General features: G+C 63.8%; 99 protein-coding genes, 1 tRNA gene and 4 pseudogenes (1 of these 104 only partly in view). 49 read left to right on the forward strand and 55 right to left on the reverse strand.

Annotated features, from left to right (window positions below):
• Positions 1-53 precede the first annotated feature (53 nt).
• Positions 54-1,061: a KpsF/GutQ family sugar-phosphate isomerase gene (locus tag ACLFLU_RS05770; protein ID WP_426411361.1), complete on the reverse strand. Its 1,008-nt coding sequence runs from the start codon at positions 1,059-1,061 to the stop codon at positions 54-56.
• Between the two features lie 185 nt (positions 1,062-1,246).
• Here ACLFLU_RS05770 and ACLFLU_RS05775 point away from each other — a divergent pair, with 185 nt between their 5' ends.
• The gene (locus tag ACLFLU_RS05775; protein ID WP_426411362.1) at positions 1,247-2,992 is read left to right on the forward strand and encodes an outer membrane beta-barrel protein; all 1,746 of its coding nucleotides are present in this window, start codon (positions 1,247-1,249) and stop codon (positions 2,990-2,992) included.
• Between the two features lie 27 nt (positions 2,993-3,019).
• Here the strand turns inward: ACLFLU_RS05775 and ACLFLU_RS05780 are convergent, their stop codons facing one another.
• The 3 genes from ACLFLU_RS05780 to gltB form a co-directional block, all read right to left on the reverse strand.
• Positions 3,020-3,427, reverse strand: a complete 408-nt coding sequence (locus ACLFLU_RS05780; protein WP_426411363.1) for a hypothetical protein — start codon at positions 3,425-3,427, stop codon at positions 3,020-3,022.
• Positions 3,428-3,517: 90 nt separating this feature from the next.
• Positions 3,518-4,969 carry a glutamate synthase subunit beta gene (locus ACLFLU_RS05785; RefSeq protein ID WP_426411364.1) on the reverse strand — a complete coding sequence of 484 codons (1,452 nt, stop codon included), beginning with the start codon at positions 4,967-4,969 and terminating at the stop codon, positions 3,518-3,520.
• A gap of 177 nt (positions 4,970-5,146) precedes the next feature.
• Complete coding sequence (gene gltB, locus ACLFLU_RS05790) at positions 5,147-9,880, reverse strand: glutamate synthase large subunit (RefSeq protein WP_426411365.1); 4,734 nt, start codon at positions 9,878-9,880, stop codon at positions 5,147-5,149.
• Positions 9,881-10,428: 548 nt separating this feature from the next.
• Between gltB and ACLFLU_RS05795 the strand changes: the two genes are divergently transcribed.
• Complete coding sequence (locus ACLFLU_RS05795) at positions 10,429-11,130, forward strand: hypothetical protein (RefSeq protein ID WP_426411366.1); 702 nt, start codon at positions 10,429-10,431, stop codon at positions 11,128-11,130.
• 224 nt (positions 11,131-11,354) lie between these two features.
• Here ACLFLU_RS05795 and ACLFLU_RS05800 read toward each other — a convergent pair whose 3' ends face one another.
• Both ACLFLU_RS05800 and ACLFLU_RS05805 read right to left on the reverse strand, forming a co-directional pair.
• Positions 11,355-12,125, reverse strand: coding sequence for an alpha/beta fold hydrolase (locus ACLFLU_RS05800; RefSeq protein WP_426411367.1), 771 nt, complete (start codon positions 12,123-12,125; stop codon positions 11,355-11,357).
• A 153-nt stretch (positions 12,126-12,278) separates the two neighbouring features.
• On the reverse strand, positions 12,279-12,740 hold the full coding sequence (locus ACLFLU_RS05805; RefSeq protein WP_426411368.1) for an Hsp20 family protein: 462 nt from the start codon (positions 12,738-12,740) through the stop codon (positions 12,279-12,281).
• Between the two features lie 235 nt (positions 12,741-12,975).
• On the opposite strand from ACLFLU_RS05805, the gene ACLFLU_RS05810 reads away from it, so the two are divergent.
• Complete coding sequence (locus tag ACLFLU_RS05810; protein WP_426411369.1) at positions 12,976-13,923, forward strand: alpha/beta fold hydrolase; 948 nt, start codon at positions 12,976-12,978, stop codon at positions 13,921-13,923.
• A gap of 173 nt (positions 13,924-14,096) precedes the next feature.
• Here the strand turns inward: ACLFLU_RS05810 and ACLFLU_RS05815 are convergent, their stop codons facing one another.
• Both ACLFLU_RS05815 and ACLFLU_RS05820 read right to left on the reverse strand, forming a co-directional pair.
• Positions 14,097-16,901 carry a di-heme-cytochrome C peroxidase gene (locus ACLFLU_RS05815; protein WP_426411370.1) on the reverse strand — a complete coding sequence of 935 codons (2,805 nt, stop codon included), beginning with the start codon at positions 16,899-16,901 and terminating at the stop codon, positions 14,097-14,099.
• A 187-nt stretch (positions 16,902-17,088) separates the two neighbouring features.
• Entirely contained in the window at positions 17,089-18,885 is a 1,797-nt protein-coding gene (locus ACLFLU_RS05820; RefSeq protein WP_426411371.1) for an adenylate/guanylate cyclase domain-containing protein, read from the reverse strand.
• Between the two features lie 224 nt (positions 18,886-19,109).
• Between ACLFLU_RS05820 and ACLFLU_RS05825 the strand changes: the two genes are divergently transcribed.
• Positions 19,110-19,742 (forward strand): LysE family translocator, encoded by a 633-nt coding sequence (locus ACLFLU_RS05825; RefSeq protein WP_426411372.1) that lies wholly within the window; start codon positions 19,110-19,112, stop codon positions 19,740-19,742.
• Positions 19,743-19,768: 26 nt separating this feature from the next.
• On the opposite strand, the gene ACLFLU_RS05830 is transcribed toward ACLFLU_RS05825, so the two are convergent.
• Positions 19,769-20,521: a sulfite exporter TauE/SafE family protein gene (locus ACLFLU_RS05830; protein ID WP_426411373.1), complete on the reverse strand. Its 753-nt coding sequence runs from the start codon at positions 20,519-20,521 to the stop codon at positions 19,769-19,771.
• Positions 20,522-20,616: 95 nt separating this feature from the next.
• Here ACLFLU_RS05830 and ACLFLU_RS05835 point away from each other — a divergent pair, with 95 nt between their 5' ends.
• Positions 20,617-21,507, forward strand: a complete 891-nt coding sequence (locus ACLFLU_RS05835; RefSeq protein ID WP_426411374.1) for a LysR substrate-binding domain-containing protein — start codon at positions 20,617-20,619, stop codon at positions 21,505-21,507.
• Positions 21,508-21,730: 223 nt separating this feature from the next.
• Here the strand turns inward: ACLFLU_RS05835 and ACLFLU_RS05840 are convergent, their stop codons facing one another.
• From ACLFLU_RS05840 to ACLFLU_RS05850, 3 genes are all read right to left on the reverse strand, one after another.
• The gene (locus ACLFLU_RS05840) at positions 21,731-22,732 is read right to left on the reverse strand and encodes a Bug family tripartite tricarboxylate transporter substrate binding protein (RefSeq protein ID WP_426411375.1); all 1,002 of its coding nucleotides are present in this window, start codon (positions 22,730-22,732) and stop codon (positions 21,731-21,733) included.
• A 22-nt stretch (positions 22,733-22,754) separates the two neighbouring features.
• The gene (gene hisN, locus ACLFLU_RS05845) at positions 22,755-23,537 is read right to left on the reverse strand and encodes a histidinol-phosphatase (RefSeq protein ID WP_211406168.1); all 783 of its coding nucleotides are present in this window, start codon (positions 23,535-23,537) and stop codon (positions 22,755-22,757) included.
• A gap of 525 nt (positions 23,538-24,062) precedes the next feature.
• Entirely contained in the window at positions 24,063-24,953 is an 891-nt protein-coding gene (locus ACLFLU_RS05850) for an N-formylglutamate amidohydrolase (protein ID WP_426411376.1), read from the reverse strand.
• A gap of 337 nt (positions 24,954-25,290) precedes the next feature.
• Between ACLFLU_RS05850 and cpdR the strand changes: the two genes are divergently transcribed.
• From cpdR to ACLFLU_RS05870, 4 genes are all read left to right on the forward strand, one after another.
• Positions 25,291-25,650: a cell cycle two-component system response regulator CpdR gene (gene cpdR / locus ACLFLU_RS05855; RefSeq protein ID WP_007597092.1), complete on the forward strand. Its 360-nt coding sequence runs from the start codon at positions 25,291-25,293 to the stop codon at positions 25,648-25,650.
• A 75-nt stretch (positions 25,651-25,725) separates the two neighbouring features.
• Positions 25,726-25,800: transfer RNA gene (locus ACLFLU_RS05860), tRNA-Val, on the forward strand.
• Between the two features lie 344 nt (positions 25,801-26,144).
• Positions 26,145-26,294, forward strand: a complete 150-nt coding sequence (locus tag ACLFLU_RS05865) for an L-2-amino-thiazoline-4-carboxylic acid hydrolase (protein ID WP_426411377.1) — start codon at positions 26,145-26,147, stop codon at positions 26,292-26,294.
• Positions 26,291-26,536 (forward strand): hypothetical protein, encoded by a 246-nt coding sequence (locus ACLFLU_RS05870; RefSeq protein WP_426411378.1) that lies wholly within the window; start codon positions 26,291-26,293, stop codon positions 26,534-26,536. The genes ACLFLU_RS05865 and ACLFLU_RS05870 overlap by 4 nt, the downstream gene beginning before the upstream one ends.
• A 133-nt stretch (positions 26,537-26,669) precedes the next feature.
• Here ACLFLU_RS05870 and ACLFLU_RS05875 read toward each other — a convergent pair whose 3' ends face one another.
• Genes ACLFLU_RS05875 through ACLFLU_RS05895 form a run of 5 tightly spaced genes read right to left on the reverse strand, consistent with a single transcriptional unit; the run spans position 26,670 to position 31,341 of the window.
• Positions 26,670-27,467 carry a shikimate dehydrogenase family protein gene (locus tag ACLFLU_RS05875; RefSeq protein ID WP_426411379.1) on the reverse strand — a complete coding sequence of 266 codons (798 nt, stop codon included), beginning with the start codon at positions 27,465-27,467 and terminating at the stop codon, positions 26,670-26,672.
• A gap of 4 nt (positions 27,468-27,471) precedes the next feature.
• Positions 27,472-28,299, reverse strand: coding sequence for a carbohydrate ABC transporter permease (locus ACLFLU_RS05880; RefSeq protein ID WP_426411380.1), 828 nt, complete (start codon positions 28,297-28,299; stop codon positions 27,472-27,474).
• A complete protein-coding gene (locus tag ACLFLU_RS05885; RefSeq protein ID WP_426411381.1) occupies positions 28,296-29,171 on the reverse strand; it encodes a carbohydrate ABC transporter permease in 876 nt (291 codons plus the stop codon). Before ACLFLU_RS05885 ends, ACLFLU_RS05880 begins: the two co-directional genes overlap by 4 nt.
• A gap of 33 nt (positions 29,172-29,204) precedes the next feature.
• Entirely contained in the window at positions 29,205-30,557 is a 1,353-nt protein-coding gene (locus ACLFLU_RS05890) for an ABC transporter substrate-binding protein (protein ID WP_426411382.1), read from the reverse strand.
• Positions 30,558-30,588: 31 nt separating this feature from the next.
• Positions 30,589-31,341, reverse strand: coding sequence for a FadR/GntR family transcriptional regulator (locus tag ACLFLU_RS05895; RefSeq protein ID WP_426411383.1), 753 nt, complete (start codon positions 31,339-31,341; stop codon positions 30,589-30,591).
• A 170-nt stretch (positions 31,342-31,511) separates the two neighbouring features.
• Here ACLFLU_RS05895 and ACLFLU_RS05900 point away from each other — a divergent pair, with 170 nt between their 5' ends.
• A complete protein-coding gene (locus tag ACLFLU_RS05900; RefSeq protein ID WP_426411384.1) occupies positions 31,512-32,939 on the forward strand; it encodes a sulfatase family protein in 1,428 nt (475 codons plus the stop codon).
• 228 nt (positions 32,940-33,167) lie between these two features.
• Here ACLFLU_RS05900 and ACLFLU_RS05905 read toward each other — a convergent pair whose 3' ends face one another.
• Complete coding sequence (locus ACLFLU_RS05905) at positions 33,168-34,259, reverse strand: enolase C-terminal domain-like protein (protein WP_426411385.1); 1,092 nt, start codon at positions 34,257-34,259, stop codon at positions 33,168-33,170.
• 201 nt (positions 34,260-34,460) lie between these two features.
• Between ACLFLU_RS05905 and ACLFLU_RS05910 the strand changes: the two are divergent.
• Together ACLFLU_RS05910 and ACLFLU_RS05915 are read left to right on the forward strand one after the other, a co-directional pair.
• Positions 34,461-34,574: pseudogene (locus ACLFLU_RS05910) on the forward strand (transposase family protein); the annotation flags it as partial.
• A pseudogene (locus ACLFLU_RS05915) lies at positions 34,568-34,746 on the forward strand (ISAs1 family transposase); the annotation flags it as partial. The pseudogenes ACLFLU_RS05910 and ACLFLU_RS05915, both read left to right, overlap by 7 nt.
• Before the next feature lie 53 nt (positions 34,747-34,799).
• Here ACLFLU_RS05915 and ACLFLU_RS05920 read toward each other — a convergent pair.
• From ACLFLU_RS05920 to ACLFLU_RS05930, 3 genes are all read right to left on the reverse strand, one after another.
• Positions 34,800-36,023 carry an ABC transporter substrate-binding protein gene (locus ACLFLU_RS05920; protein WP_426411386.1) on the reverse strand — a complete coding sequence of 408 codons (1,224 nt, stop codon included), beginning with the start codon at positions 36,021-36,023 and terminating at the stop codon, positions 34,800-34,802.
• 369 nt (positions 36,024-36,392) lie between these two features.
• A complete protein-coding gene (locus ACLFLU_RS05925; protein ID WP_426413913.1) occupies positions 36,393-37,325 on the reverse strand; it encodes an alpha/beta hydrolase in 933 nt (310 codons plus the stop codon).
• A 137-nt stretch (positions 37,326-37,462) separates the two neighbouring features.
• Positions 37,463-37,960 (reverse strand): hypothetical protein, encoded by a 498-nt coding sequence (locus tag ACLFLU_RS05930; RefSeq protein ID WP_426411387.1) that lies wholly within the window; start codon positions 37,958-37,960, stop codon positions 37,463-37,465.
• A 429-nt stretch (positions 37,961-38,389) separates the two neighbouring features.
• On the opposite strand from ACLFLU_RS05930, the gene ACLFLU_RS05935 reads away from it, so the two are divergent.
• A complete protein-coding gene (locus ACLFLU_RS05935; protein ID WP_007597071.1) occupies positions 38,390-38,530 on the forward strand; it encodes a hypothetical protein in 141 nt (46 codons plus the stop codon).
• On the opposite strand, the pseudogene ACLFLU_RS05940 reads toward ACLFLU_RS05935, so the two are convergent.
• Positions 38,527-38,676 (reverse strand): annotated as a pseudogene (locus tag ACLFLU_RS05940) (ATP-binding protein); the annotation flags it as partial. The gene ACLFLU_RS05935 and the pseudogene ACLFLU_RS05940 sit on opposite strands and share 4 nt — an antisense overlap.
• Positions 38,677-38,722: 46 nt before the next feature.
• Entirely contained in the window at positions 38,723-39,604 is an 882-nt protein-coding gene (locus ACLFLU_RS05945) for a LysR family transcriptional regulator (RefSeq protein ID WP_426411388.1), read from the reverse strand.
• A 97-nt stretch (positions 39,605-39,701) separates the two neighbouring features.
• Between ACLFLU_RS05945 and ACLFLU_RS05950 the strand changes: the two genes are divergently transcribed.
• On the forward strand, positions 39,702-40,379 hold the full coding sequence (locus ACLFLU_RS05950) for a peroxiredoxin-like family protein (RefSeq protein WP_426411389.1): 678 nt from the start codon (positions 39,702-39,704) through the stop codon (positions 40,377-40,379).
• Positions 40,380-40,382: 3 nt separating this feature from the next.
• Here ACLFLU_RS05950 and hydA read toward each other — a convergent pair whose 3' ends face one another.
• Positions 40,383-41,837: a dihydropyrimidinase gene (hydA, locus tag ACLFLU_RS05955; protein WP_426411390.1), complete on the reverse strand. Its 1,455-nt coding sequence runs from the start codon at positions 41,835-41,837 to the stop codon at positions 40,383-40,385.
• A gap of 489 nt (positions 41,838-42,326) precedes the next feature.
• On the opposite strand from hydA, the gene ACLFLU_RS05960 reads away from it, so the two are divergent.
• Positions 42,327-42,533 carry a hypothetical protein gene (locus tag ACLFLU_RS05960; RefSeq protein ID WP_148753217.1) on the forward strand — a complete coding sequence of 69 codons (207 nt, stop codon included), beginning with the start codon at positions 42,327-42,329 and terminating at the stop codon, positions 42,531-42,533.
• Positions 42,534-42,589: 56 nt separating this feature from the next.
• On the opposite strand, the gene ACLFLU_RS05965 is transcribed toward ACLFLU_RS05960, so the two are convergent.
• Positions 42,590-43,435 (reverse strand): SDR family NAD(P)-dependent oxidoreductase, encoded by an 846-nt coding sequence (locus tag ACLFLU_RS05965; protein ID WP_426411391.1) that lies wholly within the window; start codon positions 43,433-43,435, stop codon positions 42,590-42,592.
• Positions 43,436-43,622: 187 nt separating this feature from the next.
• On the opposite strand from ACLFLU_RS05965, the gene ACLFLU_RS05970 reads away from it, so the two are divergent.
• The 3 genes from ACLFLU_RS05970 to ACLFLU_RS05980 all read left to right on the forward strand — a co-directional run bounded on the left by ACLFLU_RS05970 (position 43,623) and on the right by ACLFLU_RS05980 (position 47,036).
• On the forward strand, positions 43,623-45,119 hold the full coding sequence (locus ACLFLU_RS05970) for an aldehyde dehydrogenase family protein (RefSeq protein ID WP_426411392.1): 1,497 nt from the start codon (positions 43,623-43,625) through the stop codon (positions 45,117-45,119).
• A 120-nt stretch (positions 45,120-45,239) separates the two neighbouring features.
• Entirely contained in the window at positions 45,240-46,367 is a 1,128-nt protein-coding gene (locus tag ACLFLU_RS05975) for an alkene reductase (protein ID WP_426411393.1), read from the forward strand.
• A 162-nt stretch (positions 46,368-46,529) separates the two neighbouring features.
• Positions 46,530-47,036 (forward strand): GFA family protein, encoded by a 507-nt coding sequence (locus ACLFLU_RS05980; RefSeq protein ID WP_426411394.1) that lies wholly within the window; start codon positions 46,530-46,532, stop codon positions 47,034-47,036.
• Here ACLFLU_RS05980 and ACLFLU_RS05985 read toward each other — a convergent pair.
• Positions 46,990-47,418, reverse strand: a complete 429-nt coding sequence (locus tag ACLFLU_RS05985) for a TfoX/Sxy family protein (RefSeq protein WP_426411395.1) — start codon at positions 47,416-47,418, stop codon at positions 46,990-46,992. The genes ACLFLU_RS05980 and ACLFLU_RS05985 overlap by 47 nt on opposite strands.
• A gap of 145 nt (positions 47,419-47,563) precedes the next feature.
• On the opposite strand from ACLFLU_RS05985, the gene ACLFLU_RS05990 reads away from it, so the two are divergent.
• Positions 47,564-49,225, forward strand: coding sequence for a thiamine pyrophosphate-binding protein (locus ACLFLU_RS05990; protein ID WP_426411396.1), 1,662 nt, complete (start codon positions 47,564-47,566; stop codon positions 49,223-49,225).
• A gap of 165 nt (positions 49,226-49,390) precedes the next feature.
• Here ACLFLU_RS05990 and ACLFLU_RS05995 read toward each other — a convergent pair whose 3' ends face one another.
• Complete coding sequence (locus tag ACLFLU_RS05995; protein ID WP_426411397.1) at positions 49,391-50,770, reverse strand: LLM class flavin-dependent oxidoreductase; 1,380 nt, start codon at positions 50,768-50,770, stop codon at positions 49,391-49,393.
• Positions 50,771-51,030: 260 nt separating this feature from the next.
• Between ACLFLU_RS05995 and ACLFLU_RS06000 the strand changes: the two genes are divergently transcribed.
• The 6 genes from ACLFLU_RS06000 to ACLFLU_RS06025 all read left to right on the forward strand — a co-directional run bounded on the left by ACLFLU_RS06000 (position 51,031) and on the right by ACLFLU_RS06025 (position 56,890).
• On the forward strand, positions 51,031-52,416 hold the full coding sequence (locus ACLFLU_RS06000) for a M20 family metallopeptidase (protein ID WP_426411398.1): 1,386 nt from the start codon (positions 51,031-51,033) through the stop codon (positions 52,414-52,416).
• A gap of 84 nt (positions 52,417-52,500) precedes the next feature.
• Positions 52,501-53,412, forward strand: coding sequence for an amino acid ABC transporter substrate-binding protein (locus ACLFLU_RS06005; RefSeq protein ID WP_426411399.1), 912 nt, complete (start codon positions 52,501-52,503; stop codon positions 53,410-53,412).
• Positions 53,413-53,653: 241 nt separating this feature from the next.
• Entirely contained in the window at positions 53,654-54,385 is a 732-nt protein-coding gene (locus ACLFLU_RS06010; protein WP_426411400.1) for an amino acid ABC transporter permease, read from the forward strand.
• A gap of 4 nt (positions 54,386-54,389) precedes the next feature.
• Positions 54,390-55,082, forward strand: a complete 693-nt coding sequence (locus ACLFLU_RS06015; protein ID WP_426411401.1) for an amino acid ABC transporter permease — start codon at positions 54,390-54,392, stop codon at positions 55,080-55,082.
• Positions 55,083-55,094: 12 nt separating this feature from the next.
• A complete protein-coding gene (locus tag ACLFLU_RS06020) occupies positions 55,095-55,826 on the forward strand; it encodes an amino acid ABC transporter ATP-binding protein (RefSeq protein WP_128954047.1) in 732 nt (243 codons plus the stop codon).
• 203 nt (positions 55,827-56,029) lie between these two features.
• Positions 56,030-56,890, forward strand: coding sequence for a D-amino-acid transaminase (locus tag ACLFLU_RS06025; RefSeq protein WP_354032893.1), 861 nt, complete (start codon positions 56,030-56,032; stop codon positions 56,888-56,890).
• A 247-nt stretch (positions 56,891-57,137) separates the two neighbouring features.
• Here the strand turns inward: ACLFLU_RS06025 and ACLFLU_RS06030 are convergent, their stop codons facing one another.
• The 3 genes from ACLFLU_RS06030 to ACLFLU_RS06040 all read right to left on the reverse strand — a co-directional run bounded on the left by ACLFLU_RS06030 (position 57,138) and on the right by ACLFLU_RS06040 (position 60,518).
• Positions 57,138-57,599, reverse strand: a complete 462-nt coding sequence (locus tag ACLFLU_RS06030; RefSeq protein WP_426411402.1) for a carboxymuconolactone decarboxylase family protein — start codon at positions 57,597-57,599, stop codon at positions 57,138-57,140.
• A gap of 28 nt (positions 57,600-57,627) precedes the next feature.
• Positions 57,628-59,247 (reverse strand): MDR family MFS transporter, encoded by a 1,620-nt coding sequence (locus ACLFLU_RS06035; protein WP_426411403.1) that lies wholly within the window; start codon positions 59,245-59,247, stop codon positions 57,628-57,630.
• Between the two features lie 119 nt (positions 59,248-59,366).
• The gene (locus tag ACLFLU_RS06040; protein WP_426411404.1) at positions 59,367-60,518 is read right to left on the reverse strand and encodes an HlyD family secretion protein; all 1,152 of its coding nucleotides are present in this window, start codon (positions 60,516-60,518) and stop codon (positions 59,367-59,369) included.
• A 139-nt stretch (positions 60,519-60,657) separates the two neighbouring features.
• On the opposite strand from ACLFLU_RS06040, the gene ACLFLU_RS06045 reads away from it, so the two are divergent.
• Positions 60,658-61,569, forward strand: a complete 912-nt coding sequence (locus ACLFLU_RS06045; protein ID WP_426411405.1) for a LysR substrate-binding domain-containing protein — start codon at positions 60,658-60,660, stop codon at positions 61,567-61,569.
• A gap of 183 nt (positions 61,570-61,752) precedes the next feature.
• On the opposite strand, the gene iaaH is transcribed toward ACLFLU_RS06045, so the two are convergent.
• Both iaaH and ACLFLU_RS06055 read right to left on the reverse strand, forming a co-directional pair.
• Positions 61,753-63,177, reverse strand: coding sequence for an indoleacetamide hydrolase (gene iaaH, locus ACLFLU_RS06050; protein ID WP_426411406.1), 1,425 nt, complete (start codon positions 63,175-63,177; stop codon positions 61,753-61,755).
• A 75-nt stretch (positions 63,178-63,252) separates the two neighbouring features.
• Entirely contained in the window at positions 63,253-66,702 is a 3,450-nt protein-coding gene (locus ACLFLU_RS06055; RefSeq protein WP_426411407.1) for an indolepyruvate ferredoxin oxidoreductase family protein, read from the reverse strand.
• 153 nt (positions 66,703-66,855) lie between these two features.
• On the opposite strand from ACLFLU_RS06055, the gene ACLFLU_RS06060 reads away from it, so the two are divergent.
• Positions 66,856-67,311 carry an Lrp/AsnC family transcriptional regulator gene (locus ACLFLU_RS06060; RefSeq protein WP_426411408.1) on the forward strand — a complete coding sequence of 152 codons (456 nt, stop codon included), beginning with the start codon at positions 66,856-66,858 and terminating at the stop codon, positions 67,309-67,311.
• A gap of 128 nt (positions 67,312-67,439) precedes the next feature.
• On the opposite strand, the gene ACLFLU_RS06065 is transcribed toward ACLFLU_RS06060, so the two are convergent.
• Together ACLFLU_RS06065 and ACLFLU_RS06070 are read right to left on the reverse strand one after the other, a co-directional pair.
• Positions 67,440-67,880, reverse strand: a complete 441-nt coding sequence (locus tag ACLFLU_RS06065; RefSeq protein ID WP_426411409.1) for a hypothetical protein — start codon at positions 67,878-67,880, stop codon at positions 67,440-67,442.
• 115 nt (positions 67,881-67,995) lie between these two features.
• Complete coding sequence (locus ACLFLU_RS06070) at positions 67,996-68,397, reverse strand: hypothetical protein (protein ID WP_426411410.1); 402 nt, start codon at positions 68,395-68,397, stop codon at positions 67,996-67,998.
• Positions 68,398-68,485: 88 nt separating this feature from the next.
• Between ACLFLU_RS06070 and ACLFLU_RS06075 the strand changes: the two genes are divergently transcribed.
• Positions 68,486-69,403: a LysR family transcriptional regulator gene (locus ACLFLU_RS06075; protein ID WP_426411411.1), complete on the forward strand. Its 918-nt coding sequence runs from the start codon at positions 68,486-68,488 to the stop codon at positions 69,401-69,403.
• An 11-nt stretch (positions 69,404-69,414) separates the two neighbouring features.
• On the opposite strand, the gene ACLFLU_RS06080 is transcribed toward ACLFLU_RS06075, so the two are convergent.
• From ACLFLU_RS06080 to ACLFLU_RS06090, 3 genes are read right to left on the reverse strand one after another with little or no spacing between them, the layout of a single operon-like run.
• Positions 69,415-70,200 carry a fumarylacetoacetate hydrolase family protein gene (locus tag ACLFLU_RS06080; RefSeq protein ID WP_426411412.1) on the reverse strand — a complete coding sequence of 262 codons (786 nt, stop codon included), beginning with the start codon at positions 70,198-70,200 and terminating at the stop codon, positions 69,415-69,417.
• Between the two features lie 15 nt (positions 70,201-70,215).
• Entirely contained in the window at positions 70,216-71,583 is a 1,368-nt protein-coding gene (locus ACLFLU_RS06085; RefSeq protein WP_426411413.1) for an LLM class flavin-dependent oxidoreductase, read from the reverse strand.
• Positions 71,584-71,604: 21 nt separating this feature from the next.
• Positions 71,605-72,657 (reverse strand): Ldh family oxidoreductase, encoded by a 1,053-nt coding sequence (locus ACLFLU_RS06090; protein ID WP_426411414.1) that lies wholly within the window; start codon positions 72,655-72,657, stop codon positions 71,605-71,607.
• 295 nt (positions 72,658-72,952) lie between these two features.
• Here ACLFLU_RS06090 and ACLFLU_RS06095 point away from each other — a divergent pair, with 295 nt between their 5' ends.
• Positions 72,953-77,068: a bifunctional diguanylate cyclase/phosphodiesterase gene (locus ACLFLU_RS06095; RefSeq protein WP_426411415.1), complete on the forward strand. Its 4,116-nt coding sequence runs from the start codon at positions 72,953-72,955 to the stop codon at positions 77,066-77,068.
• Here ACLFLU_RS06095 and ACLFLU_RS06100 read toward each other — a convergent pair.
• The 5 genes from ACLFLU_RS06100 to ACLFLU_RS06120 all read right to left on the reverse strand — a co-directional run bounded on the left by ACLFLU_RS06100 (position 77,042) and on the right by ACLFLU_RS06120 (position 82,802).
• On the reverse strand, positions 77,042-77,383 hold the full coding sequence (locus ACLFLU_RS06100; RefSeq protein ID WP_426411416.1) for a hypothetical protein: 342 nt from the start codon (positions 77,381-77,383) through the stop codon (positions 77,042-77,044). The genes ACLFLU_RS06095 and ACLFLU_RS06100 overlap by 27 nt on opposite strands.
• Positions 77,384-77,611: 228 nt before the next feature.
• Positions 77,612-78,604, reverse strand: a complete 993-nt coding sequence (galE, locus tag ACLFLU_RS06105; protein WP_426411417.1) for a UDP-glucose 4-epimerase GalE — start codon at positions 78,602-78,604, stop codon at positions 77,612-77,614.
• A 15-nt stretch (positions 78,605-78,619) separates the two neighbouring features.
• The gene (locus ACLFLU_RS06110; RefSeq protein WP_426411418.1) at positions 78,620-79,426 is read right to left on the reverse strand and encodes a WecB/TagA/CpsF family glycosyltransferase; all 807 of its coding nucleotides are present in this window, start codon (positions 79,424-79,426) and stop codon (positions 78,620-78,622) included.
• Positions 79,419-81,713, reverse strand: coding sequence for a GumC family protein (locus ACLFLU_RS06115; protein ID WP_426411419.1), 2,295 nt, complete (start codon positions 81,711-81,713; stop codon positions 79,419-79,421). The genes ACLFLU_RS06110 and ACLFLU_RS06115 overlap by 8 nt, the downstream gene beginning before the upstream one ends.
• Before the next feature lie 297 nt (positions 81,714-82,010).
• Complete coding sequence (locus tag ACLFLU_RS06120; protein ID WP_426411420.1) at positions 82,011-82,802, reverse strand: methyltransferase domain-containing protein; 792 nt, start codon at positions 82,800-82,802, stop codon at positions 82,011-82,013.
• A gap of 396 nt (positions 82,803-83,198) precedes the next feature.
• On the opposite strand from ACLFLU_RS06120, the gene ACLFLU_RS06125 reads away from it, so the two are divergent.
• Positions 83,199-84,227 carry a glycosyltransferase family 2 protein gene (locus ACLFLU_RS06125; RefSeq protein WP_426411421.1) on the forward strand — a complete coding sequence of 343 codons (1,029 nt, stop codon included), beginning with the start codon at positions 83,199-83,201 and terminating at the stop codon, positions 84,225-84,227.
• Between the two features lie 17 nt (positions 84,228-84,244).
• On the opposite strand, the gene ACLFLU_RS06130 is transcribed toward ACLFLU_RS06125, so the two are convergent.
• Positions 84,245-85,216, reverse strand: a complete 972-nt coding sequence (locus ACLFLU_RS06130; RefSeq protein WP_426411422.1) for a glycosyltransferase — start codon at positions 85,214-85,216, stop codon at positions 84,245-84,247.
• Positions 85,217-85,446: 230 nt separating this feature from the next.
• On the opposite strand from ACLFLU_RS06130, the gene ACLFLU_RS06135 reads away from it, so the two are divergent.
• The 4 genes from ACLFLU_RS06135 to ACLFLU_RS06150 all read left to right on the forward strand — a co-directional run bounded on the left by ACLFLU_RS06135 (position 85,447) and on the right by ACLFLU_RS06150 (position 90,167).
• Positions 85,447-86,514 carry a glycosyltransferase gene (locus ACLFLU_RS06135; RefSeq protein WP_426411423.1) on the forward strand — a complete coding sequence of 356 codons (1,068 nt, stop codon included), beginning with the start codon at positions 85,447-85,449 and terminating at the stop codon, positions 86,512-86,514.
• Between the two features lie 38 nt (positions 86,515-86,552).
• Positions 86,553-87,905: an O-antigen ligase family protein gene (locus ACLFLU_RS06140; protein WP_426411424.1), complete on the forward strand. Its 1,353-nt coding sequence runs from the start codon at positions 86,553-86,555 to the stop codon at positions 87,903-87,905.
• Positions 87,906-88,057: 152 nt separating this feature from the next.
• Positions 88,058-89,203: a GNAT family N-acetyltransferase gene (locus ACLFLU_RS06145; protein WP_426411425.1), complete on the forward strand. Its 1,146-nt coding sequence runs from the start codon at positions 88,058-88,060 to the stop codon at positions 89,201-89,203.
• A 79-nt stretch (positions 89,204-89,282) separates the two neighbouring features.
• Positions 89,283-90,167 (forward strand): protein-L-isoaspartate O-methyltransferase family protein, encoded by an 885-nt coding sequence (locus ACLFLU_RS06150; RefSeq protein ID WP_426411426.1) that lies wholly within the window; start codon positions 89,283-89,285, stop codon positions 90,165-90,167.
• A gap of 260 nt (positions 90,168-90,427) precedes the next feature.
• On the opposite strand, the gene wrbA is transcribed toward ACLFLU_RS06150, so the two are convergent.
• The 3 genes from wrbA to ACLFLU_RS06165 form a co-directional block, all read right to left on the reverse strand.
• Positions 90,428-91,027 carry an NAD(P)H:quinone oxidoreductase gene (gene wrbA, locus ACLFLU_RS06155; protein ID WP_426411427.1) on the reverse strand — a complete coding sequence of 200 codons (600 nt, stop codon included), beginning with the start codon at positions 91,025-91,027 and terminating at the stop codon, positions 90,428-90,430.
• 85 nt (positions 91,028-91,112) lie between these two features.
• Positions 91,113-91,811 (reverse strand): pirin family protein, encoded by a 699-nt coding sequence (locus ACLFLU_RS06160; protein WP_426411428.1) that lies wholly within the window; start codon positions 91,809-91,811, stop codon positions 91,113-91,115.
• A gap of 48 nt (positions 91,812-91,859) precedes the next feature.
• Positions 91,860-92,612 (reverse strand): SDR family NAD(P)-dependent oxidoreductase, encoded by a 753-nt coding sequence (locus ACLFLU_RS06165; protein ID WP_426411429.1) that lies wholly within the window; start codon positions 92,610-92,612, stop codon positions 91,860-91,862.
• Positions 92,613-92,728: 116 nt separating this feature from the next.
• Between ACLFLU_RS06165 and ACLFLU_RS06170 the strand changes: the two genes are divergently transcribed.
• On the forward strand, positions 92,729-93,664 hold the full coding sequence (locus tag ACLFLU_RS06170) for a LysR family transcriptional regulator (protein ID WP_426411430.1): 936 nt from the start codon (positions 92,729-92,731) through the stop codon (positions 93,662-93,664).
• A gap of 64 nt (positions 93,665-93,728) precedes the next feature.
• On the opposite strand, the gene ACLFLU_RS06175 is transcribed toward ACLFLU_RS06170, so the two are convergent.
• The gene (locus ACLFLU_RS06175) at positions 93,729-93,986 is read right to left on the reverse strand and encodes a hypothetical protein (protein ID WP_426411431.1); all 258 of its coding nucleotides are present in this window, start codon (positions 93,984-93,986) and stop codon (positions 93,729-93,731) included.
• Positions 93,987-94,081: 95 nt separating this feature from the next.
• On the opposite strand from ACLFLU_RS06175, the pseudogene ACLFLU_RS06180 reads away from it, so the two are divergent.
• A pseudogene (locus tag ACLFLU_RS06180) lies at positions 94,082-94,273 on the forward strand (tripartite tricarboxylate transporter substrate binding protein); the annotation flags it as partial.
• A gap of 97 nt (positions 94,274-94,370) precedes the next feature.
• Complete coding sequence (locus tag ACLFLU_RS06185) at positions 94,371-94,727, forward strand: hypothetical protein (RefSeq protein WP_426411432.1); 357 nt, start codon at positions 94,371-94,373, stop codon at positions 94,725-94,727.
• 44 nt (positions 94,728-94,771) lie between these two features.
• Here the strand turns inward: ACLFLU_RS06185 and ACLFLU_RS06190 are convergent, their stop codons facing one another.
• The gene (locus ACLFLU_RS06190; RefSeq protein WP_426411433.1) at positions 94,772-95,605 is read right to left on the reverse strand and encodes an adenylate/guanylate cyclase domain-containing protein; all 834 of its coding nucleotides are present in this window, start codon (positions 95,603-95,605) and stop codon (positions 94,772-94,774) included.
• 275 nt (positions 95,606-95,880) lie between these two features.
• Between ACLFLU_RS06190 and ACLFLU_RS06195 the strand changes: the two genes are divergently transcribed.
• Both ACLFLU_RS06195 and ACLFLU_RS06200 read left to right on the forward strand, forming a co-directional pair.
• Positions 95,881-96,468 (forward strand): VOC family protein, encoded by a 588-nt coding sequence (locus ACLFLU_RS06195; RefSeq protein WP_426411434.1) that lies wholly within the window; start codon positions 95,881-95,883, stop codon positions 96,466-96,468.
• Positions 96,469-96,649: 181 nt separating this feature from the next.
• On the forward strand, positions 96,650-96,871 hold the full coding sequence (locus ACLFLU_RS06200; RefSeq protein ID WP_426411435.1) for a hypothetical protein: 222 nt from the start codon (positions 96,650-96,652) through the stop codon (positions 96,869-96,871).
• A gap of 106 nt (positions 96,872-96,977) precedes the next feature.
• Here the strand turns inward: ACLFLU_RS06200 and ACLFLU_RS06205 are convergent, their stop codons facing one another.
• Complete coding sequence (locus ACLFLU_RS06205) at positions 96,978-97,445, reverse strand: YbaK/EbsC family protein (RefSeq protein ID WP_426411436.1); 468 nt, start codon at positions 97,443-97,445, stop codon at positions 96,978-96,980.
• A 96-nt stretch (positions 97,446-97,541) separates the two neighbouring features.
• Positions 97,542-98,273, reverse strand: a complete 732-nt coding sequence (locus ACLFLU_RS06210; RefSeq protein WP_426411437.1) for a haloacid dehalogenase type II — start codon at positions 98,271-98,273, stop codon at positions 97,542-97,544.
• A 534-nt stretch (positions 98,274-98,807) separates the two neighbouring features.
• Here ACLFLU_RS06210 and ACLFLU_RS06215 point away from each other — a divergent pair.
• The 3 genes from ACLFLU_RS06215 to ACLFLU_RS06225 all read left to right on the forward strand — a co-directional run bounded on the left by ACLFLU_RS06215 (position 98,808) and on the right by ACLFLU_RS06225 (position 101,380).
• On the forward strand, positions 98,808-99,404 hold the full coding sequence (locus ACLFLU_RS06215) for a superoxide dismutase (RefSeq protein ID WP_426411438.1): 597 nt from the start codon (positions 98,808-98,810) through the stop codon (positions 99,402-99,404).
• Between the two features lie 71 nt (positions 99,405-99,475).
• Positions 99,476-100,069, forward strand: a complete 594-nt coding sequence (locus ACLFLU_RS06220; protein WP_426411439.1) for a hypothetical protein — start codon at positions 99,476-99,478, stop codon at positions 100,067-100,069.
• A 348-nt stretch (positions 100,070-100,417) separates the two neighbouring features.
• A complete protein-coding gene (locus ACLFLU_RS06225; protein WP_426411440.1) occupies positions 100,418-101,380 on the forward strand; it encodes an alpha/beta fold hydrolase in 963 nt (320 codons plus the stop codon).
• Between the two features lie 290 nt (positions 101,381-101,670).
• Here the strand turns inward: ACLFLU_RS06225 and ACLFLU_RS06230 are convergent, their stop codons facing one another.
• Entirely contained in the window at positions 101,671-102,681 is a 1,011-nt protein-coding gene (locus tag ACLFLU_RS06230; protein WP_426411441.1) for a zinc-dependent alcohol dehydrogenase family protein, read from the reverse strand.
• Positions 102,682-102,765: 84 nt separating this feature from the next.
• On the opposite strand from ACLFLU_RS06230, the gene ACLFLU_RS06235 reads away from it, so the two are divergent.
• Positions 102,766-103,113, forward strand: a complete 348-nt coding sequence (locus ACLFLU_RS06235) for a MerR family transcriptional regulator (protein ID WP_148776352.1) — start codon at positions 102,766-102,768, stop codon at positions 103,111-103,113.
• 9 nt (positions 103,114-103,122) lie between these two features.
• On the opposite strand, the gene ACLFLU_RS06240 is transcribed toward ACLFLU_RS06235, so the two are convergent.
• The gene (locus ACLFLU_RS06240) at positions 103,123-103,728 is read right to left on the reverse strand and encodes a TetR/AcrR family transcriptional regulator (RefSeq protein WP_426413914.1); all 606 of its coding nucleotides are present in this window, start codon (positions 103,726-103,728) and stop codon (positions 103,123-103,125) included.
• A 215-nt stretch (positions 103,729-103,943) separates the two neighbouring features.
• On the opposite strand from ACLFLU_RS06240, the gene ACLFLU_RS06245 reads away from it, so the two are divergent.
• Positions 103,944-105,128, forward strand: a complete 1,185-nt coding sequence (locus tag ACLFLU_RS06245; protein ID WP_426411442.1) for an alpha/beta fold hydrolase — start codon at positions 103,944-103,946, stop codon at positions 105,126-105,128.
• Positions 105,129-105,199: 71 nt separating this feature from the next.
• On the opposite strand, the gene ACLFLU_RS06250 is transcribed toward ACLFLU_RS06245, so the two are convergent.
• Positions 105,200-106,084, reverse strand: coding sequence for an amidohydrolase family protein (locus ACLFLU_RS06250; RefSeq protein WP_426411443.1), 885 nt, complete (start codon positions 106,082-106,084; stop codon positions 105,200-105,202).
• Positions 106,085-106,388: 304 nt separating this feature from the next.
• Between ACLFLU_RS06250 and ykgO the strand changes: the two genes are divergently transcribed.
• From ykgO to ACLFLU_RS06265, 3 genes are all read left to right on the forward strand, one after another.
• Positions 106,389-106,514 carry a type B 50S ribosomal protein L36 gene (gene ykgO, locus ACLFLU_RS06255; RefSeq protein WP_006611362.1) on the forward strand — a complete coding sequence of 42 codons (126 nt, stop codon included), beginning with the start codon at positions 106,389-106,391 and terminating at the stop codon, positions 106,512-106,514.
• A 119-nt stretch (positions 106,515-106,633) separates the two neighbouring features.
• Positions 106,634-107,272, forward strand: a complete 639-nt coding sequence (locus tag ACLFLU_RS06260; protein ID WP_426411444.1) for a tetratricopeptide repeat protein — start codon at positions 106,634-106,636, stop codon at positions 107,270-107,272.
• A gap of 125 nt (positions 107,273-107,397) precedes the next feature.
• Positions 107,398-107,658: a hypothetical protein gene (locus tag ACLFLU_RS06265; RefSeq protein WP_426411445.1), complete on the forward strand. Its 261-nt coding sequence runs from the start codon at positions 107,398-107,400 to the stop codon at positions 107,656-107,658.
• A 6-nt stretch (positions 107,659-107,664) separates the two neighbouring features.
• On the opposite strand, the gene ACLFLU_RS06270 is transcribed toward ACLFLU_RS06265, so the two are convergent.
• Complete coding sequence (locus tag ACLFLU_RS06270) at positions 107,665-108,906, reverse strand: hypothetical protein (protein WP_426411446.1); 1,242 nt, start codon at positions 108,904-108,906, stop codon at positions 107,665-107,667.
• A gap of 209 nt (positions 108,907-109,115) precedes the next feature.
• On the opposite strand from ACLFLU_RS06270, the gene glf reads away from it, so the two are divergent.
• Positions 109,116-110,309: a UDP-galactopyranose mutase gene (gene glf, locus ACLFLU_RS06275; protein ID WP_426411447.1), complete on the forward strand. Its 1,194-nt coding sequence runs from the start codon at positions 109,116-109,118 to the stop codon at positions 110,307-110,309.
• Between the two features lie 54 nt (positions 110,310-110,363).
• Here the strand turns inward: glf and ACLFLU_RS06280 are convergent, their stop codons facing one another.
• Complete coding sequence (locus tag ACLFLU_RS06280; protein WP_426411448.1) at positions 110,364-111,887, reverse strand: efflux transporter outer membrane subunit; 1,524 nt, start codon at positions 111,885-111,887, stop codon at positions 110,364-110,366.
• 216 nt (positions 111,888-112,103) lie between these two features.
• Between ACLFLU_RS06280 and ACLFLU_RS06285 the strand changes: the two genes are divergently transcribed.
• A protein-coding gene (locus ACLFLU_RS06285) for an efflux RND transporter periplasmic adaptor subunit (protein ID WP_426411449.1) crosses the window boundary here: on the forward strand, positions 112,104-112,762 show its 5' portion. 580 nt of this gene lie beyond the right edge of the window; 659 of the gene's 1,239 nt are visible here — the first part of the coding sequence; its start codon is at positions 112,104-112,106; the stop codon falls past the right edge of the window.

The following is a 112,762-nucleotide window of genomic DNA, read 5'->3' on the forward strand; positions in this document are numbered from 1 at the left end:
CGGCGTCCGACGAAGTTGCGAGCTCATCGCTTTGCGATGCCCCGGGATGACGATCAAGCCACACCCGCCCGAAGCAGATCGTGCAGATGCACGATACCCACCACCTTGTTCGCCTCGGTCACGACCAGCGTCGTGATTTTTCGCGCATTGAGGACCTCGATCATCTCGCTGGCGAGCATCGAGGGCGGCACGGACTTCGGCTGCCTGGTCATGATGTCATCGACCGACGCCGTCAGCAGATCAGGCCGCATGTTACGCCGCAGATCGCCGTCGGTGATGATGCCGACGGCCTCGTTGGCGTCGTTGACGATGCAGACGCAGCCAAGACCCTTGGCCGACATCTCCATGATCGCGTCCGACATCTTGGTGCCTTCAGGCTTGACCGGGATCTCCGCGCCGGTGCGCATATAGTCGCGGACGAATTTCAGCATCGCCCCCAGCTTGCCGCCCGGATGGAAATGCGCGAATTCGAGCGCGGTGAAGCCACGGCCTTCGAGCAGCGCGATGGCAATGGCATCGCCGATCGCGACCTGCATCATGGTCGAGGTGGTCGGCGCGAGATTGTGGGGGCAGGCCTCGCGCGCCTTCGGCAGCTCGATCACGATGTCGGCGGCCTGGCCCAGCGAGGAGGCCGCGTTCGACGTCACCGCGATCATCGGGATGGCAAAGCGCGCCGAGTAGTTCACGAGGGTTTTCATCTCCGGCTGCTCGCCGGACCAGGACAGCGCCATGATGACGTCGTCGGTGGTGATCATGCCGAGATCGCCATGGGCGGCTTCAGCGGTGTGAACGAAGAAGGCCGGCGTACCGGTCGATGCCAGGGTCGCGGCGATCTTGCGCGCCATGTGGCCGGACTTGCCGAGCCCGGTGACGATGACGCGGCCCTTGGCGTTGCGGATCAGGTCGACAGCCTTGGCGAACGCCTCGCCCAGCGGACCGCGCAGGGCGGCGGCGAGCGCGTTGATGCCGCCGCTCTCGGTCTCCAGCGTGCGGAGCGCGGATTCGACACTTGTCGGGGTGGGGCCGGATGATTGGGTCATCAGCGGTTTCGAACTCGGCATGCATCTATCCAGGAAGGTAAGGCGATTGCCGCCTCCTTAGCACGCCCCGGCCCGTGAGGCGACGCGAGCCCCAAAGCCTTCAACGGGTCATTAACCATAATTGTTTTAACTCCATTAACGATGGTTCCCGCGTGTTCGCGGGCGGCCGTCGACGAAGTATTTGATTTCGTTGGAGTTATTACATCGTGGGGTCGCCTCCAGGTAGGGGCCGGAGCAGTCGCGCGTACGTCTTTCGCGCCGCTTTGCCATGCCTGCTGCTGACCGCGCTGGACAGCGGCCCGGCGGCCGCCCAGAGCCTCACGCCCGACTTGTTCAATCCCAACCGCGGCGGCTTTGCCTCGCCCGACACGCTGCCGATGCGGCGTACGGCCGGCGTGCCGCAGGCACCGTCGGACGCGATCCCGGCGCCGCCGGATCCCAACGACGATCCGCGTAAGCGAAGCGATGCGCCCGCGACGTCGCGCGTCGGCCAGGTCCCGACCTATGGCCTGCCCGCAGCGAACGGCGCGAGCAGCTCCGGCTACGACTCGCTCAATCGCAAGCGCCAGCAGCCAAAGCTTTACCCGGGCCAGCCGAAGCCGAAGAAGCCCGCAGGTCCAGGCTCGCCGGTGCCGTCCGCAACACCGGTGCTGTCCCCTCTCGGTGCGCCGCGCATTGCGCCGCCGCCGTCGGAGACCGCGAACAAGACGCCGGTGCCGCCGGCGATGGCGGGCACCGTGCCCGGCCAGCCGCAGCGCCGTCGCCTCAAGGCCGATGACGATGCGTTCGGCGCGGTCGGCGATTACGCCGGCAGCTTTCTGATCAAGGGCGGGCTCGAGCTCTCCAGCGGCTACGACACCAATCCCGCGCGCCTGCAGAAGCCGGTCGGTTCGCCGGTCTTTGTCGTCGCGCCCGATCTTCTGGTGATGTCCGACTGGGAGCGCCACGCGCTGGTCGCTGACTTGCGCGGCTCGTTCTCTGGCTACACCAACAACATGCCGGCGACGATCGACGGCCTTGCCTCGCCATCGCCGGTCGAGATCAATCGTCCCGATTTCACCGGCCATGTCGATGGCCGTTTCGACGTCGACCGCGATCTCAAGCTGACCTCGCAATTCCGGCTGCGGCTCGCCACCGACAATCCCGGCAGCCCGAACGTGCAGGCCGGCCTGCAGAAATATCCCATTTACGCCACCTATGGCGGCACCTTCGGCTTCGACCAGACTTTTAATCGCTTCCAGGTCGCGGCCGGCGCCACCATCGATCGCACGGCTTACACCGACTCCAAGCTCACCGACGGCTCGACCTTCAGCAACGACGATCGCGACTTCAACCAGTATGGCGGCGTCGGACGTTTCTCCTACGACCTCAAGCCGGGGCTGAAGCCGTTCGTCGAGATCGAAGGCGACAGCCGCGTCCACGACCAGCCCGCCGACCGCAACGGCTATTTCCGCGATTCATCGGGTGGCTACGCCAAGGTCGGCTCGACCTTCGAGTTCACGCGCATTCTCACCGGCGAGATATCGGTCGGCTATACCGCGCGCAACTATGTCGACCCGCGCCTCAGCCAGCTCGCGGGCTTCCTCACCGCGGGCTCGCTGATCTGGAATGCGAGCGGTCTCACCACGGTGAAATTCAACACCGACACCCAGATCGCGGAAACCACGATCCCCGGCTCCTCCGGCGTGCTGGTGCACACCTATGCCGCCGAGGTCGACCACGACTTCCGCCGCTGGCTCACTGCAATCGGCAAGTTCACCTACGGCACCTACGATTACCAGGGCCAGAATCGCAACGACAAGACCTACTCGATCGAAGGCAACCTGATCTACAAGCTCAACCGCAATGTCTGGATCAAGGGCACGCTGCGCCACGACATCCTGGATTCGAACCAGCCGGGCTCGAGCTCGCAGGGGACGGTGGTGATGCTGGGGGTGAGACTGCAGAATTAGAGGCGGGCGTAGTGACCGTCCGATCAGCTAAGTACGGCTTGGGATCCTCGTGGTCACTGTGATGACCGGCTCTTCGCCTGAAATGACATCAAGGCACGTCCAGCCGGTAACAAAGCGATAATGGCGAGCGTTGGTGTGAACGAGCTTGAGCGCTTCGGATTGCGACTTCCAAAACAATGAGTCGTCGACCAGATACGCGAAGTGCTCGGCGATCAGTCCCACAGATGGCGTGTCTACGTCTTCGGTGCTAAGCGCCATTTCGTCCAAAATTCGAACGACGTGCGTCCTGTTGAACCGAACCGTGAGAGCCCGCAGTGCGTCCTCCGGGATCGCAAAGTCGGCGCTTATGCCCTGGTCTTCCCAAGACAAAGCGATGAGGTCGCTCAGACTTGTCTTGAATGCGAAGGGTTGGGTAAGAGCGTGGTATCTGGACATTGGTAGGCCGATCGAGAAAGCGATAGGCGCGGGGCCTACGCTCTCAACTTCGTTGGGGACGTAGCCTAACGTCCGCGCTGAAAATTTGCCTCAGCGCGGCAGATCCGTCTTCCCCATCAGGAACGTATCGATCGACCTTGCACACAGCCGCCCCTCGCGGATGGCCCAGACGACCAGCGACTGGCCGCGGCGCATGTCGCCGGCGGAGAACACGTTCGGGCGCGAGGTCTGGTAGTCCAGCGTATTGGCCTTGACGTTGCCGCGCGGGTCGAGGTCAACCGCGAGCTGCTTGAGCAGGCCTTCGTGCACGGGATGCACAAAGCCCATCGCGAGCAGGACCAGCTCGGCATCGAGCTCGAACTCGGTGCCTTCGATCGGCTTGAACTTGTCGTCGACGCGCACGCAGTGCAGCTTCTTGACCTTGCCGTTCTCGGCAGAAAACTTTTGCGTCAGCACTGCGTATTCGCGCACCGCGCCTTCGGCCTGGCTCGACGACGTCCGCATCTTCAGCGGCCAATTCGGCCAGGTCAGGCCCTTGTTCTCGCGCTCGGGCGGGGCGGGCATGATCTCGAGCTGGGTCACCGAGAGCGCGCCCTGGCGCAGCGAGGTGCCGATGCAGTCCGATCCCGTGTCGCCGCCGCCGATGACGACGACATGCTTGCCGCCGGCCAAAATCTCGGTGACGCCGTTCAAGGGCTCGCTGGAGACGCGGCGGTTCTGCTGCGGCAGGAAGTCCATCGCATAGTGGATACCGTCGAACTCGCGGCCGGGGATCGGCAGGTCGCGCGGGGCTTCCGCGCCGCCGGTCAGCGCAACCGCGTCGTACTCGTTGAGCATCTCGCGCGGGTCGACATTGCCGTCGACGCCGACATGGCTGTTGTAGTGGAAGGTGACGCCTTCGCCTTCCATCTGCTTGACGCGGCGGTCGATGATGCCCTTCTCCATCTTGAAGTCGGGGATGCCGTAGCGCAGCAGACCGCCGGCCTTTGCGTATTTCTCGAACAGGTGCACGTCGTGACCGGCGCGTGCGAGCTGCTGCGCGCAGGCCATGCCGGCCGGGCCCGAGCCGATCACGGCGACCTTCTTGCCGGTCTTCACGGCGGCCACTTCAGGCTTCAGCCAGCCATTGGCCCAGGCGCGGTCGACGATCGCGCATTCGATGGTCTTGATGGTGACCGGGTTGTCGTCGATGTTGAGCGTGCAGGAGGCTTCGCACGGCGCAGGGCAGATGCGGCCGGTGAACTCCGGGAAATTGTTGGTCGAGTGCAGATTGCGCGAGGCCTCTTCCCAATTGCCCTGATAGACGAGGTCGTTGAAATCGGGGATCTGGTTGTTGACCGGGCAGCCGGGCGTGCCGGGCGCGACCGAGCCGGTGCCGTGGCAATAGGGAATGCCGCAGTTCATGCAGCGCGCGGCCTGGTCGCGCGTTTCCTTCTCGGTCAAGGGAACGACGAACTCATTGTAATGCTTCACGCGCTCGGCGACCGGGGTGTACTTGCGGTCATGCCGTTCGATTTCGAGAAAACCCGTGATCTTGCCCATTAAACCCGAAGTCCCTGCCGCTTAAATTCGTCTGTTGCTTCCTCAACCGTCATTGCGAGGAGCTCGTGACAAAATTGCGAAGCAATTTTGCACTGTAGCGACGAAGCAATCCAGTCTGCATCCGAGGAGAAAGTCTGGATTGCGTCGCTACGCTCGCAATGACGGGCGCTGATATTCCTACGCCCCGATCGCGATTTTCGGCTCGGCGTCCGCGTTGGCCGCCATTTCGCGCAGTGCGCGCCGGTACTCGACCGGCATCACCTTGCGGAACTTGGGCAGCCATTCCTTCCAATTGGCAAGGATGTCGGCGGCGCGCTTGGAACCGGTCGCCTTGGCGTGGCGCGAGATCAGGACGTGCAGCCGCTCGACGTCGGAATCGAGCAGGTTCTTGAACACGTCGACCCGGCCGTGCGCCTCGAGGTCACCGGAGTGGTGATAGGTGCCGGCGTTGATCATCTCTTCCGACAGCACCGGCTCGAGCTCGACCATCGCCATGTTGCACAGCTTGTCGAAGTCGCCGGTCTCGTCGAGCACATAGGCGATGCCGCCCGACATGCCGGCCGCGAAGTTGCGCCCGGTCTTGCCGAGCACGACCACAATGCCGCCGGTCATGTATTCGCAGCAATGATCGCCCGCGCCTTCAACGACGGCGACCGCGCCTGAGTTGCGCACGGCGAAGCGTTCGCCGGCGACGCCGCGGAAGTAGCACTCGCCCTGGATGGCGCCGTACATCACGGTGTTGCCGACGATGATGCTCTCTTCCGGCACGATGCTGCTGTTGGCCGGCGGCTTGACGATGATCTTGCCGCCCGAGAGACCCTTGCCGACATAGTCGTTGGCTTCACCCTCGAGTTCGAAGGTGACGCCGTTGGCAAGCCACGCACCGAACGCCTGACCCGCGGTGCCCTTGAGGCTGACATGGATGGTGTCCTGCGGCAGGCCGGCATGGCCGTAGATCTTGGCGACTGCGCCGGACAGCATCGCACCCGCGGAGCGGTTGGTGCTGTTGATCGCAGCCTCGATCTTCACCGGCGCGCCGCGATCGAGCGAGGGCTGTGCCTTCTCGATCAGCGTGCGGTCGAGCACCGCCTCCAGATGATGGTTCTGGCGCTCGGAGTGATAGATCTTCTGGCCCTTCTCTTCCTTCTGCTTGACGAACAGCTTGGAGAAGTCGAGGCCCTTGGCCTTCCAGTGCGCGACCAGCCTGGTCTGGTCGAGCAGCTGCACCTGGCCGATCATCTCGTTGAACGTGCGGAAGCCGAGCGAGGCCATGATCTCGCGGACTTCCTCCGCGACGAAGAAGAAGTAGTTGATCACGTGCTCGGGCTGGCCGGTGAAGCGCTTGCGCAGGACGGGGTCCTGGGTGGCGACGCCGACCGGGCAGGTGTTGAGATGGCACTTGCGCATCATGATGCAGCCGGCCGCAATCAGCGGCGCAGTGGCGAAGCCGAACTCGTCGGCGCCGAGAAGTGCGCCGATCACGACGTCACGGCCGGTGCGGAAGCCGCCGTCGACCTGGACCACGATGCGGCTGCGCAGCCGTTCGCGCACCAGCGTCTGGTGGGTCTCGGCGAGGCCGATCTCCCAGGGGCTACCGGCATGCTTGATCGAGGTCAGCGGCGAAGCGCCGGTGCCGCCCTCGAAGCCCGCGATGGTGACATGGTCGGCGCGCGCCTTGGCGACGCCCGCGGCGACGGTGCCGACGCCGATCTCGGAGACGAGCTTGACCGAAACGTCGCCCGTCGGGTTGACGTTCTTGAGGTCGTAGATCAGCTGCGCCAGATCTTCGATCGAGTAGATGTCGTGGTGCGGCGGCGGCGAGATCAGGCCGACGCCCGGCGTCGAATGACGGACCTTTGCGATGGTCGCGTCGACCTTGTGCCCAGGCAGCTGGCCGCCTTCGCCGGGCTTGGCACCCTGCGCCATCTTGATCTGCATCATGTCGGAGTTGACGAGATACTCCGTGGTGACGCCGAAGCGGCCCGAGGCGACCTGCTTGATCGCCGAACGCATGCTGTCGCCATTCGGCATCGGCTTGAAGCGGTCGGCTTCCTCGCCACCTTCACCGGTGTTCGACTTGCCGCCGATCCGGTTCATGGCGATCGCAAGCGTCGTGTGCGCCTCGCGCGAGATGGAGCCGAAGCTCATCGCGCCCGTGGCGAAACGCTTGACGATGTCCTTGGCCGGCTCGACCTGGTCGAGCGGGATGGGCTTGCGCTTCTCTTCGTCGGCGTTCTTGATCCGGAACAGGCCGCGCAGCGTCAGAAGGCGCTCCGATTGCTCGTTGAGGATCTTTGCGAAGGCGCGATAGCGCTCCAGCGAGTTGCCGCGCGCGGCGTGCTGAAGCAGCCCGACCGACTCGGCGGTCCAGGCATGATCCTCGCCGCGGCTGCGATAGGCGTATTCACCGCCGACATCGAGCGCGGTCTTGTAGACCAGCGCTTCGCCGAACGCGTCGGCATGACGGCGCACGGCTTCTTCGGCGATCTCGGCAAGGCCGACGCCCTCGACGCGGGTATGCGTGCCGGCGAAGAACTTGCCGACGAAGTCCGCCTTGAGGCCGACCGCGTCGAAGATCTGCGCACCGCAATAGGACTGGTAGGTCGAGATGCCCATCTTGGACATCACCTTGAGCAAGCCCTTGCCGATCGACTTGATGTAGCGCTTGACGATCTCGTAGTCGTCGAGCGAGCCGGGCAGGCGGTCCTTCATCGCGATGATGGTTTCGAACGCGAGGTAAGGATTGATTGCTTCGGCGCCGTAGCCGGCAAGGCAGGCGAAGTGATGCACTTCGCGCGGTTCGCCGGATTCGACGACGAGGCCGACCGAGGTGCGCAGGCCGGTGCGGATCAGGTGGTGATGCACGGAGGCGCAGGCCAGCAGCGACGGGATCGGCACACGGTCCGAGCCAACCATGCGGTCGGACAGGATGATGATGTTGACGCCCTCGCGCACCGCGCTTTCGGCGCGCGCGCAGAGCTCGTCGAGCACCTGGTCCATGCCGGCAGCACCAAGACCGGCGTGGAAGGTTGTGTCCAGCGTGCGCGACTTGAAGTGCGACTCGGCCACATCCGAGATCGAGCGGATCTTTTCGAGATCGGCATCGGTCAGGATCGGTTGACGCGCTTCCAGACGCTTGGTGGTGGCGAGGCCCTGCAGGTCGAACAGGTTCGGCCGCGGTCCGATGATGGAGACGAGGCTCATCACCAGCTCCTCGCGGATCGGATCGATCGGCGGGTTGGTGACCTGCGCGAAGTTCTGCTTGAAGTAGGTGAACAGCGGCTTGGCCTTGTCCGACAGCGCCGAGATCGGCGTGTCGTTGCCCATCGATCCCGCCGCTTCCTCGCCGATGGCCGCCATCGGCGTCATCAGGATGGCGATGTCTTCCTGGCTGTAGCCGAACGCCTGCTGGCGATCCAAAAGCGACAGGTTCGAGCGCACGCCGGTGGTCGGAACCTTCGGCAGCTCTTCCAGCACGATCTGGGTCCGCTCCAGCCACTCCTTGTAGGGATGGCTCCTGGCGAGCTCGGCCTTGATCTCGTCGTCCGGGATCAGGCGGCCCTGCTCGAGGTCGACCAGCAGCATCTTGCCGGGCTGCAAGCGCCACTTGGTGATGATCTGGTCCTCGGGGATCGTCAGCACGCCCATCTCGGACGCCATCACGATGCGGTCGTCCTTGGTGACGAGATAGCGCGCCGGCCGCAGGCCGTTGCGGTCGAGCGTGGCGCCGATCTGGCGGCCGTCGGTGAAGGCGATCGCAGCGGGGCCATCCCACGGCTCCATCAGCGCGGCATGATATTCGTAAAAGGCGCGGCGCTTCTCATCCATCAAGGGATTGCCGGCCCACGCCTCCGGAATCATCATCATGACGGCGTGCGGCAGCGAATAGCCGCCCTGCACCAGGAATTCGAGCGCGTTGTCGAAGCAGGCGGTGTCCGACTGGCCTTCGTATGAGATCGGCCACAGCCGGTTGATGTCCTTGCCGTAGAGCTCGGAGCTCACCGAGGCCTGGCGCGCCGCCATCCAGTTGGTGTTGCCGCGCAGTGTGTTGATCTCGCCGTTATGCGCGATCATGCGGTAGGGATGCGCCAGCGACCACGCCGGGAAGGTGTTGGTCGAGAAGCGCTGGTGGACGAGCGCGAGCGCGCTCTCGAAGTCCTTCTCGTGCAGATCAGGGTAGTACTTGCCGAGTTGGTCGGCGAGGAACATGCCCTTGTAGATCACGGTGCGGCAGGACATCGAGCACGGGTAATAGCCCGCAAGCCCGCGGTCGCGGCGCTGATAGATCGCCTGCGAGATCGACTTGCGCAGGATGTAGAGCCGGCGCTCGAAATCGTCCTCGGTCTTGGCGGTGCCGTTGCGGCCGATGAACACCTGCATGCAGGCGGGCTCGGTCGGCTTCACGGTGACGCCGAGCGAGGAATTGTCGGTCGGCACGTCGCGCCAGCCGAGCAGGGTCAGGCCCTCTTCCTTGATCTGGTCGGCGATGATGCTCTTGATGACGTTGCGCCAGGCGGTGTCGCGCGGCATGAACAGCGCGCCGATGGCGTATTCGCCAGGCGCGGGCAGCGCGAAGCCGAGTTCCTTGGCCTTGCGGCTGAAGAAGGCGTGCGGGATCTGCACCAGGATGCCGGCGCCGTCACCGGCGCGCGGATCGGCGCCGACGGCGCCGCGATGCTCGAGGTTGCAGAGGATGCTCAGCGCGTCCGAGACGATCTCGTGCGACCTGTTGCCCTTGATGTTGGCGATGAAGCCGACGCCGCAGGAGTTTTTCTCCAGGCTCGGATCGTAGAGACCTTCGGCCGGCGGGCGCGAATTGTGTTCCTGAATCGGGTCGGTCGTTTTCGAGGCGACCGTCGCCGACAGCTGTTCTGCCACGATGTTTCCGCGCTCGAATTGCGACCCGTTCATTGTTCCAATCCTCTCCATGCGGCAAGCTGCCTCACCGCCATCTTCGGCGCACCTTGGGCGTTCCGCGGCACCCGCCTCTGGGTCACCGCTCGTCCGCTGCGAGCCGCATTTTCTTAAATTCAGGCCAAGAATTCAGACCAAGGCGTTCTTCGTCCCCGAGAACGGCTTTGTCTGTTGTCTCCTGGCGCTCGAAGGCACCGACTTTCGTTGCAATCCCTATGCCGGAACTGCAAGGAAAATTGAGACAGTCTTCCTGTCCTAACCATCACCTTGCCAAATTTTTGTCTATCACACAAGCGCGCGAAAGTCCCGATTCCCGATATGTCAATCAATCGCTTTCCGAAAGTTGCGCGGCCCCGGTTTTGAAGCAAACGCGCCCTGATCCGGCCCAAGCCCCGCCGGAATCCCCATTGAAGCTTCGGATCAGCCCTTCGAACCGAGCGCCACGCCGCCAGAAGCGAAAGAGCGCGAGCCGTTGGGGGGCCTGACAGGAGCGTGTCGACCATGAAGTTTTCACAGGATGTGTGGCCGCCGCCGCGCTGGCGCTGGTGGCAGGTGCCGCTGAGGCGCAGGTCGCGGCGAACGGAGCGGCGCGAGGGCCCTATATCGCGGTCTCCGATTTCGACGGGCCGTACGGGCCCCCGGAAGTTCCACCGGCACCGCCGCCGCGGTACGGCTATGGTTATGGCGATGAGCGCGGCCACGCGCCGCCGCTGCTGCCGCCAACCGAGGTCTATGCCGTGCTGCGCGACAACGGCTTCTCGCCGCTCGGGATCCCCCGCCTGCGCGGCGCGGTCTATACCATTGCGGTGATCGACCACCGCGGCGACGACGGCCGCCTGGTGATCGACGCGCGCGACGGCCGGATCATCCGCTTCATGCCGGCCGCCGATGCCTATGGCATGGCGCCGGCCTATGAGGAGCCTTCGGTTGCACCTTACCGGCCGCAAAGCGCGCTGCCGCCGCCGACCATGGTTCGCGGCGGCCCGCCGCGTCCGCCGGCGCCGATCCCGCACGTCGCCAGCCGCACCGTTCCGCTGCCCAAGGCGGCTCCGCACCGGGTCGAGACACCGGTCGCGGCCACCAAGCCCGCCGAGCAGGCGGTGCAGCAGGCTCAGCCCGCGCAGCAGACGGCTGCCGTGCAGGCAAAACCCGCCGAGGTTGTGCCGCCGGCAACCGTTGGTCAGGCCAAGCCGCCAGCAACGATCCTGCCGACGCAGGAGATGCCGGCAGCACAGGGGCTGGATTAGCGCTGACGCGCACCACACCAACGGTGTCGTCCCGGCGAAGGCCGGGACCCATACCGCGAGGTGCATCGATAGCGGGCAGTGCGAGTACCGAACGACGCGTCTTCGCCAAACTCCTCCCTGTGGTTATGGGTCCCGGCCTTCGCCGGGACGACCACGGAGAGAGAGCAGGGCGAAACAAAAAGGCGCCTGAAATCTCAGGCGCCCTTCGTTTTTGCGATTGTACTTCAGCTCCGCGGATACCCGGCCGCCTCCAGGATCAAATCCGCGACCTCCTTCGGATGCGACACCAGCGAGAGGTGGCCGGCGTCGAGCTCGATCGTGGCCGCGTTCATGCGCTTGGCGAGGAAGCGTTCCAAATCGGGGTTGATGGTGCCGTCGTTCTTCGACACCGCGTACCAGCTCGGCTTCGAATGCCAGGCGGCCTCAGTGGTGCGGCCTGCGAAGATCGAGGCGGCCGTCGGCCATTGCACAGCGTAAAGCTCCTTCGCGCGTTCCGGCGCGACGCCGTTGGCGAAATATTTCAGGAAGGCGTCTTCCGAAAGTTTTGTGGTGCCGTCGCGCTCGACGATGCCGGCGCGCGCAGGGCCCGCCGGAAACTGCTTCGACAGTGCGACGAAATCCTCGTTGGAATCGGGGGCGCGCGCGGCGATGTAGACGAGGCCGGTAACCTTCGGATCGGTACCGACCTGGCTGATCACGGTGCCGCCCCAGGAATGCGCGACCAGCACGGTCGGGCCGTCCTGCTCGGCCAGCACGCGCTTGGTCGCCTCGACCGACTCGGCGAGCGATCCCAGCGGATTCTGCACGGCGGTGACGTTGAGGCCTGCGGCCTGAAGGATCGGGATCACCTCCGACCAGCTCGAGCCATCGGCCCAGGCGCCGTGCACCAGCACGACGTTCTTCGCCTTCACCGTCTGCGGGGTCTGCGCATGGGCAAGGCTGATGGGAGCCGCCAGCAGGCTCGCGGCGACGAAAAGGCTGCGCCAGAAAGTCATGATCATTCTCCGTCTTGTTTTGGGGTCGGTACGCAAAAAGACGGAGCGCGAGGTGGAGGCGTTACGTGTCCTCACCGCTCTGTGATGCGATGTAAAACGAAAAAACGCCCCGGGGCACCGGGGCGTTTTCGTAATCTGGAGGTTGATGCTCGCTTAGGCGGCGACCGAACTCTCGATCACCTGCGCCTTCGCTGCGCCGGAGCTGATCACGATCTGGCGCGGCTTCTTCGCTTCGGGAATCTCGCGCACGAGGTCGACGTGGAGCAGGCCGTTCTCGAGCGAGGCGTCCTTCACCTGCACGAAGTCGGCAAGCTGGAAGGCGCGCTCGAAGGCACGGGCGGCGATACCGCGATAGAGCACTTCGGACTTCGAGTTCTCGTTGGCGACTTTCTCGCCCTTGATCGTCAGCGTGTTTTCCTTCGCGACGATGGAGAGCTCATCCTTGGCGAAGCCGGAGACCGCAACGGTGATGCGGTAGGCGTTCTCGCCGGTACGCTCGATGTTGTAAGGGGGATAACCGGGGCTGCCGTCAGAGCCTGCCTGGTCGAGCAGGTTAAAGAGGCGGTCGAAGCCGACGGTGGAACGATAGAACGGGGTGAGATCGTAGGTACGCATGGTCTAGTCCTCCATTGAGCGACTGTTCAGGTAACCCGCCCGCCAATCGGGCCGGGCTTTAGTCTGTGTGCAGCCTGATGTTCCGGTTCCGAAACACTGGTAGCGGCCTGCACCAAGGTGATATGGGTGAGTCCAGACAGCGTTCAAGAGGGCGGCAATGGCGCCTTTTCGGCGCTCCCGCCCCTTGATTTGCAGCACTTGAACTACAGCACTTGGCGCCCAAGCACTCCCAATCATGACGCTGGTCTCGATTCCGTCCAATCCCGTTCCCGAAGACGTCGTCAGCGGCACGATCAAGACGCGCGACGGCGTCGAGCTGCGCTTTGCGCGCTGGGCGCCGCCGGCGAACCGCAAGGGCACCGTCTGCGTCTTCACCGGGCGCAGCGAGCAGATCGAGAAATATTTCGAGACGGTGCGCGATTTGCGCGACCGCGGCTTTGCGGTGGCGATGTTCGACTGGCGCGGGCAGGGACACTCCTCGCGCCGCCTGCGCGATCCGCGCAAGGGCTATGTGCGCAACTTCGCCGACTATGAGATCGATGTGGAGACCTTCGTGCAGCAGGTGGTGCTGCCGGATTGTCCGCCGCCGTTCTTCGCGCTGGCCCATTCCATGGGCGGCGCTGTGCTGTTGCGGCTGGCACATGCGCAAAAGCGCTGGTTCGACCGCATGGTGCTGTCGGCGCCGATGATCGACCTGCCGGGGCGCGCTACCTCGCTTCCGGTGCGGGCATTGCTGAAGACGATGCGGATGCTGGGGCGGGGCGGCGGGTACGTTCCCGGCGGCAGCGACCACATCACTGGGCTGTCGCCCTTCATCAACAATCCCCTGACCAGCGATCCCGTGCGCTATGCGCGCAATGCCGCGATCCTGGAGGAAGACCCAACGCTCGGCCTGGCGTCACCGACGGTCGCATGGGCCGATACCGCGTTCGCGGCGATGAGCACCTTCAAGGGCATGAACTACCCGTCCGAGATCCGCCAGCCGATCTTGATGCTGGCGGCCTCCAACGACACCGTGGTTTCAACCGCGGCGATCGAGGAGTTCGCCTACCATTTGCGCGCCGGCTCCCATCTCGTGATCGCCGGCTCGAAGCACGAGATCCTGCAGGAGCAGGACCGTTACCGCTCCCAGTTCTGGGCCGCGTTTGATGCGTTCGTGCCGGGCACGCCGCTGTTCAAGTAGTCGCATTCTCCGTCATTGCGAGCGCAGCGAAGCAATCCAGACCGTCTCCGCGGAAAGATTCTGGATTGCTTCGCTGCGCTCGCAATGACGATGTGGATGGACTCCGGCCTCTCCCTGCATCCTCCTTCGCTGAAGCTTGGGCGGAAGAGAATGGGGAGAGGTGAAGCGGCAACTCACAGCGTCTTCAGATACTCGATCAAATCGTAGCGCTCTTGCTCCTTGAGGACGCGGCCGATGGTGCCGTCCTTGCCGGGGCCCGGCGTGCCGTCGAAGGAGTGGCCGGCATTGCTGTTGCCGTACATCTCGGTGCCATCAGACGCGCGCGTCGAGAAGCGCGACTGCCCGGTCTTGCAGCTCTCGCCGTCGGCGACCGCGAAGCCGACCTGCTTCGGGTCGTAGTCGCGACCCCCGCCCATGCAGAACGATTTCGGACGCTCGGCGGCCGGGCTCAGCATCCAGTAGAGCGAGGGCACCGATCCGTTGTGCAGGTAAGGCGCCGTCGCCCAGACGCCGTTGAGCGGACGCGCGCGATACCAGGGCCCCGGCTCATTCTTGTCGGCCGGCTGCGGACCGGGATTCGGGCAGTTCTGGCGCTTGCCCCACCAGGCTTGCTGAACCCTGGGGTCGATCTTGGCATCGTCCATCGCCTTGCGGCTGACGATGTCGACGAGCACCATCAGGCCCAGCGAGTACGGCATGTCGGTCGAAGAAACCTCCGGCAGATTGCAGCTCCACCACGCATTGAGGTTCTGCGTGGGATCGAGCTTGAGGAAGCCCGGCACCTGAACCGTCCGCGTCGCCAGCACACTGGCCTGAGCGAGATCGGTCCCCATTCCTTTGGCGCTCTTCTGGACTTCGTTCAGGAATTTGTCGTTGCCGATGGCTTCCCAGCGCGACGAGGACCAGATGTTCTGGTCCGGAAATTCGGTATCGAACACGGGATCGTTGACCGGACCGAGATGGCATTCGACGCAGATTTCCGCGTAGAGCTTGCGGCCGCGTTTGACGCGGTCACTATCGATCTTCCACGCAGCATCGCCGAAGATGTCCGACGGCCATTTCGGCGATGTCAGTCCGGAGAGCTGCTTTTTCGGATAGGGCGCCGAGCCCTTCAGCAGATCCTCGATCCAGTTGAGGTTCTTGATGTCCATCGACGAGCGGAACAGCGTGTCCTTAGGGCTGTTGTCGGACAGATTGAGCAGCGCGGTCACGCCCAACGCCTCGCCGGCGTTGCGGATCAGCGGTTGCTCGATGGATGCGTCATATTGCGCGTATTTGAGCCAGGGCACGGTCCAGATCGGCGGGAAGCTGACCGGCGCGTCCTTGGCATGCAGATTCTTCTCGAAGCCGCTGAGACCACTGAGCGTCATGTCCTGGGAGAAGACCTGGTTGCCGATGCGGTTGAGCGCGTCGAGGCGGCCATAACCTTCCTCGGTGTCCTGTTGCTGCTCTTCGCGCTTCGTCTTCTCGTTGAGCCTCGTCTTGCCCTCGATAGTCTTGTTGTAGGTCGTTTCCCAATCTTTCAGGAACGTGCCGATCGCACTCAGCTTCTGCTTCAACGCATCGCGATCCGCATCGCTGGCGGAGGGGCCGAGCACACGGTCGGCGAAGCGCGTGAAGCGACCCGGCACGAGGAGCGTGTAGGCGATCGACAGGCCGGTCGTGATCTCGAGCTTCCTGAGGTCGGTCATCGCCGGGCCGCCGTCGAAGCGGATGTCGACACCTTTGTAGTGGATCTGGCCGGTGTGGCAGGCGGCGCAGGTCAGGCCGATCCGGTCCTCGCCGATTTTGCCGGTCGCGGGATCGGGCACGCCGGTCATGCGCGCGAAACCGACGGGCAGGCCGTCGACGTTTTCAGCCTGGGCCCCCCAGTTGACCGGCGGATTCCAAAGCCGTGCTGGCACCGGCTTCGTCTTGTCGTAGACGTTGGCATAGCCGAACCGGCGCAGCGTGGCGTCATCGGTGTTGATCGTCTGTGGGCTCGGGATGAAGCCGAACCGCTGCAGATGGTCGCTGTCATGCAGCATCCCGGGCTTGGCGAAGAAATGGAGCCGCGGCTGCTCGAGCGCCATGAACCAGCTATAGGGCACCGGGAAGGTCGCGGTGCCCTGGCTGGCATGATGAAACCAGTGCCGGTCCTCCAGCGCCCAGTTTTGCTCGAGCCAGTAGGCGGCCCGGGGTTCGACAAGCTTCGGCAGTGGCGGGGCCACGAACTGGCCGATGACATTGGGCAGCATCGGCTGGAATTGATCGGGGAAGCGCAGCGCCACGATGCCAAAGACGAAAAGCGCGGCGGCTAGCCCGCCGACAGCGCGCAAGAGCAGCGAGGGCGGGATGACCGGCTGGGCGACGACCCGCTGGGTAATCCGGTCCGGCAATTTGCGCTCGTTGAACAATGTCCTCACCTCGGCCACGCTGAGATAGCGGTCATCACCCTGGCCCTTGCCCATGATCTTGAGCAGGACCGGCCATTCGAACTTCATCAGGATCGGGTAATACCAGCGCGACTGATTGCCGGCGCGCTTGAGATTGTCGTTCATGAAGGTCTGGATTTGCACGGCGTTGAGCCCGGTCTCGGTGCCGCCATCGGGATCGGCATAGGCGCCGCCAAAACTGGCGAGCCGCGCAATCTCGTCCTCGTCGACGTGCCCGTCGACACCGAGAATGCGCGAGCCGGCGCCGAGCTTGTCTAGCGGGCCGCCACGCAAGCCATTGAGCTGCGCGCCCCAGAAGATGCTTTGCAGGATGTGACAGGCGCCATTGGCGATCAGCGCAACGCCGCGGACCTGGACACGGGCCGCGACCTTCTTCAGCCCGGTCTCGCCGCTTGCATTTGCGATGGTCTGCGACAGCGTCCGGAGCGGGACTGTCCCGCCGTCGACAAAACCCTCGCCGACGAGGCCGCGCAGGAACGGGCAGGGATTGTTCGGCGAGACTTCGATCGAGGGATCAAAGGGCTTCTTGCGGGAGGCATCCATCGGTCAAAATCCTGAAAGAAACGAATCGCGAAAAAGCGGCCATGCCGATCAAGCGTGGAAAGTTTAACAAACAGACAGTGCGAACGCCGAAGGACAATACTACTTCAGCGTGTGACGAAGTGTGGCTGAATTCACTGTGGTGTCAATAAAGTCGGGCACGATATCGCGGCGCAGTCGCGGTTTGCCCTCAGGACTCGGCGGCCCGTCTGACGTCGCTCTGGACCAGCGTGAGCTTGCTGGCCGGGACGCCCGCCTTCAGGAGCCCGTCGCGGTAATGCGCGATGTCCTCGGGCCGCTTCCAGTGAAAATTCCGCAAATGACGGTCGACATTCAGGGTCGGGTAGTTGCCCATCAGCACGCCTGTCGCCTCGACCGCCTCGCCGGTCCGGCCCAGCTGCGCCAGCGCCGCGGCGCGGATCGCGAGCGCCTGCATATGGTTCGGGTTGACGTAGAGCTGCTCGCGGGCCCACGACAGGGTCGCGTCATATTGCCTCAACAGATAATGGCTGAAGGCGTTCAGCGCCGCCCATTGATAGCGCGGGTCGCTGTTGTCGCGCTGGGCGGCCATCGAAAACAGCTCGATCGCCTGGCGGTGCTCGCCGATGACGAAATGGCAGATGCCGAGCACGCCGCGCGCGCCCATGTCGTAGGGGTTGAGTGCGACCGCGCGCTTGGCGGCGTCCATCGCGGCCTCGTCATGGCCCTCCATCGCGTGCGCCCAGGACAGGATCGAGAATGCGAAGGAGGAGCGCGGGTCGAGCCGAACGCTGGTTTCGGCAAGCCGCATCGCCTCGGCCCACATCTCGCGCGTGCCCTTGACCCAACCGAACTGGATGCTCTGGATCTGGATCGTGGCGAGATAGGCGTGCGCGATCGAGAGTTTTGGATCGAGCGCGATCGCCTCCCGGAACAGGTCGACGGCCGTCCCCAGATCTTCCTTGGTCTGCCGGTAGTAATGCGACAGGCCTTTCAGGAAGCGATCCCAGGCCGTCACGTCGGTGGTGGGGCGCGCGGGCGCGGAGGCCTCGGCGCGGACGATCTCGGTGGCGATGGCCGCGGACAGATTGGTCGTGATCTCGTCCTGCATCGCGAAGAGGTCGCCGATGTCGCGGTCGTAACGGCCGGTCCAGAGCTGTTCGCCAGTCTCCGGCGCGATCAGCTCGGCGGTGACGCGGATCTTGGCGCCGGCGCGCCGCACCGAGCCCTGGATCAGATAGGTGGCGTCGATCTCGCGCGCGATCACGCGCGTGCTCACATTCCTACCCTTGAAGGCGAAGGTCGAGTTGCGGCTCAGCACGCGGTAGAACGATTGCAGCGACAGCGCGTGGATCAGATCCTCGGTCAGGCCGTCGGAGAAATATTCATCCTGGGCGTCGCTGAGATTGGCAAACGGCAGCACGCCGACGATCGCGGTGCGATATTGCTGCGAGAGCGCCGATCCTTCCTTCAGCTCGGGGGCGACTGCGGTCGCGCCGTCGGGCGTCCAGGTCCAGATCCCGACCGGATCCTTGATGTTCTTGAAGCGGTGGTTGCCGCCGTCGACCAGCGGCACGGTGAGATGCTTGCTCGCCTCGCGGTAGGCCTTGGCCGAGATCGCGAACCCGCCGGGCCTCGCCACCGATTCCAGGCGGACGGCGATGTTGACATCGTCACCGAACACCTCGTCCTCGTCGGCGATCACGTCACCCATATGGATGCCGAGCCGGAACTGCATGGTGCGTTCGGCCGGCAGATGGTGATTGCGCTCCGCCATCAGCACCTGCATCGCGATCGCGGCCTCGGCGGCGCCGACGATGGAGGGGAATTCCAGCAGGAAGCCGTCGCCGGTGTTTTTGACGACACGGCCGCCGTGATTGAGGATGATCGGATGGATCGCGCTGCGATGGGCCTTGAAGGCGGCGTGGGTGCCGGCCTCGTCACTGCCCATCATCCGCGAATAACCGGCGACATCGGCGCAGACGATGGCGGCCAGACGTCTTTCCATATCCTCGGAGCTCCAAGGGAGAGGGGACAGCCACCGCGTGGCAGGCGCCTCGAATCCCGCATTTCAAAACCCTGCCTTTATAAAGCAGATGAGGCCGAGCGAAAGTGTGAACCGCATTGCAGATTCGAGGTAAATTCTACGCAATGGCGGTAGTGGACGGCGGCGGCCGAACCAATTATGGGCAGCGTCTTGAGACGGACGGTCGCGGTGGCGGAGCACCTCATATGCTGGGCATTCACGAAATCTGGCTCTTCGTCCTCTCGGGTGTGCTGCTCAACATCACGCCGGGGCCGGATTCGGTCTATGTGATCGGCCGCAGCATGCAGATGGGCTGGCGCGGCGGGGTGGCGGCGGCCTTCGGCATCAGTTGCGGCTGCTTTTTCCATGTTGCGGGCGCCGCGATCGGCCTTTCGGCGCTTTTGATGGCCTCGTCCACCGCGTTCTCGATCCTGAAGCTGGTCGGCGCGGCCTATCTCGTCCTGACCGGCCTTCAGATGCTGTGGTCGCGACCTTCGTTGGTGGCGGTAAAGGAGGAGGCGGAGCGGAACTCGCTGCGGCGGGTCTTCCTCCAGGGCGTCTTCACCAACGCGCTCAATCCCAAGGTCGCGCTGTTCTTCCTGGCCTTCCTGCCTCAATTCGTCGCAGCCGATGCGCCGCATAAGCCGCTCGCCTTCCTGACTCTCGGCCTGATCTTCATCTGCACGGGGACGCTGTGGTGCCTGGTGCTGGCGGCGTTTGCGGCCAAGGCTGCCGGCCGGCTGCGGCAGTCCGAGGGCGTGATAGCCTGGGTCAACCGGACCCTCGGCGGCCTTTTTATCTATCTCGGCATCCGCGTCGCCATGCTTGAGACGCGGTAGGTGATCCGAACGATGACTGGATCACGTCAGATGAATTCCTTCAGCAGCGCGCTGCCGGCCAAATAGACGCCAAGCAAAATCATCGCAACCAGGAACCAGCGGCGAAACGCCTCCGCTGGCATTTTCGCCCGGACCGACTGGCCGATGAACATGCCGGCAAAGGCCATGGCCATGGCGACGGCGCCCGGTGCGGCATTGGCTGGGGTCAGCAGGCCGCCCGCAGTCAGGTTGAAGGCAAGCGCCAGCGTCGCGGTGGTGAAGAACACGCCGAGCGCCTGCACCAGCTCGTCCTTCTCCATGCCGATCGCCTGCATGAACGGCATCGAGGGGATCACCTGCACGCCTGTTGAGGCCGAGATCACGCCGGTGATCACGCCGACCACGCCGCCGACCCATTTCTCGTTCTGCGGTGCGACGTGAAACTTGAAACTGCTGAGGCCGATGATGGCGTAGATCACCAGCAGGATGCCGAGCACCACGGTGCCGTAGCGGGCATAGGGTCCCGTCAGCGCGCCGGCATTGAGCCAGCATCCGACCACGGTGCCGATCATCAGCGGCCACAGCCGCCTCAGGATGTCGCGCAGATGAGGGCCGACGAAAGTCTGCCAGATATTGGTGACGATGGCGGGCACGATCACGATGGCGATCGCGCGGCTGGGCGCCATGTTCACCGCGAGCAGGCCCATGGACACCGTCGGCAGGCCGAGCCCGACGACGCCCTTGACGAAGCCGGCGACCAGGAAGACGGCGGCGATGAGAATGAGAAACGGGTCAATCATACGCCCACATTGACCGAAGCCGCGCCCAGGCACAATCTGGAGGTTACGGAGACAGCCTTCGTTCACGACGAAAGCTAAGTTTGGAGGACGCAACAGTGCGCTTCGATCTCGTCGATCTCCAGCTCTTCATCGCGGTCGCCGACCAGCGCAGCATCACCCGCGGCGCGGAGCGGTCGCACCTGGCGCTGGCGTCGGCCAGCGCGCGGATCAAGGGGCTCGAGGATGCGCTTGGCGTCGCCTTGCTCAAGCGCGGGCGGCGCGGCGTCGAATTGACCGCGGCCGGCGAGAGCCTGCTCGATCATGCCCGGCTCGTGATCCACCAGATCGACGCCATGCGCGGCGATCTCGCCGGCTTTGCCAGCGGGGTGCGCGCCAGCGTGCACTTCCTTGCCAACACCTCGGGCCTGTCGGAGCATCTGCCGAAGGCGCTGGCCGGATTCCTGCGCGAGCATCGCGACGTCGCCATCGACATCGAGGAGCGCGAGAGCACCGACATCGCGGCCGCGATCACCGGGGGGGCTGCCGATCTCGGCTTCGCCGCCGAGCATGCGCTGCCCAATCACGTCGAGCGTTTCGTGTTCAGCGAGGATCGTTTGACGCTGGTGACGTCGAAGCGTGGCCCGTTCGCCGGCCGCCGTCAGATCGATTTCCAGGAGGCGGGCGGTTGCGAGTTCGTCGGCCTGACCAGCGCGACGGCGCTTCAGATGCATATTTCAAAGCACGCCGCCCGGCTCGGCATGCGCCCGCATTTCCGCGCGCGGCTGCGCGACTTCGACGCGATCTGCCAGCTGGTCTCAGCCGATGTCGGCGTCGCGCTGGTGCCGGAATCCGCCGCCCGCCGCTGCGCAAAACTGATGCCGCTCGCCATGGTCCGCCTGCGCGACGCCTGGGCCAACCGCCGCCTCGTGATCTGCGCGCGCAGCTTCAAGGCGCTGCCAAAGCCGGCGAAGATGCTGGTGGAGCATTTGAGGGCGGCGGCAGTGTGAGGAGGGATGTTGATGTGAGCCTACACTGCGGCTGCGCGCACAACTGCGCTCCCTCCCCCCTTGTGGGGGAGGGCGGGGGAGAGGGGTAGCCCAGCAAACGGTGTGTCTGTTCCGAAGAAGAGAGGTCGATGGAGTCCCCGTGTGGGCCCCTCTCCCTAGCCCTCCCCCGCAAGGGGGGAGGGAATGCACCAACCTCGTGGCGGCGCTGAGCGCAAACGGTTGATTACTTCGCTGTCTCTACCCCGGCGTCCTTGATCACCTTCGCCCATTTCGCAGTCTCGTCCGCAATGAATGCGCGAAAATGCTCGGGCTCATCGTCGACCAGCGTCGCGCCCTGCTGGGCGAGCTTGTCCTTCACCGCGGGATCCGCCATCGCCTTGGTCGCGAGGTCATGCAGCGCGGTGACGATCTCCCTCGGCGTGCCCTTCGGCGCGACCATGCCGTACCAGTTCTCGATGCGCAGATCAGGAAAGCCCGCTTCCTTCGTGGTCGGCACGTCAGCTGCGGTCGGGGCGCGCTCCACCGAGCCGACCGCAATCGGCTTCAGGGCGCCGGCCTTGACCTGCGGCAGCAGCACCGGGAGATCGAGGAACGTCATCTGCACCTGCTGGCCGAGGAGATCGTTCACGGCAGGCGCGGCGCCGCGATAGGGCACGTGCACGATGTCGATCTTCGCCGTCAGCTTGAACAATTCGCCGGCGAGATGCGGCAGGCTGCCTGGGCCGGAGGAGGCGAAGTTGAGCTTTCCGGGCTGTGCTTTCGCCAGCGCAATCAGCTCGCCGATGTCGTTGGCGGGCACATTGGTTGCCACGACCAGCATTTCCGGCACGGTCGCCACCAGCGTCACCGCGGTCAGGTCACTGAGCGTGTCGTAGGCGACCTTCTCCATGCTCGGGCTGATCGCGAGCGCGCCAGCAGAGGAGATGGCGATGGTGTAGCCGTCGGGCGCGCTCTTGGCGACCGCGTCGGTGCCGAGCACGCCGCCCTGGCCGCCGCGATTGTCGATCAGCACCGGCTGGCCTGCCAGTTCCGACATGCGCTGGCCGATGACGCGGGCGATGATGTCGTTGGGGCCGCCGGCCGGGAACGGCACGATCAGCTTGATCGGTTTTGCCGGAAAATTCTGCGCCTCCGCCACGGACGGCAGCAGCAGAAACAATCCCAAGAATAATCCCAAGAACAATCCGAGGAACGATCTAACGAGAAGCCTGCGTGAGATGGTCATGCAAGCCCCCCGCCGGCGCTTGTTACTGGTTGAGCAGTTTCAGTGCTTCTTCGTGAACCCTGGCGTCGCCGGCCGCGACGATGCGGCCGCCGCCCTGGGCCGGCTTGCCTTCCCAGGTGGTGACGACGCCGCCGGCACCGGTCACGATCGGGATCAGGGCTGCGATATCGTAAGGCTTCAGCTCGGTCTCGACCACGAGATCAACATGGCCGGCCGCCAGCATGCAATACGAATAGCAATCGCCGCCGTAGCGCGAGAGCCGCGCGCCCTGCTCGATCCGGCCGAAAATGGCGCGGTCGCGCTCGTTCATCAACAAGGGAGAGGTGGTGTAGGTCGTCGCCTCCGACAGCGAGGCGCAGCGGCGGACCTGGAGCCGGCGCTCGCCGGAGGGGCCCTTGTAGTTGGCCGAGCCGTTATCGCCGGAGAAGCGCTCGCCGATGAAAGGCTGGTGCATCATGCCGTAGACCGGCGAGCCCTTGTGCAGCAGCGCGATCAGCGTGCCCCAGATCGGAAAGCCGCCGATGAAGGATTTTGTGCCGTCGATGGGATCGAGCACCCAGACATAGTCGGCGTCCTCGCGCTCATTGCCGAATTCCTCGCCGACGATGCCGTGCTGGGGGAAGCTGGCCTTGATCAGCCGCCGCATCACCGCCTCCGCCGCGCGGTCGGCTTCCGTCACCGGATCGAAATCCTTGGTCTTGCTCTTGTCGTCGATCGACAGCGAGGTCCGGAAGAACGGCAGGATGGTTTCGCCGGAGGCGGTGGCAAGCCGTCCGATGAAAGCTGAGAAGTCGATCACCGTCACGGCGCATCCTCAAAACGAAAGTCGGGTGAAGCTTTCATCTGCCTAGCTCAATTCGCCTCTCGCGTGCAGCGCTGTCTTGATTTGCACCCTGGTATTTTGGATGCGGCTACCGTCTGCCCTATTGGAGCCATCCGCTGGCCAAATATCGATCACAGAGTTGAGAGCTTAGTTCCGCATATGCCTTGTTCGTATGCAAATGACTATCAACCCATTGAATTTCCTTATTAAAGAAACTGAATCTAGGTTTCTGTATAAGCAAATGAGCCATGTGTTTTTGCATGGGAAACCGCTCAAAAGCCCTTGCACTTTGTGCGGCGCGGCCGCATATTGTTGCGGTGCGGTAGCGCTCCTTGCGTTACCGCTGCCCTCCTTGGGCGTTTCCTCCCTAGACTTGGGCCGCTTCTTCATCAGAAGCGGCCCTTTTTTCTTTGTCGCCTGTTTTCAGTTTGGTGCGCGTACGCTTGCGAAGCGAAACGCATTTCGCGCCTCTCGCAGAGAGCACGATCGTTCGAGAAAGAGTCGCGTCTATTCCGCCGCGGCCTGGAACGGGCCGAGATCGCCGAACGGGATCGTGGTCGCCAGCACATCGGCGAGAACGCCGAAGTCGCTCGCGACTTGCGCAAAGCGCGGGCTGCGCTCGCGACGGCGCTCGTCCATGTAGATTGCGCGATTGAGCTCGAGCTGCACCGCGTGCAGACCGCTCGCCGGATTGCCATAATGCTCGGTGATGAAGCCGCCGGCATAGGGCTTGTTGCGGCCGATCGAATAGCCGAGCCCCGTCATGGTTTCCTCGACGCGGTCGGGCAGTAGCGGCGTGCAGCTGGTGCCGTAGCGGTCGCCGATCACGATGTCGGGCCGGCGCGGCTCGTCGCGGGACACCCCGACCGACGGCATCGAATGGCAGTCGACCAGCACCACGGTGCCGAACATCTGGTGCACCTTGTTGATCAGCCGGCGCAGCGCGCGATGATAGGGCTTGTACAGCGTCTCGATCCGCGCGAGCGCGTCGTCGACCAGGATGCGGTCACGATAGATTTCCTGGCCGTCGCCGACCACGCGCGGAATGGTCCCGAGCCCGCCTGCGACCCGCATCGAACGCGTGTTGGCAAAGCTCGGCAGCCGTCCGCTGAACATGCGCGGATCGAGCTCATAGGGCTCGCGATTGACGTCGACATAGGAGCGGGGAAAGTTCACCCGCACGGTCGGAAAGCCGCGATCGCTCAAATGGCCGGTCAACTCGTCCATGAAGGAATCTTCGGACCGCCGAAGTTGCGGCAGGTCGATCCGCGATGCGGCGAGGAATTCGGCCGGATAGGTCGAGCCGGAATGGGGCGAGTTGAAGATAACGGGTGCGCGCCACTCGGCGGGCTCCATGATCTCGAAAGCTGGCGACACCTCGCCGTCAAACCGGGTCATCTTCTCAGGCTTCGTCCCTTCACGCCGCACGATCCGGCCAAAATCCACTAAGCCCCAGATCGAGTGATTCGGCCGGTCGAGCGGCTCTTATGTGTCGTCATTGTCCGGAATCGCAACCATTCTGCCAAGCGAAAAGATGTGACCAGCGCTGGAACATGTCTTAACCGTGCGGGCAGTGCGGCGGGGATGGGCAGACGCGACTCGATTGATTCGCAGCCCATTCGGGTTCACAAGGGGCGGCGCCGGTCGGGCCCATGGTAAAGATTTTCACCCGAAATTTACCCTCTGTCGGGCTTAGTGACCTCTGCATATCCTTTGGGGATTCGACGTTCCTGCCATGCCAAAAATCCTGCTCGCCGAAGACGACAACGACATGCGCCGTTTCCTGGTCAAGGCGCTGGAAAACGCCGGTTTTCAGGTCTCGTCCCATGACAACGGCATGGCCGCCTATCAGCGGTTGCGGGAAGAGCCGTTCGAGATGCTCCTGACCGACATCGTGATGCCGGAGATGGACGGTATCGAGCTGGCCCGCCGCGCCTCGGAACTCGACCCCGACATCAAGATCATGTTCATCACCGGCTTCGCCGCGGTCGCCCTGAACTCGGATTCGGACGCCCCCAAGAACGCCAAGGTGCTGTCGAAACCCGTTCACCTGCGCGAATTGGTGAGCGAAGTGAACAAGATGCTGGCGGCCTAAATTGGCCCCCTTCCGTCCTTGCACCGGCTCCCCCGAGCCGTTATAGGGACCCCACCCGACGTAAGTGGACTATTAGGGCACGTAGCTCAGCGGGAGAGCACTACCTTGACATGGTAGGGGTCACAGGTTCGATCCCTGTCGTGCCCACCATCCTTCGCTCGCGATAGCAGAGAGAAGGATGCCGCGCCGAAGCCCAAAGGGGCGCAGGCGGGCTGCCGCCGCGAGCTTCGGTTCGGCAAGCGATGATCCACTAATCTCGATGCGAAGCGTGTCCGGCGTAGCTCGAAGAGCGTAGACGGACTGGAGCATCTTGCTCCGCCTCCCTGGAGCAGTGGGTAGCCCGGATGGAGCGAAGCGCAAGACCTACGCGCGCGACGATGCGCTTTCCTATGACGTGATCGAGCAGACGCAGGATACATTCGCTTTCGATGTGAAGCGGTGCGCCTATTGCCGGGTTCTACAAGGCGCTGGGCGAGCCGGGGCTCGGCTTTCTCATGATCAGCGCCGCCGACTTTGCGACTGCCGAAGGGTTCGGCCCCGACATCAGGTTCACGCGGACGCAGACCATCATGCAAGGCGCCGATCATTGCAACTTCCGCTACCGTCGCGTCGCAGACGGATCCAAGGGAAGGGAAAGTGAATGATGCGAACGATTTGTTTGGCCGTGGCGGCTCTGGCGCTGATGGCATCGAGCGCCCATGCGGCGATCATCGACTGGCAGGCAGAGCTACAGCGCTGTCGCGCAGTGCGCGAGAGCGTGGCGCCGCTGCTTCAGGCCGGCGAGGGGATCTCCGCGGTCGGGCGCTCCAATCGGTCCGTCCGCCGCTGCATCTGGATCCAGCGCATGGCGGTGCGCAAGAAGATCCCCGGCGCGGAGGTGTGGTAGCGAGGACAGTCAGTCGCGTTGCCACTCCACATTCCGTCATTGCGAGCGTAGCGAAGCAATCCAGAGTCCCTCTGCGGACGCAGTCTGGATTGCTTCGTCGCAAGAGCTCCTCGCAATGACGACGCAATAGAACTCAGGACGACGGAACACCTCGCCAGAACGCCGTCTGCAGCGGCAGCTGCTGCCGGATCATCGCGACACCATCGACGACCTTCAGCCCGCGCGCGGCGCAAGCCTCCATGAATTCGGTGTGCCGGGCCGCGATGATGTCGAACACCGCGCAGTCTTTCGGCAGCTTGGCCGGGTCCATCGGCAGTGCGTCGCTCGCTTGCAGGCCGAGCGAAGTCGCATTCACGCAGAGACCGGCATCATCGAAGCGCGCCTCGAGGTCGATGTCGAGATCAGGGAATTGCCCACGCAGCTTTGCCGCGAGCGCCTCGACCGGACCGGCCACCTCGTTGAGGATGCGCAGGCGCTTCAATCCGCCTGCCGCCAGCGCATGGCAGATCGCGCGGCCGGCGCCGCCCGCGCCGATCACCACGGCGCGGCGGCGGGAATCGAAAATGCCGGCTTCGCGTGCAGCGTTCAGGAAGCCGCCGCCGTCGAAGGATTCGCCGACGAGCTTTCCGCCCGTCTCGATGCGAATCGTGTTGACCACGCCTTCGAACCTGGCGGCAGCTCCGACCTCTTCGCAGAGCTCGAACGCGGCCGGCTTGTGCGGCATGGTCAGGTTGAAGCCGGCGGTGCTCGGCGATTTCGCCAATGCACGGATCGTCTCCGCAAGATGCTTCGGCGCCACGTCCATCGCCACCATGTGCCAGTCGAGGCCCTGCTCTTCGAAATAGGGCGTGTAGTAACGCGGCGCGGCGACGTGGCCTGCCGGGTGGGCAAAGATGAAGACGGTGCGCGAGGCGCCGGTCGGAAATTTCATGATGTCAGCCTTTGACGGCGCCGGCCGTGAGCCCGGAGACGAGATAGCGGCGTACCGCGAGCGAGAAGATCAGCACCGGCGCCATCACCAGCGAGCCGCCGGCGGCGATCTTGCCCCATTCCCAGCCTTCGTAGTTCATGAAATTGACCACGGCAACCGGCGCAGTGCGCGCATTGGTGCGGGTCAGGATCAGCGCGAAGAAGAAGTCGTTCCAGGCATAGAGGAAGCACAGGATCGCGGTCGCGGCGATGCCGGGCGTCACCATCGGCAGCACGATCTTGGTGAACACCGTGCGCGTCCGCGCGCCGTCGACCAGCGCCGCTTCCTCCAGCGAGACCGGAATCGTGTCGAAGAACGGCTGCATCATCCAGATCACCAGCGGCAGGTTGAAGCTGGTGTAGACCAGCACCAGGCCGGTGATGGTGTCGAGCAGCCCGATCCAGCGGTAGAACAGGAAGAAGGGAATCGTGAACGCGATCGGCGGCGCCATGCGCGTCACCAGGATCGCAAAGGAGAGCGCATGCTTGCCGCGCCCGGCCCAGCGCGACAGCGCGTAGGCCGCAGGCACGCCGAACAGCAGCGCCAGTGCGGTCGAGAGCGAGGCGCTCAACAGGCTGTTGACGAAGGACGCCGAGAACGCGCTGTGCCAGAGCGAGACGTAATTCTCCAGCGTCGGCGTGAAGATCAGCGGCGGCGGGAATTGCAGGATCTGGTCGTTGGACTTGAAGCTCATCTGCAACAGCCAGAGGAACGGCGACAGCAGGATCAGCAGTGTGACCGTGATCGCGACCAGCCGTCCCGGCGTAGCCTTGCGCAGGGACGATTCGCTCATGCCAGTGCCTCCTTGCGCCGGCCCATCCAGACCAACCCTAAGCTGATGCCGCAGACCAGAAGCAGCATCACCACGGTGACCGCGCTGGAATAGCCGATCTCGTTGGTGTCGAAGGCGAGGAGGTAGGCGTAGTAGTTCGTGACCTCGGTGAGCGTGCCGGGGCCGCCGCCGGTCAACAGGAAGATCAGCGGGAACGCCTTCACGCTGTCGATCAGGCGGAACATGCCTGAAATGACCAGGATCGGCGTGATGAAAGGCAGCGTCACGTACCAGAAGATCTGCAGCTTGTTGGCGCCGTCAACGAGGGCCGCTTCCGAATATTCGTCGGGAATGGTCTGAAGCGCTGCCAGCACCATCAGGAAGGTGAAGGGCAGCCATTCCCAGGTGTCGGCGATGACGATCGAGGTGAGCGCGAAATCGACGCTGGAGGTCAGCGCCGGCAGGGTTATGTGCAGCGCTTGCGCTGCGTAATAGAGCGGGCTGATGTCGGGCGCGTAGATCAGCTTCCAGATCACCGCGACCACGATCGGCGGCAGCACCATCGGGATCAGGAAGAAGGTGCGCGCGAATTCGACGAAGCGCGACGGCACGTTCAGCAGCAGCGCGAGCAGCATGCCGAGTAGCACCTGGAACAGCACGCTCGCGACCGACAGCTTGGCCTGCACGGCCAGCGAGTTGACGAAGCGGGGATCGCCCGGCAACAGGCGATAGTTGCGGAGCGGCTCGCTGAAATCGGTGGCCGAGCCCGGCGTCGTCAGTTGAAACGGCGTCAGGCTGGTCACGACGAGATAGATCGCCGGCAGCACGGCGACCGCGAACAGCACGATCAGGCTCGGTGTGAGCGCGAAGGCGATGAACCTGCGGCGCTCCAAGTCAATTCCGCTCTCGGCCAATTCCGCTCTCGCTCAAAGTTTTGTCCCGGCGCGGCGGAGTGCGGCAATGGCCTGGTCCTGCGCTGCGTTCATGGCGTCCTTGGCGGGCAGCTGGCCGGTGGCGACCTGCTCGAACGCCTTGTTGAGGACGTCGCCGACGATCGGGAACTCCTTCGACGTGCGATAGGCCATGTAGTTCTCGCCCTTGCCAGGCAACTCCAGCACCTCGAGATAGAGCGCGCCGAGATCCTGGCCGTTCACCGTGTTGAGCTTGCGATAGTCGTCGCTGGTGATGATCGAGCGCCGGCAGATCGAGGAGTGGCCGTGCTCCTTCACGAGCTTCATCGAGATCTCGGGGCTGAGCGCCCATTTGATGAATTCCCACGCCGCCTTCTGGTTCTTGGCATTCTTGGGAATGCCGAGGCCCTGGCTGTTCGACGCCGGATAGTCGTGCACGGGACCTGCGGGCGAGCGCACCACGCGCGAGGTGTCCTTCACCTTGCTCTCGTCGGAGAGCAGGATCGGCGTCACCCAGGCGCTGGAGTGGATGAAGATGTTGGAGCGGCCGGTCAGCATCGACTGGCGCGCCTGGTCCTCGGTGTAGGTCAGAACGCCCTTCGGCGCGCTCTTCAGCAGGTTCGCATAGAACTCGACGCCCTGAATCGCCTCGGGCGTATTCAGCGCCGGCATGACGTCGCCGGGCGGGTTCTTGAAAATGTTGCCGCCAAAGCCCTGGATGTAAGGCGGCAGATTCCAGTTATGGAGAAACCACGACACCATGCCGTTGACACCGTCGGTGCCGTTGATCTCGGCGCAGACCTGCTGAAGTTCGGCGAAGGTCTTTGGGATCTTCAGCCCCTTCTTCTCCATCAGGTCCATGCGCGACAGACCCATCAGCATCGCGCCGCCCTCCCAGGAATAGCCGTAAGTGGCGCCCTTGGCGTCGCGATAGGGCACCTGCGCACCGTCGACGAAATCCCTAGGATTCCACTCGGCCGGCGTCAGATTGGCATCGCCCGTGAATTCGTCGAGATTGGCGAGCAGGCCTGCCGTGATCCAGCGGGTCGCGAGCGTGAAAGTGACGTTGACGAAGTCGTAGGCCGAGCCGCCCGAGGACAGTTCGAGATTGGCCTGCTGGTTGTAGACCGGCAGCGCCGAGAGCTGGAGGTCGACCTTCATGCCGGTCTTTTCCTCGAACTCGGGGATGTACTTTTGCAGCAACGTGAAGAAGCGGTGCTGGAACGAGGCGCCGTGCAGCGTCACGCCGGCGAACGGCTTTGTCTGGGCGATCAGCGGCGCCGGGAATGCCGCAAGCGCCGCGCCTGCAGCGCTTGCTTTCAGCAGTTTGCGACGGGTGATCGAGCTCACGCGCGATTCATTCTTCATGACGTCCTCCCTCAATACTATTTTTGTCGGTTCAACGCGCCCGCTTGGTACGGATGGTCTCGTCCTCGGCTTTCTTCTTCTGACGCGCCATGGCGGTGACAATGTTCTGTTCGGTGAGATCCATCAGCTTGTGCATGGCCTGGCGCGCGCCGTCGGCATTGCGCGCCCAGATCTCGTCGAGCACGGCGCGGTGATAGGACAAGCTCTTGCGCGGCGCGCCGGGATTTGTGCTCGACAGGTCGAACGACATCCGCAAGGCGGCTGCGACCGTCGCACCGAAGGCGATCAGGAAATCGTTGCCGGTGGCGATGAGAATGCCGCGGTGGAATTGCAGGTCCGGCTCGGCATAGGCGACGCGGTCCATGCCGGCCGCATCCATGCCGCGATAGGCGCGCTCGATCCTGGCAAAATCCTCGTCCGTGCCGCGCACCGCGCAGATGGCGCAGGCCTCCGGCTCGACGATGCGGCGGACCTCCAGGATCTGCTTGGCGAATTCCTGCGTCGGCAGCGCCGCAAGCGTCCAGTTCAGCAGCTCCTCGTCGAGCATGTTCCAGTCGAAGCGCGCCCGCACATGGGTGCCGGCCTTCTGCTTCGAGGCAAGCAGCCCTTTCGCTTTCAGCAGCGACAGCGCCTCACGAAGGGAGGCGCGGCTGACATCGAAGCGGGACGCAAGCTCGATCTCGCGCGGCAAGGTCGTGCCCTCGCGCCACACGCCGGTCAGGATCAGCCGCGCCACTTCGCGGGCGATCGATTGCGGGCTGTCCTTGCTAGCCGATTTTGCCACGTTGCCCCCGGTCTGGCGGAATATAATGTCTGATTTATTACGAAGTCAGCAGAGAAATACGCATTAATGGCGCCTTTGCCTGAGGATAATCAAATCCGATCCGGTTTGACAAGAATTATTATGTCAGACATATTTTCTCTTCAGTCAACGCCGCGTAGGACAAAGCAATCGTGACAAAGCCCCACATCATCCTGGTCATGACCGACCAGCAGCGCTTCGACACGATCGCGGCGACGGGCCACCCCTACATGAAGACGCCGAATCTCGATCGTCTGGTGCGCGAGGGCGTCTATTTCGACAATTGCTTCATCAACGCGCCGAGCTGCGTACCCTCGCGCGCGGCGCTGTTCTCCGGTCTCTATCCGCATGCCTCGGGCGTGCTGAAGAACGGCCAGCACTGGCAGAAGACGTGGGTCAGCAATCTCGGCGAAGCCGGCTATCACTGCGTCAATGTCGGCAAGATGCACACCATCCCCTATGACGCCAAGGCCGGCTTTCACGAACGTTTCGTGGTCGAGAACAAGGATCGCTTCTTCGAGGGGCGCTGGTTCGCCGACGAGCTCGACAAGGCCTTTGCCGCGCACAAGCTGACAAAGCCATCGCGCGCCGGCTATCGCAGTTTGCCGGATTACGGCGACCGCATGGGCGCCTTCACCTGGGAGATGCCGAAGTCGCTGCATCCGGACATCTTCGTCGCGGAGACCGCGATGTGGTGGCTGGAGACGCGCCCCAGGCCGGAGGCGCTGTTCATGCAGATCGGCCTGCCCGGCCCGCATCCGCCCTATGATCCGTTGCCGGAATATCTCGAGCATTACCTCGCCCGCAACGACCTTCCGGTGCCGCAGCCGACCGAGGCCGAGATCGAGGGCCTGCCGGCCTATCTGAAAGAGAAGCGCCGCCACGACACCGAGGTCGACCACGACGCCGTGTCATGGAAGCTTAAGCCAACGCATGAAGAGATGCGCCGCCTGCGCGCGCACTACTATGCCAACGTCACCATGATCGACGAGCAGGTCGGCCGCCTGCTGACGACGCTGGAGAACAAGGGCTATCTCGACAATTGCGTCGTGATCTTCATGTCGGACCATGGCGACAATCTCGGCGAGCACGGGCTGAGCCAGAAATGGTCGATGTACGAGCCCGTGACGCGCATCCCGCTGCTGTTCTGGTCGCCGAGCCTGTTCTCCGGCCGCCGCCGCATTCGCGAAAAGTGCCAGCTGTTTGATCTTGCGCCCACCATTCTCGATCTCGCCGGCGCCGAGCATCCAAAACCGTTCCAGGCCCGCAGCCTGCTGCTGGCACTGAAAGGCGAGGACTGGACCGGCCGCGACTTCGTGTTCTCCGAGCAGGCCGGCGACGTCGCCATGACGGGAGCCCGGCTGATCACCATGGTGCGCGATGATCGTTGGAAGGTGGTGTTCATCCACGGCGCCGAGGACGGCCAGCTGTTCGATCTCGCGAGCGACCCGCTCGAGCAGCACAATCTCTGGGGCGCGGCCGAGCACGCCGGCGAGATCAACCGCCTCAAGGACGCCTTCATCGACTGGCGCCAGAACAGCCTGCTCGAGACCATGGACCTGAACGCGGCCGCTCGGTAGCTGCGCTCCCTCGCCCCGTTCTTACGGGGAGAGGGTCGGGGTGAGGGGCTGCCTCCGCGATCACGGTGAGAGTTGGATAGGTGGAGAGTCCTCATTCTCCGTCATTGCGAGCGCAGCGAAGCAATCCAGTCTGTTAACGCGGAAAGATCCTGGATTGCTTCGCTGCGCTCGCAACGACGATGTGGATGCATTTCGCCCCCTCTTCGTAAGCGGGGCGAGTGAGTGCGCTCACCCCACCAGATACGTCTTCACCGCCGCCTCATCCCACGCAATCCCGTTGCCGGGCTCCTCGCCCGGCAACGCAAAGCCATCCTTGATCTTCAACCGCGTGGCCAGCACAGCGTCGGCCCAGTCGACATATTCCAGCCAATGCGCGGTCGGCGTCACGCAGAGCAGATGCGCGCTGACTTCCGAGAACAGGTGCGTCGACATCTCGATGCCGGCGGCATGCGCCAGTGACGCTGCGCGCATCCAGCCGGTGACGCCGCCGATGCGTTGGACGTCGGGCATCACGTAGTCGCAGGCCTCGGCGGAGAGCGCGGTCTGCATCGAAAACGCGCTGTCAAAATTCTCGCCGATCTGGACCGGTGTGCGCAGTGCGTCCGCGATCCGGGCGCAGCCCTCATAGTCGTCGTGGCGGATCGGCTCCTCGATCCAGATCAGGCCTTCGTCATCGAGCATCTCGCCGCGGCGGACCGCCTCTGTCACCGTCAGCGCCTGATTGTAGTCGCACATCAGCGTCACCTCGTCGCCGACCGCCTTGCGCACCGCGCGCACGACGGCGAGATCGTCGCGCGCCTCGGGCCGGCCGACGCGGATTTTTGCGGCGTGAAAACCTTCCGCCAGCAGCTTGTGGGCTTCCTCCACCGCGGCGCCCGCGGGCATGATCCCGAGACCTTTCGAGTTGTAAGCCTTCACTGGTTTCGGCGCGCCGCCGAGCAGGCGGGCGAGCGGCAGGCCTTTGCTACGGGCCAGCGCATCCCACGCCGCCATGTCGATGCCGGACTGCGCCAGCCGCTGCAGGCCGGCGAGCCCCAGCAGCGTGAAGCGCTGGGTCAGCTTGCGTTCGATCTCGAACGGCAGCAGTTCGTCGCCGGCGAGCAGCTCTGACATTTCCGTGACCATCGCGGTCAGCGGCTTCAAGGCCGAAGGCGTGATCGAGAACAGATAGGCGTGCCCCACGGCGCCCTGGTCGGTCTCGCAATCGATCAGCACCAGCGGCGCTTTCGCGACCGCGCCGGTTGAGGTCTGGAGCGGCAAATTCATCGGCACGATCACGGGGCGCGCGATGAAGCGCTTGATGCGGATGGTCTCGGTCATGGGATCTCCCGGCGGAGTGAAAGCAGGTTCATGCCCGATCTTAAACATTCGTCATGGAACGAAAAGATGTCACCGCACGGCACGCTACGCTCCCTCCCCCCTTGCGGGCAGGGGAATCGCATGTGAGCGTTCTCTGTAAGGCATTGCGATTTGGACAGAAATCGATTCTGAAGGAGGCTCCTGAATTGGCAGGAGCGGCCGATGGATCGATTCTCGGAGTGCTTCGAAGACCTGCCTGACCCGCGGGCGGACAATGCGCTACATGATCTGACAGAGCTTTTGTTCATTGCGCTGATGGCGACGTTGTGCGGAGCGACGAGGCCCGCAACCGCAAGGACAACGGTCCGGCCAACCTTGCCGTACTCAGAAGACTTGCCCTCAATGTGGCCAGGGCTCACCCCGACACCACCACCTCCTTGCGCCTCAAGCTCAAGCGCGCCGGCTGGAACGATGCCTTTCTTTTTGGCTCCTCGGCCACATGCGATAGCCCTGCCTTGCGGGGGAGAGGGGTGGCTCAGCAAAAAGTGCTCATGAAAGATCTCACCGCGCCGCGCCCTCCGTGAACGCCGTCTCGATCACCGCGCCGAACGGCTGCCAGGAGCGGCCGTCGAACTGGACCAGCCGCATCTGCTTGATCGGCAGATAGCTGTCGGGTGACGTATTCATCCTGATATTGGGCAGCGCGACGGATAGGTGATAATCCCGCAGCGACGCCGCCTGGCGCATGATGTTCTCGCGCGACAGGTCGTCGCCGCATTGCCTCAGCACCTTGGTCAGCGCTTCTGCCGCAGCGTAGCCGTAGAGCGCCGCGCTGTTGTTGGTGCTTTCGACCCGATGATACTTGTCCATGAAGGCGAACCAGTCCTTCATCGAGGGATCGTCCTTCCATGCGGGATCGCTCGGATCCTTCAGGAACGCCGCCGAGATCACGCCGGCCGAATTCTCCAGGCCCGCGGGCGCCATCGCATTGGCGATCGAGGCGGAGGCGTCGTTGACGATGACGACCGGATGCCAATTCAGCGACGCCGCCAGCTGGATCACCTTGGCCGCTGTCGACGGCACGCCGAGAAAGACGAAGATGTCGGCGCCCGCGCGCTTGAGGATCGAGACGTGCCCTTCGAGATGCTCATCGTCGATGTCGAAGGCGACGTCGACGAGGATCTGACGGTTCAGATCGCCAAGACCTTCCTGGATGCCCTTGTAGAGCATGCGGCCGAACTGGTCGTTCTGCCAGAGCACCACGATCTTCTTCCTGGGATAATAGGCCTGGATGTAATTGGCGTAGATGCGCCCTTCCGAGCGGAACGGCGGCTGCCAGCCCATGGTCCAGGGAAACGCCTTGGCCTGGCTCAGCTCCTCGTCGCCGGAGGCAACGAACAGCTGCGGGATTTTCTTCTCGTTCAGGTACCAGCGCGTGGCGAGATTGCCGGGTGTGCCGAACGATCCGAACATCAGATGCACGTCGTCCTTCTCGACGAGATCGCGGGTCAGGTCGAGCGCGGTCGCGGGGTCGGAATTGTCGTCGCGGGTGATGAAGCGGATCTTGCGGCCGTTGATGCCGCCGCGATCGTTGACCATGTCGAAATAAGCGGCCTCCGCCTTGCCGATCGCGCCGAATTCCGAGAGCGGCCCGGAATAGGGCACGATGTTGCCGATGCGGATTTCCGTGTCGGGCGCGGGCTGATCCGAACGCTGCTGCGACATCGCCCCGAGCGAGGCGAGCGCGGCGATCAAAGCAAACAGCAGTCTGCCGGTGACGCGCATGCTCGACACCTTGTCGTTGTTGACCCCCAACGAAGTCGGCTCGTTTCGCACCCAAGCGAGTTGATCTACGTCAAGCGTTTGTCAATCCTGTGGCTGAGGAGGGCGGCTTGGGGCTCAAACGAAAGCGACAAGCGTCCTGACATGCTGTTCCAATTAAGGGCATTAACTCCGTCATCCTGAGGTGCGAAGCGCGCGATGCGGCGCATCGCGGGCGGAGCCTCGAAGGATGAACGGCCACCGCTGCTACCGAACGGACAGAGCCGGGCCGTCGCCCTTCGAGGGCCGCTGAAGGAGCGGCCACCTCAGGGTGACGGGGATAAACTGATCGTAGCGGTCCGGATTCGTAGCCCGCGTGAGCGGAGCGATATGCTACGGCAGCCCGCGCGCCTCCAGCTGATGCACCAGCAGCAGCGTAGGCTCGGCCAGGCTGTCACCCGATCCATCCAGCCCGAACGCCGCCGCGATGCCGTCGCGGCTTCGCAGCACCGTGGTGCGCGGGCAGTGGCCGGCGCCGCAGAGCGTCTTCTTCAGGGTCTCGCCCTGCGCGACCAGGTTCGCCGGATCGTTGGCGGCCCAGGCCAGCACGATCGGTGCGTCGACATTGAGGATGCCGGGAAATACCGAGCGCTTGTCATATTGCGCGGCGTCGGTGCCGAAATACGCCTTCTCGCTGTCGCTGGCGTCCTTGCCGGCGCGGTAGATGCCGGACACCAGCACGACGGCCGCGACATCGGCGCGGTCGGCCTGGAGTTCGGGATGCGCCAGCAGGCTCGCGACATGGAAGGCGCCGGTGCCATAGCCGACCGCGACGATCTCGCGGGCGTCGCCGTTGAACAGGTCGATGTTGCCGTGGATCCAGGACAGCGCCGCTGCGACGTCGGTTGCGCCCATCGGCCAGGTCGCTGCCGGCGCGAGGCGGTAGTTCACGCGCACCCCGATCATGCCGTTGCGCGCGGCAAAGCACATCGCCTCGTCCTGGATGTCGCGGGACAGGTCCGGCGCGCCGCGGTCGCCGGTAAACGTGTCGCCCGCCACGAACAGCAGCACCGGCCGCGGCGTGTCCGTCTTGGTGGTTTCGCTGGTCGCGACGTCGAGCACATTGGCCTCACTGTCGCCATAGCGCAGGCCGCGGGAGAAGGTGACCTGTTCGCACAGGCGCGCGACGCCGCCGGCGGTCGTGTCGCTATCGGTGAGGCCGACCTGGACGAGATCGGGCGGCGCGGTCAGTCGTACCGGCCGCGGGCCATGCGCGGAGGCCGCCGTCACGGTCAGAACAAGCAAAAATGCGAGACAATTCTTCATCATCGTGGGTGCCGGCCTTATGCGCTTCATATTGCTGCGCCGGTTTGGCCTGTCTTTTCAATTCGCCTTATGACGTCGTGTTGTTGGTTCATCTTGCGGCGATTTCACGGCGCCCCTGGTTCGCCATCTCAACAGGTTCAATTTGCCGGCTGGAACGTGCAATCCGCCCCGCTGCCGTCCTTCTGCCTGATGGCATTGGGGTCGATCGTGCAGCTCAGCTTGCTCAGACTCTCGAAATTCGAACCCGCCGCGCCATCGGGCGGAACGCCGGCGAGGGCCTCGGTCGCGAAGACCTCGTTGGCCGTGGATCCGTTCACGGTCTTGACCTTCTTGCCGAACGTGACCTCGCAGTTGCGCAAGGTGATGTCGACATTGCTGGTGCGGCAGACGATCCTGTCCGCGGTCACCACGATCGGCTTCTTGTAGGGGATGTCGGCGTTGGCGGCGAACAGCATCGCCACCGCCTTCTTCTCGGCGCCCGACAGGATCGGCGACAGCGGCGCGATCACCCCCGCCAGCGCCAGCGCCGTGGAGCCCGAGATTTTCGAAGGCGCGGCGCCGGATTCGCCCATGACATGGGAGGCGCCGGCCACGAGCATCGCACCCGCGAGGCAGGCTGAGATCGTGAGTTTCATGGGCGTTTTCCTCGAGGTCACGGCTTCGCGTTCGCGAAGGCGCGCTCAGCCTATGACAGATGGACCGGCTTGGGGAAGGCTCTGGAGGCTGCCGGACGAACTCGGCGTGCATGGTTCGCCCGGCGCGGCAGACCTCGCCCGGTGCGGGGCAGGAGTGTCCGACTTCAGCTGGCCTTCTTCCTGGTGGCCTTCTTCGCTGTCTTCTTGGCCGCCTTCTTCTTCGCTGCCTTCCGGGCGATCAGATACGCCGCGACCTTCTTCGAAGAATGGCCGGCGGCGGCCACAGCGGCCTTCAGCCCGTGCCGGAAAAGTCCCGTCTACTGTGCATGGGGTTGTTTTCGACTTTTTGCTATTCGCGCGTCCGTGATGGAACCTTTTTGCGGCTGATGCGACTTACCTATGACACGGGGAAACACGTGCGAGGCTGTCATGGCAGAGAAGCATACCGCTGATCCGGCAGAGATCATGCGGGCCACTGGTCATCCTGAGCTGGAATATGCCGCCGGCTGGACCATCGCTGGTCTGGTCACCATCGGCACCATCGTCGCCGCCTGGGTGTTTGCGATCTAGGCGGCCGGAAACTGAAGCTCGAAGGCTACGCCCTCCTCAGAGGGCTTGAGCCCGATCGAGCCGCCATGGCTCGCCATTACCGCGCGCGCGATCGCGAGCCCCATCCCGGTGCCGCCGTGATCGCTCCGGGTCGTGAAGAACGCGTCGCCGGGATCGGGCAGCACGTTCAAGGTGTCGCATGTGGTGCGCGGCCTATCTCAACTCCTCGGCCAGGAAGTCGACCAGTGCGCGCACCTTGGTCGAGGGACGCGGACCGGCCGGGAACACCGCATACACGTCGACTGGCACGAGCCTGTAGCTCTTCAACAGCGGCACCAGCGCGCCCGCCTCGATCTCGGGACCAGCCATCACCGGTGACGTCATCGCGATGCCGAGCCCTGCCAGCACGCTCGCGAACACGCCGGAGCCGGAATCGGTGGTGATGCGGCCGCGGACATCGACCGAGGTCTCCGTGCCGTTGCGGGTAAATGACCAGGTGGTGCGGCCAAACAGGCCTGGGCCGAAGATGCAGTCATGCGAGGCGAGGTCGGCCGGTGTCTTCGGCGTGCCGCGCGTCGCAAGATAGGATGGCGCCGCGACGAGAAAGCGCGGCAGGGTCGCAAGCTTCCGTGCGCCAAAGCCGGAGTCGTTGAGCGGGCCAAGCCGAATGGCGACGTCGGTACCTTCCGCGACCAGGTTTTGCCTTTCGTCGGCGACGGACAGCTCCATGCGCAGCAGGGGATGTGCGCCAAGAAATTTCGGCAGGCGCGGAATGACGTTTCGCGTGCCATAGACGATCGGCATCGTGATACGCAACGTCCCGCGCAGCGAGTCGACGCCGCGCGCGGCGTCCTCGGCATCCTCGGCATCGGCCAGCACTTCGCGCGCACGCGTCAGGAATAGCGCGCCGGCGTCGGTGACGGTGATGCGGCGTGTGGTCCGCAGGAGCAGCTTGACACCGAGCCGCGTCTCCAATTCGCCGATGATGCGCGACACCGAGGGCTGCGACAGGCCGAGCTCGCGCGCCGCCTTCGAAAAGCTACCGCTCTCCGCCGCCCGAACGAAAACGGCCAATTCCTGCAATCGGTCACCCATTCGAAATCCAAATAAATGTTCTCCATAACGGCCATATACCCCTTCGTTTCCAAATGATCCAGATAAAGCGGGCCAACAGCAACCGATGGAGCTTCTCATGGCCCTGCAAGACAAACTCGACGCTTTCAAAGCCGATTTCGAAGGCGGTCGCTTCCCGCTCAAGCCGACCAAGGAGGCGCTGGACACCATGCACCGCGCCACGGCCGAGCTGATCGCGAGCGGCCAGGCGCAGCGTGCGAAGAGGGCCGGCGACGCCGCGCCTGAGTTCACCCTGAAGGATCCAGACGGCAAGCCGGTGTCCTTGCGCGACCTGCTCGCAAGGGGACCGCTGGTCGTGTCGTTCTATCGTGGCGTCTGGTGTCCGTATTGTAACCTCGAGCTTCAAGCGCTTCAGGAGGCCTTGCCGGAGATCGCCGCGCGCGGCGCGAGCCTCGTTGCGATCTCGCCGCAGACCGCGCCGAACAGCCGCAAGTCGGAGCGTGAGAACAAGCTCGGTTTCCCGATCCTGAGCGACGTCAGGAGCGAAGTCGCCGACGCCTTCGGCATCCGCTTCGCGCTGCCGGACGATCTCGTCGCGCTGTACAAATCGTTCAAGAACGACCTGCCGACGTTCAACGACGATCCGTCCTGGGTGCTGCCGATGCCCGCGCGCTACGTCATTGGCCGCGACGGCATCATTGCCTATGCGGAAGTCAACCCGGACTACACGCACCGTCCCGACCCGTCCGAACTGCTGCCGGTGCTGGACCGGTTGCAGGCCGGCAAGGCGGCCTGATCGCTACGGCGTCACCGCTCCGCGTGGCACTGCGTGCGGGGCGGTCAGCTCTTTCCAGGTCGAATTGGCGACATGCACCGGCGAGAAGGCCGGCCGCTCGACATAATGTCCGTCACCCGCCTCGGCCCGCAGATCGCCATCCTTCCACACGATACGGCCGCGCGAGAGCGTGGCGGCGGGCCCGCCGGTGCAGGCAAAGCCTTCGAACACGTTGTAGTCGATCCGGCTCATCTGCCGCTTCGCGCTGATGGTCTTCGTCGCCTCGGGATCCCACACCACGATGTCGGCATCCGAGCCGACTGCAACCGCGCCCTTGCGCGGATAGATGTTGAGGATGCGGGCGATGTTCGCCGAAGTCACCGCGACGAATTCCTCCTTCGTCAGCCGCCCCGTGGCGACGCCCGCGGTCCACAGCAACGCAAGGCGATCTTCCAGGCCGCCGGTGCCGTTCGGGATCTTCCTGAAGTCGCCGAGCCCAAAGCGCTTCTGCTCGGTGGTGAAGGCACAATGATCGGTCGCTACCACCTGCAGCGAGCCGGACTGCAGGCCAGCCCACAGGCTGTCCTGGTGTGACTTGTCGCGAAATGGCGGCGACATCACGCGCCGCGCGGAATGATCCCAGTCCTTGTTCTGATATTCACGCTCATCGAGCAGCAGATGCTGGATCAGCGGCTCGCCGTAGACGCGTTTTCCCGCGGCCCGCGCGCGCGCGATTGCCTCATGCGCCTCGCGGCAGCTCGTGTGCACGATATAGACCGGCGTGCCCGTCATGTCCGCGATCATGATGGCGCGATTGGTGGCTTCACCCTCGACCTCCGGCGGCCGAGAATAGGCGTGGCCCTCGGGGCCGGTGACGCCGCGCGCGATCAGCGCCTCCTGCATCAGCGCGACGACGTCGCCGTTCTCCGCATGGACGACAGGCATGGCGCCGAGATGGGCGCAGCGCGCGAACGAGTTGTAGAGCTCGTCGTCGTTCACCATCAACGCGCCCTTGTAGGCCATGAAGTGCTTGAAGGTGTTGATGCCGTAGGTTTTGACCACGGTCTCCATCTCGTCATAGATCTGCTTCGACCACGATGTCACCGCCATGTGGAAGCCGTAGTCGGTCGCCGCCTTCTCGGATTTGTGCCGCCACTCCTGGTAGGCCGCGAGCATCGACTGGCCGGGATCGGGCAGGCAGAAATCCACCACCATGGTGGTGCCGCCGGTCAGTGCCGCCTTGGTTCCGGATTCGAAATCGTCGGCGGTGACGGTGCCCATGAACGGCATTTCGAGATGGGTGTGCGGATCGATACCGCCCGGGATGATGTAGGCGCCGCCGGCGTCGATGGTCTCGCAACCGGTCGGTGCCGCGATCGATGCGCCGACCGCGACGATGGTATCGTCCTCGATCAGCACGTCGGCGCGGCGGGAATGATCATGATTGACGACGGTGCCGCCGCGGATGAGGAGGGACATGGGATGCTCCGGAGGGAAGATAGGCTGCGCGAAAGCTAAGCGGGCCGATCGGGATTCAACAGGCGAAATTTTAGTCACGTGCTGGGCGAGCGGCATGGCAACGGAACATGTGTTGCAGTTGCGAAGGCGCATCCGAGGCATGTCTCCTGGCTTCGTCGCGCGGTCTTGCGCTTCACGCCTCGCCGGAGCTCGGCGTCGATCGCCTCCTGTTCTCGTCGGACTATCCGCACTGGGATTTCGACGATCCACGCTTCGCCTTCAAGACGCCGCTCACCGTGGCCGGGTGGAAGAAGACGGGTCAAGATCCGGTCATATCCGGTTGCGGTGGAACGCGGCGACGAATTGCAGAAGAGCCCGTATGAGGCCGAGACGTTTCCGGTGCATGTCGAAGACAGCTATGTGATTGTCGAGGTCTGAGCCGGCATTGCCGATTGAGATTCGAACGCAAGTGCGATATGGCTCTCGCGCTTTCAGAGGCGGAGACGAGCTTTGTCGAAACAATCCCTGCGTGAGGAGGCCGAGCGCCTGATCCGTGAATCGATGGAAAAGAAGACCATCGTCGTCAAGCATGGCACGACCCGCATCGAGGCCGTCTGCGGCAAGTGCGGCGCGCCCAACCGGGTTCAGGCGGAAAAAGGCCAGAGCCGCGTCAAGTTCGCCTGCAAGAATTGCGGGCACCAGCAAGAGACCCTGTAGGCTGCTTCACCTCTCCCCGTAAGAACGGGGCGAGGGAGTGAGAGGGCGGTGCAAGCCTACTCCCCCTCCACGAATGTCTTGAACGCATCCGCGTAATCCGGATGCCAGCGCGACAGCGGCGGGCGGTTCTCGACGATATCGCCGGCGGCCCAGAGCATGCGCTTCTCGTCGAGCGTGCGCGGCACGTCGTTATCCGGGCACAGGATGTAGAAATCGCCGGCCTCCAGCCGCGCAAGCATGAAATCGACTGTCTGCTCCGGCGTCCACGCGCCGGCCGGCTTCTCGGTGCGGCCCTTTGCGGTGAGCCCGGTGAAGACGAAGCCCGGGATCAGCAGATGCGCGGTGATGTGGCAATCCCTGGTGTTGCGCAGCTCGTGCTGGAGCGCTTCTGTAAAAGCCTTCACGCCGGCCTTGGAGACGTTGTAGGCGGGATCGCCGGGCGGGGTGGTGATGCCCTGCTTGGAGCCGGTGTTGATGATCAGGCCGGCCTTGCCGCGCGCGATCATGTTGGGCGCGAAGATGCGCGCGCCGTTGATGATGCCCCACATGTTGACGCCGACGATGCGTTGCCAGTTGTCGGGCTCGGCGAACAGCGTGCTGCCGGGCTGGATGCCGGCATTGTTCATGAGCAGATCCGTACCGCCGAAATGTGCGCCCACGGCGCGTTCCAGTTCCATCACGCTCTCGATCCGGCTGACGTCCATCGCGGACGTCATCACATTCGCCGCGCCCGCAATCGATGACAGTTTTGTTGCGACCTCTGCCAGCCGTCTCTCGTCGACGTCGGCGATGCACAGCTTCATTCCGGCGCGCGCAAACGCCGTTGCGGCTGCAAGACCGATGCCGGATGCGCCCCCCGTGATTACGGCGACATTGCCCTTGGCGATGACAGGATGCGGCATGGCTGTTCTCCGGAACTGGCTTTTGGTCGAGCTATAACATGGCGCTCGCGCGACCCTGCACAAGTCGGCATGGCAGGGCTTCGTTCCACGCCGACTTTACGCCCATCCTGCGCCGCTGTATTCTATTTGACCTAACGATCCCGCCCAGATCGAACCCAATCAATCATCCTATCTAGGGAGTGCAGCCATGGCTGTTTCGCAGGCTATTCCGATCACGCGCCATCCGTTCGCCAACGGATCCTACAAGCAGATGCTGATCGACGGGAAGTGGGTCGATGCCGCGTCCGGCAAGCGCTTCGAGACCCATAACCCTGCCACCGGCGAACTGCTCGCAACCGTCGCCGAAGGGGACAAGGAAGATATCGATCGCGCGGTCGCGGCCGCCCGCCGCGCCTTCGAAGGGCCCTGGAGCAAAGTAAAACCGTTCGAGCGGCAGAACCTGTTGCTCAAGCTCGCCGACCTCGTCGAGAAGAATTTCGACGAATTGTCGCAGCTCGACACCATCGACATGGGCGCGCCGCTCAGCCGCACCCGCGCCTATCGCCTGCGCGCCGTCGGCATGCTGCGCTATTACGCCGGCCAGACCACCGCGATCCATGGTGAGACCATCGAGAACTCGCTGCCGGGCGAAATCTTCTCCTACACGCTGAAAGAGCCGATCGGCGTCGTCGGCGCCATCATTCCCTGGAACGGCCCGCTCACCGCGACGATCTGGAAGATCGGTCCGGCGATCGCGACCGGCTGCACCGTGGTGCTCAAGCCCGCTGAAGAAGCGCCGCTGACCTCGCTGCGCATCGCCGAGCTCGCGATGGAAGCCGGCATTCCGCCCGGCGTCGTCAACGTCGTGCCCGGCTATGGCGAGACCGCGGGCGCCGCGCTGGCCTCGCATCATGACGTCGACAAGGTCGCCTTCACCGGCTCGCACGTCACGGGTCAGTCGATCATCCGTGCCTCTGCCGGCAACCTCAAGCGCGTCTCGCTGGAGCTCGGCGGCAAGTCGCCGGACATCGTGTTCGCGGATGCCGATCTTGATGCCGCCGTGCCAGGTGCGGCGATGGCGGTGTTCGCCAATTCGGGCCAGATCTGCAGCGCTGGTACGCGCCTGTTCGTCGAGCAGTCGATCTACGAAGAGTTCGTCGGCCGGGTCGCCGAGTTCGGCAAGAAGCTGCAGGTCGGTAACGGCCTCGATCCGAACACCCAGATCGGCCCGCTGGTCTCCGAGCAACAGCTCGAGCGCGTCACCGGATATCTCGATATCGGCCAGAAGGAAGGCGCGCGAGCGCTCGCCGGTGGCGGCCGCGTCACCGAAGGCGCGCTGTCGAAGGGCTTCTTCGTCTCGCCGACGGTGTTCGCGGGCGTCCAGGACAACATGCGCATCGCGCAGGAGGAGATCTTTGGTCCCGTCATCTCCGCGATCGCGTTCAAGGACATGGACGAGCTGGTCAAGCGCGCCAACAACACCACGTTCGGCCTCGGCTCGGGCCTGTGGACGCGTGACGTCACCAAGGCGCATGCGGTCGCGAAACGCTTGCGCGCCGGCTCGGTGTGGGTGAATTGCTATCAGGCGATGGACCCCGCCGTGCCGTTCGGCGGCTACAAGATGAGCGGATACGGCCGCGAGTCCGGCAAGCAGCATGTCGAGGAATATCTCAACGTGAAGGCCGTCTGGATCAAGACGGCGTAATAAATATTCCCTCCCGTGTTCCGCGGGAGGGAATATCTGCTTTTAGTAGGGGCGGCGCCTTTTCCGGCGGTCGCCCCTCGCTATATGATCCGCATCCTTTCATAGACATCCGGGGTCCGCATGAAATTCGAGGCGTTGTTTAGACCGTTGCAGGTCGGTCCGTACAAGCTCGCGCATCGCGTTGCGATGGCGCCGCTGACGCGCATGCGCGCCGAACGCGAGAGCTTTTCGCCGCGGCCGCTCAACGCGGAATATTACGGCCAGCGCGCGACGCCGGGCGGTCTGCTGATCGCTGAAGCCTCGCCCGTGCTCTCGCACGGCCGCGGCAATCCGGCGACGCCCGGCATCTATTCGGAGGCGCAGATCGCCGGCTGGCACAAGGTGACGGATGCCGTGCACGCCAAGGGCGGCATCATCTTTCTCCAGCTCTGGCATGTCGGCCGCGTCTCGCATTCGTCCTATCATGGCGGGCGGCCGCCGGTCTCGGCCTCGGCGATTGCGATCAAGGCCGAAGGCATGAAGGCGATGACCGCCGACGGCAAGATCGCCGATTACGAGACGCCGCGCGCGCTCGAGACCGACGAGGTCAAAGGCGTCGTCGAAGCGTTCCGGCAGGGTGCCCAGAACGCGCTTGCCGCCGGCTTCGACGGTGTCGAGATCCACGGCGCCAACGGCTATCTGCTCGAGCAGTTCTTGCAGTCGCGCAGCAACCAGCGCACCGATCAATATGGCGGCGGAATCGAGAACCGCGCGCGGCTTCTGCTGGAGGTTACGCAGGCCGCGATCGACGTCTGGGGCGCGGATCGCGTCGGCGTGCGCCTGTCGCCGCACGGCATCGCCAATGACTCCGGCGAGCCGGATCCGATGCCGCTCTACACCCATGTGGTGAAGGCCCTCGACAAGCTCGGCCTTGCCTATCTGCACTTCATCGAGCCGCGCTCCAGCGGCGCCGGCCGTGCAGATGTCCACTGGGAGAACGTGCCCTCGGCAATGGTGCTGTTCCGTCCGCACTACAGCGGCGTGCTGATGACCGCCGGCGGCTTTGTCGGCGAGACGGCGAATGCGGCGATCGCCGACGGCCATGCCGACATCGTCGCCTTCGGCCGCATCTTCATCTCGAACCCCGATCTGCCACGGCGCCTGCAGCACGACTACCCGATCACGCCGTATAACCGCGCGACCTTCTATGGCGGCGAGGAGAAGGGATATACGGATTATCCTGCTTATGACGAGCTGACTCCGGCGTAGGCATTTCTCCTTTTTGATTCCGGGGCGACGCGAAGCGTCGACCCCGGAATCCATTGAACCATCGAACGTAGGGTCGGATGGATTCCGGGCTCGCGACTTCGTCGCGCCCCGGAATGACGATCGTGTATTGTCGTCGCTCCCAATGACGACGGAGAGACCTCCATGGCCAAAGCCGCAGCCGCCGCAGGAATTGCCACCGGCCAATGCCTCTGCGGCAAGGTCACCTTCGAGATCGACGTCCCTGCGCGCTGGGCCTGGCATGATCATTCCGTCGCCAGCCGCCGCGCCCATGGCGCAGCCTACGCCACCTATGTCGGAAGCTGGAAGAAGCGCTTTCGGATCACCTCCGGCAAGACCGCGCTTACCCGTTACGAGGACAAGGCCACCAAGACCGCACGCAGCTTCTGCGCCCATTGCGGCACGCCGATCGCCTATGAGCGCCCGCGCGGCCCGCACATGGTCAACATCCCCCGCGCTCTGTTTAGGGAGCGCACCGGGCGCCAGCCACTCTACCACATCGCGATCGAGGAGCTGCAGGAATGGGCCTACACCGGCGAGCCGCTGGTGCCGCTGAAGGGCTTTCCCGGCGTGGTCTGGCAGCGCTCCAAAAAGAAGAACCGCGCTAGCGGCGAGGATCCGTTCGAGCTCGGCCGCGAGGAGGCGCTTTAGCCTTCGCGTTGGCCGACGCCGCCGCGCGCGGCGCAGCCTTCTTCGCTGGCGGCTTGGCCGGCATCGTCGCCACGAAATCGAGCGCGCGCTTCACCCAGATCTTGAGCCCGGCATCGGATCGCGTGCCCTCATCAGAGACACGCACGAACCCGGTCATGATGCGCCCGCGCATTTCCATCGGACTCGTGTGTGGTTCCTTCAGCATCCGCGCATGCGCCTCGGGGCCGACGCGAAACAGCATGCCGCCGCGGCCGCTGATGGTGCAGCACATGACGTTGTCCACCATGAAACAAAGCCCGCCCATCATCTTCTTTTCCGCGACGTGGCGTTGGCCCGCAAGCAACTTGCGAACCCGTGCAGCGGTGCCTTCGTCGTAGGTCATGAGGGTCCCTCCGGCTTGCGCCTATCTTTCCAGCTTCTCGTCCCGCGCGCAAGGCAGCCATGAGCGCGCTTCCTTGCGCGCATCCCGCGACTTCGGTCATCATGCGCGTCGCCTCGCGGCGATGCCCGCGAGGCCTGGAGGAAACATGAAGAACAAGATCACCGGCCGCTCCGCTTTTCTCGCGCTGCTCAAGGACGAGGGCATCACGCATCTGTTCGGCAATCCCGGCACCACCGAGCTGCCGATCATGCATGCGCTGAAGGACCATCCCGATCTCACTTACGTGATGGCGATGCAGGAGAGCCTGGTGGTGGCGATCGCCGATGGCTACAGCCGCGCCTCCGGCAAGCTCGTTGCTTGCAACGTCCATGTCGCGCCGGGCCTCGGCAACGCGATGGGCTCGCTCTACAACGCCCAGTTCACGGGCACGCCGATGATTTTGACCGCGGGCCAGCAGGAGCAGGGCCACGGCCTGATGGAGCCGGTGCTCTATGGCCCGCTGGTGCGCATGGCCGAGCCGCTGGTGAAATGGGCGGTCGAGGTGACGCGGCTGGAGGACCTGCCGCGCATCGTGCGCCGCGCCGCCAAGGTCGCGATGACGCCGCCGACCGGCCCGGTGTTCATCTCGCTGCCGGGCGACATCCTCAACAGCGAGGCCGGGATCGACCTCGGCCGCTCCACCCGCATCGACGCGCGCACAAGACCGTCGGATGAGGCGCTCAGAGCCTTTGCGGCGCGCTTGCTCAAGGCCGAGCGCCCGGTGATCGTCACCATGGACGAGGTGGTCAAGAGCGATGCGCTCAAGGAAGCCGCTGAACTCGCCGAGTTGCTCGGTGCTGCTGCGTACCAATCCTCGACGCCCTATGGCTCGCACTTCCTCTCCGAAAGTCCGAGCTTCGTCGGCTCTCTCGCGCGCGTGCAAAAGGTCGCGCGCGATACGCTCGCGCCTTACGATCTCCTTGTCGCGCTCGGCGGCGATCCGCTGCGGATGTCGGTCCATAGCGAGGTCGACGCGCTGCCTGACGGCCTCGGTATCGTGCAGATCGGTCTCGTCGATTGGGAGATCGCCAAGAACTACGGCGCGGAGATCGCACTCAAGGCGGATTTGAAGGAAACGCTGCGCGCGCTGATCCCGGTCCTGAAGGAGATGGGCGGTGCTGCATTGGCGCAACGCGCAAAACAGCGCCTCGCCGAGCTTGCGCCGAAGAACTGGAGCGCGCGGCGCGCTGCGCTTGTCGAACAGATCGGCAAGAGCGCGGGCCGCAGTCCTATCGATCCTGACTATCTGGTGCTGCAAATGGTCGAGGCGATGCCAGACAACGCCATCCTGGTCGACGAAGGCCTCACCTCCAGCCGCCAGATCACGGCGCTGCGTCCGCATCGCGACCGCTACGGCTATCATGGGCTCGCCTCCGGCGGCATCGGCTGGGGCCTGCCGGCCTCTGTCGGTGCCAGTATCGCCAATCCGGATCGCCCGGTCGTGTGCTTCTCCGGCGACGGCAGCGCGATGTATTCGATCCAGTCGCTGTGGACGGCGGCGCATCACAAGCTGCCGCTCAACGTGGTCATCGCCAACAATGGCGGCTACCGCATCATCAAGCAGCGCCTGCTCGCGTTCCATGGCGACGACAATTACGTCGGCATGGATTTCGTCGATCCGCCGGTGGATTTCGCCGGCGTCGCGAAGGCGCTGGGCTGCGAGGCGATCAAGATCAGCGATCCCCGCGAGCTGAAGGCGACGCTCGCGTCGGCGTTTGGCCGGCCAGGAACGAAGCTGATCGAGGTGATGGTGGACGGGAAGGTGTAGCCACATCGTCGTCCCGGCCTAGTGCGCAATTGCGCACGGGGGCCGGGACCCATACTGCGTGATCTATCGATTGCGGATGGTGCTGATCCCGAACGACCGGTCTTCGCCAAATTTCTCCCTGTGGTTATGGGTCCCGGCGTTCGCCGGGACGACACCGAGGGTGGGCTATCTCCTGGTTCCCACCCGATAGCCCGCCGCCGGATGCGGCGCGTCGAGTCTTGCGCGCCCGTCGCCGAACAGCTTCTCGCGCAGCGTGCCCTTGGCGTATTCCGGCTTGTAGCGCCCGCGCTTGGTCAGTTCCGGCACCAGCATGTCGGCGATGTCCTCGAAATCACCGGGCGAGATCGCAAACGCGACGTTGAGGCCGTCGACGTCGGTCTTCTCGAACCAATCCTCGATCTTGTCAGCGACGCTTTCGGGCGTGCCCACCACGACCGGGCCGGCGCCGCCGATGCCGACATGTTCGATGACGTCGCGCACGGTCCAGACGCGATCGGGGTCGCCGCGGGTGACGTTGTCGAGTGCGCTGCGACCGGCATCGTTCTGGACGTGACGGACCTGCTGGTCGAGCTCGTAGCCGGAGAAGTCGATACCGGTCCAACCGGACATCAGGGCAAGGGCGCCTTCCGGATTGATGTGCGACCGATAGTCGGCATATTTCGCCGCTGCTTCGGCTTCCGTATTGCCGAGGATAATCGTCATCATGTTGAACATGAGGATACCGGCCGGGTTGCGGCCGAGTGCGGCGGCCTCCTGGCGGATCGCGGAGACTCGCGGCGCAATGATCTTGGCCGACGGTCCCGACATGAACACGCATTCGGCATGTTTTGCGGCGAACTGCCGCCCGCGCGGCGAGGTGCCTGCCTGGTACAGCACGGGCGTGCGCTGCGGCGACGGCTCGCTGAGGTGGATGGTGTTGTTGATACGGTAGTTCGCGCTCTCATGATTGACGCGATGAACTTTGCTGGGATCGGTGAAGATGCCGCGCTTGCGGTCGCGCAGCACGGCGTCGTCCTCCCAGCTTCCTTCCCAGAGCTTGTAGACCACCTCCATATATTCATCGGCGACGTCGTAGCGGTCGTCATGCCCGGTCTGCTTGTCCTTGCCGGCTCCGCGCGCGGCGCTGTCGAGATAGCCGGTGACGACGTTCCAGCCGATCCGGCCCTCGGTGATGTGGTCGAGCGTCGACATCCGCCGTGCGAACGGGTAGGGCGGCTCGAAGGACAAATTGCTGGTGACACCGAAGCCGAGGTTTTGCGTCACAGCCGCCATCGCCGAGAGCAAGAGCAGCGGTTCGTTTGACGGCGTCTGTGCTGCATTGCGCAAGGCTGCGTCAGGGCTGCTGCCATAGACGTCGTAGACGCCGAGCACGTCGGCCAGGAACAGCCCGTCGAAACGGCCGCGTTCCAGCGTCTTGGCGAGATCGATCCAGTAGGGCAGACGGTTGTATTCGGCGGTGCGGTCGCGCGGATGGGTCCACAGGCCCGGTGATTGATGCGCGACGCAATTCATCGCAAATGCGTTGAGCCTGATCTGCTTGGCCATGCTGGTCCCCCGACGCCCTGTACTGAGCGCTCTTCGAATGGTAAACGTGCGCCCCAACTTGGCGACGTTCTTGCATATGGTTGGATCTTGGCAAGGGCCAAGAATGGAAAGGCTTGATATTGGCAAGGCCAAAATCAGTGGGCGCAGCCCTTGGCAAGCCAGTCTCAAGAGAGCAAGAACGAAATCGCAAGTCCCGCCACTTTCGAGCGCCTGCGTAGCTCGCTACGCTGCCTCGTTTCAAGACGTTGAAGACGATCGCAATGACCAGAGCCGACGCCATCGCCCGCGCCCGGGACGACTTCAAATCCGGTGCGTTCCTTGCTGAACTCGACCGTCGCGTCGCCTTCAAGACGGAAAGCCAGAACGGGTCGCGGGGCCCAGAGCTGCGCGCCTATCTGGAACAGGAGATGATGCCCTCCTTTGCGGCGCTCGATTTCACCAGCCGCCTGGTCGAATCCCCGAGCGGCAAGGCGCCGTTCCTGTTTGCCGAGCGTCACGAGAGCGCGTCGCTGCCGACCGTGCTGATCTATGGCCATGGCGACGTCGTCGACGGCATGGAGGGCGAGTGGCGGGACGGCCGTGATCCCTGGCGCACGACGACGGCAGGCATTCGCCTCTACGGCCGTGGCACCGCGGACAACAAGGGCCAGCATAGCATCAACATGGCCGCGCTCCGCGCGGTGCGCGAGGCCCGCGGCGGCAGGCTCGGCTTCAATGCAAAATTCATCGTCGAGATGGGCGAGGAGATCGGCTCGCCTGATCTCGGCAAGGTCTGCGACCTCAACCGCGATGCGCTGAAGGCCGATTTGTTCATGGCCTCCGATGGGCCGCGCCTCTCTGCCGACCGTCCGACGCTGTTCCTGGGCTGCCGCGGCGGCATCCGCATCCATCTCGACGTGAATTTGCGCGACGGCGGCCACCACTCCGGCAATTGGGGCGGCGTGCTCGCCAACCCCGCGACCATTCTGGTCAACGCCATTTCCACACTGGTCGACGGCCATGGCCGGCTTCAGCTTGATGCCCTGAAGCCACCGCGGCTCACCAACCAGATCCGCAGCTATCTTGCAGACGTGCAGGTGGTGCCGACCGAGGACGAGCCCGCGCTTGCGGAGAATTGGGGCGAGGACGGCCTGTCTGCGGCCGAGCGGCTCTATGCCTGGAACACGCTGGAAGTTCTGGCGATGTCATCGGGCAATATCGAGAAGCCGGCGAATGCCATTCCGGGCCACGCCAATGCCGTGCTGCAATTGCGTTTCGTGGTCGGCACAAAGGTTGACGGCCTGATCGATGCAGTCCGCGCCCATCTTGACGCAAAGGGCTTTCCGATGGTCGAGGTGCGGGCGGCCCAGAGCTTTGCAGCTTCGCGCACCGATTTCGACAGCCCCTGGATCAAATGGGCGGCGGATTCAGTCCAAAACACCACCGGCAAGGCGCCGGCGGTGCTGCCGAACTTCGGCGGCTCGCTGCCGAACGATGTGTTTTCCGAGATTCTGGGCTTGCCGACGATCTGGGTTCCGCACTCCTATCCCGGCTGTTCCCAGCATGCGCCCAATGAGCACATCCTGCTGCCATTAACCGAAGAGGCCTTGACGGTGATGGCCGGGCTATTTTGGGATCTCGGCGAATTACCACGGCCATTAACCTGAGCCGGCATCCCGCCGAAAGTCACATTCTAATCCGGGCCGAGATGTGCTTGCATCCGGCCGCATCATCCTGAAAGGGGAGAAAAAGTGAAACATTTCCGTTACATCGGCCTTGCGCTCGCCGCGACCTTTGTCGTCAGCCAGGCCAGCGCCGAGGAGCTGACCGGCACCTTGAAGAACATCAAGGACACCGGGGCGATCACGCTCGGCTTCCGCGATTCCTCGATCCCGTTCTCCTATCTCGACGACAACCAGAAGCCCGTCGGGTTCGCGATGGACATCTGCTACAAGATCGTCGACGCCGTGAAGAAGGAGCTCAAGCTCGACAAGCTCGAGGTGAAGCTCAATCCGGTGACCTCGGCGACCCGTATCCCGCTGATGGCGAACGGCACCATCGACCTCGAATGCGGCTCGACAACCAACAATGCCGAGCGCCAGAAGCAGGTCGCCTTCACCAACACCCACTATCTGACCGCCAGCCGCTACGTCTTCAAGAAGTCGAGCGGCCTGAAGTCGATCGACGACCTCAAGGGCAAAACGGTGGTCTCCACCGCCGGCACCACCAACATCAAGCAGCTCACCGAGGCCAATGTCGCCAAGAGCCTGGGTGCCAACATCATCCCGGCCAAGGACCATGCCGAGGCCTTCCTGATGGTCGAAACCGACCGCGCGGTCGCCTTCGTGATGGACGACGTTCTGCTCGCGAGCCTGGTTGCCGGCTCGAAGACGCCGGATGACTACGTCATCTCCAAGGATGCGTTCTCCAAGCCCGAGCCTTACGGCATCATGCTGCGCAAGGACGACGCGCCGTTCAAGAAGGTGGTCGATGCGGCGACCGCTGCGCTCTATACCTCCGGCGAGGCCCAGAAGATCTACGACAAGTGGTTCACGGCCAAGATCCCGCCGAAGGGTCTCAACCTCAACACGCCGATCTCGGCCGAGCTGAAGAACGAGTTCGCAAAACCTTCGGACTCGCCGAACCCGGACGACTACAAGTAAGATGCTATTTGCCTCTCCCCGCGTTCGGGGAGAGGCCGGAATGCGCGCGTAGCGCGGATTCCGGGTGAGGGGGACTCTCCACGAGTCCGACTATCACCTCCTCGCGGAGAGCCCCCCTCACCTTGACCCTCTCCCCGCAAGCGGGGAGAGGGAATTCCGGAGGAGAGTGGCCGGACATTTGCATAGGCGGCCAAGACCGCTTTCAAGACATCTGTGATTGGCGCGTTCGCGCGGGGGACACGTGAACTACCACTGGAACTGGGGAATTTTTTTCGAGCCAAACCCGATGGGGACCGGCACCTATCTCGACATGCTGTGGTCGGGACTGGCGCTGACCCTGAAGACGGCCGTGCTCGCCTGGATCATCGCGCTGATCTTCGGCTCGATCGTTGGCGTCATGCGGACGCTGCCGTCCAAGGCGGCCTCCTGGTTCGGCTTCTGCTGGGTCGAGTTCTTTCGCAACATGCCGCTGCTGGTGCAGCTGTTCCTGTGGTTCTTCGTGCTGCCGGAATTGCTGCCGAAGTCGGCCGGCACCTGGCTGAAGCAATTGCCGAACGCGCCGTTCTGGACCGCTGCGATCGGTATCGGCTTCTTCATGTCGGCGCGCGTCGCGGTGCAATTGCAGGCCGGCATCGGCTCGCTGCCGCGCGGACAGAAGATGGCGGCGACCGCGCTCGGGCTGACCACGGTGCAAGGCTATCGCTATGTGCTGCTGCCGATGGCGTTCCGGATCATCCTGCCGCCGCTGACCTCCGAGTTCCTCAACACCATCAAGAACACGGCGGTCGCCATCACCATCGGTCTGCTCGAGCTGACCGGACAGGCGCGCTCGATGCAGGAATTCTCGTTCCAGGTGTTCGAGGCCTTTACTGCGGCGACGATCCTCTATCTCCTCGTCAACGCCGTCGTCGTGACCGCGATGCGCTTCCTCGAGCGCTGGGTTGCGATCCCCGGCTACATCACGGGGAAATAGCGCCATGTTCAGTAATTTTGATTTCGGCGTCATCATCCGCGCGCTGCCCTATCTGTTCTATGAGGGCATGACGTTCACGCTGATGCTGACGGGGCTCGCAGCACTTGGCGGCCTCGTCTTCGGCACCGCGATCGCGCTGATGCGGCTGTCCGGCTACAAGACGCTCGGCCGCATCGCCGGCGTCTATGTCGACTTCATGCGCTCGCTACCGCTGGTGCTGGTGATCTTCTGGTTCTATTTCCTGGTGCCCTATATCGGACAATGGCTGACCGGCGCCTCTCGGCCGATCAGCGTTGGCGCGTTCGCCTCCTCGCTCATCACCTTCATCATGTTCGAGGCGGCCTACTTCTCCGAGATCATGCGCGCCGGCATCCAGTCGATCTCGCGGGGGCAGCCGGCCGCCGCCAACGCGCTCGGCCTGACCTACGCACAGACCATGCGCTACGTCGTGCTGCCGCAGGCGTTCCGCAACATGCTGCCGGTGCTGATCACGCAGACCATCGTGCTGTTCCAGGACACCTCGCTGGTCTACGTGCTGTCGATCACCGATTTCCTCGGTGCGGCCAGCAAGGTCGCGCAGCGCGACGGCCGTCTGGTCGAGATGTACCTGTTTGCCGCTGTTGTCTACTTCACCATTTCCTGTATCGCGTCCTTTGGCGTGCGCCGTCTCCAGGCGCGCATCGCCATCATCCGCTAGAGCAAGTCGGTCATGATCGAAATCAGCCACGTCAACAAATGGTACAGCCCGACCTTCCAGGTGCTGACCGACTGCACCACCAGCGTCACCAAGGGCGAGGTCGTCGTGGTCTGCGGACCCTCGGGTTCAGGCAAGTCGACGCTGATCAAATGCGTCAACGCGCTGGAGCCGTTCCAGAGCGGCGACATCAGTGTCGACGGCACCAAGGTCAACGATCCCAAGACCAATCTGCCGAAACTGCGCTCGCGCGTCGGCATGGTGTTCCAGCACTTCGAGCTGTTCCCGCATCTGAAAATCATCGACAATCTCTGCCTCGCCCAGCAGAAAGTGCTGGGCCGGTCGTCCGACAAGGCCGTGACGAAGGGTATGACGCTGCTGGAGCGCGTCGGCTTGAAGGAACAGGCGCAGAAGTTTCCGGCACAGCTTTCCGGTGGCCAGCAGCAGCGTGTCGCGATCGCGCGCGCGCTCGCGATGGATCCGATCGTGATGCTGTTCGACGAGCCGACCTCGGCGCTCGACCCCGAGATGGTGAGCGAGGTGCTCGACGTCATGGTCGACCTCGCCCATGAGGGCATGACCATGATGGTCGTGACCCACGAAATGGGCTTTGCCCGCAAGGTCGCCAACCGCGTGATCTTCATGGACCGCGGCGAGATCGTCGAGGACGCCCCGAAGGACGATTTCTTCGGCAAGCCTCGGAGCGATCGCGCACAGAAGTTCTTGTCGAAGATTTTGTCGCATTAGCTCCTCTGTCATTCCGGGACGCGCCTCTTGGCGCGGGCCCGGAATCCATAACCACCATCGGGAGTATGGATCCTCAGATGCGCAATTGCGCATCATAGCTCGCGCTACGCGCGCCCCGGGATGACGAAGCGCAGGGGTTTATCGGGCCCGGCAAATCCCCTATACCGGTCGATAAATCCCCTTTTCCTGCCAGGAGACCAGCCTTGGATTCGACCGCCTACGTCAACGGCTCATTCGTCCCGCTCTCGGACGCGAAGATCTCGGTGCTCGACCGCGGCTTCCTGTTTGCCGACGGTATCTACGAGGTTTCGGCCGTGCTCGACGGCAAACTGGTCGACAATGCCTCGCATCTGGCGCGGCTGGAGCGTTCGGTCGGTGAGATCAGCTTGAGGCTGCCAGAGACGGTCGAGCGTATCACCGAGATCCAGAAGGAGCTGATCGCCCGCAACAAGGTGGTGAACGGCCTGGTCTATCTCCAGGTCACGCGCGGCGCCGACAAGGGCCGCGACTTCGCTTTCCCCAAGGGCGACGTCAAGTCGAGCCTGGTGATGTTCACCTCGGAGAAGGACATCATCAACGCGGCGTCGGCCAAGACCGGCATCAACGTGATCACGGTGCCTGACATCCGCTGGGAACGGCGCGATATCAAGAGCGTGGCGCTGCTGGCGCAGGTGTTGGCGAAGCAGGCGGCTGCCGAAGCCGGTGCCGGCGAGGCCTGGATGCTCCAAGACGGTTACGTCACCGAAGGTGGCTCGTCGTCGGCGTTCATTCTCACCAAGGACGACGTCATCGTCACCCGCAAGAACTCCAACGCGATCCTGCCGGGCTGCACCCGCAAGGCCGTGGTCGCGCTCGCCGAAGAGCGTCAGCTCCGCGTCGAGGAGCGTTCCTTCACTGTCGAAGAGGCGCTTGCCGCTAAGGAGGCCTTTGCGACGTCGGCGTCTCTGTTCGTGCAGCCGGTGGTCGCGATCGACGGAAAGAAGGTCGGCGACGGCAAGCCCGGCCCGCTCGCCGCGCGGCTGCGCGAGATCTATGTGGAATTCGCCAAGGCGACGGCGGTTTAGGCAGCTTTGCGAGACGGACGGATTTTTCGTCTGGCCAACGTATTGCCTTGCCCCTCACCCGGATCGCTGCGCGATCCGACCTCTCCCCGCTGAAGGGCGGGGAGAGGTTAAGGGCGTCCCGATGGACTTTTAATTGGGATTCCTGCGGTGATGGACGCGCCGCTCTCTCACCCCCTCGCCCCGTTCTTACGGGGAGAGGGTGGGGTGAGGGGCTGCCGCCGCGGAGGAATTGGCCGTTGTAGTCAACTCACGCCACCGACGCCTTAACCTTCACCGGATGAACCGCGCGGAACGCGATCGCCAGTCTGTTCCAGGCGTTGATCGCACCGATCAGCATGGTGAGGTTCACCGTCTCCGCGTCGGAGAACTGCGCGCGGACCTCGGCGTAGGCGTCGTCGGGTGCGCGCGTTTCCGCGATCAGCGTTACCGACTCGGTCCAGGCCAGCGCGGCGCGCTCGCGGTCGGTGTAGAGCGGGGATTCGCGCCAGGCGTTGAGCAGGTAGATGCGCTGCTCGGTCTCGCCGCGCTTGCGGGCGTCCTCGGTGTGCATGTTGATGCAGAAGGCGCAGCCGTTGATCTGCGAGGCCCGGATCTTGACTAGCTCGATCAGCGACTTTTCCAGGCCGGTCGACTGGATCTGCTCTTCCAGCGCCATCAGCGCCTTCATGGTGTCAGGGGCGGCGTGGTAGAAATTCATGCGGGGTTTCATTCTCGTTCTCCTTTTGCTGGGTGAGAGGTCAGTGGGCTCCCCCGGCCGAGACATGGCCGGGCTTCTTCAGGAAGAGGGATGCGATGAAGGCTATGATCAGCGCCACGCCGAGCAGATAGAAGGTGTCGCTGAAAGCGAAGATGTAAGCCTGCTTCTGCACGACATGGCCGATCGCGACATAGGCGCGATGCGCGGCATCGGCTCGGTCGAGCACGCCGTGATTGATGAAATACTGGGTGAGCTGCTCCAGCCGCGTGCGGGTCGCCTGCTCGAACACCGAGACGGACTGCATCAGCACGTTGGAGTGATACTGCTCGCGCTTGGTCAGCACGGTCTGCAGCAGTGCGATGCCGACGGCGCCGCCGAGATTGCGCATCATGTTGAACAGGCCGGAGGCCGAGCCGGCATTCTCTGCCTCGATACCGGCAGTTGCCACGGCCGATAGCGGCGCCATCACCAGCGCCTGGCCGATGGCGCGAACGACGTTGGGCCACAACAGCTGGTCGGCGGCGTAGTCGTTGGTCATATCGATGTTCATGAAGTTGGAGCCTGCGAACAGGATGAAGCCGATGCCGATGATGATCCGCGCATCGAATTTCTGCATCAGGCGCGGAACCAGCGGAATCAGCAGCAGTTGCGGCAATCCGGTCCAGGCCAGCACCATGCCGATCTGCTCGGAATTGTAGCCCTGGATGCGCGACAGATATTGCGGCAGGATGAACACCGAACCGTAGAGCGCGACGCCGAGCAGGAAGTTGGCGAGCATGCCGAAACCGAAATTGCGGCGGATCAGCAGGCGCAGGTTCAACAGCGGCTTCTTCACCGTGAGCTCGATGATCAGGAACGCGGCCAGCGCGACGGCCGCGATCACGCTGAGCTTGACGATGAAGGGCGAACCGAACCAGTCGTCCTTGTTACCTTCCTCCAGCACGGTCTGCAGCGCGGAGAGGCCGATCGCCATGGTGATGATGCCGGCCCAGTCGCCTTCCGCGAGCAGCGACAGCTTCATCGGCTTGGCGTCGAGCGCATACCAGAGCATGCCGACCATGATCGCGCCGGGTGCGAGGTTGACATAGAAGATGTACTGCCAGCCGAAGTTCTCGGTGAGATAGCCGCCGATGGTCGGGCCGATCGCAGGCGCAAACGTCGCCGACAGCGCGAACAGCGCAAGGCCCACCGGCTGCTTGGCACGCGGCAGCAGCGTGATGATCAGCGTGAATGCCATCGGGATCAGCACGCCGCCGGTGAAGCCCTGCACCGCGCGCAGCACGATCATCTGCGGCAGGTCCTGCGCCAGTGCGCAGGCCGCAGAGAGAAGAAGGAACAGGACCGCGTTGGTGAGCAGATAGATCCGGATCGAGAACACCTGGGCGAGCCAGCCGGAGAGCGGGATCACCACGATCTCGGCGATCAGATAGGACGTCGAGATCCAGCCGCCGTCGTCGATGCCGGCGCCGATCGCGCCCTGGATGTCGGCGAGCGAGGCGTTGACGATCTGGATGTTCAGCACCGCCATGAAGGCGCCGAGCGTGGCACCGATCACGGCGATCCAGGTCTTGGCCGAGACCGCGGGTGCTGCGGGTGCCGCAGCCGGAGCGGGGAGATCGGCGGCGGAAGCGGCGTTGAGGGTCGGTTGGAGCGTGCTCATGGAAGCCTCGTCCCGGTTGCGGAGACAGGATGCGTTAGACGGATGATTTCGATAATCGGGTAAGTCCGGGAAGGATCATCCGGCAGGATTTGATAATCCCGCCGAGATCCGCGGTGGCGTCAGCCGCCGTTCGGGTGCGGCGCGTTGTCGGCGACGCGCTTCGCCGTCTCGCGCTCGGCGACCACGGTTGCCTTGGTGTCGACCGTCGGCACCGCCGACATGCCGGGCCGCAGCAGGCCGGTCAGGCTGTGATCGTCGAGCACGATCTTCACCGGCACGCGCTGCACGATCTTAGTGAAATTGCCGGTGGCGTTGTCCGGCGGCAGCAGCGCGAATTCGAGTCCGCTTGCCGGTGACAGGCTGTCGACATGGCCGTGAAGCGTCTGCTTGCGAAAGCTGTCGACGACCAGCTCGACCGGCTGGCCCGCGCGCACATGGGTGAGCTGCGTCTCCTTGAAATTCGCAACGACATAGACAGCATCGAGCGGCACCACCGCCATCAATTGCGTGCCGGCCTGCACGTATTGGCCGACGCGCAAGCTCCGGGCGCCGACCGTGCCGTCAACCGGCGCGGTGATCTCGGTGTAGGACAGGTTCAGCTCAGCCTGATCCGCGACCGCGCGGGCGTGATCGAGCTGCGCCGTAGCCTGGGCACGCTGGGTGGTCAGCACGTCGACCTTGCGCTGCGCGGCGACCAGGCCCGACTTGGCGTGCTGCAGTTGCGCGTTGCTGGCGCGCAGCGCCGCATCGGTCTGCTGCGCGCGCTGGATCGTGCCGGAGCCCGACTTCATGAGGTCGTCGTAGCGGGCGCGCTCCTCATGCGCGAATTTCAGATTGGCGTCGGCAGCAGTCACGTCGGCGGTGCTCTGCTCGATGATCGGCTGTTGCAGTTCGAGTTGGGCATCGAGGTTGCGGACCGAGGCTTGGGCCGCCGCGACGTCGGCGCGAGCCTGGCCGAGCGCCGCCTTGAAGTCGCGGTCGTCGATCTTCGCCAGGATCTGGCCGGCTTTGACCTTCTCATTGTCGCCGACCAGCACCTGGGCGATGTAGCCCGACACCTTCGGGGCGATGATGGTGGAATCGGCCTTCACATAGGCGTCATCGGTCGATTCCAGGTAGCGGCCGGTCGTCAGGTAATTGTAGCCAAAGTCGCCGGCCACAGCGACGCCGAGAGCCAGCGCCAGCCCGAGGGCCGCCCGCTTGATCGCCTGCCGGGACGGCTTCAGGCTGATTTTATCAGTAGTTTCAGTAGTATAAGTCGCGTTCGACATGGCATCCTCCGGATTCCCAGACGTCCCGTTCCGGAGGGGAGCGCTGTTCACACCAGCAAGATGCGCTGTCCCGGCGCTTGTGATAATCCGCCAAAAAGCAAAATCATTGTCCACCGAGACTGTATAATCCGAGGCGCCCATGGACCGGCTGACCAGCCTGACCGCTTTCGTCCGGGTCGTTGAGACCGGCGGGTTCTCCGCCGCCGCCCGCAAGCTCAACATGTCCACGACCATGGTGAGCAACCACATCCAGGCGCTGGAGGAGCGGCTTGGCGCGCGGCTGCTCAATCGCACCACCCGCAAGGTCAGCGTCACCGAAATCGGCAAGGCCTATTACGATCGCTGCATCCAGATCCTCTCCGACATCGAGCAGGCTGACGACATCGCAGGCGCCTTGCAGTCGGCGCCGCGGGGCACGCTGCGCGTCCACACGGCAACCCATATGGTGCCGCTCGTAGCCCCGGTGATCGCCAAGCTGCTCGCAACCTATCCCGAGGTTAAAGTCGATTTGCGCATGGGCGAGGCCGACGTCGACCTGATCGAGGAAGGCTATGATGTCGCTCTGCGCATGATACCACCGCCGGATTCAAGCCTGATCGTCCGCAGCCTTGCGACGTGGCGTCACGTGCTGTGCTGTTCGCACGGCTATCTCGAAAAGCATGGGCGCGTGCACAAGCTTGAAGAACTCACGGAGCGCAATTGCGGTCGTCACCTCAATTATCCCTTTGGAGACGAGTGGCGCTTCCTCGATCGCAAGGGAATGCCAGCCTCGGTTCGCATCTCCGGCAGCTTCGTCACCAACAGCGGCGGAGCGTTGCGGGAGGTCGCGCTACAAGGCGCGGCCATCTGCCTGATGGCCGGGTTTCTGATCAGCGACGATCTTGAAGCCGGTCGTCTCGTGCGCCTGTTGCCCGAATACCGGACGATAGAGCTGTCCATGAACGCGGTCTATCCGCACCGCCATCATCTCTCGGCGAAGGTGCGGATCTTCATCGACATGCTCGTGCATCACAGCGCCGAGCAGCAGAAGCTGATCAATCCGTATTCGTGAGGCCCAGGCATGAGTGCCGTAGGGTGGTAAGGCGCGTTAGCGCCGTGCCTACCATCTCTCCGTCATTGCGAGCGCAGCGAAGCAATCCAGAATCCCTCCGCAGGAAGGCTCTGGATTGCTTCGTCGCAAGCGCTCCTCGCAATGACGAGGAGGCGTGGTCCGGGGCAAGCGATTACGATCTCATCAGCGTGGCGGCGGCAATCGACCAAACATGGCGTCAAGCGCCATGCCGATCGCAAGCAGCCGCTCATCGCTGCCTGCCGGGCCATCCAGTTCAAGCCCAATCGGCAGTTTGCTGGTAGCGCCCAGGGCAATCGGAATCTGAATTCCGGGAATGCCGGCATTGCTGCCGGGGTCGGTGTTCTGGATGAACAGGCCGAAATTGTCGAGGCTGCTGGACTCCGGATCGGAGGCGATCGCAACCCGCGGCGTAGTCGGGAAGGCGATGGCGTCGAGCTTGTCGCTCGCAAAAGTCTGCTGGTAGAGCGCCTGAAGCGCCGGCCTCGCGACATTGATGGCTTCGTCGTAAAGCGGCTTTGCATCGACCAAGCTGCCGTCGGGCGCCGGCAATTTGCGCGGCAGCACCAGCCCCTCATAGGTGCCCTTGACGTCGGGGCTCGCGATCTGGGTGACCATCGCCTCGATGGTTAGGCCTGTGCCGGTATGCTTGAGATAGGCGACCATGTCGTCATAGGCTTCGTAGAGCGCGACGGGAAATCCGACCTGGCCGTTGAGCTGTGCCAGTTCCGGCATCTCGATATCGATCACGGTCACGCCTTGGGCCTTCAGCCGGTCGAGCGCGGCGTGGAACGCGGCTTCGGTGTCACCGTCGAGATTCGTCAGCATGCTCTTCACGAGGCCGAGACGCACTTGCCCGAGATCGGCCGGTTCGATCGTATCGCCGCCAGCGATGATGCGGTCGAGCAGCGCGACATCCGCCATGGTGGCGGCCATCGGCCCTGCGGTGTCGCGGGTATGCGAGATCGGCGCGATGCCGGCTTGTGGATAGCGGCCGACGGTCGGCCGCAGCGAGGCACAACCGTTCAGCGCGCCGGGCACGCGCACCGATCCGCCGGTGTCGGTGCCGAGCCCGCCCGCCACGATCCGCGCGCCGATTGCGGCGCCGGTTCCGGAAGAGGAGCCACCCGCGATCAGCGCGCGGTCATAGGCGTTGCGGACGCCGTATTCGGCGCCGATCTTGAACGCGGTGTTGTAACCGGAGATGCCGAAAGCAAGCTCGTGCATGTTGGTCTTGCCGATGATGACGGCGCCCGCGGCGCGCAACTTCGCCACGACCGGCGCGTCGGCGCTTGGAATGAAGCTCTTCAGCCCCGGCGTTCCAGCGGTGCAGGGCAGCCCGGCGACCTCGATGTTGTCCTTGATCACGATGGGAACGCCACCGAGCGGCCTGTTCCCGGCGCCCGCGCCCTGCGTGTCGAACGCGACGGCGGCCTTAAGGGCACCTTCCTCATCCAGGGTGACGAAGGCGTTCAAATCGGCGTTGGCCTTGGCACGGGTAAGCGCCTCGGAGGTGAGCGCGTGGCTCGTGATTTTCCCGGCGGCGAGTTCGGCCGCAGCCTGGGTCAGGGTCAACTCGTCGAGATCCATGATGCGCTACCCGATTGCAGGGCTCCATGAGGGAGCCTCTTCAATCTCCGAGGCTGAAGCCTTGATGGCGTCGCGTCAACCGGTGGCGCGCATCTTTGCCGATGAAGATTTGGCCAGAGCGGCGAGCAGCCGCTCGACCTCGGGCTTCACCTTCGTGATCGCAGCCTCTTTCACGGGGCCGTAGCCGCGGATTTCCATCGGGGCTTTGGCGATGGCGACGAGATCGGGCAGATCGGCCGTTTCGAGCCGGTCCATAATTTGCGCGATGACGCCTTCATACCAGCCGATCAGCTCTCGCTCAGTGCGCCGCTCGGTTGTGTAGCCGAACGGATCGAACCGCGTCCCGCGCAATCCCTTCAGCCGCGCCAGCATGGCGAGTGGCATCTGGAGCCACTGACCGAAAGCGCGCTTGCGCGGGCGGCCGCGTGCGTCGTGCTTGGATGGCAGGAACGGCGGGGCGAGATGATACTTCACGCTGAAACCGTCCTCGAACTCGCGCTTCAACTCGTCGAGAAAGCCGGTCTGCATGTGCAGGCGCGCGACCTCGTACTCATCCTTGTAGGTCATCAGCTTGAAGAGGGCGCGGGCGACGGCCTCGGTGAGGGCCTCGCTGTTGAGGGCGGCTTCGGCAGCACGAACTTGTGCGACGAGTGCGCGATAGCGCGCTGCGTAAGCCCCATCCTGATAGGCGGTCAGGAAATCGGCGCGCCGGGCGATGAGCTGGTCGAGCGTCTCGGCAATTGGCGTCTCGTTCGCCTTCGGCAGAAACTCCGGATCGGCAGCGGCGATCCGGCCCCAGGCAAAAGCCTGCTTGTTGCGTTCGACCGCGACGCCGTTGAGCTCGATCGCGCGCAGCAGCGCCGATAGCGAAACCGGCACCAATCCACGCTGCCAGGCAAAGCCCAGCATGATGATGTTGGCATAGACGGCGTCGCCGAGCAGCCGCTCGGCCAGGGCATTGGCGTTGATGCTGTCGAGATTGTCGCTGCCGATGACCTGCCGGATCGCCCGTAGGCGGGCAGGGGAAGCGAGATCGGCGTCGCGGAAGCGGACAACATCGCCGGTCGGCATCTCCGCGGTGTTGATGGCAGCGCGCGTGCCACGGCGATAGGTGCCGGACGCCTTCGGCGAGGAGCTGACGACGAGGTCGCAGCCGATCAGCGCATCGGCCGCGCCCTGATCGATGCGGACCTGGTGCAGCGCCTCGGGACTTGAGGCAAGGCGGATGTAGCTCAGCACCGGGCCAAACTTCTGCGCAAAGCCGGTAAAGTCGAGGACCGACACGCCGTGGCGTTCCAGATGCGCGGCCATCCCGATCAGCGCGCCGACCGTGATGACGCCGGTGCCGCCTACACCGGTGATGAGCAGATCGTAGGGTCGGTCGAGCGTTGAGGGGGCGGGGAGGGGAAGCGTGGCCGCGCGACCGATTGCATCGATCTGGCTCGCGCTCTTCTTCCGGCGCGTCGCGCCTTCGACGGTGACAAAGCTTGGGCAAAAGCCGTTGAGGCAGGAGAAATCCTTGTTGCAGGCCGACAGGTTGATCTGCCGCTTGCGGCCGAAGGGTGTCTCCTTCGGCTCGACGCTAAGGCAATTGGACTCGACCGAGCAGTCGCCGCAGCCCTCGCAGACGAGATCGTTGATATAGGCAAAGCGCTTGGGATCGGCCATCTGTCCGCGCTTGCGCCGGCGCCGCTTCTCCGTAGCGCAGGTTTGCTGGTAGACCAGCACCGAAACGCCGGAGATGGCGCGCAGCTCGCGCTGCACGGCGTCCATCTCCTCGCGCGCGTGAATGGTGACGCCGCTGGGCAGGTCCGCGGGTGAAAACTGCGCGGGATCGTCCGACACCAGCGCGATACGGGCTACGCCTTCGGCGCGGACGCTGTGCGCGATGGCATGCACGCTGACCGGGCCGTCGACCGGCTGGCCGCCGGTCATGGCGACGGCGTCGTTGAACAGGATCTTGTAGGTGATGTTGGTCTTGGCCGCGACCGCCTGCCGGATCGCCATCGAGCCGGAATGGTAGTAGGTGCCTTCGCCGAGATTCTGGAACACGTGCTTGTGGCCGGTGAATCGTGACGACGCGGCCCAGTTCACGCCTTCGCCGCCCATCTGAATCAGCGACGAGGTCTCGCGGTCCATCCAGCTCGCCATGAAATGGCAGCCGATGCCGGCCAGCGCCTTCGACCCCTCGGGCACTTTTGTCGAAATGTTGTGCGGACATCCGGAGCAGAAATAGGGCGTGCGCGTCGCGCCCGACACGTTGATCGTGCGCTCGGCCTCCGGCAGCAGCGCGGCGGCGCGCGCGGCGAGATTGAGCCCCGGAAACATCGGATCGAGCCGGCGGGCGAGCACGGAAGCCAACGCGCGCGGCGACAATTCGCCGATCCACGAGATCAGCCGCGCCCCTCGCTCGTCGTGCTTGCCGACCATGCGCTCGGGTTTTGCGCCGGGATAGTCGTAGAAATATTCCTTGAACTGGCTCTCGATGATGCCGCGCTTCTCCTCGACCACGAGGATCTCGCGCTTGCCTTTCACGAAGTCCATCGCGTCATGCAGCGCCAGCGGCCAGACCATGCCGACCTTGTAGATGTCGATGCCGATGTTGCGGCAGGCGGCTTCATCGAGACCCATCAGCCGCAGCGCTTCCATCAAATCGAGATGCGCCTTGCCCGTGGTGACGATGCCGTAGGTGGCGTTTGGAATGTCGTAGATATGGCGATCGATCGGATTGGCTTTGGCGAAGGCGTAGACCGCGTGCTTTTTCGCTTCCAGCCGTTCTTCGATCTGCGGGCCCGGCAGATCGGGCCAGCGATAGTGCAGTCCGCCCGGCGGCGGGGTGAAGTCGGGCGTGCGGAACAGGCGCGGTGGGCGCAGCGCGACGGATGCGCCTGATTCGACGATCTCTGAGATCGCCTTGAAGCCGACCCACATGCCGGAGAAGCGGCTCAGCGCGTAGCCGTACTCGCCGAATTCGAGATACTCGCTGACGCTTGCGGGATGCAGCGTCGGCATGAACCAGCTCATGAAGGCGACGTCGGATTGGTGCGGCATCGACGACGAGACGCAGCCATGGTCGTCACCGGCGACCACCAGCACGCCGCCATGCGGCGACGAGCCGTAGGCGTTGCCGTGCTTGAGCGCATCGCCGGAGCGATCGACACCGGGGCCCTTGCCGTACCAGAGCCCGAACACGCCATCGACCTCGCGGTCGGCTTGCGTCTCGACCTGCTGCGAGCCGAGCACGGCGGTTGCCGCGAGGTCCTCATTTACGGCGGGGAGGAATTCGATGCGGTCCAGCTTCAATCGCTGCTGGATGCGCCACAGCTCGAGATCGATGCCGCCGAGCGGGGAGCCGCGATAGCCGGAGATGAAGCCGGCGGTGTTGAGCCCCGCGTCGCGGTCGCGCCTGATCTGGTCGAGCGCGATGCGGACGATAGCCTGCGTGCCCGTGAGGAAGACGCGGCCGTCCTCACGCTCGTAGCGGTCGGAGAGTTCGTAGGTGTCGAGTGACGGAATGGCGTCCATGGCGGACCTCGCGCGGCATCCTGCCGAATAGGCGAAGGTTAGGCCCGGGGCGCTGGTAGGTCTTACCTATTTATCCCGATTGGCGTACAAATACGGTAGAGTTTTGCATATACATCATAAATTTGGTAGATTTAGTCGATTTGAGGGTCGTCGATGATTGAAGACCAGGACACGCGGATTCTCGCCCATCTCCAGAAGGACGGCCGCGCTACTAACCAGCAGCTGGCTGACGAGGTCGGCATGTCGACCTCGGCCTGCTGGCGCCGGGTGCGTGCGCTCGAGGACAGCGGCGTCATCTGCGGCTATGCGGCGCTGGTTGCGCGCGAGCAGGCGGGCTTTGCCATGTCCGCCATCCTCCACGTTTCGCTGGAGCGGCACGACGCCAAATTCGTCGACGAGTTCGTGTCCCGCGTCACCACGCGCCGTGAGGTGCTGGAGTGTTTTGCGACGACGGGCGATGCGGATTATCATCTGCGCGTCGTCGTGCAGGATATGGCGGCCTACAACCGCTTCCTCGATGAGTTCATGTTCCGCATCCCCGGCATCCGCTACGTCCGCAGCAATGTGGTGCTGAAGGAGATCAAGACCAGCGTGGCGCTGCCGTTTTAAGACACGGGAGGTCTCGTAGGGTGGACAAAGCGACTTGTCCGCCGCAGCTCGAAGAGCGAAGGCGGAAGCGTGCCCACCATCTTTAGCCGTGGAAGATGGCGGGCACGGAGCGTTGCGCCTTTGCTCTGTCAAATTGTCTTCTCTTGCGATCCCGTTCTCAAGAGGAGCATGAAGACAAGCACGTGGCTGACCAGCAGCAGAGGCACATAGAGGGCCGGGATATAAATGCCGGCGCCAAACAGGCCGGGGTTCTGTATCCTTGTCGCGCCGACGTAGTACGCATTCAAGAGATCGAGCGTACCCCACACGTTGAAGATCCAGACCATCGGCACGGCGATCGACCATCGCCAGGATAAAGCTGCCATTGATGTGAGCGCGAGCGTGGCAGCGATGAGATCTCCCCACCCGACTTCGCTGGCGAAATCCGGGCTCAACTCCGCAGACACGAAACCGGAAACCATGAAATTCATTCCCAGGAAGCGGAACGCATGGAACGCCGCGAGAAGTCGTAGCGCGTCATGGCGCGGCATCGCGCGAATGAATGGCCAGACATAGAGGGACGCGACCACCGCGCTTGTCAGCAAGGCGCCGGCGACGCTGAGAACGAATGGAAGGTTGAAGCCTGGGGGCACGTTCGGATGTCCTTCGCGTGAGGTTCGAGGCAATTTGGTCGTGGGCGAGCGCTCAGGGCTTGGTCACGAGCAGGCGCAGCGGCATCAGCGGGCCGATCGCGATGTATTCGTGGTCGATGAGCTCTTGTTTGGCGAGCGGCAGGGCATCCATGGTGGCGTGCGCTTCGGCGACGTCCCTGGCATCGAGCAGGAAGACCGCGCCGCGCCCATCGGACCGCGAGTACCATTCGCGGATTTTCCCATTGAGATAGAGCTGCACCGTTTGCCTGACCTCATCGGGCATGACGGCCATCACCTGTTCGCGTGTGATGCCCGCTTTCACAGTCAGGATGACCAACACGCCCGTGGTCGCGGGTGACGGCGCTTGTGTCTGGGCAAGGGATGGATCGGTCATGGCGATGACTCCTGTCAGCGTGAGGGTGAGCGCCAGGGCGGCATTGCGGATTGCCTTCATCGGTTTCGCTGCTCCTGTGCGGGTCACTTGCAATCTGGATGTAGACCGGCTTCCCGTGAGCGACTATTCGCGATAATGTTGACGGGCTATGAAGCAGAACTTCACAGTCAGGCAGGGGGCGCTCGACGGCGTTGAGGCCTTCCTGAGTGTCGCCCAGCACCGCAGTTTTCGCCGGGCTGCCACCGAGCTCGGAGTCACGCCATCTGCCATCAGTCAGGCGGTGCGGGCGCTCGAGGCGCGCGTGGGCGCGGCGCTCTTCATTCGCACGACCCGCAGCGTTGGTCTGACCGAGGCCGGCGAGCGCTTTTTCGCGCGTGCACGACCGGCCTTCGAAGAACTTGTCGCTGCAAGCGGGGCAGCGCGTGAGCTCGGACAACGGCCGGCAGGGCTGCTGCGTCTCACCGTGCCGCGCTCGGTCGTGCCGATCCTGCTTGAGCCGCTGATCGCCTCGTTCTGCCAGGCGTATCCGGAGATCGAGGTGGAGCTTGCTGCCAGCGAAGAAATGGTCGACCTTGCGGCCGGTGGTTTCGATGCCGGCATCAGGATGGGCCAGTTCATCGCGCCCGACATGATCGCGGTGCGGCTGACCAAGCCGCTGCCGCTCATTATCATTGGTAGTCCCGACTACCTCGCACGCGCCGGCCGGCCCGAGCGTCCGGATGATCTGCGCACACACGCCTGTCTCAGGATGCGACGATCAAACGGCGCGCTCGCATCGTGGTCGCTCGACGACGGTGGCCGTTCTATCGAAATCGCGGTGTCAGGACCTTTCATCGCCTATGATTTCCCGACGATGCTCGGTGCTGCGATCGAAGGTGTGGGCCTTGCGCAAGTGCCCTCACCGTTGGCGAGCGGAGCCATTGCTGCGGGAAAGCTTGTCCGTGTGCTGGAGAAATTCTCGCCGATGACCCCGGGTGTGTTCCTGTATTATCCGGGCCATCGGCAGATCATGCCGAAGCTGCGTGCCTTCATCGACCATGTGAAGAGCCGCTCGGCGGCGGGCTGATCCGGCAGTGTCTACTGCCCCTCCCGCACAAACCTGTTCCGCAACGTCCCGACACCGGTGATCTCGATCTCCACGACGTCGCCATGCTTGATGTCAGGCGAAGCGCCGTCGGTGCCCATCCAGATCACGTCGCCCGGCCACAGCGTAAAATATTTCGTCAACTCGACCAGGAACGGCACCACGCCAAAGATCATGTCGCGGGTAGCGAAGCGGTTGGTCTCCCTGCCGTTGACGCGGACGATCGTTTCCATCGTCGCAAGATCGGCCTCGGTCTCGATCCACGGTCCCATCGGCTTGAACGTGTCGGCGTTCTTCGAGCGCCACAGGCTGCGGTCGGCCTTCTGCCAGGAGCGCTCGCTGACGTCGTTGCCGATGGTGTAGCCGAACACGCAATCCATCGCGTTCTCGGCCGTGAGGTGCTTCACCTTTTTGCCGACGACCACGGCGAGCTCGCCCTCGTAGTGGATCTTCTCCGTCGCGAACGACGGGATCACGACATCCTCGTCATGCGCGATCAGCGCGTTTTGCGCGCGATAGCCGATCTCGGGTCTTTCGGGCACGGCCGGCATCTCGCCGCGCTTGTCGGCGGCTTCCTTGAGATGCTTCAGGTAGTTCAGGCCGACGCAGTAGAACGTGCGCGGGATGAATGGCAGCTCTATCTTTACCTGCGACAGCGGATGCGTGCGCGAGGTACGCGTCCATTCGCCAAAGGGATCGCCGTCGACCGCGATCGCCCTGTCGCCTTCGACCAGACCCCAGGAGGTTTTTCCGGAGGCGGTGAATTTCAGCCAGCGCATGTTCTGTCCTCGTCGTTATTCCGCGGCATCGCGCGGCTGCACTTTCCAGGCGCCGGCGGCCGGCCGCTTCAGCCCGAGATTTTCCCGCAGCGTCTTGCCGCGGTATTCTTTCTGGAACAGACCGCGCCGCTGTAATTCCGGAACGATGTGTTGCACGAAGTCGGCGTAGGATCCGGGCACGTAAGTGGCAGCAATGACAAAGCCGTCGCAGCCGCGCTCGACGAACATTTCTTCCAACTTGTCTGCGATCTCCTTGGGGCCGCCGACCATGGCATCGTGCACCTGGCCGCGGCCGGAGAAGGTGACGAAGTCACGCGCGCTCGGGTTGCTCTTGCCTGATGTCTTCAGCACGCCGTCGCGAATACCGAGAATGCCCTGCATGCTCTTCAGCTCGTCCGTCGTCAGCGGCGCGTCGAGATCCTTGGAGGCGAAGTCGTAATTGAGCGCTTCGGCGAGCAGCGACAATGCGTCGATCTCCAGCGGCAGCTTGTTGATCAGCGCCATCTTGTCCTCGGCTTCCGCCTTGGTCGCTGCGCTGACCGGCGTCGTCAGATTGCAGAGGAACATCTGCTCAGGATCGCGGCCGGCTTTCGCGGCCTCGTTGCGCACGGCCGCGTAGCCGTCCTTGGCGCCCTGGAGATTGCGCGCGGCCGTGAAAATCACCTCGCCCCAACGGCCGGCAAAGCGCTGGCCGCGGCCGGACGCGCCGGCCTGGATGATCACGGGATGGCCCTGGTCCGAGCGCGGCACCGTGAACGGTCCGCGCGACTTGAACGCCGCTCCCCTGTGATCGAGTCGCTTCACCTTGCTCGGATCGGCAAAGCGTCCGCTCGTCTTGTCCATGATGAGCGCGCCGTCCTCCCAAGTATCCCAATGGCCGAGCACGACCTCCATGAACTCGTCGGCCTTGTCGTAGCGGGAATCATGTTCGGGATGGGAGTCGCGCCCCATGTTGAGGGCTTCACCGTCGTTGAGCGAGGTCACGACATTCCAGCCCGCGCGGCCGCCCGACATCAGATCGAGCGTCGCGAAGCGGCGGGCGATGTCAAAGGGCTCGTAGTAAGTGGTCGAGCAGGTCGCGCCCAGCCCGAGCTTGTCGGTGACCATGCCCATCGTGGTCAGCACGATCAGCGGATCCATTTTTACGCAGCGGATGCCGTATTCGACGGTGTGGGCGTGGTCGTTGCCGTAGCGGTCCGGCATGGCAAGGCGATCGTCGAAGAACGCCATGTGGAATTTGCCGGCTTCGAGAATCCGCGCGATCTCCTGGTAATAATCCGCCGACATCGAATCTGAGCGTGATTCCGGATGCCGCCACGAGCTCGGCAGATTGGTGCAGTTTTGCGCCTGAAGGAAGCCGACCAGGACCATCTGTCGATTCATGCTGCTATTCTCCGGATTGGGTCATGACAGATCGAGGACGGTGTCGAGCCTGTATTCGCGCGCCAGCGCGCGCAGTTTCTCCCAGGTCGCGTCCTCAACCTCGATGCCGTCGCGCAGGCGTTGCTGCTCGCGCACGCCCTCGATCTCGCCGGGATAATAGACGCCCTTGCTGCCTTCAGACGGCGGCGTCGATTTCAGGTACTTCGCGAACTCAGCGACCTCGCGCTTGAATTCCTTCAGCGGGCGGAATGCCGCGACGTTGAACACCGCCATGAAGCACCCGTCATTGTGCCGTCCGGTCGGCTCGACGCCGAAGCCGAGGCCCGTCAGAAGGCCGCACAACACCTCGACCATGGCCGCGAGACCGCTACCTTTGTAACCCTCGGTGCCGCCGAGCGGCAGCAGCGCGCCGCCCTTGCGGTATTGGGTGGGATCGGTCGTGTGCCGGCCCTCGGCATCGATGATCCACCCCGTCGGAATCTCCTCGCTGCGGGCGACCGCGAGCTGGATCTTGCCGGCGGCAACTGCCGATGTCGCCATATCCAGATAGAACGGCGCATCGAGATCGGACGGCACCGCGATCGAGATCGGGTTGGTGCCGAGCCGTGCCTCCTTGCCGCCGAACGGCGCGACGTGCTTTGGCGAGCGGCCGGAATCGGCAGTGGCAATCCCGATCATTCCTTCGCGCATCGCCATCAGCGGATAGGCGGCGAGGCGGCCGACATGGCTCTGCCGGAACACGGTGCAGGCGGCGACGTTCGCCGTTTTCGCCTTTTCGATCGTCAGCGCCATCGCCTTGGCGTTGACGTGGAAACCAAAACCCCAATGGCCGTCGATCACGGTCGTGGTCGGCGATTCCTGGACGATGGTCCATTTGGCGCCGGGGACGATGTGTCCGGCCTTGATACGGTCGATATAGGTCGGAACCGCGATCACGCCGTGGGAGTCATGGCCGGCGAGATTGGCGTTGACGCAGCCGACGGCCACAGCGTCGGCTTCTTCCTCGGAGGCTCCGGCGGCACGGAGCAGCGCAGCGCTGACGCGCGTGAGGCGGTCGGCCTTGACGATGGGCATGGCGCTTCCTCGGCATTGTGCCCTTAACGGGCTGCTTGTTGGACACCATCGTCTCAAAGCGGGGCTGCGATATCAATCTCTCGTAAACCAATACAGGGCTGCAAATTCGTAAAGAGAGCGCGCCTTTGGTCGTAGACTCCTCCCGCACGGCGGTATTCCCGATAGTTTTGCGCGCGTTGTTCGTAGCTCGTTCACTTTGATCGGCGGTTTCCAGCGTGCAATAACGACCACTTAGGCGATCCCCGTTCATAAAGCACCCGGGAGAAATCGGCAGAAATGCCCGGGAGTTAAGATCGTGCCGACGACACTCGCGCGCACCTTTGCGGCGTTGAGCGCCATCAATGAAGCGATCCTCTACGCGAAATCGCCGGACGAGCTGTACCAGATGGTCTGCGACGCCGGATTTTCGAGCGGGGACTTCATGGCCGTTGCCGTGTTCCTGGTGGAGCCGGATGGCCAGCACTTGCGCTTTGCCGCAGGCCGCGGTGACGACGTGGCGCGTCTGCGCGCGATCAAGATCACCATCGAAGCTGGTGCGCCTGAGGGCTCTGGTGTCGGCGGCGAGGCGTTTCGCAGCCAGAAGCTCTGCATCAGCAATGACTATTTGAACGATCCGCGCTCGCTGGCATGGCGTGAGGGCGCGGCCAGGGCGAATATCGGCGCCGCGGCGGCGCTGCCGCTTCTGTGCAACGGCAGGAGCGTCGGTGTGCTGTTCGTGACCCGCAGCGAGGCCGGCTCGCTGAGCGAGCAGATGGTGTCGCTGTTCGAGCGCATGTCGGCCAATATCTCCTATGCGCTGGAGAATTTTTCGCGCGAGACTGCGCGGCAGACCAGTGAGCGGGCGACGCGGCGGCTGAATCGCATGTTCGGCGCGCTCAGCGCGACCAACGAAGCCATCCTGCGTGCGAAAACCGAGCAGGAGCTGTACCAGCTCGTGTGCGATGCCTCAGTGCATGGCGGCAAGTCGTTGGCGACCTTTGTCCTGCTCAAGGAGCAGGATTCGCATTGGTTGAAGCCGGTCGCGGGCACCGGCGAGAATCTGGAGATCGTGGCGCGGACCCGCTACTCCACCGATCCCGAGAATCCCTACGGACGCGGGATTTCCGGCGAGGTGTTTCGCTCGCAGAAGCCCATCGTCGAGCGCGATCTCGCGCGCCGCACCAGAGGAACGCCGTGGGAGCAGGCCAATATCAACTCGGGCGTCGCCGCAGTTGTCGCGGCGCCCTTGATCAAGCATGGCCGAAGCATGGGCGTGATCCTGTCCTTCCTCAGCCAGTCCTGGGCCAAGGACGAGGAAGTCGTCGCGCTGATGCTGCGCATCGCCGAGAACGTCTGCTTCGCCGTCGACAATTTCGACCGTGAGGCCGAAAAGGCGCGGATCGCCGAGGAGGAGGAGCGCCTGGCGCGCATGTATGCGGCGCTGAGCGCGACCAACGAGGCGATCCTGCGCGCACACTCGCGGTCCGAGCTGTTTGACCTCGTCTGCGAAGCGACCGCGAGGGGGGCCAAGTTCACCTCGGCCGTCATTGCGCTGGTCGATCATCAGGCCGAGCTGCTCCGCGTCGCCGCCTGCTACGGGCCGAACGCGGATATCGTCCGCAGCTTCAAATTCTCCATCTCCGAACAGGTGCCTGAAGGACGGGGGCTGACCGGCACGGCGTTCCGGACGCGCCAGCCCTGCATCAGCAACGACGTGCTGTCCGACGACCGGATCGCGCCTTGGGCGGCCAACGCCCGCCGCAACGGTATCGGATCCTCCGCGGCGCTGCCGTTGTTCAACGGCGACCGCGTCGAAGGCGTATTTCTCTTCAACTCGCCGGAACGCGGCACGTTCACGCCGGAGTTCGTCGAGCTGCTGCAGCGGCTCCAGGCCAATGTCGCCTTCGCGCTCGAGAATTTCGATCGGGTGGACGATAAGGCGCGGGCCGACAAGCAGCGCAATCGCCTTAGCGGCATGTTCAAGGCGCTGAGTACCACCAACGAAGCCATCATGCGTGCCAAGACACGCGAGGAGCTGTTCGAGGTGGTATGCCAGGCGGCCGTGCTGGGCGATGTGTTTGCCTCGACGACGATCGGCATCCTCGACGAGACAGGCGAAATCGTTCGTGTCATTGCGGTAAAGGGGCGTCTTCAGGAACAAATGGTCGGGCGCACATGTTGCGTGTCTCCCGGCCATGCAGAGGGGCAGGGGATCATCGGGATTTCGCTGCGAACCCGCCGTCCCAGCGTCATCAACGACTATCTGAACGACCCGCGATCCACTCATTGGCATTCCAAGGCGACCGAGGACGGGACGCGCGCGGCTGCCAGCTTTCCGCTGCTGCGAGCGGGCGTGGAGCCGATCGGCATTCTGCTGTTTCTGGCGCCCGAAGAGAATACGTTCACGCCGGACCTGGTTGAGCTGCTCGAGCGTCTGGCGGAGAACGTCTCCTTTGCGCTCGACAATTTCGACCGGGCCGAGGAGCGGTCGCGGACCGAAGCGCAGAAGGAGCGCCTGACGCGCATGTTCGCGGCGCTGAGCGCCACCAACGAAGCGATCGTGCGCGCCAAGTCACGCACCGAGCTGTTTGAGCTCGTGTGTCAGGCCGCGTCCACGGGCGGCAAGTTCACCTCGGCGACCATTGCGCTCGCCAGGGCCGACAGCGACCAGCTGGCGATCGTCGCGGCCTCAGGACCGTCGGCCGAGACCACGCGGAACGTTCGTCTCTCCATCGATGCCGAAAGACCCGAAGGTCGCGGCATGAGCGGCACCGCGTTCCGCACCCGGCAGCCCTGTGTCAGCAACGACTATGTCAACGACAACCGTGTCAGCGCCTTCCATGCCGTCCTGCAGGGCGACGGCGCGCGCTCCGGCGCGGCGTTCCCGCTGATCACGCACGACAAACCGGTCGGCGTCATGATCTACATGTCGACCGAGCAGGAAACCTTCACCGCCGAGTTCGTCGAGCTGTTGCAGCGCCTCGCCGATAACGTCTCCTTTGCGATCGAGAACTTCGATCGCGCCGACGAGAAGTACGAGGCGGACGAGCGCATCGAATATCTCGCCTCGCATGACAGTCTGACCGACCTGCCGAACCGCGAGACCTTCAACGGGCTGCTGCGCGAGGCGATCGACGCGGCGCAGCGCCTTGATCACCGTTTCGCGGTGCTGTTCATCGACCTCGACCGCTTCAAGGTCATCAACGATTCGCTGGGCCATGAGGCCGGCGATTTGCTCCTGCTCGAGGTGGCGAACCGCTTGCGCAGCGCGCTGCGGGCAAGCGACGTCGTGGCGCGTCTCGGCGGCGACGAGTTCGTGGTGATCCTCGACCAGTGCGGCGAGATCGACGACGTCCAGCGCATCGCCACCGGGTTGCTGACGGCGCTCGCCGAGCCCATGGAGCTCGCCGGCCATGAGTGCCACACCACGGCCTCGATCGGCATCGCGATGTATCCGGCCAATGGCGCCGACGCGCAGACGCTGACCAAGAACGCCGACATGGCGATGTATCTCGCCAAGGAAGACGGCAAGAACGGCTATCGCTTCTTCTCCAAGGAAGTGAAGACGCAGTCGATCGAGCGGCTGTCGCTCGAGAGCGCGCTGCGCCGGGCACTGGAGCGCGAACAGTTCTCGCTGAATTACCAGCCCAAGGTCGACATGGAGACCGGCCAGATCACGGGCGTGGAAGCGCTGCTGCGCTGGACCCATCCCGATCTCGGCAACGTCTCGCCGGCGCAGTTCATTCCGCTCGCCGAAGAGACCGGCCTGATCGTCCCGATCGGCCGCTGGGTGCTGAACGAGGCCTGCGCGCAGGCCATGGCCTGGCAGCGCCGCGGCCTGTTGCCGTTGTCGATGGCGGTCAACCTGTCACCGCGGCAATTTGCCGACGAGCATCTGCTGCAGGACGTCGACGAGGCGCTGGCGGCCTCCGGCATGTCGCCGGTGCTGCTCCAGCTCGAGGTCACCGAGAGCATGATGATGCGCAATGTCGGACGCGCGCTGAAGGTGCTCGACGCGATTCAGAGCCGCGGCATCCGGCTTGCCATCGACGATTTCGGCACCGGCTATTCATCGATGTCGCTGATGAAGCACTTCCCGATCGACACCATCAAGATCGACCGCTCCTTTGTGCGCGATCTGCCCCACGATTCGGAAGATCAGGCGATCGCGCAGGCGATCATCAGCATGGGCAAAGCGCTCGGCATGACCGTGGTCGCCGAGGGCGTCGAGAACGCCGAGCAGGAGGCCTTCCTGCGCACCCATGGCTGCGACGAGATGCAGGGCTTCCTGATCGCAAAGCCGCTGCCCGCGAAGCAGATGGCCGAATTGCTGCGGCCGGTGGAGCTGTCCGTCGCGCCGCCGCTCCAGCCGGAGGCGGACCCGGCCGGGGACGAGGCCGCGGCGCTACGGCTGAAACGCGCTGTCGTCTGACGGCAGCGGCTGCAATTCGCGGATGTCGTGATCGGCGGCCTCCGCCTTGCTCGGAAAATCCTGAGGTTCCGTCAGCGACGTCTGTTCGACGAACAGCGAGATAATCGTGCATGCGCCGTCGGCGAGGCTTGCGCCGTCGCCCAGGCCCAGCGCGCCGCGCCATGTCTCGCTCAACGGCTCGTGGTCGTCGACCACAGCCATGGCGGGCCCCCACCACCAGGCAGGCGCAGGCGAGCGCTCGCCCTCGGGCACGACATGCCAGCGAACGAACTCATCGATCACGCGCTCGAACTCCAGGCGTGCAGCCTGATGCATGCGCAGGTACTCCTTGAATCCACGTCTGATCACAGGCCGGTGCGCGGATCTGATCGTGGCCTTGACGCTTGGAAAAAGCGGCTCGCGCAAATGGCCGAGCCACGCATGCCGACCTCATCGTCGGCCATGCCAAAACATGCGGCCGTCGGCGAAGCGCCCACGGCGGCAGTGAATATGCATTCTAGCCGTTTGGAGGCACGGCCGGCAAGGTGCGGGTGTTACGGTTGCTTAACGTGCCTTAGGCGGATGTGCCTTCTGGTGCCAGGCCCAGGCGGTGCGGATCACGGTCGGCAGGTCGGAGTGGCGCGGCACGAAGTCCAGCACCTTTCGCGCAGCCGAGGGGTCTGCGACGAGATAGGTGGGATCGCCGGCGCGGCGCGGCTTGACGGTGTGCGGCACCTCGCGCCCGGTCTCCTGCCTGATGGCAGTGAGGATCTCGCGCACCGAGAAGCCCGAGCCGGTGCCGAGATTGAAGCTGCCGCCGGCATGTCCCGTTTCCAGCAGCTTCAAAGCCGCGACATGCGCCGCCGCGAGGTCGGTGACGTGGATGTAGTCACGGATCGCGGTGCCGTCGGGCGTGTCGTAATCGTCGCCGAACACGGCGAACTCGACATGCCCCTGCAACGCCATCATGGCGCGTGGGATGAGATGCGTCTCGTTGTCACGCAATTCGCCGATGCCGCCGGCCGGATCGGCGCCGCTGGCATTGAAATAGCGCAGGCAGAACGCGCCGAAACCGTAGGCCGCGCGGTAGTCGGCGAGCATGCGCTCGATCATCCACTTCGAAGCACCGTAAGGATTGATCGGCGCGCAGGGAAAGTCCTCCGGAAGCGCCTTGGAATCGGCGTTGCCATAGACCGCGCCGGACGAGGAGAACACGATGCGGTGGCAGCCGGCGTTGCGCATCGCCTGGAGCAGCGACAGCGTGCCCTGGACGTTGTTGATGTAATATTTCTGCGGGTCGGTCATGGACTCGCCGACCAGGCTCGCCGCGGCGAAATGCATCACCGCCGCTATTTTGTGATCGGCAAAGGCGCGCGCCAGCGCCGCGCCGTCGAGCAGATCGCCCGTCACCAGATCCCCGGACACGAAGCTGCGATGGCCCGTCGAGAGATCGTCATACACGACGGGCCGATAGCCGGCAGCAGCCAAGGCGCGGCAGGCATGAGAGCCAATATAGCCCGCGCCTCCTGTGACGAGGACAGTCGGCCGATCATTCATGGCGTTCTACTCTTCTCAGCGATTGAAGGGGCGGTTGCGGCTGAAGAGAAGATAGATCGCGCGGGGGTTGGTGGTCAAATAGCGCCAGAACAGGCGGCGCGGCTCGAGCCAGACACGCCAGACCCATTCGAGCCCGATCCGCTGCATCCATTGCGGCGCGCGCGAGCGGCTGCCCGACAGGAAGTTGAACAGGCCGCCTGACGTCTTGATGACGCCGACATTGGTCAGCAGCGGCGTGTATTCCTCGACGAAGGCCTGTTCAGAAGGCACGCCGAGCGCGACCCACAGGCAATCCGGTGCGAGGGCGTTGATTTCCTCGACCTTGGCCCGCAGGGCATCGCCGCGGAGATAGCCATGACTGTATCCGACGATCTTGAGCTTCGGATACATGTTCTGGACCCGTCGGACCGCCGTCTCGTTCTCTTCTTCGCTGGCGCCGAGCATGTAGAAGGTGCGGCCGGCAACTTCCGCCTTGCGCGCGACGACATGGAACAGGTCCGTCGTGGCAACGCGCTCCGGCAGCGGAAACCAGGACTGCAGTTTTGACGCCGCCACCAGCGGCTGGCCGTCGGCATTGATCAGATCGGCGGCGCGGAACAGGCGTTCGGTCTGCGGCTCGGTCGAGCAGCGCGCCAGCACCTCGCCATTGGCCGACGTCAGATACAGCGGGCGGCCGATGCGATGACGCGGATCGGTTGCCTCGATCATGAAATCTGCGGTGGCTTCCAGGTCGAGTGCGGCCATGCGAAGGCCACCGACGGTGATACGTGGCACCTCGGCGGTCGCGGCACGACCGTCCAGATTGACGCGGCGCTCAAGCATATTGTTTGCCTCGCTGGCGCGTTTGGGTTGCGGGAGCGAGCTCGTCGAGCACCACGCCGACGAGCTTGCGCTGGGCGCCGCCGAGTGCGGCCAGAATCTCTTCCATGCTGTCATTGATGTCGAGGCTGGTCGGCAGCACCGCCACCAGCGCGTCGGCGCCGTCGAGCAGCTTGCGACCTGCGGCCGAGAGCGGCATCGCGGGGCCGTCGAGAATGACGAGGTCATAGCCACCGGCCGAACGCGCCTGTGCGATCGCCTTGCGGACGGCGTCAGCGGCCTTGCCGGCATCGCTCTCGGTCGCCGGCAGCACCGAGATGCCGTTGACGGTCTTGACCTCGCGCACGGCCTTGCTGCTGATCGAGAGCCAGCCGAGCTTGCTCGGCTCGCTCTTGCCGGGACGATTGATCCTGTTCGAGAGCGTGTGCGCCTGATGGTCGGCGTCGATCATCAGCACGCGGCTGCCGTCGCGCGCGGCCGCCAGCGCGAAATTCAGCGCGGTCACGCTGCGTCCTGTGGTGTCGCCGGCGCCGACCAGCGCCACCACCGGCATGGTCTTGCTGCCGGCGCGACGAGCCATCGCCGCCCGCATGTCGCGCAGGGCGTTGAGCAGCGTCGTCAGCGGAAATCCGGGGCGCAGCGTCGGCCAGCCGACGCGGGTCAGATCGACGCCGCTGCCGGTGGCGAGAATGGCGCCGAGCGTGCGGATCACGTCGGCCTCCTGAAGGCGGGCGATCAGCGGTTTCTCGACCAGCGCGAGCGCAGGTGCAGGCGCGGCGGCTTCCACCTGAGGTTTGGCAACGTCCGGCGCAGGCGTGCGCTCGCGGCGGGTCGGTTGGGGAGCGGTCGCGCCGTTGAACAGATGCTCAGCCGCGACGAACCAGGAGGCGGCGGCAAGCGCGCCAAACATGAAGCCGATCATGGCGAACAGGCTCATTGCCGGCGGGAACGAGCGCCGCTGCGGCACCGTGGCCTCGCCGATGACGCGGGCCGCCGACGTGTTCAGGGTCTCCTGCTCCTCGGTCTCGCGCGAGCGCTTGAGGAAGGATTGATAGACGTCGCGGCTGGCTTCTGCCTCGCGCTCGAGCTCGCGCAAGCGCACGGCGGCCTGGCTGAGCTGCACGCTCTGCCGCTTCTGCACTTCCAGCGCCCGGTTGAGCGACGCCTCATAGTCACGGGCACGGGTGAGATCGTTCTTGGCCGATTGCGCAAAGCGCTCGATCTCCTCGCTGATGGTGCGCTTGAGATCCTCGACCTGCTTTTCGGTCTGGCGCAGCGCCGGGTGGCGTGGGCCGAGCTCGGCCGTCTGCTCCGCATATTTCTTGCGGGCGTCGGCATATTGCGCGCGCAGGTTCGCGATCGTCGGCGATTGCAGTGCTTCGGGAATGGCGCCGGCATCCGCGGCGGTGCGCTTGTTTGCCTCGATCTGGTCCAGGCGCGCCTGCGCGTCCATCGTCGCCGCGCGGGCCGCCGAAAGCCGCTGGTTGCTGGAGGAGAGCTGCTGATCAGAGATCAGCGCGTCCTGGGTGCCGACAAAATTGTTCTGCGCCTTGTAGGTGGCAAGCGCGGTTTCGGCGTTGCGGAGCCGCTCGCGCAGCTCCTTCAGCCGGCCGGACAATTCGCTGGTCGCGCGCCGCGCGGCTAGCGCCTGCGAATTGCGGGACTCCGTCAGATAGACGTTGGTCAGGGTGTTGGCGAGCATCGCCGCTTTGGCGGGATCGGTCGACCAGACCTCGATATCGACGATGAAGCTCTTCTCGGTTTTGCGGATCGTGATGTGCCTGTTCAGCGCGTCGAGCGCCGCGAGCTGCACGTCCTTGATGTCCGCAGCCGAGGGCGCGCGGGGCTGGAGGCCGATCAGGCCGAGCAGCGACGTCATCAGCGTCCTGCTGTCACCGCCGCCACCGAATTCGGGATCCTTGTCGAGATTGGCCTGCTCGATCACCCGCAGCAGCACGCTGTTGGACGTGATCAGGCGCGCCTGGCTTTCGATCACCATCGACATGCCGGAGAGATCTTGCGCGCGCGGCGTGAGCTCGCGATCGACGAGCTGAAGCTCGCGCGGGTCGACATAAAGCTGGGCGGTCGCGGTGTAGCGGGGCGTCAGGCTCTTGCCGATGGTAACGGCGAGGCACGCGCCGATCAGCGCGGCAGAAGCAATCGCAATCTTGCGCCGCCATAGCAGGCCGACGAGCTCCAGCACGTTGAAGCTGGCCTCGGATGTCCGCTGCGGGGCCTCCGATCTAGTCGGATCTCCGGCCCGGTCAATCGGCTGGTTATAGTCAAGCATAGTCCCCAGCTTTCATTCCAACGGCAGTGGGCTGAGGGGTTACTCTTCGCTTTACGCCCCGCACCGGGGATATAGGTGCGCAATCAACGCAACAGGGAAAATTAACCATACTCATTGAGGGACTATTCACCGAAATGGCAAACAAAGCGTTTAAGCGCGGGTCGCCATTTGCCGCGTCGTTGTGACGCCCCGGCGGCAGCAGTTCCTCACTGATTAACGGTTCGTTACCGTGCATGCCCAACGGCGCGCGCGCATGCCGCTTTACAGCGTTTTGGTCGGCCTGCGCGCGCATGGCCATCAGCGCTTCCGCAGGATGACGTGATAGTCGCCGCGGCGAACGTCGGTGCCGCGCGGAAGCACGGCGTTCATCACCGCGGCGCCGGCGTCGACGAGGGCGGCGAACAGCGGCTTGCGCTGGCGCATCTCGGGATAGCGCGGGCTCTCGACCTCACGGCGGTAGATCGTCTCCAGCCCGTGGGCTGCCGCGAACGCCTCGAGCTTCGATAGCGTCACCAGCGGATGGAAGAAGGTCGGGAACGGCGCCTCGCCCGACAGACCGGCGGTCTTGATGCCGCGGATGTTACGGTAGAACCAGACATGAAACCAGTGCGGCGAGTACTTTGTGACGACGCCGGACAGCGAGCGCGGATTGGGCGCGCCGATCAGGATCATGCCGCCGCGCTTGAGCGCATCGCGGAAGTTCAGCAGCGCCGCCTCGACGTCGGGCAGGTGCTCGATCACGTTGTAGCAGATCACGACGTCGAAGGTTTCGGGCGAGAAACGATAGGTCTGGACGTCACCGAGGATCGCCTCGTCCGCGTAGGTGTTGTTGCGGACCTGGTCTTCGTCGATGTCGACGACGGTGACCTGGCTGCGGCCGAGCACGTCCATGGGCAGGAAGCTCGAGGAGCCGCCACCGGCCTCGTAGATCGCAAGCCGGCCTTGCGGCAGCTCGCGGCGCAGCACGTCGTGAACGCCGAGCAGGCTGTCGCGGGCTTCTCCGGCGACGAGATCGAGCAGTGCCTGGGTGTGCGTCGGGGCTTGGGTCTCGGTGGCTGTCGCGAAATCGATCGTCGCTGACTTGTTCATGTTTTCTAACCGCGCTTGTTCGACTCAAATTTACAGGAAAAATCTCTCGTTCTCGAAGAGCAAATCCGATGCCGCGCGCCTCCACCGATCGCGGTGCTTACGGCCGGGTTAATCCGACCAAGCGTTAACTACGGCATTGTCCACGTTGCGCTGTTGGCAGGTGATGGACTGCAAATTGCAGTATCACGCGCGCAGGAATTCGCAGGGAAAACACGCGAAAGCGGTTAAGCGCATGATAGGACGCATCATGGCCGGGACATCAGCGTCGCGGCGCAGCTTGAGCGCTGGCGCAGGCCGTTCATTTTGGGACGTATCTGTCTCGCGCGGCCGTGCCGCCACGGGACAATGGTGCTTGATGCAGGGCTTTTTCAACATATCTCGGGCATCTAGGACGCGATGACGCTGATCCCGACAGATTTGTCCGCCAGCCGGATCTCGGATGCCGTGCGCGATCCCAACCGGGAGATCGCCGCGAGCTCGCGCGTCATCGATCTCTCGGTCGGCATCGTCGTGTGCATTCCCTGCTTCCGGCGCCCGCAGCATCTGCGGCTGACGCTGGACTCGCTCGTCAACCAGCGCACCCCGCGCTCCTTTGCGGTGGTCATGGTCGAGAATGACACGGCCGGGCGCGCGAGCGCGCCGGTGGCCGCGGAGTATCTTGCTTCCGGCAAGCTCCAGGGTATCTGCCTGGTCGAGAAGCGGCAGGGCAATTGCCAGGCGATCAATGCCGCGTTCGAGACGGCGCAAGCGCTGTTTCCTGCCGCAGCCAGCTTCCTGATGATCGATGACGATGAGATCGCTTCGCCCGACTGGCTCGAGCTGATGGTTCGCACCGCAGAGGCGACCGGTGCCGACGTAGTCGGTGGACCGGTGCTTCCGGTGTTCGACGACGACAGCCAGCCCTGGCTCGCGCGCCATCCAGCCTTCTGTCCGGCTTACGACTACACCGGTGCGGTGCCGCTGATCTATGGCTGCGGCAATTGCCTGATCACGCGCGCAGCGTTCGAGCGGCTGGGGAGCCCCGCCTTCGATCTCCAGTTCAATTTCCTTGGCGGCGGAGACTGCGACTTCTTCTATCGCGGCCGCAATGCCGGCATGACTTTCCACTGGACCGCGGAGGCCGTCATCACCGAGACCGTGCCGCAAAGCCGCACCAGCATCGGCTGGATCGCCAAGCGCGGCCTGCGCATCGGCGCGATCAACTATCGTGTGCAGATCAAGGCTGCGTCAGGCGCGGCGGCGCGGGCACGGGTGTTTGCGCAGATGCTGGGGCGGCTGCCGCTGTCGCTGGTTCGTTCGGCCCGCCTGCTGACGTCATCGAAAGCCGTCGTCGCGATGCACCCCGTGCTGGTGGCCGTCGGTTCTGCGCTCGCGGCTTTCGGCTTTGATCCGAAGCCCTACAAGGCCTCGAAGATCGTCTCCTGACGCGTTCGCACCGGGCGTTAGATGCCAAAATAAGACAGAGCGATCTTGATCGCGGATCGCGGCATCGCCTTGAGCGAGCGCCGGCCGACCATGCCGAGATAGCCAAGCGCATCGCGATACCGGCCAAATCGGACGGCTTGGGTCGCCGCATAGGTCACGAGATGGATTTCCGCTGCCTGCCGCAAACGGGGCGCAGCGGCGGCCGGCAGCTTGCCGAGAATCAATTCGTCGTCGAACACGCGTGCGACCGCCGGGAAGAAATCCTGCGGCGTCCGCATCGCGGCGTTCATCGTGCTGGCCGTGTGCAGGCGGTAGTCGAGCAGGAGTTTCGGCACGTAGGCGAATTCGCCGAGTGCGGCGAGGCGGCACCAGCAATGCCAGTCCTCGCAATAGCGGAGCGAGACGTCGAAGCCGCCGGCGGTGCGGAAAGCCTCAGCGCGAACCAGCATGATGCCGCCGTTGACGATGAAATTGCCGCCGGCGAGCCGCTCCAGCACGTCGCCGGACGGTTTGAGGCGTCCCTTCAGGAGGCCGCGGCGGCCGATCGGCTGTCCCGCGCTGTCGATCGTGTTGTAGTCGCCATAGACCAGCACCGCGTGCGGCGCAGTTTTCGTCGCCGTCAGCAGCGTCGTCACGGCATCGGGCCGCAGGCGATCATCGGCATCGAGGAACATCAGCCAGTCCGCACGCGCGCTGCGTGCACCGAGGTTGCGCGCAGCCGACACGCCGCTGGCGTCGTTGATCGTCAGGCGCAGCCGCGGATCGCGGACGGCCCCGACGATCGCCACAGTATCATCCGTCGAGCCGTCATCGACGACGATCACCTCGGTGACATCAGCTTGCACCAGCACGCTTGCAATGGTTTCGCCGATATAGGCCGCCGCATTCTTCGCAGGGACGATCACGGAAACCACAGGCGACGTTGCGCGCGCATCCGCCGCCGCGGATGCGGCGGCCGGTGCGTCGAGCGTGGCGTCGGTGAGGGTCAAGCGATGGCTCGTCGTGTTTAAGGATCTGTTAACCAGGCTGCCCGCAAGCGCAGTCTGGGCTGGCGCAGATGATACCCACATAACGATCAAATCGTTGTTGCGAAGGCCGTTGCGTCGGCGGTTTTGTAGATTAGCGTTAAACCTGTGGCGTTAAGTCTGTCGCAGCTTTCGAGAGGTGCGGCAGCCGGTCTCATGTGAGAATGCAGGCCTGATTGCCGCGGATGGATCCAGTGCCCGCAAAGACATTCGACTACGATCCCGACGACATGATCCTCAATCTGTTCTACGAGGACAAGGACGATCGCTGGTTTCCCGGCGACCGGCACCTGCGGCGCATGGCGCGCAAGATGTTGTTCGGCGAGCCGCGCATGAGCGGGCAATTGCGCGTGTTCCTCAATCTCTGTGCCGGCCTCGACCGGCTCGGCATCCGTTATCGTGTCAATGACTACGGCTACATCGCGCAGCACCCGGAAGAGGTCGCCTGCATCATCGGCCGCACTTTCCTGCTCGACAAGTTCGCATGGAAAAACCCGATCCTGCTCGGAGTCGCTGCGCATAATCATCCGTTTGACGATCCTGACCTGTTCAAACGTCTTCCCGTCAAGAAAGTCGTGGTGCCCGGCCCGTGGTACGCCGAGATGTACCGACCGCACTGGCCGGAGACCGAAGCCTGGCCGGTCGGCATCGACACCGATCTATGGGCGCCGTCGCGCCCGCGCGACAAGACCGTCGACATTCTGCTCTATGACAAGGTCAGCTGGGATCGCGACCGCTACGTGCCGGAGCTGGTCGAGCCGGTTCGCGCGCGGCTGATCAAGGAAGGCCGCTCCTTCACGGAGTTGCGATACGGCAGCTACAAGGAGGAAGACTATCAGGCCGCACTGGCGCGTTCGCGTGCGATGATCTTCCTGTGCCAGAACGAGAGCCAGGGCATCGCCTATCAGCAGGCGCTGTCCAGCGGCGTGCCGGTGTTGGCCTGGGATCCCGGCGGTCCCTGGCCGGATCCCGACTATTATCCGCACCGCGTCCTGTTCGAGCCGGTGTCGTCGGTGCCCTATTGGGACGACCGCTGCGGTCTCAAATTCGTCGACCGCGCCGGCTTCGAGGACCGCTGGACTGACTTCTGGGCCGGCTGCACTGCGGGCGAATTCGATCCACGCGGCTACATCATGGACAACCTCACGCTGGAGCAGCGCGCGCTGCAATACTACGAGATCGCGCGCAGCATCGCACGGCAGCAGCGCGTCGCGGCCAGCTCCGGCATGCTGGTTGACGGATGGTTAACGGGGATGGGCTAGACCTGAAGGGTCCCCCATCGTCCACCCGGCCTTGAGGCATGGATCGCAGCGCCGCAGAGATGACTGACGTGGAGGCCCGCTCGCTCGGCCATGCGCTGCGCGACGAGCTCGCGAAGCTGAACGTCGTCCAGATGGCGCGCTGCCTCGTTATGGTGGCGGCCCTGCTGCTCGTCATGATCACGCTCGATCCCTTCCCGGATCTGCGCAGCGAGGACGTCGCCACCGTCGTCGGTGGACGCATGGCGCTGAACTACATCACCTTCGGCCTGCTCGCCGCAGTCGGCGTGATGTTCGTTCTCACCACCGATGCGCCCGCGCTGAAGACCCTGGTGACGCCGCTGCATCTCTGCTTGGTCGGCTGGATGCTGATCAACGTCGTTCTGTCGGAGAGCCGCGAGGTCTCGATCCAGCGCTTCGTGCTCGCCGCGAGCGTGACCTCGCTCGCGGTGATCCTGCCGCTGTTGCCGCCGACGCAGCGGAGTTTCAACCTCTGCCTCGGCGGCGCCGCGCTGGTGCTGCTGGCGCTGTGCTTTCTCGGCGTCTTCTTCGCCCCGCAATATTCGATCCACAGCGCGCTCGACATCACCGAGCCGCAGCTCGCCGGCGACTGGCGCGGCAGCTTTGGCCACAAGAACGTCGCCTCGCCGGTGATGACCATCCTGGTCTATGTCGGCATTTACCTCTCTGCCATCGGCTCCTTCGTGATGGGGCCTGCGATCGCGCTGCTTGCCGGCATCTTCCTGATCTTCACCGGCGGCAAGACGTCGTCGGCGCTGTGCCTTTCCATTTATCTGCTGGCGTCCCTGGTCTACGTCACGCGCAGCCTGTGGTTGAAGCGGATCATCTGCTTCGCGCCGCTGATCTTGATGAATCTGCTGACGGTCGGCAGCGTCCTGAGCCCGGGACTTGGCAGCATCACGCGAGCGCTTCCGGTCGATCCTACCTTCACCGGCCGTTCCGACATCTGGGAGTTTGCGCTCGCAGCGGTGGCGGAAAAGCCGATCATCGGCCATGGCTATGCGGCGTTCTGGGACGACGTCACAGAGCGGCAGACCGCAAAAGGCTCCGAATGGGCGGTGACCGCGGCGCACAGCCACAACAGCTATCTCGACCTCGCCGTCACCATCGGCCTGCCGGGTCTGCTGCTGGTCGTGCTGATCTTTGTCCTCGCGCCGCTTCGCAATTTCCAGGAGACCCAGGCTCACAACCGCAGCAACGCATTGGGCAAGCTGTTCCTGACGATCTGGCTGTTCGGCCTGTATTTCGGAACGACCGAGACCTTCCTGCTCGAGCGGCAGAACCCGGTCTGGTTCATGTTCGCGCTCGCGGTCGCCGGGCTGCATTTCCTGGCCAGGTTCCAATGCGTCGCGCAATTGGAACCCGATCGCTGACAACTTGTCGCAGCCGCGCGTTTCAGATCGGGACACGGGGGACGTTGCGCGCGCTGCGACGGTATCGGCTTAACGATAAGCAGCGACGTAACTTGTGGTCTGCGACAAAACATAATCTATCTGGACACGTTCAGTGATTGTATGCCTCGCAAATGGCGTTTCTCAGCCTCGAGCAGCTAGATGGTCGGGTGTCCAGCGCGTCGGGAATCTCAGTCGATTTCGTGCGTGACTGGCGACAGGCCGCATTGCGCCTGAATGCGGGCCATCGCACCGCATTCCAGCATGGTTACTGGTTAAGCGCCTGGTACGAAGCCTTTCGTGGCGTCGCACCGCTGATCGCAATCATCACCGATCCGGCGACCGGCAAGGACATCGCGATGGTGCCGATGTTCAGCCATGTCAGGCGCGGCATCCGCGTCGTCGAGTTTGCCGATCTCGGCGTCTCCGACAACAACGCCCCGATCCTGGCTTGCGACGCAACCTTAGATGCGGCCGGCGCGCAGGCGATCGGCGCGGCGCTGGTCGATGGCTTGCGCGCCCTGCCCGATGGCTTCGACCTGCTGCGGCTGAAGAAGATGCCGGCCTATGTCGGCGCCAAGCCGAACCCGCTGGTGTCGCTCGGCCGTCCCGGCTCTTGCTCGCTCAACGGCAATCTCGTGCTGACCGGCGACGACTATGCGGACTATCAGGCGTCGATCAAGCGCATGCAGATGCCCCGCTGCTGGCGCGTGTTCAGCCGTCATGCCGGCGCGCGGTTCGAGATCGCCACTAACGTTGCCCGCGCGCATGAGCTCCTCGACGTCATGGACGTCCAGCAGCAGGAGCGCATGCAGCAGCTCGGCTCGCGCTTCGTGCTCAACGACGAGGCCCATGCCGAGTTCTACCGTGAGGTGACCCGCCAGGGCGTTGCCGAAGGCTATGCAATCGTCTCGGCGCTCGTCTGCGACGAGGGCATCGTCGCCACCACGCTCGGCGTCAGATACGGCGCAACGTATTTCCTGCTGCGCATCGGCCATGCCGGCAAAGCGTGGGCGAACTGTTCGCCGGGGCTGCTCGTGACCGAGCGCACCATGGCGGCGCTGCATGCGCAGGGCGTGCGGCGCTTCGATCTCAGCATCGGCAATCACGATTACAAGCGCCGCTTCGGCGCCGAGCCGGTCCCGCTGACCGATGTCAGCGTCGCGCTGTCCTGGCGCGGGCTGCCCTATGTGCTGCGCGACCACGCCGCCCAGGGCCTGCGCCGCCATCCAAGGCTCGCCGCCTTCGCAGCGCGCGCAATGGGCAAGGCCACACGCTAGAGCAGTCGACGCTCGCGGGTTGCAGGGTCACTCGAATATCGCAATGATCGTGCTATCGTCGCCACCGGCAGGAGGCGACATGGACGATCGTTCGGACAAGTTTCGCGCATTCTATGCGCAGTTGATCTGCGCTGCGGCCAAGGCCACGGACCCGCGCATCGAGCAGGCTTTTCGCAACGTGAGGCGCGAACCCTTCGCCGGACCCGGACCGTGGTCGATCTCGTTCGGCGGCCATCCTTACGTCGTGACGCCCGACGACGATCCCGCCTTTCTCTACCAGAACGCGCTGCTGGCGCTGGATCCGGCGCGTGGCGTCAATATCGGCATGCCCGGCGCGCACGCCTATTGGCTCAGCGGCTGCGGCGTCAGGGAGGGCGAGACCGTGCTGCAGATCGGCGCGGGCACCGGCTATTACACCGCCATTCTCGCCGAGCTCGCTGGGCCCAATGGCCGCGTCTATGCCTATGAGATCGACGAAGGCCTGGCTGCGCTTGCGCGCGGGAATTTGAAAGACATCGCCACGGTCGAGCTGCGCGAGCGCTCGGGCATTGCGTCCGATTTGCCTGAAGTCGACGTGATTTATGTCTGTGCAGGCGCGGCGCAGCCGGCCACGGAATGGCTCGCGGCGTTGCGCCCCGCCGGCCGGCTGGTGTTTCCGCTGGCGCCGGAGGGCGTGCTCGGCGGCATGCTGATGATCACGCGCCCGGAGCAGGGGGCCGCCTGGCCCGCCAAATTCCTGAGCCGCGCCCAGTTCATCGGCTGCGCCGGACTTCAGGATGCGGATGCCGGCAAGCGATTGGCCGAGGCATTCGCAAAGGGATGGGAGAGCGTGCAGTCGTTGCGGCGAGGGGACGCGCCCGACGAGAGCTGCTGGTTTGCCGGCGATGGCTGGTGGCTTTCAACCGCGCCCGCATCTGCGCCGGCGGTCAGCATCCCGGCGCACGGTGACATCACGCAGGCGTGAGTATTACGATCCCGTACAGCCCGCGCAGTGAAACCGGCCACGCGAGGCGCGGAACAGGCTGCGGCAGTACCAGCGGCGCGCTAGCGCCTGGGCCGGCCTGCGGATCATCTGCGCAATCAAGAGAAGTTCGAAAGCCATTCGTGTCGCAAGTCCTGGGAGTCGTAAGCCCTGTCGTTCCTGCAGACATAGATGGGGCGGCATTCCCTTCAGAGAATGCCGCCCCGATCGCATCAGCCATGCAGCTGTTGTGAAGCCCAGGCTTAACCGTGCAGCTTTTTCGCGGTCTCAGCGATCTGGCGCCCCTGATAGCGCGCGCCGGCGAGCTCATTGGCACTGGGCTGGCGGCTGCCGTCGCCGCCAGTGATCGTGGTGGCGCCATAGGGCGCACCACCGGTGATCTCGTCGAGCTTCATCTGGCCGGCAAAGCCGTAGTTCATGCCGACGATCACCATGCCGAAATGCAGCAGGTTGGTGATGATCGAGAACAGCGTCGTCTCCTGGCCACCATGCTGGGTCGCGGTCGAGGTGAAGGCGCCGCCGACCTTGCCGTGCAGCGCGCCCTTCATCCAGAGCCCGCCGGCCTGGTCGAGGAAGTTCGCCATCTGCGAGGACATCCGGCCGAAGCGGGTGCCGGTGCCCACGATGATCGCGTCGTAATTGGCGAGGTCCTCGATCTTGGCGATCGGCGCGGCCTGATCGACCTTGTAGTAGGAGGCCTTGGCGACCTCGGCCGGCACCAGCTCGGGCACGCGCTTGATGTCGACGGTGGCGCCGGCTTCGCGCGCGCCTTCAGCAACGGCATTCGCCATCGCTTCGATGTGGCCATAGGCGGAATAATAGAGGACGAGAACTTTGGTCATGGTGGTCTCCGTTGATTGGATGTGATGGGTTCGTTGTGGTGGACGTGGATGGCCGGAATAAGTCCGGCCATTGTGGCGATCTTCGTTACGCGGCGTCGACGAGCACGAACTCGGAGTCTTCGAGCGCCGTGATCTTCAGCCTGGCCTCGTCGCGGATCGCGGCGCCGTCGCGGGCATTGACGCGCACGCCGTTGATCTCGACCGCGCCTGCCGCCGGCACCAGATAAAGGTGACGCGCCTTCTGCGGTTCGTACTCCGCGCTCTCGCCGGCCTTCAGCGTGGTGGCGAGCACCCGCGCATCGGCACGGATCGGCAGCGCGTCCTTATCGCTCGCGTCGCCGCTCGCAATGGTGACGAGCTTGCCGGAGCGATCCGACTTCGGAAACGGTTTTGAGCCCCAGGTCGGCTGACCGCCGCGCAAGGTCGGCTCGATCCAGATCTGGAAGATTCGGGTCTTGGTCGGCTCGAGGTTGTACTCGGAGTGGCGGATGCCGCTGCCGGCGCTCATCACCTGCACGTCGCCGGCTTCAGTGCGGCCCTCGTTGCCGAGGCTGTCCTGATGGGTGATCGCACCTTCGCGCACATAGGTGATGATTTCCATGTTGGCGTGGGGATGGGCGGGAAAGCCGGTGTTCGGCGCGATCTCGTCGTCGTTCCACACCCGCAAGGCGCCGTGACCCATGTTGTTCGGGTCATAGTGGCTCGCGAAGGAGAAGTGATGCTTGGCCTTGAGCCAGCCGTGATCGGCGCCGCCAAGTTTGTTGAAAGGTCTGAGTTCGATCATGGAAGTGATTCCCTGATTGGAGGGGGAGGGGAGGGGGTGGGTTTGGGGTTAGGCGCCAAACCCGCCGTCGACATTGAGCACGGTGCCGGTGACGAAGGAGGCTTCCGGGCTTGCGAGGAAGACGATTCCGGCGGCGACTTCCTCGGGACGGCCGAAGCGCTGCAGCGCGTGCTGCTTGCGCTGGGTCTCGGCGAACTCGCCGCCATCCTTCGGGTTCATGTCGGTGTCGATCGAGCCCGGCTGCACCACGTTGACGGTGATGCCGCGCGGGCCGAGGTCGCGCGCCGCGCCCTTGGTGTAACCGACCACGGCCGACTTGGTGGCGACGTAGTCGGCCAGGCCGGGGAACGAGGCGCGGTCGGCGAGCATCGAGCCGACGGTGACGATGCGTCCGCCTTCACCCATCAATTGCGAGGCGGCGCGGATCGCCGCGATCACGCCATGCACGTTGACCTGGTCCTGCCGGTCCAGTGCGGCCGTGTCGGCGTTGGCGTCGTCGGTTGCGCCGCCATTGGCGACACCGGCGTTGTTGACGAGGATGTCGAGATGGCCGAATTCCTTGGCGACATCGTTCACGAGCTTGGTCACGTCCTTGGCGGAGGCCTGGTCCGCCTTAAAGGCGCGGGCCTTGACGCCCCGGGCCTTCAGTTCGCTGACGACGGCTTCAGCCTTTTCGGGCGAGGCGACGTAGCTGATGGCGACATCTGCGCCTTCATCGGCAAGAGCGCGGGCCGAGGCCGCGCCGATGCCGCGCGAACCGCCGGTGACGAGGGCAACCTTGCCTGAGAGCTTCTTGGCCATTGGATTTCTCCAGTCCTGAATGTCTGATGACCCTTGGATAAGCCTCCGCCCGTGGTATAGAAATAGAAACTGTCGAAACACATTGTTTCCTTAACTATCCTGATTGGACCCTCGCCATGGCAAGACTCCCCGATTTCGAGGCGCTCGCGATTTTCGCAAAAGTCGTGGAGTTACGGTCGTTTGCAGGGGCTGCGAGCGAGCTGACAATGTCCAAGGCGACTGTCTCCAAGGCGGTCACCCGGCTGGAGGAGCGACTCGGCGCCCGACTGTTCAACCGCACCTCGCGCCGGCTGGCCCTGACCGATGCCGGGCACAAGCTCGCCGATCGCGCCACGCGCCTGCTCGCCGACGGTGAGGCGGCGGAGAACGAGGCGCTGGCGCAATCGGTGGCGCCGCGCGGCCTGGTGCGGCTCGCCGTGCCCATGACGTTCGGAGTCAAGGCGGTCGCGCCGCTGTTGCCGGAGTTTTTCGAGACCTATCCGGAAGTCTCGATCGATCTGCATTTGAGCGATGCGACCATCGATCTCATTGGCGAAGGCTTTGACATGGCGGTGCGGATCGCGCGGCTGCCGGATTCGTCACTGATCGCGCGGCGGCTCTTCACCATGCCACGCTTCACCGTGGCCGCGCCGTCTTACCTGAAGAAACACGGCCGGCCGACGCATCCGATGCATCTCGCCGAGCACAAATGCTTCAGCTACGCGTATCTGTTGACGGCCAATGTCTGGCACTACACCAATTCCGCCGGCGAGCAGGCGAGCGTCCGCCCCGGCGGCCTGCTTCGCGTCAACAATGGCGAAGCCGTGATGCCGTCCCTGATCGCCGGCCTCGGCATCGCGGAGCTCCCTGAATTCATCGTCGGCGATGCAATTTCATCCGGCGCCGTCGAAGTGATCCTGAAGGACTGGAAACAGGCCGAAGGCGCCGTGCACCTCGTGACCCCACCTGGCGGCCCGCGCCCCGCGCGCGTCGAAGCGCTCGGCGATTTCCTCGCAGCGAAGCTGCCGGGCACGTGCAAGCCGAGGCCGAAGAAGGGTGGCAAAACCGGTTAGCTACCTTGGTGGGCACGGCGCTGCGCGCCTTTGCCTACCCTACGGCATCTCGCCTTGCGTTCGACTACGGCACCTTCACGCCGTCGATTGCGACAATGCGCAGGCTCGGCTTCAACGTCTTGTCCAACTGCGACTTCAAGTCATGAACACGCGGGTCGGTCGAGCGCGCGGCGCACGCCGCGTATTGATGCACCGATTGCGCCAGGGCTCGCCGTGCTTCCGGCGTTCGCGTCACTTCTGGCTTCGAGAGCCGCAGGACGATCGCTGCGAGGTTCACCAGCATCTCGTCCAGGGCCACGTCGATGGTCGCAAGATTCCGCATCACTCACTCCCTGGGAGGGCAACAGCGGGTCGAGCGATGCGTTCCAGGCCGGACCGAACATGGTCAATACTTCGTAAACAGCTTGTTCTTGCCGGTTGCCGGCGCCGATCGCGAGCCGCCTGCGCGAGGCCATGGCGCAGATGATGACGAGCCCTGACGTGCTCAAGACCTCCGATGCCTCAGGCAGTCTGGTCGCCTATCAGGATGCGCCGGCGTTCTCCGACTTCGTCGCGACCGATAGCGCGCGGCTGATCGCGGCGGTGAAGAAGGTCGGCCGGGTCGAGTAGGTTCCAGCCGAATTTTCACATTTTTTTGTTGGGCCAGAACCTGACTGCGTCTCATTGATTAACGACAAATCGGGGGACTCGAGAAGGAATTGGGACCATGCGAACAGAGCGAATTGCGCTGGGTGTGGCGCTTGTGATCGGCGGCATCGGCGCGCAGAGCGCTGCGTTCGCCGAGGAATATCGCGGAACCATGGAGCAGCAGATGGCCTGCACGCCGGATGTCTGGCGCTTGTGCAGCGATCAGATTCCGGATGTCAGCCGCATCACGGCTTGCCTGCAGCAGAACACGCCGCAGCTCTCCAGCGCGTGTCGCGCCGTGTTCCAGTCCAACAACCAGATGCCGCCACAGCAGCCGATTCCGCGCAATCGGGCTGCGCCGCCGCCGCGCTATAACAACGCGCCGCCGCCACTTCAGCAGATGCAGCCGCGGCCCTATGACAATGACGACGATTAGCCCCGCGCAGCGCGAGGCGCGAACATGCGGTCGTGCCGCCTCGTTCAGCGCTCGCCCTTGCTGTCCGATTCAGGTCGATGCCCCAGCACCGTCCGCAGGACGACAACGCAGAGAATGGCTGCGACTGGCCAATGAAACCAGATCTTATGCGCGCCCGTGAACAGATTGATCAGAATCAAAAAGGTCGACACCGTGAGGCCCGCCTTAACCGGGCGGGGCAGCTTCGCTAGCCAATCCGAGACGACACCGATCCGCAAGGATGGCTCGTGCCTGTCACCTGTCCGCTGAACACCAGCTTCCTGCCGTCGAGTTGGGCTCTCGTTGACCGCGAAGCTCCCTTGCCCGGCGGTTCGGCCGCTCATGGTCACCCGATAGCTCGTCACGGGGGCAACGTTCTTCATAGGCCGCTGGCCGAGACAGTCGAAGCCAACGGACAGTTTGTTGTGCACCTGGTCGTAGACCGAGCTCGAGATCACGACGCCGCCGGGGTCGGCGAGTTCTTGCAGCCGCGACGCGATGTTGACCCCGTCGCCATAGATGTCGGAGCCGTCCACCATCACATCGCCGAGGTTGATGCCGATGCGAAACCGCATTGGGTTTGCGTCAGGCGGGTCCGAATCCTGATTGGAAATTTCCTGCTGGATCTCGACCGCGCATTGCACGGCCTCGACGACGCTGGCGAACTCGGCGATCACGGCATCGCCCCAGGTATTTACGATGCGGCCGTCATGACGCTCGACCAATCCCGCAATGGCCGTGCGGTAGCGGCGAAGCGTCTCCAGCGTTCTCGTCTCGTCCGCCTCCATGAGGCGGGAATAGCCGTACACATCAGCGCACAGCACGGTGGTCAGTCTTCGTTTCACCTTGTCGTCGGTCATGGTCCCTATGGTAACCTTCCTGACCGGCAAATGCATCAGGCATCGCACGACATCGTCGGTCTGAGGTCATCCGGACTTTGCTCGGCGCCTGCCTCGTCCGCTGCTCTTTGCCAATCTGAGACACGGATGGCGCGGAACGTGGGCACTTTGGCGAAGCCCCCGCACCGAGCACAGCTAAATTGGCGTCCTCGCGCCCGGCATGCACCGCCTGATGGCGACGCCTGCCGAGCGCCGGTCGGGACCACGTGAAAATTCGTCCTAACAAGGAGAGATCCGTGACAAGCGAGATCAACCAGCCCACGCTGCATCACGTCAACCTCAAGACCACGCGTCTGCAGGAGATGATCGACTGGTATGGCACAGTCGTCGGATCAAAGCCGAACTTCCAGTTTCCGGGTGGTGCCTGGCTCACTAACGACGGCGCCAATCATCGCATCGCGCTGTTGACGTCTTCTGGGATGAGCGACGATCCGGACAAGCTGGTGCATACCGGCTTGCACCACCTCGCGTTCGAGTATGCGGATTTCAACGACTTGCTCGATACGTACGCGCGGCTGCGCGAACTCGGTATCAAGCCGCACATGTCGCTCGATCACGGCGTCACGACGTCGTTCTATTACGTCGATCCGGACGGCAACAGCGTCGAGCTGCAATACGACAATTTCGACGACTGGAACAAGTCGTCAGAATGGATGCGGACCTCGAAGGAATTTGCGAGTAATCCGATCGGCGTGCCGGTCGATCCGTCGAAGATGGTTGTGGCCCGCAACGGCGGGGCGTCCCGTGACGACCTGCATCGCGGGGCCTTCGCCGGCGAATTTCCGCCCTCCGAGCCCTTCGATCCGCGTGTGCCGCTGGATTGACGATGGTCCGACTTAAGGCCTGTGCTCGCAGACATCGACCCATTCGGCCGTGGTCAGCTCGGCCAATCGCGCCATCGCGGTTCAGCGACCGGCCGTCCCGTCCCGAAACCGTCATAGCTGTGCAACGAATTGCCGTCAGCCAAGTTGATTGTGGTCGGAAGCTGTGGATCGGAGGAATGTCATGTCCATGACCAAGATTCCTGCTGCACTTTTCGTGATTGGCGCGATATTGCTTGGCGTACCTGCAATGGCTGCTCCGGCCACTCCTTTGTCCGGAGCCGCCAAGCCGATGATGCAGGAGAGCGACCTGGTGCAAGCGCGTTTCGGCTGGTGGCACTGGCACTGGGGCCATTCGCATCGTGTAGGCTATCGCTGCCGTCCCTACTGCGGCTGGGGCGGCTAGGTGAGGTCACCTCAACTTCGGACCTGTCGCCACATCTGCATTGTTGGCTCATCGCTTCAGTTGGCGCCACCGCTAACGGCGCTATCAAGGTGTACTCGCGCCCGAGTTACGGCCTGTGCTCGCAGACGTCGACCCATTCTGCGGCGGTCAGCTCGGCCATCCGCTCGGGCGTGATGCGCACGGCGCTGTGGGTCGAGCCCGCGGCCGGCACCACGACGTCGAACGCCTTCAGCGAGACGTCACAATAGACCGGCAGCGGTGATTTCAGCCCGAACGGGCAGACGCCGCCGACCTCGTGGCCGGTGATCTCGGCGACCTCTTCCAGCCCCAGCATCTTCGGCTTGCCGCCGAATTGCGCCTTCACCTTCTTGTTGTCCATGCGCGAGGTGCCGGCCGCGACGATCAGGATCACCTGCTCGCCGACCCGCAAGGACAGCGTCTTGGCGATCATACCGGGCTCGACGCCATAGGCTTCCGCAGCCAGCGTCACGGTCGCCGAGCTGATCGGGGATTCCATGACTGTGATGTCGGGGGCTTTCTCGGCGAAGAAGGCGCGAACGGATTCCAGGCTCATTCCAGTCAGCTCATCGAGGACTTACGGGCGGGCAGCGATCCCCGGGTCATCCCTGGATGATCTCCGGGTCATCTCTAGATGATCCCCGGGTCATCTCTAGATGATCCCGGGCAGCTCCGAAAGCGAACGGACACGATAATCCGGCGTAAAGCCGAGCTCGTCCATCTGGGTGCGGATCGCCCTAAACATCGTCAGCGGTGCCACGAGTTCGTTCTCGACGCAAGCCAGCGCCATCGCCTCCGGCGTCACCCGCTCGATCCAGGCGACGTTGAGCCCGAACGCTTTCGCGCCGGCCACGTCCCAAGGATTGGAGGAGACGAACAGCACCTCACCCGGCGCAGTGCCGAGCACCTCGGCGATCAGCTCATAGGCCTGCGGGCTCGGCTTGAAGATCTTCTTCGCATCGACGCTGATGGTGGCATCGAGCAGGCGGTCGAGGCCGGAGTTGCGCGCCAGCGCGTTCAGCATCTCCGGGCTGCCATTGGAGAGGATGGCAAGCTTGCGCGGTTTTAGCGCGGCGAGCGCGGCGGTCGCGTCCGGATAGAGATCGAGATGCAGATATTTTTCGATGACGCGCTCGAAGGCCTCGTTCTCCCAGGCAAGCCCGAGCACCCGAAGCGTATAGGCCAGCGAGTCGCGCGTGACGGCAGAAAAATCCTGGTAGCGCCGCATCAGCGAGCGCAACCAGGTGTATTCGAGCTGCTTGATCCGCCAGACCTGCGTGATGATCTCGCCGTAGCCCGGGAACGCATCCTCGGTGATGTCAGCCACCGACTGGATGTCGTAGAGCGTTCCGTAGGCGTCGAAGACGACGGCTTTGAGGCTCATTGGCTCGCTCCTTTGGGATCTTTGCGGGGGCGCACGGACAATACCGAAACGGCCCGGTGCGCGACAAGGTCGGAACCTTCTTCAAAAAATCGTCACCCCGTCGACCTCGCGCGGAAGATTGACACTGCCGCCGGCAGGCGTTTAATTCGGGGCACGGGGATTTGCGATCTCCCCGCGAGGCGACATGCCCAAGTATCGCGTCCTGGTCACCAAGGACGCCGCATGTCTTCTTTCATCTCGATCTCATCAGAGAAATTGTCCAGTCAATTGGTGCCGCCAGCGCGCCGACCCTCGTCGATGTCCGTATCGACGAGGGCCGCGCGGCCTATTTGCGCACGCGACAAGACGGCGAGCACCAAGAGCTAGCGAGCACACGGGGCACGTTGGGGCGACGATCAAGTGGAGGACTCCATGACCACGAATACCGACCGCCGAGACTTCATCAGGGGCGTTGGGGCCGCCGCGGCATCGACCGCAATACTCGCGGGGACGCAAGCCCTTGCGCAAGCCAATCAGCCAGCAGGAGCCATGCCAATGACATACCAGCCCAAGCCGATGCCGTTCGATCCGAAATCCATTGCCGGCATCTCGGAGAAGGTGCTCGTCAGCCACTACGACAACAACTATGTCGGCGCCGTAAAGCGGCTCAACGCGATCGGAGCGCAACTCGCCGAGCTCGACTTCGCGAAAGCTCCGAACTTCGTCATCAACGGCCTGAAGCGCGAGGAACTCGTCGCGTCAAACTCGATGATCCTCCACGAAATCTATTTCGACGGGCTCGGCGGTGCCGGCAAGCCGAGCACGCCACTTGCCGACGCGATCGCGCGCGATTTCGGCAGCATGGAGCGGTGGCGCGCGGAGTTCTCCGCCATGGGCAAGGCCGAAGGCGGCGGCTCCGGCTGGGTGATTCTTTCCTACTCGCCGCGCGACAAGCGGCTGGTCAATCAGTGGGCCGCCGACCACACGACGACGCTGGCCGGCGGCCGCCCCGTGCTGGTGCTCGACATGTATGAGCACGCCTATCACATGGATTATGGCGCCGCGGCTGCGAAATATGTCGACATCTACATGGAAGCGATCAAATGGGACAACGCTGCAACACTGTACGATCAATACAGGCGGGAAGCTTAGACGTCGTGCGAAAAATCAGCGTAGCGCTCTTCGGGGCGGCGTTGTTCCTATTGTTGGTGGAAGGAAACGCGATGGCAGAAACTGTAGATTTTGACAACGCAGCAACCGGCGCAGCGCCCGAAGGCTGGACTCTGACGATGACCGGTCGTGGCCAGCCCAAATGGACGGTCGAGGTGGAGTCGACGGCGCCAAGCAAGCCGAACGTCCTGAAGCAATCCGGTCAGGCGACGTTTCCAGTGGCGCTCAGGAACGGCACCAGCATCCTGGACGGGTTCGTCGAGGTCAAGTTCAAGGCGATCGCAGGCTCCGAGGATCGTGCGGCCGGTATTGTCTGGCGCGCAAAGGATGCCGACAATTACTATGTCGTGCGGGCCAACGCGCTTGAAGACAATGTCGTGCTCTACAAGACGATCAAGGGTGTTCGCAGCGCGCTCGATATCGTCGGCCGGAAAGGCGGCTACGGCGTCAAGGTATCGGTGCCATCAGGTCAATGGCATTCCCTACGTTGCGAATTCGCGGGAAAGCTATTCAAGGTGACGTATGACGGCAAGCCGATGTTCGAGGTCGAGGACGAATCGATAAGGGACGCCGGCATGATCGGCTTGTGGACCAAGGCCGACAGTGTCACCGTATTCGACGACCTGACATACGGTGCGCTGAACTAAGGGCGTGGACTCATTAGCACGCAGCCAAATTCGGATTGATGCGAGCTTGACGAAAGCAACCCCCGGTGACCGGTCGCGGTCCTGTTAATGCTCTGAATTTACTTCCGCTTCCGGCGGCATAAGGGACATTGCCGGATTGCTGCTGGCCCGGCCCCGTCGCGAATGACCCGAAGCCGACCTTGCGCCGATGCTGCCGGAGGCGGGCGCGGGCTCGAAAATAAATTCGTAGAGCATGTCGTTTTGGCGGTCCGCCGTTCGACTGGGTGTCGGCGGAGCCCCTTCGGTTGTGGCTGGAGCTCACAATGTGACTGATTAGCTATCAGATCACTGATCTTGCGGAGGTTGGCAATGACGATCTCGCTTCGATTTATAGAGACAAATGGCATTCGAATGCACCTGGCCGAAGCAGGGAGCGGCCCCACCGTGCTTCTCTGCCATGGCTTTCCGGAGTGCTGGTATTCGTGGCGGCACCAATTGGAAGCGCTCGCTGCCGCCGGATATCGCGCCATCGCGCCCGACATGCGTGGTTACGGGCAGACGGACAAACCGGATGCGATCGATCAATACACTCTATTGCATTTAACCGGAGACATGGTCGGATTGCTCGACGCGATCGGCACGGATCAAGCAGTCGTTGTCGGACATGATTGGGGAGCGCCGGTCGCTTGGCGCTGCGCCCTGTTTAGACCGGATCGATTTAGGGCTGTCGTTGGCTTGAGCGTGCCGTTTCCGGTGCGTGGACCCGACCGACCAAGCGCTGTCATGCCGAGGGCCGAAAAGCAGCGCTTCTATCAACTGTATTTCCAGACGCCGGGCGTTGCCGAGGCAGAACTCGAAAAAGACGTCCACAACGCAATCAAGACGACATTGTTCGCCCTATCTGGCGATGCGCCGGTTGAGGATCCTGCGTCGCTCACGATGCTTTCTAGTGAGGGGGGGTGGCTTGATGGGAAGCCTACAACCCAATCATTGCCGACGTGGCTCACGGACAGTGACATCGAATTTTACGTTGAGGAGTTCAAGCGCACCGGCTTTGGAGGAGGTTTGAATTGGTATCGCAACATTGATCGCAATTGGGAGTTGCTCGCACCATGGTCCGGCGCAAAGGTTAAGGTCCCGGCACTCTATGTCGTTGGCGATCGAGACGGGGTTTACAGATCGCCGAGCTGGAGCCATCTCGTCCCTAGCCTGAAACAGTTCGTGCCCTTGCTTCGCGAGACAATAGTCTTGAAAGGTTGCGGTCATTGGACTCAGCAAGAGCGCGCCAAAGACGTAAGCAATGCGCTCCTGGAATTCCTGAAACAGTTATAGATCGCGAACGGGGACTTGCGTAGACGCGGCAAGCAACGGAATGTCGCATTTTTGGCCCATCGCGTCATTTCGCTGCGATGCGGAAGTTGATCGCTACCGGGGCATAGCGGGCTCTCGCGAGCCGTCAGCTCGGCCGATTTATGGGTTCACGGCCTAGGTCAACGTCGGCGTCGACCCGCTCACGTCGGAGAAGCCATGCTCGCCCGAACCCTGCTTGACGCACGGACAAGGCGTCATGATATCGATCCAAGGAGGAAAGGCGCTTTTGACGCCATTCCGCCCGCGGCGAACTAAAGCTTCACGACGACCTTGCCGAAATGTGAGCCGCTCCGCAGGTGAGCATAGGCTTCAGGGACTTCGTCGAAGCCGTAGACCCGATCGACAATCGGGTGAATGGCATGTGCGGTCAGGAATCGATTCATCGCGGCGAAATGTGCGACCGATCCGACAGTGACACCGATGATGTCGGCATTCTCCCACTGAAGCCGCGCGAGGTCTGGCTTCGGGCCGAACCCCGTCAAGACTCCGATCTGAATGATCTTGCCGCCCGAAGCGACCGATCGCAGCGATCGGTCATAGGTGCCGGGACCGCCGAGTTCGAGGATATGACTGGCGCCTGCGCCATCCGTCGCTTTCATCAGGGCGACATCCCAGTCGGGCGTGTCGCGGTAGTTGATGAGGATCGAGCCGCCGAGCGCCTTGGCACGGGCAAGCTTTTCGTCCGAGGAGGAGATCACAATCGCGCGTGCTCCCAGCGCCGCTGCGAATTGAAGTCCGAACAGCGCGACGCCGCCCGTTCCCTGGACGAGCAGCGTGTCGCCTTTGCCCATTCCGCCGCGTGCGACGAGGCCGTGCCAGGCTGTGACGCCGGCGCAGGGCAAGGTCGCCGCTTCGACCGCGGACAGGTGCGTCGGCACGGCGACGAACGCGGTTGCCGGCAGCACGACATACTCTGACAGCATGCCGTCCGTCTTGTCGCCACCGAGAGATGACGCAACGTAGCTGGCCTTGAAAGGCCCGGAGACCCAATCGCGAAAGAACGATGCGGCGACACGGTCGCCCGCGCGCCATTGCGTGACGCCGTGGCCGATGGCGTCAACGATGCCGGCGCCGTCGCTGAGCGGCACGCGGCCGTCGAGCCCGCCTGGGCCCGCCCGGTCGAGGATGAGGAGGTCGCGGTAGTTGAGACTGGCCGCTTCGACACGGATGCGAACTTCTCCGTCAGCGGGCTCAGGTTCGTCGAGATCGACGCGCACAAGGCGGCCGCGACCGGCATGGCCATTCAAATGGTAGGCTTTCATCGTTGCACCCTTAACAAGCGGCATGACTTGGACGAGCACAGTCTGTAGGGTCTGACAGCACTGTCAGGGTCAAGAGGTTTTCAGATGAAAATTGGCGAACTCTCCCGGAGGACGGGGGTCAGTGTCCGGATGCTGCGTTATTACGAAGGCGAAGGCTTGCTGGCGCCGCAGCGGACCGGATCCGGTTATCGCGACTATGGCCCGGCGGAGGAGGAGACCGTGCGGCGGATCAAAATGCTCGGTTCAGCCGGGATGACGCTCGAGACGATCCAGCAATTGCTTCCGTGTGTGCGGAACAACGATCCGGCCTTCACCCCGTGCAATGAGCTGCGAAGAATACTCGCCCAGCAGGTCGGCCTGATCGACGAACGTATCGAGACACTCAGTCAGAGCCGGACAATTCTGGCCGGCTATCTGGCAAGCGTGAACTGATCGCGCCTCTCATAGCGAGAACATTGGGCCCGGATCACCCCGCGGGGCGGCCCACCTCTGGACACTAACATCCGCCAGCGCCTGGAATATAGCCGGCGTGCGTTCCAGGCGGGCGATCGTTCGCGCGCCTTCGAGGGCGGCTACCAATGCGGCTGCGGTAGAGGATGCGCGCGCGGGAGCGAAACCGCATCCTCTAAAATGCTCCGCAATAATCTCGGTCGAATCAACAAATCCGCGCGCTACCCGTTTGGTCAGCTCAGCGTCGAGCGCTGGCAGCTCATTCGCCAGATTTTGCATGAGACATCCATACTGGAAATCAGAGGCAACCATTTCGGCCGCGAATGTGCCGAAAATCTGCTGAACAAAATTCAGAGCATCGCCCGCCGTATTCGCCGAGATATCGCGCAATACAGCAATTCTACTCGCAACGTAATGATCGATTGCTTCTTCCGCGAGCTGTGCCTTGCCGCGTGGAAAGTGAAAGTAGAACGATCCTTTGGGCGCACCGCTTTCTTCAATGATCTGGGTCAATCCAGTCGCCGTGTAGCCTTGGATGCGAAACAGTCGTTCGGCCGTGGCAATCGCGCGAGCGCGGGCGTCAGTCTTACGGGGCATGCCGTGGACATAACACGTTTCGCTTGACGCTTCTATGGTGATCGCCATACTATGGTGGTCGCCATAGAAAAAATCCGGCGGTGCGGTTCATTATGAATCATCCAGTCAGTTCCAAGCCATCGGCGTCCCGACGAGCCGTCCTGGCGATGGGCGCGGCCAGCCTGGTTGCGGCTTCACTTCGGCCGGCCCGCGCAAACCCCTTAGGAGGAACTGATTTGACCACATCACCATATGGCGGCGGAACGCTTCCCAAGGGGATCCGCTCGCGCATGATCCATGGGGTCAACGGCCTCGATGTCCATATTCTCGAGGCCGGTTACGAAAGCCCCGGCCGGCCGCTCGCGCTGCTTCTGCACGGCTTTCCGGACTTGGCTTACGGCTGGCGACACCTGATCCCAATTCTGGCTGACGCCGGGTACCATGTCGTGGCGCCCGACCAGCGGGGCTTTGGCCGCACCACCGGTTGGGTGAACGGCTATGACGCCCCGCTCAAACCCTTCAGCCTCTTGAACATGACGCGTGACGCCCTCGGATTGGTTTCGGCGTTGGGGTATCGGCGAACGGCAATGCTCGTCGGGCACGACTTCGGCTCGCCCGTGGCAGCCTATTGTGCGCTGGCCCGACCTGACGTCTTTCCATCGGTGGTGCTGATGAGCGCACCGTTCCCCGGTCCGCCGGCGCTTCCATTCAACACTGCGGAAAGCGAGGCATCGTCGGTTCAATCGAACACCGAAAATCAAAAGTTGGCGGCCGCGCTGGCGGCGCTGGATCCGCCGAGAGAGTATTACCAACAATACTTGAGCACACGGGAGGCGAACGATGACATGTCGCACCCCCCTCAAGGCTTACACGCGTTTCTTCGTGCATTCTTCTACGTCAAGAGCGCTGACTGGCCGGGAAATAAGCCGCATCCGTTGAAGGCGCGAACCGCCATAGAGCTTGCACAAATGCCGACCTATTACGTCATGGATCTCGGCAAGACGATGTCTCAGACCGTCGCTCCATTCCACCCTTCCGCCGCCGAGGTCCTGGCCTGCAAATGGCTCACCGAGCCGGAACTTGGTGTGTACACGGAGGAGTATGGCCGCACTGGGTTTCAAGGCGCCCTGCAGGCTTATCGCGTCTTTTCCGACCCTGACCTGAACGCTGAGTTGCGCCTGTTTTCGGGCAAGACGATCGATGTCCCGTCGCTCTTCATCGGCGGGAAGAGCGATTGGGGCACCTATTCGGCGCCGGGCGCGCTCGACCTTATGAGGACGAAGGCGGCGACGAGGATGGGTGACATCGAGCTGATCGACGGCGCCGGTCACTGGGTCCAACAGGAGCAGCCGGTTCGACTCAGCACGCTCCTGCTCGCCTTCATCAAGGACGTAGGTGAGGCGGATCACACCAGCCGTTAGATCGGGGAATGCGCGAGAGCTTCGGTCACAGGGATCGAAGCCCTCAATGCGCTGCGGTGACGCGCGCCTGCTTAGATCCCCAAAATCTTGCGCGCGTTGGCCTTCAGCACCTTCGGCCGGATCTCGTCGCGGATCTCGATCTTGGCGAAGTCCGACAGCCAGCGGTCCGGCGTGATCACCGGCCAGTCCGAGCCGAACAGCATCTTGTCCTGCAGGATCGAGTTGATATAGCGCACCAGGATCGGCGGGAAATATTTCGGCGACCAGCCCGAGAGGTCGATATAGACGTTCGGCTTGTGGGTCGCGACCGACAGCGCCTCTTCCTGCCAGGGGAAGGAGGGGTGGGCGAGGATGATCTTGAGGTCGGGGAAATCGACCGCGACGTCGTCCATGTACATCGGGTTGGAATATTTCAGCCGCATGCCCATGCCGCCGGGCATGCCCGAGCCAACGCCGGTCTGGCCGGTGTGGAACAGCGCGATCGCGCCGCCATTGTTGATCTCTTCGTAGAGCGGGTAGGCCATGCGATCGTTGGCGTAGAAGCCCTGCATGGTCGGATGGAATTTGAAGCCGCGCACGCCGTATTCCTCGATCAGCTTGCGTGCCTCGCGCACGCCGAGCTTGCCCTTGTGCGGGTCGATCGAGACGAAGGGGATGAGCACGTCGAGATGGTCGGAGGCGATCTCCAGCATCTCTTCATTTTTGTAACGGCGGAAGCCGGTCTCGCGTTCGGCATCGACCGGGAAGATCACCGCGGCGATGTTCTTGGAGCGGTAGTAGGCCGCGGTCTCCGGCACGGTCGGCGGATGCTTGTGCGGCGACTTGAAGTAGTCGGCCATCTGCGCCTGGAAATCGTCATAGCCGTCATCGGGATGGGTGCCGCAGGGTTCTTCGGCATGGGTATGAATGTCGATGGCGACGACATCGTCGATGTTCGGCAGCTTCAGCTTCGGCATTGGTGTCCTCCCGACAGGTTGCCAAATTGATTATATGATATAACGAATTTGGCAAGCGAACCTTGGCGCGCGGGAGCGGATAGATCTGGCCGATCCGGCCGTTTCTACTGTGCATGGGGTTGTTTTCACGAATTTGCCGGTTCGGAACCGGGCAGTTAACATTGACATGACCTCCCGCAATGCCTTAAGAACCGCCCCGTCCCGGGCGGTCGGTCCGCCAGCGGGAAAGATCTCATTTTGCCACATTCGCGCGTGCCGAAACGGTAGTGCCGAACACGGCCTTTCGAACGTTCAGGATTCTGCCATGAAGGTCCGTAACTCGTTGAAGTCGCTGCGCGGTCGCCATCGCGCCAACCGCCTGGTCCGCCGCAAGGGCCGGGTCTATGTGATCAACAAGGTGCAGCGCCGCTTCAAGGCTCGCCAGGGCTGATCTGCCAAAAGGCTGATCCCTGCCGAGGGCCTTACGCGCGCCCCGCAAGACCACGGTCTCACACGAGTTTGACGCCGCCCTGCTTTGCAAGGGCGGCTTTGCGCGTTTAGACTTTGACCATGGCAGTGAGATTCCCTTTCGCGCGTACGCTGTGTCTGGCCCTGGTTCTCGGAACGGCCGGCCTCGCGCCGGCGCTGGCGCAGGATGATCCGGCCCCGCCGGCGAAACAGCAGAAGAAGCTGCCGGAGGCGCCGGCCAAGCTGCCCAAGGCCGAGCGCACCAAGAATCTCGATTTCCTGTTCGGCGCGCTGAAGGCCGCCCCCGACGAAGACAGCGCCAAGCATGTCGAGGCGCGGATCTGGGCGATCTGGCTGCAGACCCCGAGCGACACCGCGGCATTGTTGATGGCGCGGGCCAAGGCGGCCGTCGACGCGAAGAAGATCGAGGTCGCGATCAAGCTTTTGGATGCGGTCATCAAGCTTCGGCCCGACTACATCGAAGCCTGGAACCGGCGCGCCACGCTCTATTACATGCAGAACGACTATGCCCGCTCGCTCGCCGACATCCGCGAGGTGCTGATCCGCGAGCCCCGTCATTTCGGCGCGCTCGCAGGCCTCGGCATGATCATGCAGGACGTCGGCGACGAGAAGCGCGCGCTCGAGGCCTATCGCAAGGCGCTCGCCGTCAATCCGCACCTCGAGAAGATCCCCGATCAGGTGAAGGCCTTGACCGAGAAGGTCGAAGGCCGCGACATCTAGCCGATAACTCGATCATTTTTTGAGCGGTTGCGGCGCCCGCCGATTAACCACGATCGGAGGCGCAACGTCGCCAGGACTATTGCCGGCGCCGCCGCAGGTCTACCTGCATGGCAGGAGCAAAAGCCATGAAGCGTCTGATCCTTGCTTGTAGCTTGCTGTTGGCGTCAGGAACGATGAGCCTTGCCGACGGATTGTTCTGGGTGGTCGGCAATCAGGCCACCGGCAAATGCAATATCGTGACCAGCAATCCGGTCATCAACGGCGACATCTGGTTCGGCGACGGTCCTTACAAATCGAAGGACGATGCCAAGCTGGCACGCTCGACCATTCGCGCCTGTCCCGCGCTCACGCCCGACGAGCAAAAGGCCGAGGACGGCGCGGGCTGAGCCAACTCAGGCTGCCGCCGTCGGCCGTTCCTTGGTCCAATAGCTCGCCGGCGATGGCGCTGCGGGAATCAATCTCGCGCCACGCTTGCCGGCCATCTGCGTCGTGATCTCGCAAATGTCCTGCACCGAGCGCTGCATGGAGAGACGTGGATAGGTCTCGGCGAGCGTCGCGGCGGTCGCCGCCTGCGCCGCCTGGGGATCATCAAGCACGGCCTCGACGGCTGCCGCAATGCTATCGGCATCGTGGCCGAAGCCGAAGCGGGAGAGGCGCGGGAAATTCGCCTGCGAAAAGCTGTTGGCGTCGAAGATCGGCACGGTCGAGGCGCCGAGCGCGAAGAACACGCGGTCATGCACCGAGAGATCGACATTGGGATTGAGCGAGGCTGCGCCGAGATATGTTCCGAGCGTTTCGCGCAGCGTGTCGAACGGCATGGCGCCGAGGAAACGGGCATGACGCGTCTCGGCCTGGAAATCCTCCCAGCCGCCGCCGATGAAATCCACCGGATATTTGGACAGCACGGCACCGACCTCACGGGTCCTGACCGCCCGCGTGTAATTGTCGAGGCGTGTCAGGATCGCATTGAAGACATCGCCGCCGGGCGTGAGATGGACGAGATGCTCGGCCGCCACGTTGCAGATGATCTCGGGAAAGGCGGAGCAGTTCTTGCCACGCGCAGCAGCGATCGCATCGAACAGGATGGCGAACAGTTTTGGTGGCAACGCCTTGCGCCAGGAGCGCTCGAGTTTGGCTGGATTCCAATCGGACTTGGCGAAGACGATCCGGCCGTTGCGCCTGTCGGCCGGCTGGGCGCCGAAGAAGCCGGGATCCGGGATGCCGATATGGGCCCCGAACGCTGCGCCATTGGCATGCAGATGGTCACGGTTGAACGCGGCATGATCCGGAAACACGTAGCCGTGCACGACGTAAGGGCTGTCCAGCCGGTGGCGGCGCACGAAATAGGAGGGGTGATCGCAGTTCCAGTTGAACACGGGAATCTGCGCCGCGTCCCAGAGCAGCTTGCCTTCCTTGGCGTAGATCTCGAGGCCGATTCCCGACATCACGAGCGCCATCATCTCGTCGCGCCGCGGCAGCAGGGCCTCCATCCGCGCCGGCGTGTCGGGCGCCTCCAGATCGAGGATCTTCACCTCATGGCCGAGCCGGTCGAGCTCGGCCCCCGCCATGAGGAGGATGCCGCGAACCGATTGATAAGCGCTGTTGGTCGCTGACAGGATGCAGATCAAAGCCATGGTCGACGGTCTCCGAGCATTGGCGTCGCCCGGCTTGCCGATCGCACCGCCGTCGCGCCCCGACTGTTGAACGATCCGGGGCGGCCTTCCCGGGCTCACGAATTGTTGGCGCGGCGTGCAATTATTCCGCCTGAGCCGGCGTCCCTCGCCGTTGAAGCCTCGTCGGCCGCGGATTTGCGCGCTTGCGACGCCGACAGGGTGGGGAACGCATGCAGCTTGATGGCTTCGACGTCGTGGTGGTGGGCGCCGGCTTCTTCGGCATGACCATTGCCGAGCGGGTGGCAAACGAGCTCGGGCGAAAGGTCTGCGTGCTCGACCGGCGCGCTCATATCGGCGGCAATGCCTATTCGGAGATTGATCCCGACAGCGGCGTCGAGGTGCATTGCTACGGCACGCACATCTTTCACACCAACTCGGAGACGGTCTGGCGCTATCTGCAGCGCTTCACCGAATTCACGGCCTACCGTCACCGCGTCTTCACGGTGGCGCGCGGGCGGCTCTATTCCATGCCGATCAATCTCGCGACCATCTCGGCCGCGTTCGGCCGCGCCATGACGCCGCAAGAGGCGAGGCTCGTGATTGCGGCGGAAGCTGACGCCCATGTTCACGCCCATGGCGCGAGCGCTGCCCAGAACCTGGAGGACAAGGCGATCGCCTCCGTCGGCCGCACGCTCTACGACCTTCTCATCTGCGGCTATACGCAGAAACAGTGGCAGACCGAGCCGAGCGAGCTCTCGGCCGACATCATCGGCCGCTTGCCGGTGCGGCTCAACTTCGACGACCGCTACTTCGCCGATCGCTACGAAGGCATGCCGGTCGATGGCTACACCGCGATCTTCCGCCGCATGCTGAAGTCGCCGAATATCGAGCTTCATCTCGGCGTCGACTATTTCGACATTGACGACCAGATCCGCCCCGGCCAACTCGTGATCTATACCGGGCCAATCGACCGCTTCTTCCGCTATCGCTGTGGCGAGCTCGGCTGGCGCACCGTCGACTTCGCGCGCGAGGTGCATGACGTCGCTGACTTCCAGGGCACTTCGGTGATCAACTACGCCGACGCCGACGTACCCTTCACCCGTATCCACGAGTTCAGGCACCTTCATCCCGAGCGCGATTATCGGGAGCCGAAGACCACGATCTATCGCGAATATTCCCGCTTCGCCGGCCGCGACGACGAACCCTACTACCCGATCAACACCGCCGCCGACCGGGCCATCCTGTCCGGTTACCGAACGATGATGGACAAGCGTCCGAACATCGTCTTCGGCGGCCGGCTCGGCTCCTACAAATATCTCGACATGCACCAGGCGATCGGTGCAGCCCTCAAGACCTTCGAGCACGAGGTCACGGCGTTCCTGGCGGGGCAACAGATGCCCTCAGCTGCCGCGATGGCGGGCTGAGCGGAAACGCTCGCTTCATCATTTCGATTTCCGCAGAGCTCCCTCAGCGACAGCTCAGGATTTTGTGACGTCCTTGGATGGCATTTCGGTCTCGTCAAACTCGCAGGCGCGCCAGTCGCTGGTCGGACAATTAGCCGGCCAACCGCCGCCCAGCGCCATGAACAGAGCGGCGACGTCGGACAGCCTTGTGGCTTCCGCCTGCACCCGCGCAATCACGGCGGTGAAATAAGCCTGTTGCGCCGTCAGCAGCGTCGCCTGGTTGATCAGACCTAGCGCCAGTTGCTTCCTGATTAGATCGAGGCTTTTCTGGGTGGCAACTTCTGACTTGATGGCGGCTTGCAGGGCCGGTGTATCCTGCTGCAGGCTGCGCAGAGCATCGGCGACGTTCTGAAATGCTGTGATGACCGTCTGGCGGTATAGCGCGTCGGCCTGGTCGAGCGCGGCCTCGGCAGACTTCTGCTTATGGTACAGGGTCAATCCATCGAAGATCGGGTGCGTCGCGCTCGCGGCGACCGTATAGAAATACGTTCCCGGCGTGAAAAGCTCGGCCAGCGCATTGGCGCTTGTGCCCGGATTTGCCGTGATCGTGAAATTCGGCAGCCGCGCTGCGATAGCGACTCCCACCTGCGCGCTCGCCGAATGCATGAAGGCCTCCGCGGCCCTGACATCGGGGCGCTGCCGCAACAGCGTCGACGGCAGGCTCACCGGCAGGTTTCTCGGCAATGCGATCTGCTTCAGATCGAATTTCTGCAGAACTTCGTCGGCTGAAAATTGGCCGGCAAGGGCCGTCAATAGATCGCGCTGCACGGCGAGCTGTTTCCTGAGTGGCGGCAGCGTCTGCTCTACCTGCGCTAGCGCCGCCTCCTGCGTCAGCACGTCGGTCTCGGCGACCTGGCCAGCACCGAGTTGCTTCTGGAGGAGGTCGAGTATCTCACGCAGCGCCTTGATGACGCGCTCGGTTCCCTCAATCTGGCCACGCAACGAAGCCTCCTGAATGGCAGCGGTCACGACGTTGGCTGTCAGTGTCAGATGCGCGGCCTCAAGCTGGAACTGCGCCTGCTCGGTCAGCGCATCCAGACTTTCGACCGCCCGGAAGTTCGCGCCCCAGACGTCCGGGACGAAGCTGACGTTGAGCTGAGCCGTGTGCAGGCTGAACTGCGTCTGCGTCGACGGATCCGATATTGTGTTGTTGGACTGCAGCTGTTGTGACGGCGTGTAATTGAGGTTGGCCTGCGGAAAGAACAGGCCGCGCTGCGCCAGGGCGTTGTAGTTCGCCACCCGGATCGCGGCTTCCGAGGCCTGTAGTGTCGGATTGTGATCGACCGCAAGCCTGATCAGCTCGTTGAGTGGTTTGGACCGAAACGCCGCCCACCAACGGGTCGGGATGTCAGCACCTTCCATAAAGCGCTGTCCGGCAACCTTCGGGGGCTCAGCGCTGGGATGCGGAGACGACAATGGCTCGGGGGTGTAGCGCGACACATCCGGCGCTGGCGGCGGCGAGAAATTCGGACCGACCGCGCAGCTCGCAAGCAACAGCCCGGCGCATGATGCGGCGATCGCCGAACGATAGCTAAGCATGAAGCCCCCGATGAGATCCGAAAAGCGGCAGCGCATGGCTCCGCCGCAGAAGGTGAACCAAGTCCAAACGCTAGAGCAGTTGGCTGCATCGGGAACTGTGATTTGTCACAGGGATCGGCGGGATTTGTAGCAGTGAAATGCCGAGTCCTTCTGAGGCATAGTTTCGGGGATTTCTGACCCCGCGCGGGCTGCCGGGGCTGATTCAGAGGTGCACCAGTGGCAAATCCCAAGTCTAGCGTGATCGTGGCGGTTATTGCGACCGGTGCGCTTTGCTTTTTTGGAGGAGCCTATTCGGTCAACCATATCAAGAGCTGGCTGCGCTTCGGCGCAGAGGCCGTGAGCTCAGATGCGAATGCCAAGACAGACTCCTCCGACGTGAGAACGGGTACGGTGAGCGGCGTTCCCAGCGTCGAGCTCAACGAGAAGCAAATATCGACCGTCAAGATCGAAGCGGTGAAAGAGTATGAGTTTCCGGTTGAAAGAGCGACTGTCGGCAGCATCGACTTCAACGAAGACCTGACCCTTCAGGTATTTACGCCCTACCAGGGGCGTATCCTGGAGGCGTTCGCCAAGGTCGGTGACGACGTCAAGAAAGGGCAGGTGCTGTTTACCATCGACAGCCCGGACCTGCTTTCGGCCAGCTCGACCCTGATTGCCGCGGCCGGCGTACATGAGCTAACCACGCGCGCGCTGAAGCGCCTTTCCTCTCTCTACGAGATCAAGGCGGTCGCGCAGAAGGACCTCGAGCAAGCGGTTTCGGACCAGCAGACCGCCGAGGGTTCGCTAAAGGCGGCGCGTGACGCCGTTCGTATCTTTGGCAAGGCCGACGCCGAGATCGACGCGATCATCAGAGAACGACGGGCTGATCCGAAACT

It is taken from the genome of Bradyrhizobium ganzhouense (genome assembly GCF_049949285.1).
Taxonomy (GTDB): Bacteria; Pseudomonadota; Alphaproteobacteria; order Rhizobiales; family Xanthobacteraceae; genus Bradyrhizobium; species Bradyrhizobium ganzhouense.

Excerpts from the sequence above, each read along its gene's own strand:
- ACLFLU_RS05890 (WP_426411382.1), bottom strand. The coding sequence starts at position 30,557 with ATGAAGAATGAATCGCGCGTGAGCTCGATCACCCGTCGCAAACTGCTG.
- ACLFLU_RS06165 (WP_426411429.1), bottom strand. The coding sequence starts at position 92,612 with ATGGCCAAGAAGCTCTCAGGCAAGGTTGCCCTCGTCACCGGCGGTTCG.
- ACLFLU_RS06045 (WP_426411405.1), top strand. The coding sequence starts at position 60,658 with ATGGACCGGCTGACCAGCCTGACCGCTTTCGTCCGGGTCGTTGAGACC.
- ACLFLU_RS06185 (WP_426411432.1), top strand. The coding sequence starts at position 94,371 with ATGCGAACAGAGCGAATTGCGCTGGGTGTGGCGCTTGTGATCGGCGGC.
- ACLFLU_RS06170 (WP_426411430.1), top strand. The coding sequence starts at position 92,729 with ATGGCAAGACTCCCCGATTTCGAGGCGCTCGCGATTTTCGCAAAAGTC.
- ACLFLU_RS06085 (WP_426411413.1), bottom strand. The coding sequence starts at position 71,583 with ATGAATCGACAGATGGTCCTGGTCGGCTTCCTTCAGGCGCAAAACTGC.
- ACLFLU_RS06115 (WP_426411419.1), bottom strand. The coding sequence starts at position 81,713 with ATGCTTGACTATAACCAGCCGATTGACCGGGCCGGAGATCCGACTAGA.
- ACLFLU_RS06000 (WP_426411398.1), top strand. The coding sequence starts at position 51,031 with ATGACCAGAGCCGACGCCATCGCCCGCGCCCGGGACGACTTCAAATCC.
- ACLFLU_RS05805 (WP_426411368.1), bottom strand. The coding sequence starts at position 12,740 with ATGCGTACCTACGATCTCACCCCGTTCTATCGTTCCACCGTCGGCTTC.
- ACLFLU_RS06090 (WP_426411414.1), bottom strand. The coding sequence starts at position 72,657 with ATGCCCATCGTCAAGGCCGACCGCCTCACGCGCGTCAGCGCTGCGCTG.
- ACLFLU_RS05920 (WP_426411386.1), bottom strand. The coding sequence starts at position 36,023 with ATGCGCGTCACCGGCAGACTGCTGTTTGCTTTGATCGCCGCGCTCGCC.
- ACLFLU_RS05880 (WP_426411380.1), bottom strand. The coding sequence starts at position 28,299 with ATGAGCGAATCGTCCCTGCGCAAGGCTACGCCGGGACGGCTGGTCGCG.
- ACLFLU_RS05980 (WP_426411394.1), top strand. The coding sequence starts at position 46,530 with ATGGCCAAAGCCGCAGCCGCCGCAGGAATTGCCACCGGCCAATGCCTC.
- ACLFLU_RS05780 (WP_426411363.1), bottom strand. The coding sequence starts at position 3,427 with ATGTCCAGATACCACGCTCTTACCCAACCCTTCGCATTCAAGACAAGT.
- ACLFLU_RS05785 (WP_426411364.1), bottom strand. The coding sequence starts at position 4,969 with ATGGGCAAGATCACGGGTTTTCTCGAAATCGAACGGCATGACCGCAAG.
- ACLFLU_RS05850 (WP_426411376.1), bottom strand. The coding sequence starts at position 24,953 with ATGACCCGGTTTGACGGCGAGGTGTCGCCAGCTTTCGAGATCATGGAG.
- ACLFLU_RS06230 (WP_426411441.1), bottom strand. The coding sequence starts at position 102,681 with ATGAAAGCCTACCATTTGAATGGCCATGCCGGTCGCGGCCGCCTTGTG.
- ACLFLU_RS05865 (WP_426411377.1), top strand. The coding sequence starts at position 26,145 with ATGATCAGCGCCGCCGACTTTGCGACTGCCGAAGGGTTCGGCCCCGAC.
- ACLFLU_RS06270 (WP_426411446.1), bottom strand. The coding sequence starts at position 108,906 with ATGGCTTTGATCTGCATCCTGTCAGCGACCAACAGCGCTTATCAATCG.
- ACLFLU_RS06055 (WP_426411407.1), bottom strand. The coding sequence starts at position 66,702 with ATGGACGCCATTCCGTCACTCGACACCTACGAACTCTCCGACCGCTAC.
- ACLFLU_RS06030 (WP_426411402.1), bottom strand. The coding sequence starts at position 57,599 with ATGAAACCCCGCATGAATTTCTACCACGCCGCCCCTGACACCATGAAG.
- ACLFLU_RS05925 (WP_426413913.1), bottom strand. The coding sequence starts at position 37,325 with ATGAAGAATTGTCTCGCATTTTTGCTTGTTCTGACCGTGACGGCGGCC.
- ACLFLU_RS06260 (WP_426411444.1), top strand. The coding sequence starts at position 106,634 with ATGGCAGTGAGATTCCCTTTCGCGCGTACGCTGTGTCTGGCCCTGGTT.
- ACLFLU_RS06070 (WP_426411410.1), bottom strand. The coding sequence starts at position 68,397 with ATGAAGGCAATCCGCAATGCCGCCCTGGCGCTCACCCTCACGCTGACA.
- ACLFLU_RS05875 (WP_426411379.1), bottom strand. The coding sequence starts at position 27,467 with ATGAAATTTCCGACCGGCGCCTCGCGCACCGTCTTCATCTTTGCCCAC.
- ACLFLU_RS06140 (WP_426411424.1), top strand. The coding sequence starts at position 86,553 with ATGGATCGCAGCGCCGCAGAGATGACTGACGTGGAGGCCCGCTCGCTC.
- ACLFLU_RS06225 (WP_426411440.1), top strand. The coding sequence starts at position 100,418 with ATGACGATCTCGCTTCGATTTATAGAGACAAATGGCATTCGAATGCAC.
- ACLFLU_RS06040 (WP_426411404.1), bottom strand. The coding sequence starts at position 60,518 with ATGTCGAACGCGACTTATACTACTGAAACTACTGATAAAATCAGCCTG.
- ACLFLU_RS06250 (WP_426411443.1), bottom strand. The coding sequence starts at position 106,084 with ATGCCGAAGCTGAAGCTGCCGAACATCGACGATGTCGTCGCCATCGAC.
- ACLFLU_RS06200 (WP_426411435.1), top strand. The coding sequence starts at position 96,650 with ATGTCCATGACCAAGATTCCTGCTGCACTTTTCGTGATTGGCGCGATA.
- ACLFLU_RS05985 (WP_426411395.1), bottom strand. The coding sequence starts at position 47,418 with ATGACCTACGACGAAGGCACCGCTGCACGGGTTCGCAAGTTGCTTGCG.
- ACLFLU_RS06235 (WP_148776352.1), top strand. The coding sequence starts at position 102,766 with ATGAAAATTGGCGAACTCTCCCGGAGGACGGGGGTCAGTGTCCGGATG.
- ACLFLU_RS06150 (WP_426411426.1), top strand. The coding sequence starts at position 89,283 with ATGGACGATCGTTCGGACAAGTTTCGCGCATTCTATGCGCAGTTGATC.
- ACLFLU_RS05945 (WP_426411388.1), bottom strand. The coding sequence starts at position 39,604 with ATGGGTGACCGATTGCAGGAATTGGCCGTTTTCGTTCGGGCGGCGGAG.
- ACLFLU_RS05975 (WP_426411393.1), top strand. The coding sequence starts at position 45,240 with ATGAAATTCGAGGCGTTGTTTAGACCGTTGCAGGTCGGTCCGTACAAG.
- ACLFLU_RS05965 (WP_426411391.1), bottom strand. The coding sequence starts at position 43,435 with ATGCCGCATCCTGTCATCGCCAAGGGCAATGTCGCCGTAATCACGGGG.
- ACLFLU_RS06075 (WP_426411411.1), top strand. The coding sequence starts at position 68,486 with ATGAAGCAGAACTTCACAGTCAGGCAGGGGGCGCTCGACGGCGTTGAG.
- wrbA (WP_426411427.1), bottom strand. The coding sequence starts at position 91,027 with ATGACCAAAGTTCTCGTCCTCTATTATTCCGCCTATGGCCACATCGAA.
- ACLFLU_RS05810 (WP_426411369.1), top strand. The coding sequence starts at position 12,976 with ATGACGCTGGTCTCGATTCCGTCCAATCCCGTTCCCGAAGACGTCGTC.
- ACLFLU_RS06265 (WP_426411445.1), top strand. The coding sequence starts at position 107,398 with ATGAAGCGTCTGATCCTTGCTTGTAGCTTGCTGTTGGCGTCAGGAACG.
- ACLFLU_RS06020 (WP_128954047.1), top strand. The coding sequence starts at position 55,095 with ATGATCGAAATCAGCCACGTCAACAAATGGTACAGCCCGACCTTCCAG.
- galE (WP_426411417.1), bottom strand. The coding sequence starts at position 78,604 with ATGAATGATCGGCCGACTGTCCTCGTCACAGGAGGCGCGGGCTATATT.
- ACLFLU_RS06175 (WP_426411431.1), bottom strand. The coding sequence starts at position 93,986 with ATGCGGAATCTTGCGACCATCGACGTGGCCCTGGACGAGATGCTGGTG.
- ACLFLU_RS05830 (WP_426411373.1), bottom strand. The coding sequence starts at position 20,521 with ATGATTGACCCGTTTCTCATTCTCATCGCCGCCGTCTTCCTGGTCGCC.
- ACLFLU_RS05870 (WP_426411378.1), top strand. The coding sequence starts at position 26,291 with ATGATGCGAACGATTTGTTTGGCCGTGGCGGCTCTGGCGCTGATGGCA.
- ACLFLU_RS05950 (WP_426411389.1), top strand. The coding sequence starts at position 39,702 with ATGGCCCTGCAAGACAAACTCGACGCTTTCAAAGCCGATTTCGAAGGC.
- ACLFLU_RS06215 (WP_426411438.1), top strand. The coding sequence starts at position 98,808 with ATGACATACCAGCCCAAGCCGATGCCGTTCGATCCGAAATCCATTGCC.
- ACLFLU_RS05990 (WP_426411396.1), top strand. The coding sequence starts at position 47,564 with ATGAAGAACAAGATCACCGGCCGCTCCGCTTTTCTCGCGCTGCTCAAG.
- ACLFLU_RS06145 (WP_426411425.1), top strand. The coding sequence starts at position 88,058 with ATGGCGTTTCTCAGCCTCGAGCAGCTAGATGGTCGGGTGTCCAGCGCG.
- ACLFLU_RS05800 (WP_426411367.1), bottom strand. The coding sequence starts at position 12,125 with ATGACTTTCTGGCGCAGCCTTTTCGTCGCCGCGAGCCTGCTGGCGGCT.
- cpdR (WP_007597092.1), top strand. The coding sequence starts at position 25,291 with ATGCCAAAAATCCTGCTCGCCGAAGACGACAACGACATGCGCCGTTTC.
- glf (WP_426411447.1), top strand. The coding sequence starts at position 109,116 with ATGCAGCTTGATGGCTTCGACGTCGTGGTGGTGGGCGCCGGCTTCTTC.
- gltB (WP_426411365.1), bottom strand. The coding sequence starts at position 9,880 with ATGAACGGGTCGCAATTCGAGCGCGGAAACATCGTGGCAGAACAGCTG.
- ACLFLU_RS06060 (WP_426411408.1), top strand. The coding sequence starts at position 66,856 with ATGATTGAAGACCAGGACACGCGGATTCTCGCCCATCTCCAGAAGGAC.
- ACLFLU_RS06280 (WP_426411448.1), bottom strand. The coding sequence starts at position 111,887 with ATGCTTAGCTATCGTTCGGCGATCGCCGCATCATGCGCCGGGCTGTTG.
- ACLFLU_RS05970 (WP_426411392.1), top strand. The coding sequence starts at position 43,623 with ATGGCTGTTTCGCAGGCTATTCCGATCACGCGCCATCCGTTCGCCAAC.
- ACLFLU_RS06080 (WP_426411412.1), bottom strand. The coding sequence starts at position 70,200 with ATGCGCTGGCTGAAATTCACCGCCTCCGGAAAAACCTCCTGGGGTCTG.
- ACLFLU_RS05825 (WP_426411372.1), top strand. The coding sequence starts at position 19,110 with ATGCTGGGCATTCACGAAATCTGGCTCTTCGTCCTCTCGGGTGTGCTG.
- hydA (WP_426411390.1), bottom strand. The coding sequence starts at position 41,837 with ATGTCCCTCCTCATCCGCGGCGGCACCGTCGTCAATCATGATCATTCC.
- ACLFLU_RS06015 (WP_426411401.1), top strand. The coding sequence starts at position 54,390 with ATGTTCAGTAATTTTGATTTCGGCGTCATCATCCGCGCGCTGCCCTAT.
- ACLFLU_RS05770 (WP_426411361.1), bottom strand. The coding sequence starts at position 1,061 with ATGCCGAGTTCGAAACCGCTGATGACCCAATCATCCGGCCCCACCCCG.
- ACLFLU_RS06120 (WP_426411420.1), bottom strand. The coding sequence starts at position 82,802 with ATGAACAAGTCAGCGACGATCGATTTCGCGACAGCCACCGAGACCCAA.
- ACLFLU_RS06110 (WP_426411418.1), bottom strand. The coding sequence starts at position 79,426 with ATGCTTGAGCGCCGCGTCAATCTGGACGGTCGTGCCGCGACCGCCGAG.
- ACLFLU_RS05905 (WP_426411385.1), bottom strand. The coding sequence starts at position 34,259 with ATGACCGAGACCATCCGCATCAAGCGCTTCATCGCGCGCCCCGTGATC.
- ACLFLU_RS06205 (WP_426411436.1), bottom strand. The coding sequence starts at position 97,445 with ATGAGCCTGGAATCCGTTCGCGCCTTCTTCGCCGAGAAAGCCCCCGAC.
- ACLFLU_RS06035 (WP_426411403.1), bottom strand. The coding sequence starts at position 59,247 with ATGAGCACGCTCCAACCGACCCTCAACGCCGCTTCCGCCGCCGATCTC.
- ACLFLU_RS06210 (WP_426411437.1), bottom strand. The coding sequence starts at position 98,273 with ATGAGCCTCAAAGCCGTCGTCTTCGACGCCTACGGAACGCTCTACGAC.
- iaaH (WP_426411406.1), bottom strand. The coding sequence starts at position 63,177 with ATGGATCTCGACGAGTTGACCCTGACCCAGGCTGCGGCCGAACTCGCC.
- ACLFLU_RS05935 (WP_007597071.1), top strand. The coding sequence starts at position 38,390 with ATGGCAGAGAAGCATACCGCTGATCCGGCAGAGATCATGCGGGCCACT.
- ACLFLU_RS05840 (WP_426411375.1), bottom strand. The coding sequence starts at position 22,732 with ATGACCATCTCACGCAGGCTTCTCGTTAGATCGTTCCTCGGATTGTTC.
- ACLFLU_RS05820 (WP_426411371.1), bottom strand. The coding sequence starts at position 18,885 with ATGGAAAGACGTCTGGCCGCCATCGTCTGCGCCGATGTCGCCGGTTAT.
- ACLFLU_RS05995 (WP_426411397.1), bottom strand. The coding sequence starts at position 50,770 with ATGGCCAAGCAGATCAGGCTCAACGCATTTGCGATGAATTGCGTCGCG.
- ACLFLU_RS06100 (WP_426411416.1), bottom strand. The coding sequence starts at position 77,383 with ATGCATCAGGCTGCACGCCTGGAGTTCGAGCGCGTGATCGATGAGTTC.
- ACLFLU_RS05930 (WP_426411387.1), bottom strand. The coding sequence starts at position 37,960 with ATGAAACTCACGATCTCAGCCTGCCTCGCGGGTGCGATGCTCGTGGCC.
- ACLFLU_RS05815 (WP_426411370.1), bottom strand. The coding sequence starts at position 16,901 with ATGGATGCCTCCCGCAAGAAGCCCTTTGATCCCTCGATCGAAGTCTCG.
- ACLFLU_RS06190 (WP_426411433.1), bottom strand. The coding sequence starts at position 95,605 with ATGACCGACGACAAGGTGAAACGAAGACTGACCACCGTGCTGTGCGCT.
- ACLFLU_RS06125 (WP_426411421.1), top strand. The coding sequence starts at position 83,199 with ATGACGCTGATCCCGACAGATTTGTCCGCCAGCCGGATCTCGGATGCC.
- ACLFLU_RS06240 (WP_426413914.1), bottom strand. The coding sequence starts at position 103,728 with ATGCCCCGTAAGACTGACGCCCGCGCTCGCGCGATTGCCACGGCCGAA.
- ACLFLU_RS06160 (WP_426411428.1), bottom strand. The coding sequence starts at position 91,811 with ATGATCGAACTCAGACCTTTCAACAAACTTGGCGGCGCCGATCACGGC.
- ykgO (WP_006611362.1), top strand. The coding sequence starts at position 106,389 with ATGAAGGTCCGTAACTCGTTGAAGTCGCTGCGCGGTCGCCATCGCGCC.
- ACLFLU_RS06220 (WP_426411439.1), top strand. The coding sequence starts at position 99,476 with ATGGCAGAAACTGTAGATTTTGACAACGCAGCAACCGGCGCAGCGCCC.